Source organism: Microcoleus sp. S36a_B3 (assembly GCF_036700745.1).
Lineage (GTDB): Bacteria > Cyanobacteriota > Cyanobacteriia > Cyanobacteriales > Microcoleaceae > Microcoleus.
In genome coordinates this window covers 288357-403699 of sequence record NZ_JAUBPN010000003.1, presented here as the reverse complement: position 1 = coordinate 403699, position 115343 = coordinate 288357, and the positions used below count along the sequence as shown (strand labels likewise).

94 protein-coding genes and 2 tRNA genes (2 of these 96 cut by a window edge) are annotated in these 115343 nt (G+C 44.9%); 42 read left to right on the top strand and 54 right to left on the bottom strand.

Features of this window, described 5'->3' with window-relative positions; all coding sequences use genetic code 11:
• The 5 genes from infB to rimP all read right to left on the bottom strand — a co-directional run.
• Nucleotides 1-2947 carry the 5' portion of a translation initiation factor IF-2 gene (gene infB, locus QUA01_RS05670; protein WP_194068889.1) on the bottom strand. It extends 227 nt beyond the left edge of the window, so the window shows 2947 of its 3174 coding nt (coding positions 1-2947); the start codon lies at nucleotides 2945-2947; its stop codon lies off the left edge, out of view.
• Entirely contained in the window at nucleotides 2944-3183 is a 240-nt protein-coding gene (locus QUA01_RS05665; protein WP_194068891.1) for a hypothetical protein, read from the bottom strand. Before QUA01_RS05665 ends, infB begins: the two co-directional genes overlap by 4 nt.
• A 158-nt stretch (nucleotides 3184-3341) precedes the next feature.
• Entirely contained in the window at nucleotides 3342-3656 is a 315-nt protein-coding gene (locus QUA01_RS05660; RefSeq protein WP_194012660.1) for a YlxR family protein, read from the bottom strand.
• A 102-nt stretch (nucleotides 3657-3758) separates the two neighbouring features.
• The gene (gene nusA / locus QUA01_RS05655) at nucleotides 3759-5060 is read right to left on the bottom strand and encodes a transcription termination factor NusA (protein WP_333087378.1); all 1302 of its coding nucleotides are present in this window, start codon (nucleotides 5058-5060) and stop codon (nucleotides 3759-3761) included.
• Between the two features lie 304 nt (nucleotides 5061-5364).
• Nucleotides 5365-5832, bottom strand: coding sequence for a ribosome maturation factor RimP (rimP, locus tag QUA01_RS05650; RefSeq protein ID WP_194068894.1), 468 nt, complete (start codon nucleotides 5830-5832; stop codon nucleotides 5365-5367).
• A 445-nt stretch (nucleotides 5833-6277) separates the two neighbouring features.
• Here rimP and QUA01_RS05645 point away from each other — a divergent pair, with 445 nt between their 5' ends.
• Nucleotides 6278-7324 (top strand): WD40 repeat domain-containing protein, encoded by a 1047-nt coding sequence (locus QUA01_RS05645; protein WP_333087377.1) that lies wholly within the window; start codon nucleotides 6278-6280, stop codon nucleotides 7322-7324.
• 94 nt (nucleotides 7325-7418) lie between these two features.
• Here QUA01_RS05645 and QUA01_RS05640 read toward each other — a convergent pair whose 3' ends face one another.
• A complete protein-coding gene (locus QUA01_RS05640; protein ID WP_333087376.1) occupies nucleotides 7419-8870 on the bottom strand; it encodes a hypothetical protein in 1452 nt (483 codons plus the stop codon).
• Between the two features lie 632 nt (nucleotides 8871-9502).
• Between QUA01_RS05640 and QUA01_RS05635 the strand changes: the two genes are divergently transcribed.
• From QUA01_RS05635 to rph, 3 genes are all read left to right on the top strand, one after another.
• Nucleotides 9503-11002, top strand: a complete 1500-nt coding sequence (locus QUA01_RS05635) for a GUN4 domain-containing protein (protein WP_333087375.1) — start codon at nucleotides 9503-9505, stop codon at nucleotides 11000-11002.
• A 510-nt stretch (nucleotides 11003-11512) separates the two neighbouring features.
• Nucleotides 11513-12067 carry an adenylate kinase family protein gene (locus tag QUA01_RS05630; RefSeq protein WP_194068898.1) on the top strand — a complete coding sequence of 185 codons (555 nt, stop codon included), beginning with the start codon at nucleotides 11513-11515 and terminating at the stop codon, nucleotides 12065-12067.
• Nucleotides 12068-12223: 156 nt separating this feature from the next.
• Nucleotides 12224-12937 (top strand): ribonuclease PH, encoded by a 714-nt coding sequence (gene rph / locus QUA01_RS05625; protein WP_194068900.1) that lies wholly within the window; start codon nucleotides 12224-12226, stop codon nucleotides 12935-12937.
• Nucleotides 12938-12977: 40 nt separating this feature from the next.
• Here the strand turns inward: rph and QUA01_RS05620 are convergent, their stop codons facing one another.
• Together QUA01_RS05620 and QUA01_RS05615 are read right to left on the bottom strand one after the other, a co-directional pair.
• Complete coding sequence (locus tag QUA01_RS05620) at nucleotides 12978-13340, bottom strand: type II toxin-antitoxin system RelE/ParE family toxin (protein ID WP_333087374.1); 363 nt, start codon at nucleotides 13338-13340, stop codon at nucleotides 12978-12980.
• Nucleotides 13330-13584 carry a type II toxin-antitoxin system RelN family antitoxin gene (locus QUA01_RS05615; protein WP_333087373.1) on the bottom strand — a complete coding sequence of 85 codons (255 nt, stop codon included), beginning with the start codon at nucleotides 13582-13584 and terminating at the stop codon, nucleotides 13330-13332. The genes QUA01_RS05620 and QUA01_RS05615 overlap by 11 nt, the downstream gene beginning before the upstream one ends.
• A gap of 156 nt (nucleotides 13585-13740) precedes the next feature.
• Between QUA01_RS05615 and QUA01_RS05610 the strand changes: the two genes are divergently transcribed.
• Entirely contained in the window at nucleotides 13741-14304 is a 564-nt protein-coding gene (locus tag QUA01_RS05610; RefSeq protein ID WP_333087372.1) for a Uma2 family endonuclease, read from the top strand.
• A 72-nt stretch (nucleotides 14305-14376) separates the two neighbouring features.
• On the opposite strand, the gene QUA01_RS05605 is transcribed toward QUA01_RS05610, so the two are convergent.
• Nucleotides 14377-19890, bottom strand: a complete 5514-nt coding sequence (locus tag QUA01_RS05605; RefSeq protein ID WP_333087371.1) for a trifunctional serine/threonine-protein kinase/ATP-binding protein/sensor histidine kinase — start codon at nucleotides 19888-19890, stop codon at nucleotides 14377-14379.
• Between the two features lie 542 nt (nucleotides 19891-20432).
• Nucleotides 20433-20879, bottom strand: coding sequence for a KTSC domain-containing protein (locus tag QUA01_RS05600; RefSeq protein ID WP_333087370.1), 447 nt, complete (start codon nucleotides 20877-20879; stop codon nucleotides 20433-20435).
• Between the two features lie 433 nt (nucleotides 20880-21312).
• Between QUA01_RS05600 and bchB the strand changes: the two genes are divergently transcribed.
• The 3 genes from bchB to QUA01_RS05585 all read left to right on the top strand — a co-directional run bounded on the left by bchB (nucleotide 21313) and on the right by QUA01_RS05585 (nucleotide 23625).
• Nucleotides 21313-22839, top strand: a complete 1527-nt coding sequence (bchB, locus tag QUA01_RS05595) for a ferredoxin:protochlorophyllide reductase (ATP-dependent) subunit B (protein ID WP_333087369.1) — start codon at nucleotides 21313-21315, stop codon at nucleotides 22837-22839.
• Nucleotides 22840-22927: 88 nt separating this feature from the next.
• Entirely contained in the window at nucleotides 22928-23206 is a 279-nt protein-coding gene (locus QUA01_RS05590; RefSeq protein WP_333087368.1) for a type II toxin-antitoxin system RelE/ParE family toxin, read from the top strand.
• Nucleotides 23207-23298: 92 nt separating this feature from the next.
• On the top strand, nucleotides 23299-23625 hold the full coding sequence (locus tag QUA01_RS05585; RefSeq protein WP_333087367.1) for a helix-turn-helix domain-containing protein: 327 nt from the start codon (nucleotides 23299-23301) through the stop codon (nucleotides 23623-23625).
• A gap of 71 nt (nucleotides 23626-23696) precedes the next feature.
• On the opposite strand, the gene QUA01_RS05580 is transcribed toward QUA01_RS05585, so the two are convergent.
• A complete protein-coding gene (locus QUA01_RS05580) occupies nucleotides 23697-23999 on the bottom strand; it encodes a Uma2 family endonuclease (protein ID WP_333087366.1) in 303 nt (100 codons plus the stop codon).
• A gap of 108 nt (nucleotides 24000-24107) precedes the next feature.
• Between QUA01_RS05580 and QUA01_RS05575 the strand changes: the two genes are divergently transcribed.
• From QUA01_RS05575 to QUA01_RS05495, 17 genes are all read left to right on the top strand, one after another.
• Nucleotides 24108-25022, top strand: a complete 915-nt coding sequence (locus QUA01_RS05575) for a polyphosphate kinase 2 family protein (protein ID WP_333087364.1) — start codon at nucleotides 24108-24110, stop codon at nucleotides 25020-25022.
• A gap of 761 nt (nucleotides 25023-25783) precedes the next feature.
• Entirely contained in the window at nucleotides 25784-26284 is a 501-nt protein-coding gene (locus QUA01_RS05570) for a universal stress protein (RefSeq protein ID WP_333087363.1), read from the top strand.
• Between the two features lie 13 nt (nucleotides 26285-26297).
• Nucleotides 26298-26558, top strand: coding sequence for a hypothetical protein (locus QUA01_RS05565; protein WP_333087362.1), 261 nt, complete (start codon nucleotides 26298-26300; stop codon nucleotides 26556-26558).
• 2 nt (nucleotides 26559-26560) lie between these two features.
• Nucleotides 26561-26797 carry a hypothetical protein gene (locus QUA01_RS05560; RefSeq protein ID WP_333087360.1) on the top strand — a complete coding sequence of 79 codons (237 nt, stop codon included), beginning with the start codon at nucleotides 26561-26563 and terminating at the stop codon, nucleotides 26795-26797.
• 36 nt (nucleotides 26798-26833) lie between these two features.
• Complete coding sequence (locus QUA01_RS05555; protein WP_333087359.1) at nucleotides 26834-27184, top strand: HPF/RaiA family ribosome-associated protein; 351 nt, start codon at nucleotides 26834-26836, stop codon at nucleotides 27182-27184.
• A gap of 227 nt (nucleotides 27185-27411) precedes the next feature.
• Entirely contained in the window at nucleotides 27412-28383 is a 972-nt protein-coding gene (locus tag QUA01_RS05550; RefSeq protein ID WP_333087357.1) for a DnaJ C-terminal domain-containing protein, read from the top strand.
• Nucleotides 28380-28691 carry a chaperone modulator CbpM gene (locus QUA01_RS05545; RefSeq protein WP_333087356.1) on the top strand — a complete coding sequence of 104 codons (312 nt, stop codon included), beginning with the start codon at nucleotides 28380-28382 and terminating at the stop codon, nucleotides 28689-28691. The genes QUA01_RS05550 and QUA01_RS05545 overlap by 4 nt, the downstream gene beginning before the upstream one ends.
• 78 nt (nucleotides 28692-28769) lie before the next feature.
• Nucleotides 28770-29150: a hypothetical protein gene (locus QUA01_RS05540; RefSeq protein WP_333087355.1), complete on the top strand. Its 381-nt coding sequence runs from the start codon at nucleotides 28770-28772 to the stop codon at nucleotides 29148-29150.
• A 1260-nt stretch (nucleotides 29151-30410) separates the two neighbouring features.
• Complete coding sequence (locus QUA01_RS05535; RefSeq protein ID WP_333087354.1) at nucleotides 30411-30764, top strand: DUF5335 family protein; 354 nt, start codon at nucleotides 30411-30413, stop codon at nucleotides 30762-30764.
• Between the two features lie 80 nt (nucleotides 30765-30844).
• Complete coding sequence (locus QUA01_RS05530; RefSeq protein ID WP_333087353.1) at nucleotides 30845-31582, top strand: SDR family oxidoreductase; 738 nt, start codon at nucleotides 30845-30847, stop codon at nucleotides 31580-31582.
• 14 nt (nucleotides 31583-31596) lie between these two features.
• On the top strand, nucleotides 31597-32580 hold the full coding sequence (locus QUA01_RS05525; RefSeq protein WP_333087352.1) for an aldo/keto reductase: 984 nt from the start codon (nucleotides 31597-31599) through the stop codon (nucleotides 32578-32580).
• A 61-nt stretch (nucleotides 32581-32641) separates the two neighbouring features.
• The gene (locus QUA01_RS05520) at nucleotides 32642-33274 is read left to right on the top strand and encodes a glutathione S-transferase family protein (RefSeq protein WP_333087351.1); all 633 of its coding nucleotides are present in this window, start codon (nucleotides 32642-32644) and stop codon (nucleotides 33272-33274) included.
• A 148-nt stretch (nucleotides 33275-33422) separates the two neighbouring features.
• Nucleotides 33423-34526 (top strand): NADP-dependent oxidoreductase, encoded by a 1104-nt coding sequence (locus QUA01_RS05515; protein ID WP_333087350.1) that lies wholly within the window; start codon nucleotides 33423-33425, stop codon nucleotides 34524-34526.
• 304 nt (nucleotides 34527-34830) lie between these two features.
• Nucleotides 34831-35625, top strand: coding sequence for an SDR family NAD(P)-dependent oxidoreductase (locus QUA01_RS05510; RefSeq protein WP_333087349.1), 795 nt, complete (start codon nucleotides 34831-34833; stop codon nucleotides 35623-35625).
• A gap of 207 nt (nucleotides 35626-35832) precedes the next feature.
• A complete protein-coding gene (locus QUA01_RS05505; protein WP_333087347.1) occupies nucleotides 35833-38946 on the top strand; it encodes a type ISP restriction/modification enzyme in 3114 nt (1037 codons plus the stop codon).
• A gap of 527 nt (nucleotides 38947-39473) precedes the next feature.
• Nucleotides 39474-40544 carry an HAD-IC family P-type ATPase gene (locus tag QUA01_RS05500; protein ID WP_333087345.1) on the top strand — a complete coding sequence of 357 codons (1071 nt, stop codon included), beginning with the start codon at nucleotides 39474-39476 and terminating at the stop codon, nucleotides 40542-40544.
• A gap of 3 nt (nucleotides 40545-40547) precedes the next feature.
• The gene (locus QUA01_RS05495; protein WP_333087344.1) at nucleotides 40548-41054 is read left to right on the top strand and encodes a hypothetical protein; all 507 of its coding nucleotides are present in this window, start codon (nucleotides 40548-40550) and stop codon (nucleotides 41052-41054) included.
• A gap of 201 nt (nucleotides 41055-41255) precedes the next feature.
• Here QUA01_RS05495 and QUA01_RS05490 read toward each other — a convergent pair whose 3' ends face one another.
• Both QUA01_RS05490 and QUA01_RS05485 read right to left on the bottom strand, forming a co-directional pair.
• Nucleotides 41256-42566 carry an RNA-guided endonuclease InsQ/TnpB family protein gene (locus tag QUA01_RS05490; RefSeq protein WP_333087493.1) on the bottom strand — a complete coding sequence of 437 codons (1311 nt, stop codon included), beginning with the start codon at nucleotides 42564-42566 and terminating at the stop codon, nucleotides 41256-41258.
• 407 nt (nucleotides 42567-42973) lie between these two features.
• The gene (locus QUA01_RS05485) at nucleotides 42974-43351 is read right to left on the bottom strand and encodes a Mo-dependent nitrogenase C-terminal domain-containing protein (protein ID WP_333087342.1); all 378 of its coding nucleotides are present in this window, start codon (nucleotides 43349-43351) and stop codon (nucleotides 42974-42976) included.
• A 469-nt stretch (nucleotides 43352-43820) separates the two neighbouring features.
• Here QUA01_RS05485 and QUA01_RS05480 point away from each other — a divergent pair, with 469 nt between their 5' ends.
• Complete coding sequence (locus tag QUA01_RS05480) at nucleotides 43821-44411, top strand: rhomboid family intramembrane serine protease (RefSeq protein WP_333087341.1); 591 nt, start codon at nucleotides 43821-43823, stop codon at nucleotides 44409-44411.
• A 271-nt stretch (nucleotides 44412-44682) separates the two neighbouring features.
• Here QUA01_RS05480 and QUA01_RS05475 read toward each other — a convergent pair whose 3' ends face one another.
• Complete coding sequence (locus QUA01_RS05475) at nucleotides 44683-47571, bottom strand: PAS domain S-box protein (protein ID WP_333087340.1); 2889 nt, start codon at nucleotides 47569-47571, stop codon at nucleotides 44683-44685.
• Nucleotides 47572-47586: 15 nt separating this feature from the next.
• Nucleotides 47587-47778: a hypothetical protein gene (locus QUA01_RS05470; protein WP_333087339.1), complete on the bottom strand. Its 192-nt coding sequence runs from the start codon at nucleotides 47776-47778 to the stop codon at nucleotides 47587-47589.
• A 491-nt stretch (nucleotides 47779-48269) separates the two neighbouring features.
• Here QUA01_RS05470 and QUA01_RS05465 point away from each other — a divergent pair, with 491 nt between their 5' ends.
• Complete coding sequence (locus QUA01_RS05465) at nucleotides 48270-48653, top strand: hypothetical protein (protein ID WP_333087337.1); 384 nt, start codon at nucleotides 48270-48272, stop codon at nucleotides 48651-48653.
• Between the two features lie 231 nt (nucleotides 48654-48884).
• Entirely contained in the window at nucleotides 48885-49073 is a 189-nt protein-coding gene (locus tag QUA01_RS05460; protein WP_194011192.1) for a DUF2949 domain-containing protein, read from the top strand.
• 238 nt (nucleotides 49074-49311) lie between these two features.
• Here QUA01_RS05460 and QUA01_RS05455 read toward each other — a convergent pair.
• From QUA01_RS05455 to yqeK, 6 genes are all read right to left on the bottom strand, one after another.
• Nucleotides 49312-49388: transfer RNA gene (locus QUA01_RS05455), tRNA-Met, on the bottom strand.
• Nucleotides 49389-49459: 71 nt separating this feature from the next.
• A tRNA-Met gene (locus tag QUA01_RS05450) sits at nucleotides 49460-49536 on the bottom strand.
• Between the two features lie 192 nt (nucleotides 49537-49728).
• Nucleotides 49729-50682 (bottom strand): asparaginase, encoded by a 954-nt coding sequence (locus QUA01_RS05445; RefSeq protein WP_194009381.1) that lies wholly within the window; start codon nucleotides 50680-50682, stop codon nucleotides 49729-49731.
• A gap of 114 nt (nucleotides 50683-50796) precedes the next feature.
• Entirely contained in the window at nucleotides 50797-51297 is a 501-nt protein-coding gene (locus QUA01_RS05440; RefSeq protein WP_333087336.1) for a CGLD27 family protein, read from the bottom strand.
• A gap of 1 nt (nucleotide 51298) precedes the next feature.
• A complete protein-coding gene (gene rsfS / locus QUA01_RS05435; RefSeq protein WP_194009379.1) occupies nucleotides 51299-51724 on the bottom strand; it encodes a ribosome silencing factor in 426 nt (141 codons plus the stop codon).
• Between the two features lie 120 nt (nucleotides 51725-51844).
• A complete protein-coding gene (yqeK, locus tag QUA01_RS05430; protein WP_333087334.1) occupies nucleotides 51845-52480 on the bottom strand; it encodes a bis(5'-nucleosyl)-tetraphosphatase (symmetrical) YqeK in 636 nt (211 codons plus the stop codon).
• Between the two features lie 191 nt (nucleotides 52481-52671).
• On the opposite strand from yqeK, the gene QUA01_RS05425 reads away from it, so the two are divergent.
• From QUA01_RS05425 to QUA01_RS05410, 4 genes are read left to right on the top strand one after another with little or no spacing between them, the layout of a single operon-like run.
• Nucleotides 52672-52947, top strand: a complete 276-nt coding sequence (locus tag QUA01_RS05425; RefSeq protein ID WP_265239648.1) for a BrnT family toxin — start codon at nucleotides 52672-52674, stop codon at nucleotides 52945-52947.
• Between the two features lie 19 nt (nucleotides 52948-52966).
• Entirely contained in the window at nucleotides 52967-53185 is a 219-nt protein-coding gene (locus QUA01_RS05420; RefSeq protein WP_333087333.1) for a BrnA antitoxin family protein, read from the top strand.
• Nucleotides 53185-54513, top strand: coding sequence for a Na+/H+ antiporter NhaC family protein (locus QUA01_RS05415; RefSeq protein ID WP_333087331.1), 1329 nt, complete (start codon nucleotides 53185-53187; stop codon nucleotides 54511-54513). The genes QUA01_RS05420 and QUA01_RS05415 overlap by 1 nt, the downstream gene beginning before the upstream one ends.
• 3 nt (nucleotides 54514-54516) lie before the next feature.
• The gene (locus tag QUA01_RS05410) at nucleotides 54517-55440 is read left to right on the top strand and encodes a DMT family transporter (RefSeq protein ID WP_333087330.1); all 924 of its coding nucleotides are present in this window, start codon (nucleotides 54517-54519) and stop codon (nucleotides 55438-55440) included.
• Between the two features lie 138 nt (nucleotides 55441-55578).
• Here QUA01_RS05410 and QUA01_RS05405 read toward each other — a convergent pair whose 3' ends face one another.
• The 4 genes from QUA01_RS05405 to QUA01_RS05390 form a co-directional block, all read right to left on the bottom strand.
• A complete protein-coding gene (locus QUA01_RS05405; protein WP_333087329.1) occupies nucleotides 55579-56847 on the bottom strand; it encodes a WcaI family glycosyltransferase in 1269 nt (422 codons plus the stop codon).
• Between the two features lie 162 nt (nucleotides 56848-57009).
• Complete coding sequence (locus QUA01_RS05400; protein WP_194065949.1) at nucleotides 57010-57447, bottom strand: ATP-binding protein; 438 nt, start codon at nucleotides 57445-57447, stop codon at nucleotides 57010-57012.
• An 848-nt stretch (nucleotides 57448-58295) separates the two neighbouring features.
• Complete coding sequence (locus tag QUA01_RS05395; RefSeq protein WP_333087328.1) at nucleotides 58296-59297, bottom strand: anti-sigma factor antagonist; 1002 nt, start codon at nucleotides 59295-59297, stop codon at nucleotides 58296-58298.
• A gap of 518 nt (nucleotides 59298-59815) precedes the next feature.
• Nucleotides 59816-60484 (bottom strand): DUF3318 domain-containing protein, encoded by a 669-nt coding sequence (locus tag QUA01_RS05390; RefSeq protein WP_333087327.1) that lies wholly within the window; start codon nucleotides 60482-60484, stop codon nucleotides 59816-59818.
• A 968-nt stretch (nucleotides 60485-61452) separates the two neighbouring features.
• Here QUA01_RS05390 and QUA01_RS05385 point away from each other — a divergent pair.
• Nucleotides 61453-62379 (top strand): polysaccharide deacetylase family protein, encoded by a 927-nt coding sequence (locus tag QUA01_RS05385; protein ID WP_333087326.1) that lies wholly within the window; start codon nucleotides 61453-61455, stop codon nucleotides 62377-62379.
• Entirely contained in the window at nucleotides 62369-63901 is a 1533-nt protein-coding gene (locus QUA01_RS05380; RefSeq protein WP_333087325.1) for a DUF5009 domain-containing protein, read from the top strand. The genes QUA01_RS05385 and QUA01_RS05380 overlap by 11 nt, the downstream gene beginning before the upstream one ends.
• 134 nt (nucleotides 63902-64035) lie before the next feature.
• Here QUA01_RS05380 and QUA01_RS05375 read toward each other — a convergent pair whose 3' ends face one another.
• The 10 genes from QUA01_RS05375 to QUA01_RS05330 all read right to left on the bottom strand — a co-directional run bounded on the left by QUA01_RS05375 (nucleotide 64036) and on the right by QUA01_RS05330 (nucleotide 75333).
• The gene (locus tag QUA01_RS05375; RefSeq protein WP_333087324.1) at nucleotides 64036-64170 is read right to left on the bottom strand and encodes a hypothetical protein; all 135 of its coding nucleotides are present in this window, start codon (nucleotides 64168-64170) and stop codon (nucleotides 64036-64038) included.
• A gap of 57 nt (nucleotides 64171-64227) precedes the next feature.
• The gene (locus QUA01_RS05370; protein WP_333087323.1) at nucleotides 64228-65286 is read right to left on the bottom strand and encodes a hypothetical protein; all 1059 of its coding nucleotides are present in this window, start codon (nucleotides 65284-65286) and stop codon (nucleotides 64228-64230) included.
• 281 nt (nucleotides 65287-65567) lie between these two features.
• Entirely contained in the window at nucleotides 65568-65933 is a 366-nt protein-coding gene (locus tag QUA01_RS05365; protein WP_333087322.1) for a type II toxin-antitoxin system HicB family antitoxin, read from the bottom strand.
• A complete protein-coding gene (locus tag QUA01_RS05360) occupies nucleotides 65905-66108 on the bottom strand; it encodes a type II toxin-antitoxin system HicA family toxin (RefSeq protein WP_041623453.1) in 204 nt (67 codons plus the stop codon). Before QUA01_RS05360 ends, QUA01_RS05365 begins: the two co-directional genes overlap by 29 nt.
• A gap of 86 nt (nucleotides 66109-66194) precedes the next feature.
• Nucleotides 66195-67922: a DNA methyltransferase gene (locus QUA01_RS05355; protein WP_333087321.1), complete on the bottom strand. Its 1728-nt coding sequence runs from the start codon at nucleotides 67920-67922 to the stop codon at nucleotides 66195-66197.
• A gap of 73 nt (nucleotides 67923-67995) precedes the next feature.
• Nucleotides 67996-69405 carry a ferredoxin:protochlorophyllide reductase (ATP-dependent) subunit N gene (locus QUA01_RS05350; protein ID WP_333087320.1) on the bottom strand — a complete coding sequence of 470 codons (1410 nt, stop codon included), beginning with the start codon at nucleotides 69403-69405 and terminating at the stop codon, nucleotides 67996-67998.
• Nucleotides 69386-69724, bottom strand: coding sequence for a hypothetical protein (locus tag QUA01_RS05345; protein ID WP_333087319.1), 339 nt, complete (start codon nucleotides 69722-69724; stop codon nucleotides 69386-69388). The genes QUA01_RS05350 and QUA01_RS05345 overlap by 20 nt, the downstream gene beginning before the upstream one ends.
• A gap of 155 nt (nucleotides 69725-69879) precedes the next feature.
• Nucleotides 69880-71472, bottom strand: a complete 1593-nt coding sequence (locus tag QUA01_RS05340; protein WP_333133019.1) for a DUF5331 domain-containing protein — start codon at nucleotides 71470-71472, stop codon at nucleotides 69880-69882.
• A gap of 31 nt (nucleotides 71473-71503) precedes the next feature.
• Entirely contained in the window at nucleotides 71504-72370 is an 867-nt protein-coding gene (gene bchL, locus QUA01_RS05335; RefSeq protein WP_333087316.1) for a ferredoxin:protochlorophyllide reductase (ATP-dependent) iron-sulfur ATP-binding protein, read from the bottom strand.
• An 806-nt stretch (nucleotides 72371-73176) separates the two neighbouring features.
• Nucleotides 73177-75333: a CBS domain-containing protein gene (locus QUA01_RS05330; protein ID WP_333087315.1), complete on the bottom strand. Its 2157-nt coding sequence runs from the start codon at nucleotides 75331-75333 to the stop codon at nucleotides 73177-73179.
• 288 nt (nucleotides 75334-75621) lie between these two features.
• On the opposite strand from QUA01_RS05330, the gene QUA01_RS05325 reads away from it, so the two are divergent.
• On the top strand, nucleotides 75622-78204 hold the full coding sequence (locus tag QUA01_RS05325) for a PhoD-like phosphatase (protein WP_333133021.1): 2583 nt from the start codon (nucleotides 75622-75624) through the stop codon (nucleotides 78202-78204).
• Between the two features lie 492 nt (nucleotides 78205-78696).
• Here QUA01_RS05325 and purQ read toward each other — a convergent pair whose 3' ends face one another.
• Together purQ and purS are read right to left on the bottom strand one after the other, a co-directional pair.
• Nucleotides 78697-79398: a phosphoribosylformylglycinamidine synthase subunit PurQ gene (purQ, locus tag QUA01_RS05320; RefSeq protein WP_333087313.1), complete on the bottom strand. Its 702-nt coding sequence runs from the start codon at nucleotides 79396-79398 to the stop codon at nucleotides 78697-78699.
• A gap of 332 nt (nucleotides 79399-79730) precedes the next feature.
• Nucleotides 79731-80015, bottom strand: coding sequence for a phosphoribosylformylglycinamidine synthase subunit PurS (gene purS, locus QUA01_RS05315; RefSeq protein ID WP_333087492.1), 285 nt, complete (start codon nucleotides 80013-80015; stop codon nucleotides 79731-79733).
• 392 nt (nucleotides 80016-80407) lie between these two features.
• Here purS and QUA01_RS05310 point away from each other — a divergent pair, with 392 nt between their 5' ends.
• The gene (locus QUA01_RS05310) at nucleotides 80408-80800 is read left to right on the top strand and encodes a Fur family transcriptional regulator (RefSeq protein ID WP_194009360.1); all 393 of its coding nucleotides are present in this window, start codon (nucleotides 80408-80410) and stop codon (nucleotides 80798-80800) included.
• A gap of 290 nt (nucleotides 80801-81090) precedes the next feature.
• On the opposite strand, the gene QUA01_RS05305 is transcribed toward QUA01_RS05310, so the two are convergent.
• Entirely contained in the window at nucleotides 81091-82068 is a 978-nt protein-coding gene (locus QUA01_RS05305) for an SPFH domain-containing protein (protein WP_333087312.1), read from the bottom strand.
• Between the two features lie 189 nt (nucleotides 82069-82257).
• Nucleotides 82258-82689 carry an NfeD family protein gene (locus tag QUA01_RS05300; RefSeq protein ID WP_194065929.1) on the bottom strand — a complete coding sequence of 144 codons (432 nt, stop codon included), beginning with the start codon at nucleotides 82687-82689 and terminating at the stop codon, nucleotides 82258-82260.
• Between the two features lie 339 nt (nucleotides 82690-83028).
• Between QUA01_RS05300 and QUA01_RS05295 the strand changes: the two genes are divergently transcribed.
• Nucleotides 83029-85245, top strand: coding sequence for a protein phosphatase 2C domain-containing protein (locus QUA01_RS05295; protein WP_333087311.1), 2217 nt, complete (start codon nucleotides 83029-83031; stop codon nucleotides 85243-85245).
• A gap of 25 nt (nucleotides 85246-85270) precedes the next feature.
• On the opposite strand, the gene QUA01_RS05290 is transcribed toward QUA01_RS05295, so the two are convergent.
• From QUA01_RS05290 to QUA01_RS05265, 6 genes are all read right to left on the bottom strand, one after another.
• The gene (locus QUA01_RS05290) at nucleotides 85271-86359 is read right to left on the bottom strand and encodes an ABC transporter ATP-binding protein (RefSeq protein ID WP_333087310.1); all 1089 of its coding nucleotides are present in this window, start codon (nucleotides 86357-86359) and stop codon (nucleotides 85271-85273) included.
• Between the two features lie 289 nt (nucleotides 86360-86648).
• Nucleotides 86649-87710, bottom strand: a complete 1062-nt coding sequence (locus tag QUA01_RS05285) for an ABC transporter substrate-binding protein (RefSeq protein WP_194065926.1) — start codon at nucleotides 87708-87710, stop codon at nucleotides 86649-86651.
• A 50-nt stretch (nucleotides 87711-87760) separates the two neighbouring features.
• Nucleotides 87761-88618, bottom strand: a complete 858-nt coding sequence (locus QUA01_RS05280) for an ABC transporter permease (protein ID WP_194065925.1) — start codon at nucleotides 88616-88618, stop codon at nucleotides 87761-87763.
• Between the two features lie 498 nt (nucleotides 88619-89116).
• Complete coding sequence (locus QUA01_RS05275; protein WP_228049723.1) at nucleotides 89117-89989, bottom strand: ABC transporter permease; 873 nt, start codon at nucleotides 89987-89989, stop codon at nucleotides 89117-89119.
• A 155-nt stretch (nucleotides 89990-90144) separates the two neighbouring features.
• Nucleotides 90145-90888, bottom strand: a complete 744-nt coding sequence (locus QUA01_RS05270) for an OmpA family protein (RefSeq protein ID WP_333087308.1) — start codon at nucleotides 90886-90888, stop codon at nucleotides 90145-90147.
• A gap of 154 nt (nucleotides 90889-91042) precedes the next feature.
• The gene (locus QUA01_RS05265) at nucleotides 91043-93262 is read right to left on the bottom strand and encodes a hypothetical protein (protein WP_333087306.1); all 2220 of its coding nucleotides are present in this window, start codon (nucleotides 93260-93262) and stop codon (nucleotides 91043-91045) included.
• 183 nt (nucleotides 93263-93445) lie between these two features.
• Between QUA01_RS05265 and QUA01_RS05260 the strand changes: the two genes are divergently transcribed.
• Complete coding sequence (locus QUA01_RS05260; protein ID WP_333087305.1) at nucleotides 93446-94957, top strand: hydroxysqualene dehydroxylase; 1512 nt, start codon at nucleotides 93446-93448, stop codon at nucleotides 94955-94957.
• Nucleotides 94958-95231: 274 nt separating this feature from the next.
• On the opposite strand, the gene QUA01_RS05255 is transcribed toward QUA01_RS05260, so the two are convergent.
• Nucleotides 95232-95645 (bottom strand): peptide chain release factor 1, encoded by a 414-nt coding sequence (locus QUA01_RS05255; protein ID WP_333087303.1) that lies wholly within the window; start codon nucleotides 95643-95645, stop codon nucleotides 95232-95234.
• Between the two features lie 164 nt (nucleotides 95646-95809).
• Here QUA01_RS05255 and QUA01_RS05250 point away from each other — a divergent pair, with 164 nt between their 5' ends.
• Together QUA01_RS05250 and QUA01_RS05245 are read left to right on the top strand one after the other, a co-directional pair.
• Entirely contained in the window at nucleotides 95810-96016 is a 207-nt protein-coding gene (locus tag QUA01_RS05250) for a hypothetical protein (RefSeq protein WP_194009348.1), read from the top strand.
• A gap of 347 nt (nucleotides 96017-96363) precedes the next feature.
• The gene (locus tag QUA01_RS05245) at nucleotides 96364-96789 is read left to right on the top strand and encodes a DUF6335 family protein (protein WP_333087301.1); all 426 of its coding nucleotides are present in this window, start codon (nucleotides 96364-96366) and stop codon (nucleotides 96787-96789) included.
• Nucleotides 96790-96992: 203 nt separating this feature from the next.
• On the opposite strand, the gene QUA01_RS05240 is transcribed toward QUA01_RS05245, so the two are convergent.
• From QUA01_RS05240 to QUA01_RS05220, 5 genes are all read right to left on the bottom strand, one after another.
• A complete protein-coding gene (locus QUA01_RS05240; protein WP_333087300.1) occupies nucleotides 96993-98489 on the bottom strand; it encodes a hybrid sensor histidine kinase/response regulator in 1497 nt (498 codons plus the stop codon).
• 6 nt (nucleotides 98490-98495) lie between these two features.
• Nucleotides 98496-104594, bottom strand: coding sequence for a hybrid sensor histidine kinase/response regulator (locus QUA01_RS05235; protein ID WP_333087299.1), 6099 nt, complete (start codon nucleotides 104592-104594; stop codon nucleotides 98496-98498).
• Between the two features lie 399 nt (nucleotides 104595-104993).
• Entirely contained in the window at nucleotides 104994-105872 is an 879-nt protein-coding gene (locus tag QUA01_RS05230; protein ID WP_333087298.1) for a carbohydrate ABC transporter permease, read from the bottom strand.
• 183 nt (nucleotides 105873-106055) lie between these two features.
• Nucleotides 106056-107519, bottom strand: coding sequence for a CIA30 family protein (locus QUA01_RS05225; RefSeq protein WP_333087296.1), 1464 nt, complete (start codon nucleotides 107517-107519; stop codon nucleotides 106056-106058).
• A 96-nt stretch (nucleotides 107520-107615) separates the two neighbouring features.
• Complete coding sequence (locus QUA01_RS05220; RefSeq protein ID WP_333087295.1) at nucleotides 107616-110162, bottom strand: ATP-binding protein; 2547 nt, start codon at nucleotides 110160-110162, stop codon at nucleotides 107616-107618.
• A 582-nt stretch (nucleotides 110163-110744) separates the two neighbouring features.
• On the opposite strand from QUA01_RS05220, the gene QUA01_RS05215 reads away from it, so the two are divergent.
• Entirely contained in the window at nucleotides 110745-111134 is a 390-nt protein-coding gene (locus QUA01_RS05215; RefSeq protein WP_333087293.1) for a hypothetical protein, read from the top strand.
• Between the two features lie 216 nt (nucleotides 111135-111350).
• Here QUA01_RS05215 and QUA01_RS05210 read toward each other — a convergent pair whose 3' ends face one another.
• Nucleotides 111351-112205, bottom strand: coding sequence for an Hpt domain-containing protein (locus tag QUA01_RS05210; protein ID WP_333087292.1), 855 nt, complete (start codon nucleotides 112203-112205; stop codon nucleotides 111351-111353).
• A 546-nt stretch (nucleotides 112206-112751) separates the two neighbouring features.
• A complete protein-coding gene (locus QUA01_RS05205) occupies nucleotides 112752-113678 on the bottom strand; it encodes a DMT family transporter (protein WP_333087291.1) in 927 nt (308 codons plus the stop codon).
• Between the two features lie 541 nt (nucleotides 113679-114219).
• Between QUA01_RS05205 and QUA01_RS27320 the strand changes: the two genes are divergently transcribed.
• Complete coding sequence (locus QUA01_RS27320) at nucleotides 114220-114411, top strand: hypothetical protein (protein WP_442922019.1); 192 nt, start codon at nucleotides 114220-114222, stop codon at nucleotides 114409-114411.
• A gap of 862 nt (nucleotides 114412-115273) precedes the next feature.
• On the opposite strand, the gene mltA is transcribed toward QUA01_RS27320, so the two are convergent.
• Nucleotides 115274-115343: the 3' portion of a murein transglycosylase A gene (mltA, locus tag QUA01_RS05200; RefSeq protein ID WP_333087289.1), read on the bottom strand. 1133 nt of this gene lie beyond the right edge of the window; only the last 70 of its 1203 coding nucleotides appear in the window; its start codon lies beyond the right edge, outside the window; its stop codon occupies nucleotides 115274-115276.

The window sequence follows — 115343 nt, the reverse complement described above, 5'->3', positions numbered from 1 at the left end:
CGTAACAGCCAGCGACAGCCCCACGACCGATCGCAAAGACAGCGCGCACTTCCACCTTACCCAGAGGTTCTTCCACCAGTTCTGGTTCCAGCAGACCTTCCATCGCCCCTTGAATATCATCCAAGAGGTTATAGATGATGCTGTATTCCCGCACGTCTACGCCCGCTTGGTCGGCCGCTTGGCGAGCGCCGGTGGCGAGAGTAGTATTGAACCCGATAATTACAGCATTACTGGCTGCAGCGAGGTCAATATCTGTTTCTGTGATTTCGCCAGGAGCAGACAGCAGCAGTCGGAGTTGAACTTCTTTTTGAGGAAGTTCAGTCAGAGAGCCGACAATTGCTTCGAGGGAGCCTTGGACATCTGCCTTCAAGATCAAGTTGAGTTCCTTGAGAACGCCTTCCTTAGCTTGTTGAGAGAAGCCGCTGAGGCTGATCCGGCCACCTTGGAGCAGGCGAGAATCTCGTTGGAAGGTAGCTCTTCCGCTGGCGATCGCCGCTGCTTCTTTTTCGTTTCCGAACACATCAAACTCGTCTCCGGCGCGAGGTACATCCCGCAGCCCCAACACTTCCACCGCAAAGGATGGAGTTGCTTGGTCTACGCGATCGCCGCGATCGTCGATCATTGCCCGCACCTTACCCAGAGCCGAGCCTGCGACCACAATATCGCCCACTCGCAGAGTGCCGTTCTGCACCAGCAGGGTTGCCACAGGCCCCCTTGCCTTATCGAGGTGAGCTTCAATCACAGTACCCTTAGCAGCGCGGTTCGGGTTAGCGTTGAGGTCTTCCATTTCCGCGACTGTCAGAATCATTTCCAACAGCGTATCCAGGTTTTCCCCCTTAATCGCGCTGACCGGAACCATCGTAATATCGCCGCCCCAGTCATCTGCGACCAAGCCGTACTCAGTCAGCTCTTGCTTCACCCGTTCCGGCTGAGCGCCCTCCTTGTCTACTTTATTAATAGCCACGACAATTGGCACTTTCGCCGCTTTCGCGTGGCTGATCGCTTCAATTGTCTGGGGACGCACGCCATCGTCCGCCGCCACCACCAAGATAGCGATGTCCGTAACCCGCGTTCCCCGAGCCCGCATTGCTGTAAAGGCTTCGTGACCGGGCGTATCCAAAAACACCACCTGCTGGCTCTTGCCTTCGTGTACCACATCTACGTGATAAGCACCGATGTGCTGGGTAATACCCCCAGCTTCTCCTTGAGCCACCTTTGTTTTGCGGATCGAGTCGAGCAAGGTTGTTTTGCCGTGATCTACGTGACCCATAATCGTTACCACTGGCGGACGGCGCTCGAGGTATTCCAAATCTGCTTCATCGATCATCTCGATGACTTTGAGCGCTGGGGCTACTTTTTCGGGAGTTTCTACCTCTACACCCATTTCTTCGGCTACCGTTCTCACCGCTGAAATATCTAGGGTTTCGGTAATGTTGACCGCAATGCCTCTTGAGAACAACCGTTTAATAATTTCGGTTTCGGGAACAGCCAAAGTAACTGCTAGTTCTTGAACGGTCATCGGTCTGCTCAGCAGCAGCTTTTCTGGACGTTCTACCTTAGCTTCGGCTGTTTTGCCCCGGCTGCCGCGTCCCCCAGAAGAACCAGAAGAACTTTTATCGTGAGAAGGGCCCGGTCTTTTGTTTTTGCCGCTGCTTCCCGGTGCGCCCGGAGTTGGTGTTGACTTTGGTGCTGCTTGTCCCTTTGCTTTAGCTGGGCGGGCTAGGGACAGGCTGACGGTGACTGGCGCTGGCATATCCAAGCCATTTTCTAAGTCATCGTCATCCTCGTCTATGGGTTTGAGGCGAGAACGTGCCTGCTTGACCTTTTTGGCAGCTTTGGCAGCATCTGAGTTTTCGTCATCATCTTCTTCCCAAATGACCGATGTCTTTTTGGCTGGACGCGGAAGAGTCGGCTTGGGAAGGAGAAGAGTATCCAGCGGCGTATTATCTTCATCATTGTCATCAGTGTCATCCCCTGTGGCTCCGGTGTCACCACCTCGGCTACGCAGCCCTCCTGCTGACGTTACGGGCGCTAGGCTCCGGCGCGGGCCACCGGGCTGCGGTCGATCGGCAAGTGCAGTTCTGACAGGGCCGCCAGCGCTAGGGCGAGGTCTTTGGCCCTCACTACCTCCCGGTGCGGGTCTGCTGGGGCGGCTCGGTTTTGCCGGCGCTTCCAGATTTTCTGTTTGTTGTGATTGCTCTTGCTCGGTTCTGGCAAGTTTTAGTACCGGCTTGTTTCCCAGACTTTGTGGGGTGCGCGTTGCCGACTCCGCCGTCGCTCTGACTGGTGGCGACGTGAGTTTTGCCCCCGGTGCTGGTGGGGGGGTGGCTGGCTGGCGCGGGGTACGATCGGGTGCCTTGGACGACGGCGGTTGAGCTGTCGCAGGTGCCGCAGGTGCTTGATCCAGGGCGGTTGTTTCCGGGGCGATCGCACCTACTGTTTCCGAAGCTGTTTCTGAATCTGTTTCCGAAGTTGCTCCCGAGCCAGAGACATTTGGCTTCGACAGCACCGGTCGATTGATATTTGGTTTAGCGGGGGGCTGGAGTTGCCCGGCGGCAGGCGATTTGGGAGGAGTTGCCACGGTAGCACCAGGCTCGTTTTTTTGCTCCTCGTTGCCCGCCTGCTGGGAGGAATCACCAGCCGGCCTTACTTTTGGACTGCGTATTTCTAAAATTTGCTGCTTTTTTTGTTGGTCGTTAGGGTGAGGGCCAGACTCTTTTGATGGCGCTGCTGCTCTTTCGGTAGGAGCTGGCTTGCCGGGGGAAGAGTGGCTGCTGGCTACGTATTTTTCCGCCGTTTTGCGAATTCGTTCTGCTTCTGATTCTGTAATTGTGCTGCTGTGGCTCTTGACTGAAATATTGAGCCGCTCGCAAACTGCCAAGATGTCTTTATTATCCAAATTTAGTTCCCGTGATAATTCGTAAATTCTTACTTTGCCGTTGTTCATCCACTCTGCCCTCTTTTGTGCCAACCAGTTTTTACATTTTGATTCTTTGTTCTAATGACGACATCATTCGCTGTGATTGATTCAGTGTCAGGAATCGGGGTTTTGGTACTCAGCAAGGTAATTTTATCTAAAAGATGCACCTCGCTGAAGTCTGCCTTGAGATAATTTTCAAGTTTTTTTGGGAAAGTGGCAACTGTCGAAGTCTGATTTTTTTTTGGCAACTGCCACTTTTTCAAGCTTCTAAGTTAGCTTTTCCACCTTGAGGATACCTCTGCTAGTACCCTACCCTTATCTAATCTGACACAAATCTTTCCAGACTGGTGGGCCGATCGGATTGAGGTTGTAGAGCTGGCGCTACCAGTAATTACTGGCGCGTGCTGCCCGCGAGGGTTTATTATACAGTCGATACCGAACTCTTGTCGGTTTTTCGCCCGGTTGAACCCGAGTCAAATGTACAGTCAGATGTGTCTAAAAGCTGCCAAAGTGTTTGGTACAGTTCGTCAGACACAGGCGCTTTGAGCGATCGCCCAAGTCGATTTTTTTTCTGAGCTGCTTTCAGGCATTCGCTCGCCCGACAAAGGTAAGCGGAACGACCGAAGCCGCGATCTAATTGTACCTGATGAGAAGGATAGACCCTGACTACTCGCCAAAAAGCTTCCTTTGGAGCTATTTTTCGACAACTTGCACAACACCGGTAGTTCGGTTTCATCAAAGTGAGAAGGGGAGAGGGGGAGAAGAGGAGGATAGTGTCCGAGGGGGACAAGTTCTCCTTGTCTCCCGTGCGGAAAAATCTTGGTCAAGAGCGCAGTTTTTAGACTGGGGCTGCGGTTTCGTCTGTTGCTGCCTTTTCTGCTGCCAATTCTGCGGCTTCCGCCTCGCCGTCGAAGCCTGATGCTTCGTCTTCGTCTTCGTAGTAGTCTCCTGCTACTTCTTCTTCTTCTTCCAGCCTGGTAGCTTCTGCTTCCAATTTGATGTCTTCGGCCTCGCGATCGTACTTAGCAATATCTTTGATATCGATTTTCCAACCTGTCAGGCGGGCTGCGAGGCGGACGTTCTGACCTTCTTTGCCTATGGCAAGACTCAGTTGGTCTTCAGCGACCAAAATATGAGCTCGCCTGCCTTCTGGGGCAACCAAACGCACTTCATCTACTCTAGCAGGACTAAGAGCGTTAGCGATATAGGTGGCCGGATCTGGAGACCAGCGGATCACGTCTATTTTTTCGCCGCGCAATTCGTTGACTACTACCTGAATCCGCGATCCCCGCGCTCCGATGCAGGCTCCTACCGGGTCTACATCGCGATCGAGCGTATCAACTGCTATTTTAGTCCGAGGGCCGACGTGCCGGGATGGCGGATTTGCCTCCCTGGCTACGGCGACAATCCTCACCACCCCGTCTTCTATTTCTGGTACTTCGTTAGCAAACAGGTAAACCACCAAACCTGCATCTGCTCTAGAAACAAGTAACTGCGGCCCTCTCGTGGAGCCTTCGCCTACCTTTTTGAGATAAACCTTGAAAGTAGCGTTGGCCCGGTAATTGTCGTTGGGCAACTGTTCGCGCTTGGGGAGTTCGGCATCTACTTCCGGCTGACCGAAACTGCTGGTGACTGCTAAAATTACCGACTGCCTCTCAAACCTGATCACTCTTGCTTGAAGAACAGTTTCTTCTAAATCTTTAAACTCTTCTTGAATCATTTTGCGCTGTTGGTCGCGCAGTTTTTGAGCTAGAACTTGTTTGGTCTGAATGGCTGCCATGCGACCAAATTCTTTTTGATTTGGTGTGACGTCTACGAGTACGATGCTCCCCGGCTGAGCTTCTGTGGCTACTTCTTGCACTTCCAAAAGTGATATTTCGTGATCGGGATTTTCGACTTCTTCTACAATAGTTTTGTTTGCCAAAACGCGGAAACCTTCTTGTTCTGCGTCCAGTTCTACATCAAAATTATCGAAGTATTCTTCGCTGAAGTGGTCTAGTTTTTGGGTGCGGCGGTAGCGTTCGTATCCTTTGAGCAGGGCTTCTCGCAAGGCTGCTTGGACGGCGTGTTTGGGTAAATTTCGCTCTTTGCTAATACCTTCGACCATTTCTTTAAGTCCGGGCAGGGGAACCATTGACATATAAAACACTCCTTTTTTTACTGTGACAATACGTAACTGGTAATCGCGAAAAGATAATTGGTGAGTTTTGATAGAAATTGATGGGTGATGATTTATGAGTTACCAAAATAGGGTTAGGTAAATTCGGTGTTGTCACAATTTATTTGTTGTGCCAACTCAACCCGAGGCTCTCGATTTGATTCTTAAAAATTAACTCGCAGCAAAGCATTTTCAGCTTACTGCGAGGCAATCTAAAATCTCAAATCTGGCGGACACTCACAGGCACCGCCCCGAGAACCCAAAACTCAAAACTCAAAATTTACCTTTACTCCTCCTTTCCTTCGTCTAGTTCAACTCGCGCAATTTGAAGGCGGGGAACTTTAACCTGTCGCCCTTTTAGATTGAGATAAACCGCTGTTTCATCCCGGCCTACCAGTAGTCCTTTCCACTCTTTGATTCGCGAGTCTGGTTCGGTGGCTTTGACTGTCACTGGGAAGCCTTTAAAGGTAATGAATTCTCGATCGCTGCTGAGCAATCGGGATATTCCGGGACTGGAAATCTCTAGCACGTAGGCTTCGGGGATGATGTCGGTTGCGTCTAACTCGGCTTCGAGGGCTGTGCTCATCCGCTGGCAGTCGGCTAAACCGGTGTCTTGCTGCAGGTTGCGGATGTCTACCCGCAAGACGGGAGGATTTTGGTTGGTGTGAAACACTGCTCCCACTACTTCCAATCCCAGTGTTTCCGCAACGGGGGTAGCTAAGTCAATGATTTGTGGGATTAGGGGATGAGTCATATCGAATACTTAAGTTAAAACTCCTGAACTCGAACACGGGCTTGGATAAGTCCTAAACTTGCAAATCTGATGCCCAGAACTCTTTTCCTGCGACTAATGCAACAAAAAAAGTGGGCTTGACCCACTCCTAGGTAAAACAATTTTTTCCAAGAAGTTTGAGAATTTCCTCCGATATCACATTTTGCACTATTGTCAAAAAGTTTTTCAGGGGCGGGATCTCGGGCCCACCCCACAAGAAGATTCACTTTTTGACAGAACAGGCCGGACAGCCTGTTCATTACAGAGGTGCAAGCTTTGAGTTCGATCGTAGTTTATCTCAATTCCCAGTTTAGCTCGATCGCCCGCCTGGTGACAAACCGCCTTCGGATCTCGGCGATTCTTGGAGAGAAAGGGAGTAAATTTAAATTAAAGCCGTCCTTGCAGGACGGGGTTTCTACCCAATTTTATGATGAAAATTTTAAAGTCCGGGAACTGGAAACGCAAAGCCTTATGGATTCCGGTAGCCATCGCTGTAATTCTTCTGGGAAATGATCCTTGGGAGGTTTTCCCTTTTGTTCAATACAGACGGATGTACTGTTCCCATGATGCAGTCAAGTCTTCCTATTGCAATTTTTCACTTTTTCGCACCCTAGAGGGGCATCCTACAGTTTCTGCCATTGCGATCGGTGCGGACGGTCAAACTTTGGTCAGTGGTGGTCAAGATAGAACAATTAAGGTCTGGGAACTGCAAACAGGAAAGTTGAAAAAAACACTACGGAGTGATTCAGGTGCAATTAATGATCTGGCGATCGCTCCTGATGGCAAAACTGTTGTCAGTGGTAGTGGCGATCGCCTAGTTCGCATCTGGGATATTACCTCCGATCGACCTCCTCAGATCCTAAAAGGTCACTCTGGCAGTGTTCTTCATCTTCGTATAGCCTCTGATGGAAAGACTGTTATTAGTGTCGCTGACGGTATAGATCGTGAAATCAAAGTCTGGGATATCGCAACGGGTAAGCAAAAAGCAATATTGCCCTATACCCATTTCGATGACATTAGTCCAGATGGCAAAACGGTACTTTTTACTTTACCGAGTAGTAAACTTGTAGCGTGGGATGTAACAACAAACCAGCAACAAGTCCTCCAAAAATTTTTTAGCCCTTCTTCGGACTCAGCACGCATCAGTTTAGATGGACAGACACTGGTTAGTATCAAACAAACAGGAAAAAGATCTTTCGATGTGGAAGTATCAGATTTAAGAACAGGAAAAATTAATGCAAAAAAAGGCTTTTCCCGTGAGATATTTAGAATATTTAATAAGACCCTCAGCAGTAATTTTCTAATTGGTATTACCCCGAAGGGACTGACAGTATGGAATCTGCAAACAGCCGAACTAGAAGCAGTTCTGGATGGACAGCCAGAACAAATGAGTCATTTGGTTGTCAGTCCTGATGGCAAACTATTAGCCGGAATTACAAGGGATTCGAGAATTAAAGTGTTACAGCGTCCGTAAAATTGAAATTTCCATCGAGGAATATCCGCTGGTGCAATACCAATTATTCAAAGTTAAGCAATTGTTTCTGAGTGAACTGAGGTTACTTCACCATCTAACGCGGGGCTATGCGTTGCAATTCCTTAGCTTGTTCTAAAATTTTCTCGAAGTCTTCTTCGCTCAACCGCTGGATGTAGTTGATTTTGAACTCTTCTAGGAAGTCGGACAGCAGCAGTTGTATTTCTTGCCAGGTTTGCTGCTGTTGGAGTTCGGCTCCTAAAGCTTGCCCGAAATGTTGGACTAGCTGGCTTGAGAGTTTGGTGCCTACGGGGTCTTCGCTGGCGCTTTTAAAGGCTTCGTAGGCATCTTGGGGGCCGAGGGTGACTAATTTGGATAGTTCTGCAACTAATTGCTCTGCTAGCTGTGCGGGGAGGTTTCCCAATCCGGGCACTTGCTTCCATCCTTGATAGAGGGGGGATTGTTTGAGAAATAATTCTATATTGTAGCGGAGGAGGGCTTCTAGGTCTGGCTGGAGTTGGGGCAGGACTTTGTAGACGGTGATTTGGACTAGATGGGTGGCGATCGCTTCTATTTCGTTGATATTGTTGATGTCTAAATATTGCTGTTTTGGGGATTGAAATAGTTGACGAGCTAGTTCGCCTGTGGTAATAGATTGTTGCATCTGGTTGATGAGCTGAATTACTACTACTTCGGTCAATTCTTGGGCGAAGTTGGCGACGAAACCTCGGCTGATTTGGGTGCGTATGGGGTGCAGATCGGGCATTTTGGCTTGGTGGATGCGAATTGTGACGGGCAATATTCGCAACAGGCGCCAGAACGGGAGGAACAGGAAGATGTCGTACCACCGCCAAAGCATGGCCGATCGCCAAGTGACGCTGCGGTGTCGGCGGCTGATGAAGTAGGTGCGGGCTAGAAATTCGATCGCGAATAAAGCCATAAATGGCAGGTCGATGTGCCAGAAGTTGTCAGTAAATTCGCCGTTTTCTCCCATCGTCCGGTAATAGTTGGTGGCGATTAACGGCTTAATTTTGGCATCAAACCAAGTGATTTCTTGTTGCCAGCCTTTTTTGTTTAAATAGTTTTGACTCCAGAATGTTGTGAATGATTGTTTGGCGGAGTCTTGCGGATTCGGGGCGCGATCGCGCATCCGGTCTTTGATTTTTTCTAGGGCACCGCTTTTTGATGCTACTCGAAAGGGATCTTCGTCGATCATTTTTGCGGTCAGATTGTTGATTTCCTGCAATTTGGCTGCTACTTGGGTAGATTCCAAGCCTGTTTGCACTACTAGAATTTTTAATTCTTCTAAAGTTTCTAGATATTTATTGGTGTCTCGGTGCGGTTTAATTCCTTTAAATGGGTCGTATATTTTGGTAATAACTGGTAGTTGCCGGAAGTAAAAATCACGCCACGGTATGTAAGTTATGTCAAATAATACAAGACTGAAATTTCCGATGGCGACGAGTGCCATGAACCGCTCGAACCAGGGAATTTTTGCTAATTTTTTGCTGTTGGCGGGAGTTTTAGATGGCGGTAGTTTGGGTGTCACTGTCAGTTCCTAATTAAGTAGACCGAACGCAATAAATTTAGGTGGTAATAGCTGAAAAAAAACAGCAGCTTAAACTGGCTAATTGTCGTTCGCGCAATCCGAGTGCGATCGAGCCAGCTAATATTTATTTTAACGTAGGGAGAGTTAGGGAGTTTGGGATAGTTGATTTGGCAGGGTTTTGGTAAAATTTTATACGTGATAAAGGTTGAGGTCGATCCTCTTCGAGGGCTTCGCTAACGAACTTGAGGACAGCGACACCTCCGGTTAGTCTGCTTCTCTCTGGCAATAAAATTATATCTCAGGCAGAATCCTAAGTTTTGTTTTCGGCCTTGCAAAACTAACTGGCTGGGTAATAAATTACTATTTTTGTTAAATCTGCTGGCTATTTGACCGCTAAATCAAATGTATTGAGCCGATCGAAGTTTAGGATTAGATTTGGACTTCGAGTTTGAGGTCAAACCATCAAGAGAGTTATACTTGCTTAGGGGCAGTCTGGCGAGAGCGATCCCGAGCGCGACGGTGGCTGCAGCTATGCTAAGGTACCGAGTCTCGCCTCCACAAACACCAACTCGCGATCGGAATCTTGAATAAAATGACACCCCGAGTATAATTTTTCGCATTTTTTTTAATATATGACATACTGCCTTAATCTCGATTGCCCAAGAGACAAGCGTCAGAACCCACCAGGCACAAAGTATTGTCTTAATTGTGGTTCAAAGCTGCTGCTAAAAGACCTTTATGCAGCTACTGAGCCGCTACGCGATGGGGGATTTGGTAGAACTTTTAGAGCGGTTAATCATGGAAAATTTGAGGAATTATGCGTTATAAAACAGTTGTCGCCCCCTCTAGAGTTTCAGCGAAAACCTGCTCATTTTAAAAAGTATGTCCGACTGTTTGAACAAGAAGCAAGGCGGCTTTACGAACTGAAACACCCACAAATTCCTCAGTTAATTTCTTATTTTGAGGAAGATGGGCGCTTGTATTTGGTGCAAGAGTTTATTGATGGCAATAATTTAAAGGATGAGTTAGAAAAATATGGTGCTTATAGCGAAACTAAGACAAGGGAACTGCTGTTAGATTTGTTACCTGTGCTGAATTTTGTTCACGAGCGTAATGTCATTCACCGGGATATTAAGCCTGAGAACGTGATCCGGCGAAATCGCGATCGCAAATTCGTGCTGATAGATTTTGGGGTTTCCAAACAGGTAGTAGCTGAGGCTCCTACCAAGGCAGGAACCAAGTTAGGAACTCCAGGTTACGCGGCTCTAGAACAGCGTCACGGTAGGGCTGTTCCTGCTAGTGATCTTTACAGTTTAGGAGTGACTTGCATTCGTTTGCTGACTTCTGTTATGCCTTATTTGGATATCTACGGCGACATTCACGATGACCTTTACGATCCGCTCGAAGGTCGCTGGCTTTGGAGGGAGGCTTTGCCGAAAGGAACAAAAATTAGCCAGGATTTAAGTCAGATTTTGGATAAGTTGATTCAGGAATATGTCAAAGACCGCTATAAGTCTGCTACGGAAGTTTTGGAAGTTATCAAACCTCCTATTGTTGTGGTGCCAGGACTGGTAAATTTGCAGCAAGCAACAGTTCTCAGTCCTTCATTACCGACTCAGCCCGTGACTGGTACTTCGCCAGTTGCTGTGAATTTAGAGTCAGAAAAAGGTATTGATTATTCTCACTTGGAAAGGCTGCTTGCTGCTAAAAATTGGCGGGGTGCTGATGAAGAAACTTCTGTGAAAATGCTAGAGGCGATGGAGCAAGTTTCTACTGGTTATTTAAGCGAGGAAGATATTAGGAAGTTTCCTGTTAAGGATTTAGAGACGATTGACCAGCTTTGGGTTAGGTACAGTCACCGCAGGTTCGGCTTTTCTGTGCAAAAAAATTTGTGGGTAAAGTTGGGGGGAAAGCCTGGTGTTTATGATGCTACTGTTTGGGAGAAATTTGGCGATCGGGTGGGGTGGCGGGTTAACGGTGAGTGGGTATATTATACTGAATTGAATTTTACTTCTAAGGCAATGCCTGGACATTTGCCGGGAGGGACTGTTTTTGGGTGGGAAGGTGGGGTTTTGTGCGGTGTTTTGGGTTTGGGCGGGATCTGGTTTCTGCTGTCGCGCCGAGATTTGTAGGAAGAAGGAATAAGAAAGTCGGAAGCAGGGGCTAAAGGCAGCAATTAAGAAATAATATACCTCTTGTACTCATTCACAAATTATCTGAAATTATCTGCGTATATCTGTGTTGTATCTGCCTAACATCTGCGGTTTATGTATTAATGGAGGACTTATGCAATATTGTTTAATAGTAACTAAGTTTTGACGGCGGCTCCGATCTTGGGTTCGATCGAGCCTGTTGAACAATATATAGTTTACTTGGCCGATCGCACATCAGATAGAACGCTAGATGTACAATTAGTCAAAAGCTAGTCGCAGTCGCAGTCACAGTCGTTTGGTTTTTTTTGAACTAGACGAGCGCGGCGGCGCAGAAACCGGGTTTTTTACCCAAATATGGCGGGGATCGCCAAAAATAGACAGTTACAGGATGAATGAGCAAGGCAAGAGGAATCTTGGGAAGTCGGGGATTGTCAAGAAAAGGTAAACATCGCGTAGAATTTTAATGTCGCGGCACGAGGAGCAAGCAGTGTGAGATTGGTAATTCTGGGAGGGCCAGGAGCGGGAAAGGGAACTCAGGCTGAACTACTGTGCAGCAATTTGAGCATCCCTTTGCTGGCATTAGGGGACATTCTGCGGGCCGAAATCGCAGGTAAAACAAACTTGGGCAAGTTGGCGGTGCCTTATGTAGAATCGGGCGATTTAGTGCCCGATGAAATTTTGATTAAGTTTATCGGCCGCCGGCTTTTGCTGTGGGATGTCTTTAATGGCTGGCTGTTGGAGGGATATCCGCGAACGGCTTTTCAAGCTGAGGAATTGGATTTTTTATTAGAGGGTTTGGCGCAGGAGCTAGATTGGGCAATTTGGCTGAAGGTTCCCAATGAAGTTTTGTTGAGCCGATCGATCGAACGCGATCGATCGGACGACGAGCCAGAAATTTTACACCGCCGGCTAGATTTGTTCGAGGAACGCACTATTCCTATCTTAGAGTATTACGAGTATCGCCACAAACTGTTAACTATCAACGGCGACCAATCCCCCGAACAAGTGCAGCAAGATATTCTCAAAATGGTCAGTAGTCAGTAGTCAGTTGGCAGTTGGTAGTTGGTAGTTGGCAGTAGTCAGTAGTCAGTAGTCAGTTGGCAGTTGGTAGTTGGCAGTAGCTGTTATTTGTTGATTATTACCAATAACAAGTAACGAGTAACAAACAACAAACAACAAACAACAAATAACAAATAACTTATGTCAATAAAACGTGCAGATGGCAGACAGCCAAATCAACTTCGTCCGATTAGTTTCGATCGCGAATTTACGAAATTTGCCAGCGCCTCGGTGCTCGCAAAAAGCGGCGATACTCAGGTACTGTGCAGCGTTACAATCAAGCCGGGAGTGCCTAGGTTTCTGGAGAATACCGGAAAAGGCTGGCTGACGGCGGAGTACCGGATGTTGCCCGGTTCTACGCCGCAGCGGCAAGAACGGGAATTTATGAAGTTATCGGGACGCACTCAAGAGATTCAGCGGTTGATTGGCCGGAGTTTGCGATCGTGCTTGGATATGGAGCTTTTGGGCGAACGCACGATACTTGTGGATGCGGATGTTTTGCAAGCTGATGCGGGGACTCGCACGACTTCAATTAATGGCGGGTTTGTGGCTGTGGCTGATGCTTTGAATAAGTTGGTGCAAAAAGGTGATTTGGTGCGATCGCCCTTAATTCGCCAAGTGGCGGCCGTGTCTGTGGGACTTTTGGAAAATGAGCTATTTTTAGATTTGAATTATCTTGAAGACGTGGCGGCAGAAATTGATTGTAATGTAGTGATGAATGGGGATTTGAACATCATCGAAATTCAGGGAACTGCGGAAGAGGGAAGTTTCAGCCGCAGTCAGTTAAATCAAATTTTGGATTTGGCAGAAACTGGGATTCAGGAATTGTTGGAGGCTCAGCGGCAAGCTTTTTAACTTGGTTAATTTTAACCTCGTGATTACCGACATTAATCATTCATTCATCCCGGTCTAACTCAGCTAAGATGTTACGAATCTCATTAGGACTAATATCTTCTCGATCTGATTTATCATAAATGGTTAATAGCAGTACGCTAGTCGGTGATTCAACTTGATAGATCAGTCGATAACCAGCGCTTTTTCCTTTTTGAATATTGCTATTTCTGACTCTTACCTTCAAGATGACATAATTTTCACCCATTCCGGGGATGCGATCGCCAATAAAATTCCCCTCTTGGAATTGTTCAATAATTGGCTGAGTATGTAACCTGACATTGCGATATTTTTTTGAGAATTCACGCAAATTCCGTTTATACTCAGGCGTTAAATCAATCTGTACGATAGGCGTTTCATTCGACATCTATTCCCTCCCACATTTCCGAAAGGGGGATGCGTTGTCCGGCTTTTGCTTCCTGTAATGCTCTCCTGAGACTTGCTTTCACTTCGGCAATGGGAGTATCATCAGGATCGATTTCGGTTTCCTCTGTTACTTCGGCAAAAAGTACGATCACTCGCACGCGGCTGGGGGGGAAGTCTTCGATCGCGCGATCGAGCAATAATTGACCTTTTTCATCTATAGTTCCCAATACTTCAACAGCTTTCATCTGTTTCTCCTGAAGGTCTTTTTAATCAATTTTATCATATTTTATGAGAGTGAAACAAGCTTGATATTGGAGAGCGATCGCCCTTCATCAATCCTCGCGCAGGGAAGCCAATCTTCCTGTTATCCTAGAAACAGACTTCATTACCCGATCGCACTTATGGTTGCTTTACCCGATCGCCCATTGATGAGCGCAGAAGAATACCTGGCTTGGGAACCCACCCAAGAAGAACGCTACGAGTATTGGGATGGCGAAGTAGTCGCCATGACCGGCGGCACCCGCGATCACAATCGGATTTCAGGAAATTTCTTCAGGATACTAGATGATGCCCTTGTCGATCGCCCTTGCGAACCTTACATCGCCGATGTCAAAGTCCAAGTGGAACCAGGGCGAAAGTATTTTTATCCTGATGTTGTCGTAACTTGCGACGATCGCGATAACGATCCGCAATTGGTGCAATTTCCTTCCTTAATTATCGAAGTTTTATCACCTTCAACTGAAGCCCTAGATCGCGGCGCAAAATTTGCTAAATACCGACAATTTTTAACCCTGCAAGAGTATGTTTTAGTGCAAGTTCAACAGCCCGGAGTAGAACTATTTCGACGCAATCAACAGAGTCAGTGGGTGCTGTCAGAATATAGTTTGGGTGATTCTTTGCTACTTGAATCGGTGGGTGTGGAAATTGCGATCGCCGATTTATACCGCCAAGTGCAGTTTTCTTAGTCCGCAGAGGCGGACATTGTTTGTGTAGACGCGGTTTCAACCGCCGGATATTCGCCCAATATTTGCTATTTCTTACAAAACTTGCCGCGGGGCGATCGGAATCTCAATCACAAACTCCGTACCCTCTCCCGGTGCAGAAACGCAAGTCAAATTGCCCCCGTGCGAACTAACAACAATCGAGTGAGAAATCGACAACCCCAAACCAGTCCCAGAACCCACCGGTTTAGTTGTAAAAAACGGATCGAATATCTTGTGTAGCACCTCAGCACTCATCCCCGGCCCGCTATCAGCAATTCTAATTATCGCCGAATTCCTGTCTGTCAGCTCCGTAGAAATTGTAATAGCCGGCTGTTTTTGAGAGCTTTCCGGGCAATCTCTTGCCAAAAGCAGCGCATCAATCGCATTGGTCAAAATATTCATAAATACCTGATTCAACTGCGACGCATAACAAGTAATTAACGGCAGTTTGCTATAATTTTTAATCACCTCAATTCCCAAGCGCCCGCCCTCTTTCCTCAAGCGCGGTTGCAGCAGCATCACCGTACTGTCAATACCTTCGTGGATATCAACCGACTTCATTTGCGCTTCGTCGAGGCGCGAAAAATTCCGCAAGCTCAGCACAATATCTCGGATTCTTTCCGCTCCAACTTTCATCGAATCCAGCAGTTTTTGCAAATCTTCGCTCAAAAATTCCAGTTCAATTGTTTCTATTTCCTCTAAAATTTCATCAACAGGTTCGGGATAGTTTTGCTGATAAAGCTCGATCAATTTCAGCAAATCTTTTACATATTCGCTAGCCGGATTGAGATTGCCGTAAATGAAACTTACAGGATTATTAATTTCGTGGGCAACACCAGCTACCATTTGCCCCAAACTAGACATCTTTTCAGTTTGGATTAATTGAGCTTGAGTGAGTTTTAGCTCGCGCAAAGTTTGTTCTAAACGCTCGTTTTTTTCATTTAACTCCTGCGTCCTTTCTTGCACTTTCTGCTCGACCGAATTGTAAAGCAGAGCATTGTCTAAAGAAATTGCAACTTGGGAAGAAAGCAGCCTTAAAACTTCTAATCTGTGGGCATTAAATGCTCCGATTGTTAAATTATTTTCTAAATAAAGAATGCCGATTAATTTGCGTTGATTGACTATCGGCGTACACAAAAGAGATTTGAGCTGGTGTTTTACCACATAAGGATCTGCCGTAAATCGCCCCTCAGCCGTCGCATTGCTCAACACTACGTCCGAGCGAGTTCTTTCCACAAAATTAATCACCGTCACAGGTAAATCCTGACATTCTTCAACAGGCGTAAATTGCAGCACCGCTACATCTTCAGCAATTACTGACGCTTGAGCTGAAATTAACAATTTTTCATCTCTCACCAAAATCAAGGAACCAGATTGGGCACCCGCATTTTCCAGCGATATTCTCATCAAAGAAGCCAGCAATTTGTCTAAAACAATTTCGCTGGAAATCGCCAGAGATGCTTTCATCACACTTGCTAAATCTAGCACTCTCGCATCGCTGCCAGTAGAAGTATGAATAGTTGTTGTAGTTGGATTGTTGTTAAAACTTCCGTGCAGCGGAGTCATTTCTCGCAACTGCGGATACTTTAGTTCTAAATCTTCAACTTTGCGGACAGCGCCCCAGCGCAAGTAGCACGAGTGAGCTTCGCGCAAGTGGATTTTGGCATATTGATATTTACCTTTACTCAACCAAAATTTGGCGGCTAGTTCGTTAGCGAGGGCTTCATTTTGGATAAATTCGTTGTCTTGAGCTAAATTTATCGCGAAATCGTAAAGCTCTACAGCTTCTGAGTCTTTTTTGGTAATTCTAGCTATTTCTGCTTGTACTAAAAGGTATTTGTGCAGAAAGTTTTCGCGACAGTTGTCCGCCCAAATCTTCATCTCTTTTTGATTGGCTTCTAACTTTTTCAGGTATTGTTTTTGCTTGTCTTTTGAAACAGTGGGAAAAACTGCAGCTAAAACTAGAGAAAAGAAAAAGTTCCATTCGGTAGCGGGTATTGCTGCGGTAATAAAAGATAGCTGCTTTTCTACTTCCAAAGCTAGTTGCAGCGCTTCGTTGTAGTTGCCATACCAGTACATTACCTGGCATTTGCGAATCTGATAAAGGCACAGCGAGTACAAATTTTGATGAGCTAGACAGTTTTGTACGTATTCAGCTTCGCTGATATCTTCGCTCTCAAATACAAACTTGTCAGAAGTGAGTTGGCTCAAGTTGCGGAGAATTAACTCTGCTCCTAATAATATATCGGTAACAAGTTGATTTTTGGTTTTTTGGCTAAATAGCAAATATCTACTGGTGTCTGCCAGCATGAGGGATATTTCTTTGCCTTGAAAAAAGTAGTTGGCTATGCGGTTGGAGAGAATATAACCCGCGTATTCTAAATCTCCTGATTCTAAGGCAGCTTGATATCCTTCATTGCTGATGGCGTGGCAATCTTTGATATGGTTGAACCAGTAATAAAAAATACTGACTAAGGAGGAACAAGCTCTGCATTTCAAGCCGATATTCCCAGATTTTTCGCTCAAATTTAGGGACAACATGGCAAATTGATAAGCTGCTTTGTAATCTCCATAAACAGCGTTTAAGAACATACCGTAGCCCGCGTAGCAGAGAGATGCTTCGGGAACTAAACCGTAGGTGAGAGAGAGATTGACTCCTTTTAAGACGCTGACTTTCCACAAGTCGGGATTTTTTAGGTAAGCTGATGTTAATAAGTTTGTGATTAATTTGACGGCAACTTTTTTGTCTGGTACCGTCATTTCTGGTGCGTCAATTAAGGAAGAGATGTCTTTACCTGCTAAAAGTTTTTTGGCTGTTGCTGATTCTTCGGAGATGACTTTTTGCAGCCCGTCTAGCGGTAAGTCAATTCCCAGCAAGTTCAAAGCTTGGATTCCGGCTTTAACGGCTTCTTCGTACTTGGCGCGGAGGGTGTACTGCACGATCAGCAGGTTGTAAATTTCTACTTTTTCTAAGGGCGATCGCGCTTTTTGCAAAGTTATGTTAATAAATTCTTCGGAATGCTCGAAATAGCCGTTTAGATACTCAACATTTGCCCGCTCCATGTGCAGAGCAAAGGCTAAGTCGTAGTAAAAATCCCAAATATCGGCCGTCAAACCGTCCATACCAGCAGTCAAATACTCCAAAGCTGCAACATAAGCCGTGGCATCTTTAGCTCGGCGGGCGGCGTCTAAATTCAGGGTTGCTAGTTCAATTAATTCTCGCTCGTCTCTAATTAGCGATCGAGCTACATTCAAGTGATCGACTAATTCAAAAATTCTGTCAGCGCGATACTCAGCCGGAGTGTTTTCGAGGATTTGCCTGCCTATTTTCAGGTGAACTGCCTTTTTTTCCGAGTCGTCGATCAGAGCGTAAGCTGCTTGTTGTACGCGATCGTGCAAAAACTTATAATTCAGAATCAACAGCGGAAACATCACATAATCTAAGGACTTGCTTTCCAATTCCGAAGTTGGCAAAATCAGTCCCGACTTAATCGCCGGCAGTAAGTGCGAAAAAGTTTCCGACGCTTCTTTTTCATTAATTAAAGAAAGAGTATTCAAATCAAATTCGTTGCCCAAACAAGCCACTAAACGCAAAACTTGCTGCGTTTGCAACGGCAGTTTTCTCAACTTCTGCACCATCAAATCTACAACATTGTCAGTGATAGCGCACTGCTCAATTTGAGTCATATTCCAATGCCAGCCGCCCTTGCTCCCCGACTGAGGCGGATGAAAAACTAGCAGGTTTTCTTGATACAATGTTTGCAGAAATTGATTAACAAAAAAAGGATTACCGTCTGTTTTGTTGACAACCAGTTCAGCTAAAGGTTTGACAGATTCGCGATCGCTGTGCAAAGTTTCGGCAATCAAATCGGTGATATTTTCGACCCCCAGCGGCGACAAAGCAATCTCATTAATGATGGCTTCCTGATTTCGCAGCGTCTCCACAGTCATCATTAAAGGATGAGTGGGACTGACTTCATTATCCCGATAAGCGCCGATTAAAAACAGATATTGTGTAGCTTCATCTGTCATCATTAATTCGATCAGCTTGAGAGTCGCAGAATCTGCCCACTGCAAATCGTCGAGAAAAATCACCAGCGGATGTTCGGGCTGACAAAATACGCGAATGAAATTTTGAAATACTAAATTAAAGCGGTTAAGAGATTCTGTAGACCCCAATTCAGCGACAGGAGATTGAGCTCCGACAATTAGTTCAATTTCGGGAAGTATATCAATAATAATTTGCCCGTTTTGACCGAAAGAAGTGCGGAGTTTTTCGCGCCAAACTGCCAATTGAGCTTCGCTTTCAGTTAATAGTTGCCGCACTAACTCCGAAAAAGCGCTGACAACTGCAGAGTAAGGAATAGTCCGTTTGTACTGGTCAAATTTTCCCCAAATAAAATAACCGCGCCTGTGGGTAATGGATTTGTCTAAAATCTTCACCATTGCAGATTTGCCAATGCCGGAATAACCAGCAATCAGCATCATCTCGCTGCGGGATTTATGCTGTCCTCTCGCCAGCACTGACAGGGCGCTTTCTTTTTTCGATTTGAGTTCTTTCTTGATGAGAGAAATTTGTGATTGTTCGAGGCGGTAGGCTCGATTATTTGTGGCGGCTACCCGTTCAAATGCTGCTAAAAGAGTTTCAACTTCTCGCTGTCTACCGTAAAGTTTTTGAGGAATTTTAAATTTGTCTGAAATATCTTGGTGTCCGAGAGCAAACTCGGTAATAATTCCAGATGTTTGCAACTGAAACAAACAAGCTTCCAAATCTGCTTTGAGTCCCCAAGCACTTTGATATCGATCCTCAGCGGTTTTCGCTAACAATTTCATGAGAATATCTGAAATAGCTTTAGGAATTTCTAGTGCAATTTCAGCGATGGGTACTGGCTGTTTGGCGATGTGACAGTGAACTAACTCCATCGGATCGGTTGTGGGAAAAGGGAGCTGTCCTGATAGGATTTCATAGAAGGTAACGCCTAGGGAATAAAAGTCTGTACGGTAATCAATTACCCGGTTCATTCTGCCAGTTTGTTCCGGCGACATATAAGCTAAAGTGCCTTCTAAAAAATTAGGATCTTTATTGGGAAAGTCTTCTAGATCGGATGCAGTTGAGATACTAAAATCTATGAGTTTAACTTGTCCGGTAGCTGGATTAAAAACTATATTAGAGGGGTTAATATCTTTATGAATTACATTGCGAGCGTGAATTTCTCCCAAGGTTTCAGCAACTTTGATGGCTGCAGTCAAAAATCCTAAGATTGTAAATTTTTGGGAAGCCATGAAAATCCTCAAAGATTCGCCGCCAAAATCTTCTAAAATCATTGCCAGACTATTTCTAACCTGCTGCAATTTGTATACTTTAACAACTCCTTCTAGGAGGTTTAAATTGGCGGTAATCTCATATTCGCGCTTGTATCTATTGAGTTCTTCAGGAGTCGGATAGTCTTCTTTGATCAGTTTGATAATAACGGGTTGGTTGTCTTGCTCGTTGCGGCCGCGGTAAACCAGGGAAGTGCTGCTTTCATAAATGAGAGCGAGAACTGCAACGCCGGGAATTGCCATCATAGTTGGGTTCTCTCAAATTAGGTGTGCTTGGTCAATATTACAGGACTTACGCGCGGCGGGCTAGAAACCCGATTGTTTCGTTGCTAGTCGTTGACAAACCCCAGATTTTTTCCTATAAACCAGGGTTTTTTCGTAAATCCTATGTTATTCTTCATTATCGCTTAAGAGCTATCTTTTGGGGTGTGTGGGAAGATCCGCCTTGACAGGAAAGAGCTGCTGCTTTCTAAAGCGCCCTGGGGCTTTCGTCACCTCAGCAGTTAGGTAAACAAAAGCACAAATAGAGAATTTGTGCAAGGATTTGGTGTCAGGATCGATCGCACGGCTGACAAAAAAACAATCTCACCTTTGCTTTTATAGTGCGATCGCTTGTGAGACTCGCGATATCTGAAGCTCGCACTGCAAAAAAACGCTTTTTGCCAAAAGGAGACGATCCTAAAAAAACAATCTCAGCTTTTAGGAGATTGCTTGAATTTAGCTTGTTTGTAGTGAAAATAGGCAAGTTATTACACCTCGCTCAAACCGCTTTTAGGTACAACTTCTAACTACGCTGGTTCATCTACGCGCTGGCTCGAATAATAACCTTTAATCTCGGAGTTAAAAAATCTGCCTGTAGAATCGGCATCTTGCAGAGATTCCCAAATTTCCGGTTCTACGTCGCTGTATTGATAGACTGAGCCGCTGCTAAATTCTATTTGTAAAACTTGCTCTTCTTCGTTGTATCCGATCGCTCTCGCCATTTGGGAATCTACGGACATCATAGCAATTGGTTCGCCGCAGGGAGCAATTTCTGGTAATTCAATAGCGCCATTGAGTTCCGTGGAATCTGTATTGGCGATGAAATCAACCATTTGCAGGCCGTGCTTTGCAGCTTCGGGTGCGGCAATTTCGATAAATTCGATTTCTGCGCCGCGATCGATCAACAGTCCTAACTGGCCGTTAGAGTGACCGACAGCTAAGACGCTGCTCAAGTCAATTTTGGATAGTTTCATGGGATTTGTCAAGAATTTGTTTTAGGTCAATATTTCCCCTAATTAAGCAAGTTTCGCGACAGAGGAAATAGTGGATTAATTAATAGTGTATTTGATGTTGCCTAAAAAGTCAATAGCACAGTTGGGCGAAAATTATTTTATCAATTTAGGGGTCAGGTGCGGCTGGGGTATCCTAGGTTAATAAGATGTGTCCGGTTCTTAACGAAACTTGACAATACATTAAGAATTATTGCCATAAAACCAAGGTAAAATTGTGGGAAGGGCGAGTGAAAACTTAGCCAGCAAAAGCGTGTGAGGATTTTTCTCATCTGTAAATCTTCAGAAAGTTATTATTTCTAAAGGATTCATCCGGTGAGAAAATCGGAAACAACCTTAAAATTTAGCAGTAATCGCCCGATCGGGCAAATCTCAACCAACATCAGGAAAAATACCTATGAAATTGGCTTATTGGATGTACGCAGGCCCAGCCCACATCGGCACTTTGCGCGTGGCCACTTCCTTCAAAAATGTCCACGCCATCATGCACGCACCGATTGGAGACGACTATTTTAACGTCATGCGTTCCATGCTGGAGAGGGAACGGGATTTCACCCCGGTAACTACTAGCGTGGTTGACAGACACGTACTGGCGCGGGGTTCGCAGGAACGCGTGGTGGACAACATCACCCGCAAAGACAGAGAAGAACACCCAGATTTAATCGTGTTGACTCCGACTTGCACCTCCAGCATTCTGCAAGAAGATTTGGAAAACTTCGTGGAGCGAGCTCAATTGGATGCCAAAGGCGATGTATTGCTGGCGGATGTCAACCATTACCGCGTCAACGAACTGCAAGCTGCCGATCGCACGTTAGATCAAATCGTCCAATTTTACATCAACAAAGCCCGCAAAAAAGGCGATTTAGTAGAAGCCAAAAGCGAAAAACCATCTGTCAACATCATCGGGATGTCTACGCTGGGTTTCCACAACCAGCACGACTGCACCGAGTTGAAGCGTTTGATGGCAGATTTGGGAATAGAAGTCAACGAAGTTATTCCCGAAGGTGCTTCGGTTCACAACTTAAAAAGACTGCCGCGCGCTTGGTTTAACTTGGTTCCTTATCGGGAATTGGGGATGATGAGTGGGGAGTATTTGCAAAAAGAATTCGGTACGCCGATGGTGGATATTACGCCGATGGGTGTGGTAGAAACTGCGCGCTGTATCCGCAAGATTCAGCAAGTTTTGAATGCTCAAGGTGCGGATGTTGATTACGAAAACTTTATTGACCAACAAACTCGATTTGTGTCGCAGGCTGCTTGGTTTTCGCGATCGATCGACTGCCAAAACTTAACCGGCAAAAAAGCCGTCGTATTTGGCGATAATACGCACGCTGCGGCGATGACGAAGATTTTGGCTCGCGAGATGGGAATCCACGTTGTCTGGGCTGGAACGTACTGCAAACACGATGCTGACTGGTTCCGCGAACAGGTTAGCGAGTATTGTGATGAAGTGCTGGTGACGGACGATCACGGGCAAATTGGAGATGCGATCGCCAAAGCGGAACCTTCGGCAATTTTCGGCACGCAAATGGAACGCCACGTCGGTAAGCGGTTGGATATTCCGTGCGGTGTAATTGCTGCACCGATTCACGTCCAAAATTTCCCGATCGGCTACAAGCCATTTTTGGGTTATGAAGGTACAAATCAATGCGTAGATTTGGTCTACAATTCCTTCACTTTGGGAATGGAAGACCACTTGCTGGAAATCTTCGGCGGCCACGATACCAAGGAAGTGATTACCAAGGGTATTTCGGCAGATTCTGATATGAATTGGACGAAGGATGGACAGGCAGAATTGAATAAAATCCCTGGCTTTGTGCGGGGTAAGGTGAAGCGGAATACTGAGAAGTTTGCGCGCGAACGAGGGATTGAGAAGATCAATGCTGAGGTGTTGTACGCGGCCAAGGAAGCTGTCGGCGCGTAGTTAGTTGGGTAAGGGCATCTACAAAAGATGCCCTTGCTTATTTATCAAATTATTGTCTGACTTGTTTTTAGAGAAATTTCCATATAAAATGAGTGATAGTGAGGACATTATAGAGATTGCTTTACGACCTCTTGTTTGGATGGGAGACTCTCGCAGAAATATCCGCGAGTTTCCTCAAGAGGTACAAAAAGCAGTAGGTTATGCGCTGCAACTGGTGCAAGCAGGGGAAACACCTTTACAAGCCAAGCCTTTTAAAGTGGTGGGTAGCGGTGTATATGAAATCGTAAAACGCTACGATAATGATACTTACAGGGCAGTTTACGCTGTAAAGATTGGGGAAAAAGTCTATGTCCTGCACGCTTTTTAGAAAAAATCAAAGCAGGGGATTAAAACCCCACAAGCTGATGTTGACCTGATTAAACAACGCTATAAGGATGCAGTGGCAAGGGAAGAACAAAAATGACCCAAGAACCCTTTTTTGAAGAAAGCAGCGGCAATGTATTTTCTGACCTCGGACTGGAGGATGCAGATGAACTTTTTACGCGGGGCAAAATAGGAATTCAAGTAATCCGTCTCCTGAAACAACGCAACTTAAAACAGCACGAAATTAGTCAAATTCTTGGCATTCCACAGCCAGAAGTATCTAATTTAATGAACGGAGAGTTTCAACGGTTCAGTGAGGGTAAACTACTGATTTTTCTCAAGCGACTCGATAGGGAAATTACTTTGCATCTTCGCCCTCTTCATTCAGGCGATCGATCTGCTGAAACTGCGATCGTGCTATAGCTGTTAAGGCTTCATTATGCAAGTTTCATCGCCTATTGCGATCGCCTTTTTCCAACAAAGTGCGATCGCCCTCACTCCTCATTTTGACTATCTTCTTGCTCAACTTGCTCAAAATTCACTTGTTCGTAAACATCAGATAGAGGAATTTCTAGCTCGAAGGAATTAAACACTAAAGCCGTATCTTCCTCGTCATACTCGCTATACAACCATTTTTTATTCTCGGTTTTAGAATACTGCTCAACATTAATTTGTGTTTGGTCAATCAGAATATATTCTCTCAAACTAGGAATAGTTTTGTACAATTTAAACTTATCACCTCTATCGTAAGTTTTTGTAGACTTTGATAAAACTTCAATAATCACTTGCGAATTCATTTTATCTCAATATCTAAGATCCCCAATGGGTTCTATACAAAGCCTTCATGACAAGCTGACGTGATAACTTATCTCAAGACATTACCTTAATAGGGTAGAATTAAAAGTATGACAGATTCATCCTTAAACCTATTTCCCATCGAAAATCTTGACGATTTGATTCGTCCTTTTATTGTTCCACCAGAACGAAAAATTTCTCTTGCCAAAGACTATGACCCAGCCTACAAAGCCGATAACCTCAAGAAGTCGAAAGCTAAAGGTCAATTAAAGCAAGGTATTGAGGCATTAGCAGAATATCAGGATGTTCTCTATGCCCAAAATACCCATGCTGTGCTCATCATCTTTCAGGCTATGGATGCGGCTGGTAAAGATAGTACCATCAAGCACGTTATGTCTGGGATTAATCCTCAAGGATGTCAAGTGCATAGCTTTAAAGCTCCATCTACGGAAGAGTTAAATCATGACTATTTGTGGCGATGTTCTAAGGCTTTACCCGAAAGAGGGCGAATTGGGATTTTTAATCGCTCTTATTACGAAGAAATTTTAGTAACAAGAGTGCATCCAGAAATCCTAGAGCAGCGACCGCTCCCTGTTAGCATAATTGATAATGATATTTGGAAGCGCCGCTTTGAGGAAATCAACAACTTTGAGAAGCATCTGGTCAATAACGGAACGATTATCCTCAAGTTTTTCCTCAATGTATCTAAAGAGGAGCAGAAAGAACGTTTTCTAGAAAGGATTAATCGCCCTGAAAAGAATTGGAAATTTTCTGTGAATGATGCGAAAGAGCGTAGCTTTTGGGATGACTATATGGCTGTCTATGAGGATATGTTCAATCACACGAGTACAAAATATGCTCCTTGGTACATTATCCCGGCCGATCGCAAATGGTTTACTCGTCTAGTTGTGGCTGGCATCATTTACACGCAGTTAAAGGAACTGAATCTCCAATATCCTACGCTCAGTAAAGAGCAACATCAAGAACTTTTAACTGCGAAGAAAATTCTGGAAAGCCAGAAATAAGGATGCAAATTGGTTGATATTAGCGATCGCCATTCCTGTGAGCCGTGATTTTTTGGCGATCGCTCAAACCCAGTAAATTATCCCAGTTTGGTTATTGATCACCATTCTAATCACTATCTTGCTCTATTCATGTATATCATACCACAGCAAGGTTTTAATGTCAAAGATGCGAGGGTATTCTTTAACTCCAATGGCGATCGCATCTATTGAACAGCTAGCAGCGATCGCGGCACGAATATTACTGCCACGGGTGTGTCCTCACCGAGAGGAATGATGGGTAATGGAGGGATGATGCTACTAATATTACTGCTTGCCTCGCACGGCTATCTTTAATGGACACCGTTTGAGACACCTGCTATTTTTCAAAGCAAAGATTTAGAAAGCAATGCCTTATGTCTAGCTACCTACAATCAAAATATCATCCTTTAGAGAGACACAAAACTGCTAGTTTACTGCCAACATTGGGCTAGAGTGAATTTTAGATACAGTTTACTTTAACCATTATTTCTGCACTGATTTTAGGACTCGCGATTCTTTAACAAAATCTCAACCTCAATCTCAAGTCAGGGATAGATTTACTATCCGTGATTGAGGGAATTGCGGATTTAGGCTTAAGCATTTACTGGCTCTTGCGCTACGTTCATCTGGGGGAAAAATTTCACCCCCGGAACTAGCTTTACATCCTAGCCGCAAGGAAATAATTCAACTTTTACAAATAGCAGATTTAGTCAACACTGAAATTAACCTGAAGGCTCAAAATAATGAACTTCAAACGCATTCTAGTTGCCATTAATCATTCTCCTTTAACATCCATCGTGTTCGATCGCGCACTCAATTTAGCGCAGCAAGAGCAAGCTAAATTGATGATCCTTCATTGCCTCGCAGACTTGACTGCGATCGATCCAGGATTACAGTCAGGTGGGACATTTGGAATCTATCCAATCAACACTGGGTTTTCTCAATTACTCCAGGACGAAACGCTTCAGCTACAGATTGAGCAGGCAAAAACTTGGTTGCAAGAATACTGCGATCGCGCAACTGCCCGAAATATTCCTGCTGAATACCAACACAATTTTGGTGAGCCAGGGGCAACGATTTCTAGTGTTGCTCAAGAGTGGAATGCCGATCTGATCGTACTGGGTCGGCATGACCACTCTGCGATCGCAGAATTTTTCGTAGGTAGTGTCAGCAATCATGTGGTCGATCGCGCGAATTGTTCTGTTTTAGTCATAAAAGATACAAATCCCGATCGAGATAAATAAAAAGAGAAAAACCGTGAACACAATTGATCGGACTGGTTTATCGGGCTTAGAAATTGGGCAATCAACCATAAAAACAAACACTCTTTCCCCAGAACTACTCCACAAAATAGATGCCTACTGGCGTGCCGCCAACTATCTGTCAGTTGGGCAAATTTATCTCTACGACAATCCATTGCTGAAGGAGCCTCTGCAACTCTCCCACGTCAAACCATTAGTGGTTGGAAATTGGGGTACAACACCGGGACAGAACTTCATCTATGTACACTTGACATGAGGGTGCAAAATGACCTGGATCGCTTTCATCTGGTGCAAGATGTAGTCGATCGTCTGCTGCATTTGGGTAGTAAGGGAGACTATCTCAAGCAGATGATGCAGGACAAGTTGATCGAGCATAAGCATTACATCGACAAGCAGGGCGAAGACTTGCCGGAAATCCGCAATTGGAAGTGGGGCGCAGCACGGAATGTCAAGGGTTGGAAAGATAGACAGCCAGATCCTAGTCATTCCATCTAAATATTAAGCCAATCACAATTACCACAGGAGAACATCGTGCAAATCCAAATTCATACCGGACATAACATCGAAGGTGACAAAGCACTAGCCACTCAGGTTAGTGGTGTAGTTGCAGAGAGTCTAAGCCGATTGGGCGATCGCATCACTCACGTTGATGTTCACCTGAGCGATGAGAACAGCGACAAGAAGGGCGGCGATGACGATATGCGCTGCACGATCGAAGCCCGCCTCAAAGGACACCAACCCCTCGCGGCAACACATCAGGCAGCGACCTTAGACCAAGCTGTGGACGGGGCTGCCGATAAATTGACCAGATCGATCGATAGCACTCTCGGACGGCTGCACGACCAAGAAAATCAGAGAACTGACCCGCCTCTGTCTAGCTAACAGTCAATAAATTTTCCCAGGAGTCAGAGATGAAAACAAGTAAGGGACTATGGAAAAACTAGGATAAAATAATCAACACTTCACACTCCAGAAATTCTGGAGCAGTGACAACTCCCACCTAGTTTATCAGTCATATTTTTGAATTCAAATTAAGTTTAGATGAATCATCATTTTTAGCATTTTAGATAGTATTTCAGATAACAGCATTACATATTGAGAGGTCAGTGATGCCAACGGCAACGGATTTTAAAGACTATTACACCATCCTGGGAGTGAGCAAAACTGCAACTCCTGAAGAAATCAAACGGGCTTACCGCAAACTGGCCCGCAAGTACCATCCTGACCTCAATCCTGGGGATAAAGATGCAGAGGCAAAGTTCAAAGACTTGAACGAAGCAAATGAGGTACTTTCCGATCCAGAGAACCGGCAAAAGTACGATCGCTTTGGTCAACATTGGAATCAGCCGGGATACACTGAAGCGCCAACTCCTAGAGGAACTAATGTTTCGGCGGAAGACTTCGATCGCTACGAGGACTTTGATTCATTTATCAACGATTTGCTGGGGGGAATGAAAGGTGGATCGAAACGTAGAACCCAGAACTATCAAACTGCAACCAATGGCTTTAATGATTTTGGTGACGGATTTCGTTCTCAAGCGCCCGCGCCGGATACCGAAGCTGCGATCGCGCTCACATTTTCCGAAGCATTTCACGGTGTCCAGAAACGGCTACAACTCGACGATGAAACAATCAACGTCCGCATTCCCGCAGGCGCAAAACCCGGTAGTCGAATTCGACTCAAAGGTAAAGGTCGTCCTAGTCCATTCTCTCAACAGCGCGGCGATTTGTATTTAACGATCGAGATTTTGCCCCATTCCTTCTTTCGATTCGAGGGTGATGACCTCGTTTGTGACCTTCCAATTCGCCCCGATGAAGCCGTTTTAGGGGCAGAAATCAGTGTTCCAACTCCCGATGGTAGCGTTACAATGAAAGTGCCTAAAGGAGTGCGATCGGGACAATCGTTAAGACTGCGCGGTAAAGGTTGGACATTGCAAAAAGGAGGACGAAGTGACTTATTAGCTAAACTTCAAATTGTCACGCCGAAAGACTTAAGTGCGATCGAGCAAGAATGCTACGAAAAAATCCAAGCAAATACGAGTTTTAACCCGCGTACTCAGTTAGAGGAAATTAAGTTATGAGCTTTAGCCTTTCAAAAATTGTGGTTTCACCCGAAGGTGAACAACTCTACACCTTTGAATATGCTGCATTAGTAACTGAAACTTCAATTACGCTTGTGAAAATTTATGTTGAATTAGGTGTAATCGAACCAATTGGCGACCTGCTGCATTCCCGCGAGATTGCTAGAATTGCTCAGATTCAGCGGTTGCGTCAAGACTTGGGACTGAACTTAGTCGGAGCCGCAATGGTGTTAGATATGGCGACTGAAATTGCCCAATTACGAGCACAACTTAGGGGGTATCAATCTCATCCATCAAGTACCTTGTGAGGTGTTTGTCGCGCTAATGAATGCTCAAAGTCAAGATGAGGGTAGAAAACCAAACAATCAAAACTACAACAGCAAACTATGAAAACACTACTGAAGCGATTTGCATTACTGCTTGGTTTGATTACTGGTGTTTCAACTTATCTCGTCTTACCAGCTTCGGCGGACTCTACTGCTGACTTGGTACTCAGTTTGAAGTGCCAAGGTGGATACAATGTTAATGTTTGGAAAAGGTATGATTCGGGCGAACTTCTCTACCGTTCTACAAGTCCTCAAGGTAATTTGAGTTTGGGTAAGGGAACTAGAGAAGATACAGGATCGGCTCAAGTTTATAAGTTTAAGAATGGCAACTATAAATATCAAGTGCTTGGTGGTAAAGCAGATCATCAAGGGAAGGGGACTTTAGAGGTGTTCAAGAACGATCGCTCCATTATGAGTCAAACTTGTACACCAAATGGATGAAAAGCGTTGATGCAAAAGCGATCGGGTCCGAATCTTCGCAAGCTATTGACTCAATCGGAGCAATCTCATGACACAATCTCTCTGGTTGTTTGAAAATCGCTTCAACATCATTGGCGATCGCACCACGATCGGCGGTTAGTACGATCTGCTCGAAAGTTACTTTTAAATAGTTGATGCTTTACACAAGCATCAAATGCGTTATGAGGTATAGCGAACCTATCATATCGTTTCCGGTTGCATCGGAATGATTTAACCGGCGCTAGAACACAGAGGACACAGAGAGAGAGAATAGAGATATGAATAATTCCGATGCTACCGGATTTGATATCAAGCTCTACAAGCAGAAATGTACGCACTGCGAACAGAGGTTCAAACATTAGCACGAAGAGGTTTAAACTAATAACTTGCTAAGAATCACAAATTAAATATAACTCTGCTTTTATAAAAACTATTCCTGAAGAACGATACCCTCGCCAATCATAAAAAATAGCCTGATAATAAACTACATTGCAGTGGCAGAACGATCGCCAAATGAGTCACTTCAAATTGTTTTTTTTTAACAAGCTTCGCCTAATAATAATTGAAGTTAAAGGGTGAAGTGTATTTACTTAAACCAATTAGCGCAAGCAAAAATATTGTCACAGCTCATTTGCTTCTGTGCCAAATTAAATCAAAGATACAGAATTTAAAAATGCGAAATTAATTTGGCATAGTATAGCGGTTCTCACAAAAGTGAGATATGCCCTATGCCCTATTCCCTATGCCCTATGCCCAATCCCTCCGCTTCGCGCTCGCCCAATGCCCTGCGCGGGCCAATCCCGGATAGTACCTCATACCAGAGCACAGAAAGGCTATACCTTATTTTGGTTGAGTCTAACTTTTCGTTAAAACATTCAAATGTTAGAGATTAGATGGGGCAAATTGTGCAAACATTCAATCGAAAGGTAGAGATTAGATGGGGCAAATTGTGCAAACATTCAATCGAAAGGTAGAGATCAGATGGGGCAAATTGTGCAAACATTCAATTGACTGCAAAAAAAACAATGGGAGCATCCCAATTTGGTGACAAGCGTTTTTTAGGAGTGCGACCGAGACGCTCGCACGCTATGCCGCGACCGAGACGCTCGCACGCTATATCATCCAAATATATGATTCTGATGCAACCGTCCACGATCTGAAAGCAAAAATGGGATGATCCCAACCCAATTTGTTTTTACTACTTTTTTCTCACAAACAATCCTCATGGTGAATAAAATGGAAATGACAAATAAAATTGACATCAACAAATCTGTGCCGATCGAGCGCTGGGGTGAATTTTTCGATCAGTTTACTGATGGCAATCGCGGACGGCATATTTCGATCGAAATCATCGGTTCAGAACTCGGTGATGCAGAACTGATTAAGAATGCACCTCTTCATGCGATGGTTTACGATCGCCCTGGCAAAGGAGATGATTTGGTAATTGAAGTGGGTAAAGATGAGGTGACTTATGCTCACACGATCGATTCACCAACAGAAGTTTTAACGGGACAGAACTCAAACGGTGTGATTGTGGCGGTTCGGATTAGTGACGCTGCTGGGACACAAACATTGATTCAGCTACAAGCTAGTTGAGCTGGTAGAATAATCCTGAGTTCAACTTAAACAGCACCCAATGTTTCACGCTCCATACTCAATAACCGGCAGGATTCAAGATGTCTGAGATTCAAAACAAAGTGGTAATCATCACCGGAGCCAGCAGTGGATTAGGTGAGGCGGCAGCGAAGCGACTTGCTGCTAGTGGAGCCAAACTAATGTTAGCTGCCCGCCGCGAAGATCGGCTCAAAGAACTGGTTGACACGATCGCCCGATCGGGAGGAACTGCAACCTACTTAGTAACGGATGTCACCGATCGCGCACAGGTGGAAACCTTAGCCAAGGAAACTTTGAGTACCTACGGCCGAATCGACGTGCTAATCAATAATGCGGGGTTGATGCCGCTCTCTCCCCTCGACCAAATCAAGGTGGAAGAGTGGGATCAAATGATTGATGTCAACATCAAGGGCGTTCTCTATGGGATTGCGGCCGTGTTGCCAACTATGCGCCAGCAAAAGTCCGGTCACATCATTAACCTATCATCTGTCGCCGGACATAAAGTGTTTCCCGGATCGGCGGTTTATTGTGCTACTAAGTTCGCAGTGCGAGCGATCTCGGAAGGGCTGCGATTAGAGTCAAACGGTGAAATTCGATCGACTAATATCTCACCAGGAGCCATTACGACTGAGTTGCTCACAACTATTAGCGATAAAGATACAGCAGCTAACATGAATGGACTTTATGAAATAGCTATTGATGCAGATGCTATTGCTAGGGCGATCGCCTATGCGATCGAGCAGCCCGCTGATGTTGATGTGAATGAAATGATTATCCGTCCGACAAAGCAAGAACTTTAGAGTCACAGAACATCATGAAAGAGCGAAAACTGGGGAATCAAGGATTAGTGGTTTCGGAACTAGGACTCGGCTGCATGGGGATGTCCGAATTCTACGGGACAACTGATGAGTCAGAATCGATCGCCACTATTCATCGCGCCTTAGAGTTAGGCGTGACTTTGCTGGATACGGCTGATATGTATGGTGTCGGTAACAATGAGGAGTTAGTCGGCAAAGCGATTAAAGGGCATCGCGATCGAGTCATCATCGCCACGAAATTTGGCAATGTGCGCGGTAGCGACGGCAGCTTTAAGGGTGTCAACGGCAAACCCGAATATGTCCGCTCAGCCTGTGATGCCAGTCTCAAGCGTCTGGGCGTAGATGCGATCGATCTTTACTACCAGCACCGAGTCGATCCCAACACTGCGATCGAAGAAACCGTAGGTGCAATGGCAGAGTTAGTTCAAGCCGGAAAAGTCCGCTACCTCGGCCTTTCCGAAGCCGCCAGCGCCACGATCCGCCGCGCCCAAGCAGTGCATCCTATTTCCGCACTTCAGACAGAATATTCGCTGTGGAGCCGGGAGCCAGAAACCGAGATTTTGCCCACCTGTCGAGAGCTAGGGATTGGATTTGTGCCTTATAGCCCTCTGGGGCGCGGGTTTCTCACAGGCAAAATCAAGAGCCTCGACACATTATCTGAAGGAGACTATCGGGCTGAACGATATCCTCGCTTTCAAGCCGAGAATCTCCAGCAAAATCTGGAACTCGTCGAGCAAATCGAGCAGATGGCCGCCGCTAAGGGCATCAAAGCCGGACAGTTGGCGCTGGCGTGGGTTTTGGCGCAGGGCGAAGACATCGTGCCAATTCCAGGCACTAAACGCCGCACCTATTTAGAAGAAAACATTGCAGCAGCCGATGTGACGCTGACTCCAGCAGAACTAGAGCAAATCGCCAAAGTGCTGCCATTAGGAATTGCGGTGGGCGATCGCTACCCCGATATGAGTACGGTTAATCGTTAGGATTTGGCGCGAGACAGTATTTTTAACTACGGCTAAATTTTTGATTCAGGAGCGATAAATCATGTCAAAACTTATTGTTTGGGGAACACCCATCAGTACCTATGTCCGTACAGTCCGGCTGCTACTTGAGGAAATAGGCGCAGACTATACCCTCCAAAGCGTTGATATTTTCAATGGTGAAAGCCAGTCCGCAGAGTACCGGGCTAAGAATCCTTTTGGTAAAGTCCCCACCTTGGAAATAAATGGGGAACTGCTCTATGAAACGGCTGCTATTACTGAATACCTTGATGCTACTTTAGGCGATCGCAAGTTTAGCTTTTCCGATCCCATGCTTCAAGCTCGGATGCGTCAAATCATGGCAATTATTGATAGCTATTTCTATGCCCCTGCCATTGGCACCATTGTGCTTCAGCAATTGATTGTGCCTAGCCAGGGTGGTAAGGCAGATGAGGCTAAAGTCAAAAATGCGATCGCGCCTGCAAAAACTGCTCTAGAGGCGATCGAGTCGCTAGCTGCGGGTAGCCCCTATCTGCTCGGCAGCCAAGCGAGCATTGCGGATTTCTATCTGATTCCGATCTTTGTCTACTTGTCGCAAACTCCAGAGTTTGAGGTGATTGCCGCTCAAACGCCGAAACTACGGACGTGGTGGGATAAGGTTAGCCAGTTGCCCAGCGTCAAAAAAGTGTGTGCTTAATAGCAGTCAAATTGGGGGAACTTTAAATGCTCTTCCCCCTGTTTTAAGCTATATCTCCGGGTAGATAAAACACGTCCTACCCGCAGTAATCTCAATCTTTTTCGTTTTCTTTTTTATTAAGAAAACCAGATAAAGTTAAATCAAATAAATGCAATTTTGGGCATCAAAGCCTTTAGCAAATATTAAAAACAACCGCTCAAACTTAAGTCGATCGAGTTCGGAAAATCTACCCAACAAAGAGAAAATTATGACAGATATCGTGAGCCGCGAGATTCGGCTAGTCTCTCGCCCCAAGGGGATTCCTACCGCAGATAACTTTGCGATCGCGCAAACAGAACTAAAGCCACTTCAAGATGGGCAAGTCCTCGTTCGCAATCTCTATATGTCAGTCGATCCATATATGCGCGGTCGCATGAACGAGGGGAAATCCTATGTTCCATCCTTCGCGTTAGGAAAAGCACTCGAAGGCGGCGCAGTCGGCGAGGTAATCGAGTCTCGTGCCCAGGAATTCAAGCCGGGTGATGTTGTGACTTCCAACTATGGCTGGCGGGAATACTTCATCGCTGCACCAAAAGATTTGCATCAGGTTAGCCGCGACATTCAACCGCTCTCAGTTTACCTCGGTGCCCTCGGCATGACAGGTATGACTGCTTGGGTTGGGTTGAATTTGGTAGAAGTCAAAGCCGGCGATGTTATTTTTATTTCGGGAGCCGCAGGCGCGGTGGGAAATGTCGCCGGACAACTAGCGAAATTGCGCGGATGCCATGTCATCGGCTCAGCCGGTTCAATGGAAAAAATCAAGTTTCTGCAGGAAGAATGCGGATTTGATAGCGCCTTCGATTACAAGGCCGGCCCTATTCTCGAACAACTGAATCAGGCAGCACCGGACGGAATTGATGTCTATTTCGATAATGTAGGAGGCGAAACGCTGCAAGCGGCGCTCTCGGCATTACGGGTACACGGCCGGATTATCGCTTGTGGCAGCATCTCCGGTTATAACGATGAAAAGCCCCAGCCTGGCCCTTCCAATCTATTTAATATGATTGGCAAACGCTTGACCATGAAAGGGCTAATTGTTCGCGATTGGCTCGATCGCCAGAGTGAATTTGAACAAGAAGTGGGCGGCTATTTTCAAGCTGGAAAATTGAAGAATAAGGAAACCGAGGTGGCAGGAATCGATCGGTCGGTGGATGCGTTTATCGGTCTTTTTGAAGGCAAAAATGTGGGTAAAATGGTGGTGAAACTGGACTAGGTAGCCGCCATTAGTGTCAACTTAACGTCAAACCCAGTCAAAGACTGTTGTTTGACTATTAAATCTAGATCCCCCCTAGCCCCCATTAGGTCGGGGGGGATAGGAGTCTTTTCAAAGTCAACCCCTACTCCCCTTCTTAAGGGGGATTTAGGGGGATCTAGACTTAGGTAAAAGCGAGAAATACCAAAGCTTTCAGGCTTAAGTTGACACTAATGGGTAGCCACTAATTGAGTGGGTACTTGCTTCATTAATTGTAGCAAGTTGAAACCCTAGATCGCTTATACATTATTTGGTTTAAGAAAGTATGGATCTCCAACTATCAGATCGGATTGCATTGGTCAGCGGTTCAACCGCCGGCATTGGATTAGCGATCGCCACGACACTTGCCCAGGAAGGAGCAACTGTCATTATCAATGGCAGAACGGAAGAGCGGGTAAACCATGCCCTCAAAAGCATTCAGCAAAGCGTCCCCAATGCCAAACTTCAGGGAATTACTGCCGATTTGGCAACAACCGCAGGAGCTGAATTGTTGTTTCAACAAGTGCCAGAAGTCAACATTTTGGTCAACAACTTGGGAATTTATGGCGCTAAAGCATTTGAAGATATTTCCGATGAAGAGTGGATGAACTTTATGGAAGTAAACGTGATGAGCGGTGTCAGGCTCTCGCGTCATTACTTACCTTTGATGCTAAAAAAAGATTGGGGACGCATTATTTTCATCTCTAGTGAATCTGGCTTGAATATTCCCGCTGAAATGATTCACTATGGCGTTACCAAGACTGCACAAATAGCCTTGGCTCGTGGTTTAGCTGAAACAACCGCAGGCAGTCGTGTCACCGTGAATACAGTATTGCCAGGGCCAACTCGTTCCGAAGGAGTGGAAACTTTTATCGAGGGACTTGCCAAAGAGCAAAATATTTCAGCCGAACAAGTTGAGAAAGAATTTTTCACCAAAACTCGTCCATCTTCCCTGATTCAGCGATTTGCTTCAACGTCTGAAGTTGCTGCATTAGTTGCATTTGTTGCTAGTCCTTTAGCCTCTGCAATTAATGGTGCTGCCTTGCGAGTCGAGGGTGGATTGGTGCGATCGATTGTTTAATGAATTCGCCTATTAGACATCTCCAAAAATGAATTTCAAGCCCTGGCTATGCTTGAGTCGATCTCTGATTTCTGGAGATGTCTATTCAACCCAGGAATAAAATGATTACTCATCCATCTTAAGTTAAACAAAATCAAAAATCGGCGATCGCCAGATTTTCGCAGTTAGTTTATAGTAGTCTTATCCCCTATCTCATACAGACTGAATATGCCTAGTCTTAGCCTCAAGCCATCGCACAAGCCAATCAAAAATTACTATGAAGCGTTGGATCGCTACGCCAAGTTAGGTATAGTCCATGAAGGGGCGGTGTTATCGGCTTTTCAGCAATTGCTGGAGTCCTGTGGGCGACAGTTTGAATGGACTTTGGAACAGCAATTTGCAATTAAGCGATCGAACAAGCAGCCAATTCGCATCGATGGGGCGTTGGTAGATATTTATCATTTACCGCGTGCTTACTGGGAAGCGAAGGATAGTAAGGATGATCTGAAGAAGGAAGTTCAGAAAAAATTTGCGGTGGGCTATCCCAAAGACAATATTATTTTTCAGCAGCCCGATCGCGCCATTCTTTATCAAGATGGCAAGTTGGTGATGGATGTAGACATTACCAAGGATCAGGAATTGGTGGATGTGGTGCGCCAGTTTTTTGAATATCGTGCGCCTGCGATCGCGCAATGGGAAAAAGCTGCTGAGGAATTTGGCGATCGCGTAAAGGATCATGCAACGGCGCTACTTGAGTTAATCCGTACACAGGAGAAGACTAACAAAAAATTCATCGATGCGTTTGCGACATTTATGCAGCTTTGCCGTCAGTCGATTAATCCGAATCTATCGGAGTCTGCGGTTGAGGAGATGTTGATTCAACATTTATTGACGGAACGGATTTTTCGGAGTGTGTTCAATAATCCAGATTTTGCTCAACGGAATATTATTGCGGTTGAGATTGAGAAAGTGATCAATGCCTTGACTTCTAAGCATTTCAGCCGCGCTCATTTTTTGAGTAGTTTGGATCGGTTTTATGGGGCGATCGAGGAGACGGCGGCAACGATTGATGATTTTTCGCAAAAGCAAGATTTTTTGAATACAGTCTATGAGAAATTCTTTCAGGGCTTTTCGACGAAGGTGGCGGATACGCATGGGATTGTGTATACACCACAGCCGATTGTGAATTTTATGGTGAAGAGTGTGGAGGAGATTTTGCAACGGGAGTTTGGCAAGTCTCTGGTGGATAAGGGTGTGCATATTCTCGATCCGTTTGTCGGGACGGGAAATTTTATTATGCGGGTGATGCGCGAGATTGCGGATATCCAGAAGTCGGCTTTGCCTGATAAGTATGAGCATGAGTTGCATTGTAATGAGGTGATGTTGTTGCCCTATTACATTGCTTCGATGAATATTGAGCATGAGTATTTTGAGCAGACTGGGAAGTATGAGGCGTTTGAGGGGATTTGTTTGGTTGATACTTTTGAACTTGCTGAAGCAAAACAGTTAAGCTTGGCGCTTTTTTCTACGGAAAATACGAAGCGTGTTGAGAGACAAAAGGAATCACCGATTTTCGTAATTATTGGCAATCCTCCTTACAATGCCTATCAATCAAAAGATTTGAATAATCGCAATCGCAAATATCTAACAATGGATCAGCGTGTAAGTGAGACTTACAGTAAGGATTCTAAGGCGACCAATAAAAATGCTCTTTCCGATCCTTATGTTAAGGCAATACGTTGGGCTTCAGATCGTCTTAGGGATGAGGGGATAGTTGCTTTTGTAACGAATAGTAGCTTTTTAGACAAATTAGCTTTTGATGGAATGCGGAGGCATTTGCAAGATGATTTTACTCATGTTTATGTGTTTAATTTGCAGGGAGATATCCGCAAAGATTCCATGCGTGATGGTATTCCTTTGGGTGAGCAACATACAATCTTTGGATTAGGTGCAATGGTTGGAGTAGCAATAACTTTTCTGGTTAGAAAGAAAGATTCCACTGAGCATAAAATTTTCTATAAAGAAGTTGACTTTAGAGCTACAAGGAAAGAAAAATTTGAAATCATTGAAAGGCTCCATAAGCTAAATAAAGACGATTGGACGGAGCTACAACCAGATAATAAAAACAATTGGCTAACGGACGATTTACACGATGAATATCAGGATTTTTTACCACTTGGCACACAAGAAGCAAGATCGACTGATGGAATAGCAGCCTACGCAATGTTTAAGCTCTATAGTAATGGAGTGAAGACTGGTCGTGATAGTTGGGCATATAACTTTAATCAAGAAGATCTAGATAAAAATATCAGAAAAACAGTCGATTTTTATAATGATCATGTTTTCCGGTGGAAAAATCTTAAAGATGGGGAAAAAGCTAAATATAAAGAAATTAGCAACTTTACTGTTTTAGATGATTCAAAAATAAGCTGGAGTAGAGATTTAAGGCAAGATTTAGAACGTGAAAGATATTTGGAGTTCTCGGAGGATAAAATCCGAGAATCTTTATATCGCCCATTCACAAAATCAAAATTTTTCTTTGACAGAATTTTAAATGAAGAAGTTTACGGATTTGAGAGGTTATTTCCAACTATTGCAACTGAGAATGAGAATCAAGTTATTTGTGTCGTAAATGAAGCTCAAATACCTTTTTCTGCACAAATTGCAGCTTGTATTCCTTGCTTACATTATGGTGGCAGACAAACGCAATGTTTCCCATTTTATGCCTACGATAAAGAAGGAAATAATCGCCAAGAGAACATTACTGATTGGGCATTAGAGCAATTCAAAACTCATTATCAAGATCCCAAAATTACCAAATGGGACATTTTCCATTACACCTACGCCGTACTCCATCATCCCCACTATCGCCAACGTTACGCCGCTAACCTCAAACGCGAACTACCGCGCATCCCCTTCGCGCCAGAATTTAATCCTTTTGCCACAGCAGGAAAACGCCTCACCGAAATCCATATCAACTACGAACAACAACCCGAATATCGCCTCAAACATATCGAAAACAAAGACCTCCCGATAGATTGGCGAGTCGAAAAAATGCGCCTCAGCAAAGACAAAACCCAAATCAAATATAACGACTTCCTGACGCTGACAGGCATTCCCCCAGAAGTATTAGAATATCGCCTCGGCAACCGTTCCGCCCTAGATTGGATCGTCGATCAATACCAAATCAGCACCGATAAACGAAGCGGTATCACCAACGATCCCAACCGACTCGATGATGAAGAATACATCGTGCGCTTAATCAAACAAGTAATCACCGTCAGCTTAGAAACCGTTATAATTGTAAAAAGCTTGCCAGATTTAGGACTACCAAAGGATTAGAAGTATTGAACTAGAGGATCGGTAAGGTGAATTCCATTTGATTAACTTATTCTTCTTCTCCTCCACAAGCGATCGCATCTACCGAGCTAATACCAAAAGTTGTTATCGCTAAACCTGTTTAGGCAACAGTTCTAGCATTGTTTTTAGGTGGAGCTTTTTTTGTATGGGTTAATCAACTTCTCAACTTAAGCAAAAAAGGATTTGTCACTAATGCAGCGTTTAAGAGTCAAAATATGCCGCGAACATTGCGATTTTTGTTACTTGCGGCATTTATTATTCCTGTTTGGCTGGGCGCGACGCTGGTCTATTGAGGATTGGGCGGACAAGCCGAGCTTCCCAAGCTAATTGTGCTTGCATTTACAACAGGCACTTTGATGGTGGCGATTGCTGAATAAATTATTCCTGAAGCGCATCAAACTCAAGATACAAATTGGTCTATGTTGACAATTATCGGGAGTTTTGCGCTTGCAATATTGTTCTCATCTTATCTTGAATAGCTTGTAATTTACAAGTAGAGGAGCCAGATCATGACTGCACCTACCGATCGAGAAACGCTTTCGCATCTATCCTTAGAAGACCTACAAAAGCAACCGACTACTTCCAATGAGGGATTGAGCAAAAAAGAGGCACTGCAACGACAATCAAAAGGTGGCTATAACGAGTTACCCGAAACAACCGTCAGCCCAATAATGCAATTCCTATCGCACTTTTGGGGGCCGATCGCCTGGATGATTGAGGCGGCGGTGATTCTTTCGGCAATAGTTGGAGACTGGGTAAATTTTGGGATCATTTTGGTACTCCTAATCGGCAACGGAGTAGTGGGTTTTTGGGAAGAATTTCAAGCAGGGAATGCGATCGCAGGTTTTGCCAAACGCGGGTTTAGATCCCTGGGGGTTGCCCGGACTGAAGATGGTGATAACTGGCAATTTTTGGGCGTAATACCGCTATTCGATCCACCCCGCAGCGACTCCCAACTGATGATTCAGGCTGTGAAAAAGCTGGGAATTGACTTGAAAATGTTAACGGGAGATCAACAGGCGATCGCCCGTGAAACTGCTCATCAACTAGGATTAAAGGGAGATATCCTCGATGCCAGTTTGCTAGAAGCAGCCGCACCTCACGAAACTGGACAAGTTAGCGATGCGATCGAAGCCGCCGCCGGATTTGCTCAAGTCTTCCCGGAACCCAAATACCATATCGTCGATGTCTTGCAGCAACGCGGGCATCTCGTGGGCATGGCTGGCGAGGGCGTTAATGATGCCCCCGCCCTCAAAAAAGCTGATGCCGGAATTGCGGTTTCTGGAGCCACCGATGCTGCCCGTGCGGCTGCCGATATTGTTTTGCTTACACCTGGACTTTCTGTAATCGTAGAGGCGATTCAAGAAAGCCGCCGCATCTTTCAGCGGATGAACAACTACGCGATTTACCGGATTACTGAAACCATCCGGGTTTTGTTGTTTATGACCCTTTCTATTCTGGTTTACAACTTCTATCCCGTCACTGCCATGATGATTGTGCTGCTGGCATTGTTGAATGATGGTGCGATTATTTCCATTGCCTACGATAACACCCGTCCCGCCAATCGCCCCGAAACCTAGAATATGCCGATCGTCTTGGGACTGGCAACTGTTTTAGGGGTAACTGGATTAGTTAGTTCTTTTGGGATGTTGTATTTGGGAGAACGGTATTTTCACCTCGATCGGGATATTCTGCAAACGCTAATTTACCTGAAGCTGTCCATTGCTGGACATCTCACCATCTTCGTCACCCGCACTAAGGGGCCCTTTTGGTCGATCAAACCAGCGAAAATTTTGTTAGCAGCCGTCTTGGGAACTCAAATAATCGCCACCCTAATTGCTGTGTATGGCATCTTTATGACTCCTCTCGGATGGGGTTTGGCTGGCTTTGTCTGGATTTATGCGTTGATCTGGTTTTTGATTGCAGACTGGGTAAAACAACGTGCCTATGGCGTGTTTAATCACGATCGACCTGTCTATGTAACACGGGGTTTAAGACGGTTGAATCAATGGTTTTCTCATAAGCCTTTTTCCCACGCAACCCCGGATGACATCTCTAAACGATCGCCATCAAAGAAGAACAAACCATGAAACTGAAGAGGGGACTGGTTATGTGGCCAAAAAAGACACCTAGGATTACATTGTTACAGGAGCCAGCCTCAGTGTTTTTGACACTCCATCGGCCTGAAGGCACGAGGATTCTTGAAGAATTTCTACTTCAATTCCCCTGTTTCCAGGGTTCCCAGACTCCTCACGATTGCTCAATCGAGCGTGAGGATATATTCTGAGCGTTTAGGCGCGAACGCCCGGTTTCGCGGAGTCCCCGCGTACCAAATTCAAAGCCCGAAAGCGAATAGTTTTTGCAGCACCAATATCAGCGTGTTCGTGGTGTCCGCATTCCGTACAAATGAACTTTTCGCCATCTCGATTAGACTTGTCCGTGTTACCGCAATTCCGGCATTCTTGGCTGGAGTATTTGGGATTAACTTTAATTACGACCTTTCCTTGCTTTGCAGCGAGATACTCGATCTTTAAAATTAATTCACCCCAGCTTGCATCGGAAATAGAGCGGTTCAAGCCCTTCTTTCTTGACTGCCCATTTTTGAGAAATCTACCTGTTTTCTCGTCGGTTTTTACTCGACATCGGCGCATCATGCCGGAGATATTTAGATTCTCTAGAGCAATCGCGTCAACCCTACGGGAAACTATTATATTGGCAATTTTCCATTGGTAAGCTTGGCGCTTATTGCTAATCTTTTGGTGAAAAAGCCCTAGCTTTTTAGCGGCTTTTTTGCGGTTCTTACTGCCTTTCGCTTTTCGACTAACTCGTCTCTGCCTGATTTTCAGAGTGCGCTTAGCTTTTTTAGTAGTCGAAAACTTGGGGTTTTCAATTTGAGTTCCATCGGATAGATGAATTAATTTTGTAATCCCCATATCGCAGCCAATTACCTTGACGACATCTTTGAGAGGTTTTGTCGTATAGCTAGGGACAGACTTGTCCTGAATACGGATCGATACATACCAACCATTCTGTCGCTTTCTTACCGCACAAGCTTTAATCGTAAAGCCATCGGGGATTGGGCGCGAGTTGTAAAAACGCATCCAACCTAACTTCGGCAAGTATATTTTACTACATTGTGTTTTTACTCCCATCACAAAAGTAAAGGAAGTGAAGTTGCTGCGGTTCTTGAATTTAGGAAAGCCACGCCCGTCAAAAAAATTCTTATAGGCCGTATCTAGCCGTTTGACGTTCTGTTGTAAAACAGTTGAGTCTACCCCACTGAACCAGGGTCTGGCCGCCTTCAATTCCGGCAGCGCGGTGATTTGAATGTCACCTGGATTGCGTCGAGGGTTTTTGGATTTTCCATCTTTATCTACTTTGCCTGTTTTCCAAGGTTCGCCAGTTGCACCATTTTTGCTAACACAGGTGGTCAACGGACAAGCTTCACCCTGCGTTCTGATATCGCAATAGTTGCCTTGAACAAATTGCTGGCTGTATTGAGTAATTCTGTCGTTAAGACACCAATTGTAATGGCTTCGCAACATATCTACCCAATTAGACATTTTTGATTCTTGCGTTTGATTCGGACGCAACTTGTACACATAGTTTGCCAGCAAGTCTAACTCCTTTTTTTTGAGTTGCTATTAGTATATAGCAAAATATTTGCGTGTTTTTTCTTTTTATATTTCTTAAAAAAGATGGGTCAAGCTTTATACTTCCGTTTGCAAATTCGTCCTGTAAGGACGGGGTTTTAGACCCATTCTTTCTGATAAAAACGGCCAACTCTTTCTCCAACAACGAGTAATTCGCTCTCTCTAGTCTTTAAATGCGATCGCGCTCTCTTAGTCTGCGAAGGCAGACTTTGTTTATTTAGTAGCTGTTTCAACCGCCGAACTTGTGCTTGTGCAGTAGCGGTTTCAACCGCCGAATAATCTGAAAATAAAAAACCCTCCCCAACAAAGAGAAGGGAGGGCAAAAAAAAGAGTTAGAAATTAAAGTTTTTGGAAAATTAACAATAAGGAGTTACATCCACGCCGCACTCGTCAGCCAAATAACACAAAGCCCGAAAGCGAATCCCAACAACTTGCTCGTAAAGTGGATTTAACTTACACATTGGGGGAATGGAAAATAAAGTGCGATCGCCAAACTTGACTTCCCGCTCAAACGGACACTGCGACGGAATATATTTACACAAAAATCGAGCAAATTTTTGACTCTTAATTTCCGTGTTCTCGATCCACTCTTTCAGCGGATGTAACAAATCAAAGCGCGGCTTTTTACTATAAGGCTGAGAAATTGTAGCGAAAGTAACAGTAATTTCTTCTTTGCGATGCCATACCCAAATTGGCAGAATTCTCTGGGGTAATTTTTGCTCAAATACGTTCATATTGCTCTTCTCCTCTTTTAGAACGAGGTGCCAAGAACTCTTTGTAGAGCTTGTACTGGATTTTGTCTACAATAAGTACCTACAGCAGCTCGTTTTGCTTTACCGGATGAAAGTTCTTGAATTAATGACTAGAACCGAGACAAGTAGTTCCTGAGTTTTTAGAGACAGTGTGCGATCGCCAAAATGTCCTCACTGCCAGCTCAAGCATTTACCTATGGGGTAAAAACTCTGCCTGATACGTTCTAACTTCAACCTTTGGTTAACTCTCCTAGTGCAGTTCTTCGATCATTGTGACGCATTAAGGTGAATTATTCTATAGGTGAAAATGCGGAATTTCAAATCAAAGTTATAATAGTTTCAAATAAGCTCGACTGCAAAAAACCTGAAAGCTAGTGCCAAGTGTCGCTTCGCGCGATCGGCAAAAAACTCCTACAATTATAAATAATCGGTTTCACCGCCCTCACAACCCATGAGCAACCCAGAAAGCAAAAGCATCACCCGCGAATTGCAAAGCCACGCCGCCATTCTCGGCGGCTTCGTCTCCCTCCTCTGGATTATCGAAATTGTCGATGTATTCCTATTCCGAGGCGCGCTGAATGCCTACGGAGTCCGCCCCCGCAGCATCCAAGGACTTGAAGGCATCATATTCATGCCTTTTTTGCACGGCAGTTTTGCTCACTTAGCAGCTAATACCCTCCCGTTTGTGACATTTGGTTGGTTAATCATGCTGCGAGAAACTAGGGACTTTTTCATCGTGAGTGCCATCACTATCCTAGTCAGCGGATTCGGCGTTTGGCTGACAGGCGCGCCCAATTCCGTCCACATTGGTGCCAGCGGATTAATCTTTGGTTACTTCGGCTTTCTGCTGCTGCGGGGCTATTTTGAACGCAGCTTTACCTCTATTTTGGTATCTTTAATTGTAGGTTTCTTCTACGGCAGTTTAATTTGGGGAGTTTTGCCTTCGCAGCCGGGAGTTTCCTGGCAAGCACATTTCTTTGGCTTTGTCGGCGGGATATTAGCCGCTCAACTTTTGGGGCGGCAGAAACGGCAAATTAACTAGAATAAGACTGAGGGTGCATCGTATCATCACCTTGGTTTCTTGCTCATAAATTATCGGAAAGCGCAGGTTTTTTGGCAAGAAACCCGATTTATTTGGTAATACAACTTATGAAAAATAGGGCTAAATATAGATTGTACGTGAGCATCTGTAGAGACACGCCATTGCAGTCTCGGGCTCCAAGAGCAGCGACTTTTAATAATTGGTATACTATTTGATAATTGTAGCCAAACTTTTTTTAATTGGTATAACAAGTGCGTCCCGGATAGCAAGACTAACTGCTGACCAATAATTCAACTTTGGCCGGCAAGCATACGGTGAAAATAGATCCGCAATTTAACTGGCTTTGAACTTGCATATCGCCGCCCATCATCAAGCAAAAATGACGGCTAATAGTCAATCCCAAACCTGTGCCGCCGTACTTGCGCGTAGTTGAAGCGTCGCCCTGCATAAAAGCTTGAAATAAATGCTGCATTTGTTCGGCCGGAATCCCAATGCCGGTATCAGCAACGCGAAAAATTATTAAGTCGGAAGGTTCTGCTATTTCTTGAGTTGTTAAGCTGTCATGTTTAACTCTTTCAACGGATAGGGTAATAGTGCCACCTTCCGTAAATTTGGCTGCATTGCTCAGCAGGTTGAGCAATATTTGACGAGTTTTGGTAAGGTCAGCATACATCATTCCCAACTCGCTAGCACAATTAACTTTAAACTGATTATTATTTTTATCTACCAATGGTTCGACTGTAGAAACTACCTCCTCAATTAAAGTAACTGGGTTGAAAGTTTCTAGGTAAAGTTCCATGCGCCCTGCTTCAATCTTAGAAATATCTAAAATATCGCTAATTAAAGACAGCAAGTGTTTGCCGGCAGTTTGAATTTTTTGCAAGTCTGGGATAATATCTTCGTGGCCTAAATCTTCAGCATCTTCTTTGAGCATATCGCTGTAACCGATAATTGCGTTGAGGGGAGTACGCAATTCGTGGCTCATATTGGCTAAAAAAGCGCTTTTGGCTTGGCTTGCAGCTTGAGCGGTTTGAGCGACTTTTTGGAATTCTTCTGCTAATTTGCGCTGGGTAATGTCTTCTGCAATGCCGACGATGCGGTAAATTTCTCCGGTTTCGTTGCGGACTGGAAAAGCCCGATCGCGCACCCAGCAAACTGAACCGTCAGATCGCACTACCCGATACTCCTCATCATAATCGCCCCGCAGGTGTTTCTCAAAAGCAGCCTTGACGCGATCGCGATCCTCCGGGTGAATAGCATTCAAAAAAGCCTCCGGTTCTGACAGCAAACTCTGATAGCTCAAATGCCATATTTTCTGGCAAGCTGGACTCACATAAATTATTTGCTGTTGAATTGGTTCTCTAATCCAAAATACCTCATGAATATTTTCTGCCAACTGGCGAAACCGCTCCTCACTAGCCCGCAACTGCTCCATCGCAGTGTGAAACTCCGTAACATCTTGAACTAGCGATGCCACTCCGATGATACAGCCGTCAGCATCAACCAAAGTAGTATTGTACCATTCACAAAGAATAATTTGGCCGTCCTTTCTAATATTCTGGTTAATGCTACTAACTCCTCCTTGATTAGTGAGCAAAGTAATAGATAGTTGCCTGACATACTCCTTAGCATTTTCAGGAACTATGAGATCGACTCCGTGGCGTCCCATTGCTTCCAAGCGATTGTATCCAAAAATTCTTTCCGCTGACAGATTCCAGTCGGCTACTTCAAAATTGAGATTCCATTCGATCGCCCCCAAAGGAGTTTGATAAAGATGGAGAGCGAGTTTTTGCTGAGATTGTTTCAGAGAGCCAATTAATTTAATTTTATCTGCGATCGCAGCTTCCACCCGTTCTTCGAGAGTAGCAAACGACTCTTCCAATTGACCGGCCATCGTATTAAAAGAGCGAGCCAGGACACCCACCTCATCCTCCCGCTCTACAGACACCATCAAGCGGGGATCTACCGCCATCGAGTCCCATTCTCCTCGCGACAGAGCCTCCGCAGCCTTGCTCAGACGCTGAATCGGGATCACAATCCACCTCGAAGTCAGAAACCCTAGAACCGTCGCCACCACCAAAGCACCGAAACACAGCCACACTGTGTAGCGAGTGTTGGCGTTAATTTCTTCCATAAAATCGGCTTCGGGAACCGCCAGCACAATCAACCAGTCGAGGCCCCTGCTGTCTGAGAAGGGTGTCACCTGTAGAAAGTGGCGTTTTCCGCCGATCGCAAAATCTAGCTGGTAAGTGCCGTCAATCTTGCTCAAATCCCCGAAGCGCTGTGTCAAATAGCGGGCTGTCGATCGAATTAGAACATTTTGGCTGCTCGTTGCAGCAATCCGTTTCGCAACGCCATTGCTCACAATAAATGGCGGTTCTGGAGTAGAATTTGCCACCAATTGTCCAGACCTTTCTATAATAAAAGTTTTGCCAGACTTACCAATTTTTAGAGTTTCCAAGAATTGATTGATTTGGGAAAGTAGCAAATCCGCACCCACAACTCCAATCAATTCTCCTCGGTTGCCGTAAACTGGTTGTGCAGCCGTAATCGCCAGTTTTGGAGTATCAAAATAACTATAAATTTTACTCCAGGTTGGTTGACCAGTCCGCACCGGAGCCGTGTACCAAGGTCGGAGGCGGGGGTCGTAGTTAGGAATAGTCTTTAATACCTCGGTTGCTTCCCCGAACTCCGACGGCGCGTAGCTGTAAAAGTTATAGCCAGTAGATTGATTAGAAATCCGAACTTGCAACTTGCCGTTGTCGAGGCGTTCAACTCCCGTAAAAGTTTTTTGTTCGGAGCCGAATTGAATGTAGCTAATTTTATCAAAGATTTTGATTTGCTTGGAGAAGTAATTGCGTAAACTAGCGGAATCCTGCACGTTCAAAATGCCTAGACTGATGGCATTGAGATTGAGTTGATTGATTTGGTGCGGCGTTTCGATATAACTATGAATGTGTTGCTCGATGCGCGATGTGACTTCCGCCCGCAGTTGGGCGGCAACATCGTTGACGGCCCTGCGCCCGTTGCGTAACGACAGCCACCCCGTCAGCCCTACCGCAGCGAAAGTCTGGAGGGCAAAAGGCACGACAAGGACGATGCGAATTGGCACTTTACCCGACATTTTGAAAATCCGGTCTGTCAGAGATCTGATTGGCATGATCGAGCAGAAATATTATGAATCCACAACATTTAAGTAAGGTACAACCTGATGAGCGCAGATTTTGAACGTTGAGATTGTTTGAGCAGGCAAAGTGCTGTTAAGAACTCGGAATCTGCCGCTGGTTATTGAATTTTTAACGGCTGCCACCGCCATCTTAACGCGATCGCGAGCTTTGGGAGGGCGATCGAGATGAGTCTTCGACACATTCTGGGACGATCGTACTCTGGGAGATTTGAGATTTGAGACATCGGCGCACGATCGCCCTGACGATTTAAGATTGAGACAGACTTTTGTTAGCTCCTTGGCGAAAAACCGGGTTTGACCATCGACTATACTCCATCTAGACCTTTAATCCCCATCGAAACCAGATTTCTGCACTATTAATACGTCCAGCACCGAAGCGTGTTTCTTGTTTAGTCCTCCGTGCGTAAGTCCTAAGTGTTTGAGCGTTGCTGCAACCAAGTATGTTCGTAAACGTGGTTTCATGGAACGGTTTCTGTATATTTCTCGATTTGTATTCCTCCAACAGTAAAATCCTCTCCTCCTGATCTTCTTCTCTCCCTCTCTCCGTCAAAAATCACAGACAATTCCAGATGGCGGCAGCTTATTTTCACAACCAGCTACTTTTGATAGAGCGCAACTAAACTCCGGTTGGGTACAATTAGGATAGTAGGATGCAGCTAGCGGAGGCATGGATGATGAACGCAGTTATGGCTAATTTTGGTACTGTTCTCGGACTGAGTTCAATTTTGATCGGTTTCACCCCGGCGGTTTTCGCCCAACAAAGAATGCAATCAGAGTCCCAAAATTCGGAAACGACTTTATCGGGGGATTCTCTGAGGACTGTGGAGGACAGAACAGTGGACTCGGACTACCAAAACTTGATTGGTGAATCACAAACGGGGGCTAATTCTGCTAGGAGGGAGCGCAGCTTGGCTGATACATTTCGCCTCAAAGTTGGCCCGGAATTGGAATTTATTACTACTCCTTCCGACGCCCGACGCCAAGGAAATCCCTTACCTATTAAACCGAGCGACAGCGGCACAGAAGCGGGAGTTCAGCTTCAGCTAGGACTGTAGCCATTTTAAGTGAATTGATGTCAAGCGATCGATCGCCCGATCCTATTTTTTTAGGCTGGGATATCTTGTGACTGCGATCGCCTTTTTTTATGAGTTTTATCACAAGTTCCGTGCGCTTTCCATCACACCACATCACCCCTTATCAACAGAAAATTAGGACTATTAAACTTCAAATTCAGTCAAATCGGATACATATCTTTACAAAATCGCATAAAACAGGCGGTGAAGGTGATGGGAAAGGCTCAACTAATCGATTATTTGCGGGGAGAATTGGCGCTATCGAATTCTGCGATCGCCGTTGCTCTCAGACACGGCGAAGAAGATGCCAGCCAACTGCCGATGGTTTTGTGGCAGTACGGGTTAGTGACGCTGAAACAGTTAGATTTGATCTTTGATTGGCTGCAAGCTCAATCGGCTTAGCAATTTAAAATGCAAAGTTTAAAAACAGGGATATTGAATTGCTGATTTTTGAGAAATAAAGCTTGCACAAACGGGCGTAGAAAAGTATGGGGTTAAGTGTTGAGGGTCTAGTTGATTTTTTCCTTTGGAACACAAATATGCGGTAGGGACACAGCAATGCTGCGTCCCTATTTTCTGAATTTTCCGATAAAACAAACCCCAGCAACTTTTTGGTTGCCGGGGCTTATCTGATTAAATTTGGTGGCGGGAAGTGGATTTGAACCACTGACCTTCGGGTTATGAGCCCGACGAGCTACCAGACTGCTCTATCCCGCGTCGCTTTGTCTACTCTCTATTCTCAAAAATCAAACCCTGAAACTTCAACAATTACAGGGTTTGTTTCAAGTTGGTGGCGGGAAGTGGATTTGAACCACTGACCTTCGGGTTATGAGCCCGACGAGCTACCAGGCTGCTCTATCCCGCGTCGCTTTGTCTACTCTCTAATATAAACATACCTTCCGAAAAATTGCAACCCCTAAATCAAAAAAAAAATTGAGATTGTGGGAGGGGTTGCTGAAATCGGCTCAGAGTATCGAAGAGGGAGAGGGGGAGAGGGGGAGAGAGGGGGAGGATTTTTGGTCGGTTATTTAGATCTACAATTTGAATGCAGAACAACTTAGAGCATCGAAACTTCCCCGACTACCTCCAAGCGCTTAAAATCGCTGAGAGTCAGGTAAGTGTCCGAAAGAGTTTCGGCTTGAGTCGGAGTAATCCACCCCAACTGCTTGAGCAAGTGAATTGCCACAGCAAATTTAGCGCGCTTGCCACCATCGGCGATTTTAATGGCCAAGCCCATACCTTCACCAACGCGGCCAATGCACTGCACCCCTTCTGCGCCGGACTTGCTGACCAATTCTCCTTGAGTCAAGCGCATCAGTTCCGTGTCAAATCTTCCCTCACCGGCAACCATCATCGGGTGGTGAGTCATAGCGCGGACAATCCGCTCCATGTCCACATTGTCGCCGGAGGCTAACTTAGCGTACAAAGATGCCATTTGTCCCAACTGCAACAAATAGGTAGGAGCGCCGCAGTCGTCGCGAGCGCTGATAAACTCTTCGGCAGGCATGGCCAGCAAGTCAGCCACCTTGCCCAAAATAAGTTGCTGGACGGGATGTTTGCGGCTCAAGTAAGTATTCAGCGGCCAGTGCATTTGCTGACAGACAGCCAGCATTCCGGCGTGTTTACCGGAACAGTTGTATTGGAGGGGGCTTTTTTTGCCTTCAGGAATGGGGCATTGAAGTTTAGATGGGTCTATGTCGCAGCGCCACAGGACGTTAAACACCTGTCGCGATTGCTCGATCGTACCTTGATGAGAACTGCAAATAATCGCTAAATCTCGATCGGTCAATTCGTAGCGTTCCAAAGTCCCGCTCGCCGTCACAGCCAAAGCTTGAAACGGTTTGAGAGAAGAACGGACAAATGTCGCCGTTTCCGAGTTACCCGCAACGGACAGAACGCGCCCGCGTTTGTCACAGACAGCGGCTTGGGCGCGATGCCTAGATTCCACAATACCTTCGCGCAGCAGTGTGACTTCCAGTTCGGGAGCTTGGGTTCGTTTTCCCCTTGTCATATCAATTTTAGATTTTAGATTTTAGATTTTAGATTTGGTGGAGGAAGTTGTAAGCGGGCGGCGACAAAAGCACACCGCCCGGACAACTCAAAACTTCCCTGTCACGATTCCCGATTACAAACAATTCCAAATTATTCCCCCGGCAACCAGCAATACAGTCAAACCATAAAATGTCTGCCGCAAACGCCTGAGAATTGGTTCTAGTTCGTAGTTGACTATCAACTGGTCTTGAGCTAAAATCTCCGGTGTTTTAGGCCAAGATTGACAATCGTACCAGCCTGACTCTTCGTAGACGACGGTGGGATTTACAAGGCGCGATCGCACGTAGAACCAACCCAAGTAAAGTCGCAGCAAAGCCAATCCTAGAATAAAACTGGCACCGGCTGCCGCGCACAGGGCAAACTGAACTGGATACTTGAAGGGAGCAAAGCTAGAAGCAGCTATCGGCCCGGATACCAAGCAACTCCAACCCCAAACCCAAGCTAGTTTTGCCAAATACTCAGGCCAATCGAGAGTTACCCAGCTAAAAAAACCAGATTCTGTAAGTTCTTGGTATTCATTAACCGGGCGCTGTTCTTGCGGAACAGGACAAATAGAAACAGAAGCGTTTTTCACATTAGCATTCCTCTGCGGTGGAAAAATCAATCCGTTCGGCGTGTCCCCAAAACGCTTCTAAATTGTAAAACTCGCGCTCTTGGGGTTTCAAGATGTGGATAATCGCGTCGCCGTAGTCCATGACTACCCAACTTGCGTCTGATAGCCCTTGTGTACGTAGTGGCAACCGTCCCCATTCTTCTTCTACTTGGTCGGCGATGGCTTGGGAGATGGCTCGTACTTGGACGTTGGAAAATCCGGTGACGATCGCAAAGTAGTCTGCCAGATAGCATACTTCTGACACTTTGAGCAATACAATATCAACGGCTTTGCGGTCATCGGCAGCTTGGGCAGCGGTCACGATCAGGCCGCGCGTTTCGTCTGAGGTGGCGCTGTCTGTTTCTGTAGACTGAGTTCTGGAATATTCGAGTTGGGTTAGATCTGACATTAAGTGTTTAAGTTCCTAATTGAGACAGTAAAGGAAAATCGGTTGTTGGCGGTTTGAGATTGGAAATAGGAGTTAGGTGGAAGTCAGAAGTAAGTAAAGGATTGTTGGTAAATTTTACTTTTAACTGGTGATTTGTTCGATCGACTTCCCTGTGGAATTTCCTGTTTCCGGCGATTGGCGAGCCATTTGCAGCGCCCAATTGCGCGTAAGTACGGTGCGCGGGTGAATGTAGCAGCGAGTTTCTAGCAAATATTTCAGAGAATAATCGCTAGTTTGCCACACGCCTGCATAAAGATTTTGCCAGCTTGCCTCGCGCAGTGCTGCTAGTTGGGGGGTGTTGCCGCGGCTAGGCTCTATAGAGTCTGCTACAAATACGGCACAACTGAGCTGGCTCATGCTTGGTCTGCCGAGGGTGTGATTGGCAATTGCGTCCAAAATTTCTCGATCGACCACTCCGAATTCGTCTCTAGCGACGATCGCGCTGGCGTCTGCGTGCAGCAAATGCGGGTGTGCTTCCAACACTGAGTCTAACTCTAAACCTTCCTTCTGAGCCATTTGCAGCAGCAGTTGGGGTTTGAAGTATTTTGCTGCGTCGTGCAACAAACCGGCCGATCGAGCTTTTGCTTCGTCGAGGCCGTAATGTCTGGCCAAGTCACCTGCTGTCTGTTCGACTCCGAGGATGTGTGTGATGCGGGCAGCAGGAACGCGCTGTGAGAGCCAAGCTAGGACGTTTTCGCGCGTAGGTGCAAGTGTCAAATATTAACTCCCAAATTGTAGGATCTACTATTTTAGCGTTTTGTTTTAATGGACTGCGGCGTCGGGTAGCAGCGGTGTTGGGATATTTGGGGTGATTGGGCGAAGGGGGCGAAGTGGGCGATCCAAAGATGTGTTAAAGTAAGTGGCTGTAACGACAAATTGTAGTTACAATATCTAGTGACAATCAAGGTATGGAATTTGAGTGGGATGAGACTAAACGTCTTACCAACCTTAGCAAACATGGAATTGACTTTATCGACGTTCCATTAGTTTTTGATGGAGAAATCGTAACAGTTGAGGATGAACGATTCAGTTATGGAGAGCAAAGGTTTGTGACTTTTGGTTTGTTGCAAGGGCGAGTAGTCGCTATCGTCCATACAGAACGAGAGGAATGTACCCGCATTATTTCTGCTAGAAAAGCAACTAAATATGAACAACGAATTTACTTCGAGCAAATCTCAAACTGACTGGCAACGCCTAGATGCCATGACTGATGAAGATATTGATTTCTCTGATTGCCCTGAAATTACGCCTGAAATGTTTGCTAAAGCCATAGTTCAGCGAGGCTTGCCCAACCCTAAGACTAAAGCTCAAGTTACCTTACGCATTGACAGTGATGTTTTGGAGTGGTTTAAATCTCAAGGTCGTGGTTATCAAACCCAGATCAACAGCTTACTGAGAGAATACATGAAAGCCCATCAATAATGGACTTGATATTATTTCTAATTATTTCATTTGTTTTACTTTTAGTTAGTGCCATCAAAGGTTATTTTGTACTTTATCCGTTGCTAGCTTCTATGGCAATTTTTATTGCCATTTTGTTGAGAAGGGGATTTCAGATAAACAGCTTAATCAAAATGGCTGTGGCTGGCAGTCAAAAGTCTTTTTCAGTAATCGGTATTTTACTGTTAATCGGGGCAGTCATGGCCGTATGGATGGCTGCGGGGACGGTTCCGGTTCTCGTATATTGGGGAATTAAATTAATTAGCCCTCAATATTTTATTTTTTGGGCGTTTATCTTAACTAGCACGGTTTCTGTGCTGCTGGGGACTTCCTTTGGTACTGCGAGCACGATCGGCATTGCTTTAACGATCGCAGCCAAGGGCAGCGGTGTAAATCCCAATACGATCGCGGGGGCAATAATTGCCGGAGCTTATTTTGGCGATCGGTGTTCTCCCATGTCTTCTAGCGCTAATTTGATTGCCGCCATTACCCGCACAGACATTTATAAGAACCTCAAAAATATGGCGGTAACAGCTTTTTATCCGCTGATAGTTTCCAGCATCTTGTATTTAATCTTATCCTTAGCAAATCCCGTAGAAGTTGCTGGCAATAACCTGGCTTTTGAACTTGGCAAAGCCTTCAATCTCAACTGGATAACTTGGTTGCCAGCCTTGACAATTTTAATTCTTTGTGTTTTGCGAGTTGAGGTCAAAATTGCCATGACTGTTAGTCTAATTGCCGGAAGTGCGATCGCCATTTTCGTGCAAGATTATTCGCCGCTGGACATTCTGCAATTCGCGATCGCCGGATTCAAGTTAGAATCAACTTCAAGTTTAAAAGATATTGTGGCGGGAGGAGGGATTTTGTCGATGCTCAAAGTTTCAATAATTGTAATTGTATCGACAGCATTTGCCGGTCTTTTTGCAGGAACAAAAACGCTAGAATTTATTGAATTGTATCTAAACAAAGCTCGAACGAGAGGCGATTTATTTTGTGGAACGACAATCATAGGAATTTTATCGGCTGCATTTGGCTGCACCCAAACAATCGCCATCCTTCTGACTCATCAGTTAGTTGAGGAAAAATACCGAAAAGAAGGATTAGATAATTATCAACTTGCTGTAGACTTAGAAAACACCGCTGTTGTGATTTCTCCCTTAATTCCTTGGAATATTGCCGGATTAGTGCCTGCAACTATCTTGAGCGTCAATGCAGATTTTATCCCTTATGCCTTTTATTTGTATCTCATTCCGTTGTTTAACTTAATTCAAATTAAATTGGCTAAACCTCATAAAAATTCGCCCTACTAATAAATGAATAATAGAGTATCAATCGGTTATGTTTTGGCAGTAGGAGCAACTGCTATTTGGGCCGGTAACTTTATCGTTGCTAGAGCTTTGAATCAGGATGTTTTGCCGATTGGTCTAGCTTTCTGGCGATGGACTATTGCTGTGGCTACATTAGCACCATTCACCGTGCGGGCAGCAGTTGCAGATTGGAAATTGATTCAAAAATCTCTCCCTTACTTGACTGTATCGGCCCTGTTAGGCGTGACTACTTTTAACACTTTGATCTATGTGGCCGGTCACACAACCCTGGCGGTGAATATGGCGTTAATTGCCAGTTGTTCCCCGGTTTTTATTGTACTTATGTCTCGTCTTTTTTATGGAGAAACTATCTCGTTAACGCGCGCTGCCGGCATTGCGATCGCCGTCAGCGGTGTTGTATTGTTAATCGCGGGAGGCTCGTTAGAGAGGCTGCTGAGTATTTCCTTTGGGATCGGCGATTTGTATATGCTATTGGCATCTATCATCTTTGCTGGCTACACTATGCTGGTGAAGCGCAAGCCACCAAACCTGCGGATGACAACTTTCACTTTATGCACTTTTAGCTTGGGGCTGTTGTTTTTATCGCCCTTCTATGCACTGGAATGTTGGATTTATCACCCTGTGGCGTTCAATCCTTCGATCGCCCTGGCGTTACTTTATGTGGGGGTTCTGTCGTCCGTGGTGGCGTTTCTGGCGTGGAATCAGGCGATCGCCCTGATTGGCCCGAACCGCACAGCCTTAATCTATTACCTGATTCCAGTGTTTAGCGGTATTGCTGCGTGGCTGTTTCTCGGTGAAGCGATTTCGTTGGTGCATATTTTTAGTGCATTGGCGATCGTCTGTGGCATTATTATTACTAATCGCACTAAATCAAGCCTTGTCGGAATCAGGAACATACCGAAAAATTGAATTATATTATATCAGATAACATGACTATCATCAACTTCGTAGTGAGGACTTCTGTTTTTTCCTCAGCCTTTTAGTCGATCGCGACTAAAGTCGTTACTACAAAAGAGCGCTACCTATTGCACTAATCCAATTATCTGATTACTTTGGCAGCGGTGCCAAGACTTTCTCAGCATGACTCGCCGCCACCGCCGCAAATAAAGCCTCATAATGATTCAAAGCTTCCTCAAATCCGTAATTCTCAACAGCATAATTTCTACCTTGTTCCCCCAACGCATTCACCCGATCGGGATTTAAGAACAAATCCTCCACAGCATCAGCCAAAGCCTCCGCATCTTCCGGCGCTATTACAACCCCGCCACCGCTTTGCTGGACTGCTTTGTGCGCCGTACCAGTTTCGGGAACCGACGCCAAAATTGCCCTACCGCTAGCGAGAATTACTTGAATTTTTGAAGGCATATTAAAGTTAGTAACGCGCAGCTTTTGTACGACTAAACTCACATCAGCAGCAGCTAACAGTTCCGGCAATTTTTCTCGCGGTTCAAAGGGTAGCAACATTACATTCGTAGCTTTATAAGTTTCGCAATCTTTTTGCAAGCGCGCTAGTGCTGTTGATTCTCCGACAATTACAAAAGCAATTTCAACTATGTGTTTCAAACGGGCTGCTGCTTTGACCACTGTTTGCAATCCCTGAGTCAGGGCAATATTTCCAGCATACAGAACGACAAATTTGCCCTTGAGTTTGTGGGTTTCTCGAAAGGGGTTATTTTCTTTGGGTAAGGGGCGAATGAAATTGACATCAACCCAATTGGGAAGGCAAACTATTTTTTCTGGGGGTACTCCCTGAGAGTGCAATTTTTTGATAAAACCGCTGTCGATGACGCTGACTTGGCTGGCTGTGCTGTAGGCAAATTTTTCTAAGGCGTCAGCAATCTTAATTAGCAGTCCGTTTTTTTTCACCAAGCCGACGCGCACGGCTGCTTCTGAGACTATATCCTGTACGTTGAGGACGATCGGGCAAGCGCGACTCCAGCCGTAGAGGGCAACAGGGACGCAAATCGGTAAAGGGGGCATTGTCGAGAAAATTACGTCGGGACGCCAGCCGCTGAAGGCTTGGACGGCGCTGGAGAGGACAAAACTGCCGTCTAGTAAAAGTCTGTCTAGGAGGCTGGGATGGGGGCCGTTGACGCGCAGGTAGCTGCGCTGAATTGTGACGCCTTTGTGTTCTTCGGTGAGGTAAAATTTGCCCTGATATTGCGGATAAATCCGGCGCTGGGGATAGTTGGGCATTCCCGTGATGACTCGCACTTGGTGGCCGCGCTTGACTAAGCCTTGCGCTAGTTCTGTCATCAGGGGGGCAATGCCGATCGGCTCTGGATAGTAGTTATAGGAATAAATTAGAATACGCATAATATTTATTTGGCAGCAAATTGTCCTGCCGCGACGCGAGTCTACACCCGGTGAGTTGCAGAGGATGTGGTTGGGTTCCGGGTAGCACAACAGGGGGCGGTGCTGGAACCTTCCACTTTTTGCAAAAGAAGCCGCTCTGGATCGGGCGGGCCGCAAGCGCTTTCAGGTAAGGTTTTTTCGCATTACCAAGCAGTTGCGGCGATCGTCGGTACGGATATACCGAAGATCGTCTGTGAGCTTGTACATGAACACAAGTCCCCTTTCTCCTTCTCTGTCTAAGGGATCGCGCTGCTCTTGCATGATCGAGTGCAGCTTTGCTTCCAGGTTGAATGGTTGACCCCTGTCCCAAATCCTAATTTCTAAGTAATCGGCAAACACTTTTACCTCAATGTCGATCGGCGTCGCGGAGGGCAAGTTCTGGTGAGCGTGGCGGACAGCATTTGTAAAGCCTTCGTTGACGATCAGCCTGCACTGCCACCAGAAATCCGCCGGCAGCAGCGGCAAAACTATATTCTCCAACCATTCCAAAATGGATGTTAAAGCCTCCAAGTCTGTTTCAACTTGAAGGTGCGACTCGGCCTTTGGTTGCTCGTTTTTCATTTTTTTTCCCCTTTGTCGGTCCCCACCAGCACTATACTCAGCACCGGAAAGAGAGGAAAATGAGGGCTCTGTCTTGGCAACATATTAGTTAAGTCAAGCTTGAGTTGAAGAAGCTCGTTTTGCCTCAAGGTGAGCATTCCTTTCGCACCATTTACTCGCACAGAAAATGAGAGACTTCCGATACTGTAACCCGCCTCAATAGGGCGTTTAAATTAGGAAAATTCCCGATTCAGCTTGCGACGAGTGGTTTGAGTTTCCACCGTGTTAGCAGTCGGTACTTTTGTGACGATCCTACTCTGAATCAAAGATTACAGTGTAGGCATCTGAGTCCTGTTAAGGATATCGAGATCTTCCTTCGAGATACTCCAAAATGTTTCTCTCGCTCGGCGTTTTATAGTGAGGAACACGTCGGGCCCCACTGTTTTTGCAGTATATCAAAGATTGTTTGTTCAGGCTGTGAAGGTTTTCCCGTCCTACGGCTTCGGCGGGCTGCGCCAACGGCATCGGTCAACCTTCCATCCCACACATAAACCGGGCTTTCATCCCACCCACCTATCAAAGATTAGGTCGTGGGGATTCCCGCGCCCGCTAGCTAAACATAGGTTAGTTTTTGTCGTCATTGAAAACCCTGGTGGCGTAATTCGAGCCTGACCAGAACTGCCAAATTGCTAATTCGTAGTTCGATCGCCTATTTAGCAACTAGCTGCCCATTTTTTCGGTGTGAATTTTAACACTTAATAGTAACTTAGCGATCGCTACCGAGTCTGCTTAACTAAATATCGAGTTCTAGTTCCAGCAGCCCCTCGGCAACAGCACCCGAGAGTTCAGCAATGAGTTGTTGAGGACTCCTACACAGCACCGCTATTTTTGTTAAACAGGACTGTTATAGTTTTAACAATTAGTTTCAAGTCATAGATCAGGCTCCAGTTTTCTTGATATTTTAAATCTAAACGGATGACATCTTCAAAATCGCGGACTTGAGAGCGACCGTTGACTTGCCATTCGCCAGTCATCCCGGGCTTGACATCCAAACGCTGCCACTGAGGGACTTCGTAGCGATCTACTTCGTCTGGAGTAGGCGGTCTGGTGCCGACTAGACTCATTTCGCCTTTGAGCACGTTCCAAAACTGCGGCAGTTCGTCGAGACTGGTTTTGCGTAAGATTCGCCCGACTTTGGTAATCCGGGGGTCGTTGTCATTTTTGAAAAATGCGCCAGAAGCTTGGTTTGTAATTTGGTCTTTCATAGCTTCGGCGTTGGTACACATCGATCGAAATTTCCAAATCTGAAATTTTCTCCCCATCCAGCCGCAGCGGGTTTGTGCAAAAAATATCGGGCCTGGATCGTTGATGGTGATGGCTGCGGCTATGGGTACGAACAAAATTGCTGTAATCACCAAGCCGACTATGGCCCCAAGAATGTCTATCAGCCGTTTCACCAACGATTGCACTGAGGGGTGCGTCATCGGTAGGTGGTTGTCCGGGGAGTTGGTTTCTGCCGGAGTTGAGGTGGCAGGGGTCTGCTCGATCGTGAGCACTTGATCTAAACTGGTGAGAGCGAATACTGCCATCACCTGCGGCTTCAGGCTGCGAAGCACCAAGTCGCTGCCGCGCTGTTTGGCAAATTTGAGATTGCTGACTAAAGCACCAATTCCGCTACTGTCAATAAACGTCGTGTGAGTGAAGTCTAGGACAATTTTGCTGGGAGCGGTGCTTTCAGAGAAAAGTTCCTGGCAGGTTTTTTTGAAGTTTACGGCTTCAAGTACGCTCAAGCGCACGGGTATGTGAACCGAGGGAATCTCGTCGAAGTACGTAACCCGAAAATCTTCTGCCTCTGGGGTTGTGCTGACCATGAAGTCCTAGTTTCAAATTTCAAACTGATATCTTTAACCTATTCTGTCTTACCCGCTCCACCTTTACCAAATATTGTTTTTACCGGGCTAGCTTTATCGCAACTTTACAAAAATGCCAGAAAAGCTTGTTGCCGATCGTCCCGATATCGAAGGCCGAGGTAAACTCTAGTCTACCAGTCCCTGTTTGGGCGGAAAAATAATTTTGAACGCAGCCGCCGCCCAACTTTCACCTTTGATATCAGATACGTTCCATTGACCGCAATATGTAGTGCGGACGACCGTCCGCCCTCAGCCGGAGGACTTGCATTGGACACGGGCGATCCGTTTTTGTTCTACTAATCCACCGGACATGATATGAATCAAGATTTTTATCACTTCTGGCAGATTAATTTTGTCTTTAAAAATTCCGATGTGTGTCTTGTAGCGGGATAGCAAGCGCAGTTAACGCTTAACAGTTAACTGGAAAGTCAAGAGTTAATCGTTAACTAAAAAATCCCTGCAAACGTCGGGAAATGAGGTTAAGAATTGTAGACGTTTTCTGACTGGGAGGTTTCGCGGGTGATGGGTTTGACTTTGGCTTTGGCTTTGGCTGCGTTGCGTTTGAGGGCCTGGAGACGAGCTTCGTATTTAGCCCGCTGCTGTTTTTTGGAGGTTTGCTCAATTAAGGTTTTTAAGGCGCTACCGAGGCTTTTGTAGGCGTTTGGGAGAGTGTAACCGAAGCGGGTGGCGAGGGCGAGGGCTTTTTCGTCTGCATCTACTGCTTCTTTTAGACTTTTCTCTCCGTTGTTTTTTTGGTAAAGCCTCCAGCCGGAGACGCCGCACAAAGATATGGCCAACAGCAGTAACAAGCCGTCTTGTACCCAAAGTTCGCCGACTGCGCCGCCTAAACCAATGGCGAGGGCTGCCATTTCCCAACCGTCTCTGGGGATGGTGTCGTTTTGGATTCTGGCGACTTCGTGCCAAAATAAAAGATTGCGCTGATCCATTGCTAGCTGTTCCCAGCGGATCAGGTCTATTTGAATTTCTACCTGGTCTTTGCCTATTTCTTCGCTGCGGATCAGGGTTGGATTAACTTCTATTGTTTTTTCTACTGTTACCCAACTTTGGAGTTCTGGGGGCAGTATATTTTTCAAGCGCCGGATCTCACTCATCTCGGCTCTTGCTGTAGAGGTTGCATAGGATGTCATAGCTCCGGCCTATTGATTTTCCAAAGGTTAATATGTGTCTATTTCTGTGAGTATAGCAAACCTTGAATCAAAATTTTGTCGGGCAGCGGGGGTGATTCACGCTCGGGATAGCTACGCTTAACGACCTTTTGGCAATTTTACTAGATTTTACTCTGCTTGGCGGGGCGATCGCAACTGCCTGCTACATCCTTAACTTTCGACTACTCGATCAAAGGTTGAATTTCTTGTCGCAATTTCGACCAAGCCGCCAAAATATCAGGCTGAGAAGTTATCCTTTTTTTTGCTAAAAATAGCACTTTTGCATCGAAGGAGAATCCTTTCAACTGTTGATAGTTGACAAGATCAAATTTTTCTAATTTTTATACTCAGGGTTCGAGGTGTTCGAGGGAGTATGCTAAGTCGCCATTCATGAAAAAATGCAGTCTGTGTCTAAATATTTACATCATTTTTTCAACGCATATTCTTTGCCTTGACGCTGCCTGTAAGAAATTAGTTGAATGTGATGTGTGGGGAAAGCTTTCAGTTTATTTTAGATGATTTTTAGGGTATTGCCGGTCGAGCCGTCGTTAACAATGATAAAATTCTAACCGTGATTTTTTTGAGAAATTTCTAAAATTTTGTCACAGGTTTGCTCTATGCAGTTTGCTTTGTTGTAAACAGGCTTAATTACTGCGATTTTCGTGATTGTTGTTCTATCGGGCGATCGCTCAAAGATACTACCACCTAGGGGGGGAAATCACAAGCCAAAAATTACAGGTAAAACTTCGGGTAAGAAATAAGCACGGTCAACTTTGGGCGCTAGTTGCATCAAAAGTGCGATCGGTATAAATTGTATCATGCTAGACTTGCCTTAGCCGATATTTAAGGACGACACGGGCGATCGACAATCTCAATGCTCCCAGCACCAGGCCCCGAAAAACCCTCATACTGCCGCCATAACCCTTTACCTCAAAAGCTTGTAATTGTCAATGGTAAATTATTTAATTAACAAATGGCCCGAGTATTTTCAGCCTGGTATTACGCCCAAAAAAAAACGAATTATTAGCTTTTTACTAGCCTTTCTCCTAACTTTCATCACATATCAAACTATCTTAGAAATCGTCACAGTAGAAATTCCGATTTTTGGCTTTCACGATATTGTAAACCTTCAGAATCCCCAGGAAATACCGCCGCAGCGGCGAGATTCTCCCGGCGACTACAGCCAGCAAAACTTAGAACCTTTTTTAGAAAATTTAGTCATTCATAACTATTGGTTTTTGTCAACCCAAGAACTTTACGAATATTTCATCGCCAATCCCAAAAAGCCGATACCGAGTGAATATCGCGGACGCAAAAAAGTTATGATTAGTTTTGACGATGGAAACGAAAGCATTTATACCCACGTACTGCCGATTTTAGAAAGACTCGAAAATAAATACGGCAAAAAAACTAAAGTAGTTGTATTTATCAACTCCGGCTTCTTGGGCCGTCAAAACTCACTCATAAAAAAAGTAACTTGTCAAGACTTGAGACACGGAATGCAGCAAGGTTATTATGATATTCAATCCCACGGGCTGAATCACGAAAAACTCACAAAAATTTCTCTAAAAGCATTAGACAGAGAATTATCTCAAGACCAAATTAGACTGAGGAAATGCACCCAAGATTTAGACCAAAATCGCACAGTCGCCTCGCACATAGCCTACCCGTTTGGCGCTGTCAACAAACAAGTTGAAAAATACGTTGCCCAATATTTTTCATCAGGATACTTGTACGACAGTTCAAAATTAAAACTGCGCTTTTTTCCACCCAATAAATACCGAATATCGAGATTAACAGTGAATAAAAAACATTCGACAAAAAGACTCAGCAGCTTAGCTTCAGGAAGCTGGCTGCACCAATTAATTGGCAAGTAAAATTTGGCAACTATACAGCATTCAAAACAAATCGGTAAGTGCATTGGAATACACAACATCAGATTCACAACACACGGTAAAAAACGAAAAGCTTTTTGCAGTTGCTGCGGTTTCCCAACGCGCCGACGCGCTGGATGCGCTGCGGGGAATAGCAGTTTTAGCAATGGTTTTATCAGGTACCATAGCCCGCAAAACATTGCCGGCGTGGATGTATCACGCCCAACTCCCTCCACCAGACCACGTTTTTAATAACAAACTAGCAGGATTAACCTGGGTTGATTTAGTTTTCCCCTTCTTTCTGTTTGCAATGGGTGCCGCAATACCCCTAGCTTTGTCCCGCCGCATCGCCAAGGGATGGGATACAAAAAAAGTAGTTTTATTTATTTTGCAAAGAGGCTGTTTATTGGCATTTTTTGCAATATTTCTCCAGCACATTCGCCCGACTGTAATTAGCCCGGAGGAAGCAAGCAGACTAAAGTGGTGGCTGGGATTGTGCGGATTTTTCCTATTATTTTTTATGTACGTTCGCTGGCCTCAAAATTGGTCTGAATGGCTGCGTAGGGGGTTAACTCTGGCTGCTTGGAGTGCGGGAATAGTCTTCGTATCTCACATCAAATATCCCAGCGGTGTAGGATTTTCAGTTGACCGCAGCGACATCATCTTGATGGTACTTGCAAATATGGCCGTTTTCGGGTCGCTAATTTGGCTGTTTACTCGTTCAAATGTGTGGCTGCGAGTAGGAATTTTGGGCTTGTTGTTAGCGGCGCGACTGTCTTCTCCTGCTGACGGTTGGGTCAAGTTAGTTTGGTCGTCATCTCCTGCAACTTGGCTGTTTCAATTTGATTATTTGAAGTATTTGTTTGTGGTGATTCCGGGTACTGTTGTCGGGGATTTACTGAATCGGTGGATAGAGTATTATTCGCCGGCAGAGTCGAGTTATGCGAAGTGGAAGAATTGGCGTTATTTTAGCATTCTGGTTTTGATGTTGGCGATTGATTTAACCTTGTTAATTGGACTGCAAGCTAGATGGGTGTGGCAGACTTCGTTAGTGACGCTGATGCTGTGTTTGTGCGGTTGGGTTTTGTTGAAAAAACCTGGAAATGTCACGGAAAATTTATTGAATCACCTTTACAAATGGGGTTTTTATTGGCTGGCTTTGGGTTTGCTGTTTGAGCCTTATCAAGGGGGAATCAAGAAAGATTCGGCGACGATGAGTTACTTTTTTGTAACGGCGGGAATGGCGATTTTTCTGTTAATTGGGTTGACGGTAATTATCGACGTGTTTCAGAAAAGATGGTTTTTGCAGTTGTTTATTGATAACGGGTTAAACCCGATGATTGGCTACGCAGGATTTGCTAACATTATCTGGCCGATTCTGGTTTTAACTAAATGGGAACCGGTGATTGTTGAGATGACTTCAAGCAATCCGTTTATGGGGTTTTTGAGGGGTTTTGGATATACGGCGATTTTGGCGTTAATTGTGATGGGGTTTACCAGGTTTAAACTATTTTTGAGAACGTGAGATAATTAAAAGGCGAGAACATCTTCACGTTTGGTAATTATAATTTCCTCATTGGCTTGCCTAAATTCAATATTAAACTTATCAAGCACAACTTCTCGCCCTAAAAGCATGATATCATTTCCGGTTTGCGATCGTCACAAAAAAGGTTCGTAGTACGGACTTGCATAGGCTTTCATTTTGCGGACTTCAGTCCGCACTACGAACGAATCTGATTGCGGTAAATCGAACGGAAATAATATGATATCTGCTTTTGCAGGGGTTTTGTTCATAGATGATGCTGTGATTGGCTAGAGAGATTTGCTTGGAAAATCCTAGGGAGTTACAGTCTATGAAACTGACTTTAAAATGCCGCTTTCCAACTGATAAATTGCTGCCATAATTCCAGTTTCAGGATTTGTGAGCAGGGATTTTTTGACATCTTTCAAGTATTCTACAATGTGTTCCCGCAAAATCGGTCTTTCTACTGTGACTGTGTGATTGTAATCCCACAAATCCCAGATGATAATGCCGATGCCGACAATCGGGTCGATTAAACCTACTCCCAACTGACTTGCAACTGTACCGCCTGTTTTTGTAGCTACTTTGGCTGCGGCTTTGCTGGCAACTTTTGCGGTAACTTTGCTGCCAATTTTTGCAGCCATTCCTAATATTAAGGGTTTGGCAATTAAGTAGCCGCTGCCGCCAACTAATACTTTTAATGATAAATTAGAAATGTTTCCTTGGTCATTAATTGTGGTGGCAATATCGTTAAGATATTTGTCCCAATGTACCTGCGGTATGTTATAGTTGTTTTGAACTACTTTGACATTTTTGCTAACTTCGGCTATGTACAAGTTAGCAGTATCTTGAGTGATTAATTGAAATCGCATTTGAGCATTTTTGGGAACCAGCACGCGGTTAGCAAATTCTCTTTGGAAGTCTTCGGTTAATTTTTCAGCAACAGATTGAGATGCTGCTGTCATGTCAAATTTGTTGAATACGGCGGATTTGACGAAAGTGAAAGGGACTGTAAACTCCATCTTTTTTTGATTGAAGTAATCGAAGTACCAATCGAGGAAACTGTTGTCTACTCGTGCAATTACTTCGCTTTCCCATTTGTCCAACTCTTTTGAGGCAAAAGTTTCTGCTGTTATATGGGATTTTTGGATGGCGTTTTTAATGTCTTGGTTGACTTTGCTAAAATCGTGTGGCGGCGAGACTACAACTGCTGTGGTTCCGGTATTTGTTAGTGACTGGGAAATTAGAAAGTTACCTAATAGGGGAATGATGACTACTAGAATGACAACTGTCCAAATCATCGGTGTCACGGTTTTGATAAACTGAGCGAGCACCTTGAGGCGTTCTGTTTTTTCGGAATAGCTGATTTTTTCGTTTTCTCGACTCATGGCGGTTCTACAAGTGATGAGAATGGGGGCTAGTTTTGATTATAGGCGGCGTTTCCTGAATTGTGTTGCGGGGGAGTAGCCTGGGATTCTGGAAGGGTTGGGAAAATAAGTAGGTGGAGCGAAATTAAAACTGCGATCGCACTCTTCATCCGTGTTAATCTGTGTTAATCCGCCAGCATCAGCGGTACATAAAAAAATTAAAGAGCGTGAAACGAAGCTATCCCGAAGGGAATCGCCCTTTAACAGTTCCTCAAAGTCAATCGTCCTTATCTGATGATCTTTTAGCCTGCTTTACTTAACACAAGCAGAATGTAGTGGTCAAGACTCACTCCTTCCCTTTCCGCTTTTTCTGCTAAACTTAAATGTAGAGATTTAGGAATTTGCAACGATAAATTTCCGCTATACTCAACTTCCGTTGTAGGTAAAGGAATCTCATCTTCACACTCATAAGCTGTTTCTATCCATAATTCCCTAGCTTCCTGAATATTCTCCATCGCTTCCGATAAAGTTTCACCCTGAGACATACAGCCAGGAAGGTCTTTGATTATAGCTGTATAACCTTCGGATTCTGGATAAAAACTGATAGGATATTTAAGACTCAAGTAATAGTCTAGAGATTTAAGCTTGACTTTCATCTTCTGATTCATCACTCCATTCCTCCAGTTTTAATAGCACAACAATTTGCTTGACGTATACTCCTTTTACCTTTTTACCACCTTTTTTAGAAACTGTAATTTTTAATCCATCAGCATTTCGGAAAGTATGGTGACTTCCTTTCGATCGCTTTTCTTCAAAGCCAAAAGCTGTTAGAATATAGCACACGATGAACTATTAGTTAATGAGGCGATTGACTTCCTAGAGCAAGTTGTTGAGAGCATACACAAGATTTTGTAACATAGGTTGCTCTCCTAAAATAACTCACCCTGTACTCCCATATCCTGATTTTCCCTTTGCGTCTTCTTAAATGTCAATTCTCCCTGTTTCATATCGAAAAATTCTGGTCTTTTCTGTTTAGTTAATAATTCTTCAATAGTTAAAATTTGAATTTTCGCGTAATCCCTACCATTTCCAGCTTTATAAAATCCTGATGATGCTGCTTCCTTAATCATGGGTTTAGTGGGAGTAGTGAGAGTAACAAATAATCCAATATCAGCCTTATTTGTCTCCATTGTTCCTCGCAAATCTCTAATCATAGATGCGTTAATATTTTTACCTCCTTTGACGCTAACAATAATTTTCTTGACGGCTGTTTTATTCGATTTTTTGATATCAACTACATCTTCAAAAAAGATTAATCCATCTATACCACCATCAGCACCTTTCTTTTTATCTTTGTATGGCTGTGCATTAACGAGAGAACAAGCCCACCATTGAAATTGATAGGGGTCACGTTCAAATAAATCTAATGCTGCATCTAAATCTTTTGGTGTACCTTCTACCTCAAATTCAATCCCAGGAACTAACTTTTGATTTTTATTTTCATCTTGAATAAATTTATCAGGGAAAGCATCTTTTAAGCGTTTTTCTATCAGGGCAATTGCTAAATGAGTAATATCTATTCCAATCCAATTTCTGCCTAAATTTTCGGCGGCGTGTATTGCAGTACCACATCCACAAAAGGGATCAAGTATAATATCACCTTTATTACTACTAGCTTGGATAATTCTTTCTAATAAAGCTAAAGGTTTTTGGGTAGGATAGCCGAGACGTTCTCTAGCTTGTGAAGAGACAGGCTTAATATCACTAATTATGTCTTGTATCTGTGTGCCTGGAGCTTCATCTAAATATCTCTTGCATTGTGGTACTCGCCCTTTAACTGGCCAATAAATTAGATTATTAGCATCGAGAATATCTAGTTTTTCTTGTGTTGATAATGACTTATAAATGCTATTAGTTAAGCTTTCAATTGCCTTTACAGGTAATGCCCAGTGACGACCAACATCCGTAGGGTTAACACCCCGCCAAGGCTTACCAGAATCACCTTTTCTGACACCTGCTGCTGTTAGTGTTACCAGTCGATAACACCCTTTATCATCTTCAAATTTATAGAAGCCTTTAACATAATCTTCATCATAATCTTGATAAACTTGATTCCATGTATAAATTTTGGATTTTGTATATAACAATATAATATCGTGAACTGGCCCCCATCTTTTAGCTCCGCCGTGAGAGCCAGTACGTTTCCAGATAATTTCATTTCTAAATTTATCTGCTCCAAAAACTAAGTCTAAAATCATCTTTAAATAATGACTAGCCGTAGGATCGCAATGTAAATATAAACTACCTGTAGATTTCAAAACCCGATGCAATTCTAATAAGCGAATTGCCATCATTACTAGATAAGCAGAAAGAGAGTTTTTCCCTAACGTCCTCACCAATAAATCTAATAATTCATATAATTCACCTTTCTTATCCCTTAATTGATCCAAAAAATGCTCAGATTCGATACCCCATGTCCAAGTATCTTCAAAAGCAGTTATCTGAGCTTCTGAACGTTCACCAGTAGCATTTTTAAATAGCACATTATAATCAGCCTTAGAATTAAAAGGCGGATCGAGATAGATTAAATCAATAAACTCATCAGATATGTGTTCTCTTAAAACTTGTAAATTGTCACCATAGTAGAGACGTTTCATAATTCACTTAGACTTAATTAATTTTAACAAGAAAAAGGAATGGGGTTATTCTTACTAACCCCATTCTTTTTTACTAAACCTTCGCCTCATTCTTCACCAAATTACCCCAACCCAAATCCTTCAGCGAATTATTCCGGCGCAGCGGGCGAGTCACCAACTCCAAAATATCCCGCGCATTACCAAAGCCGTGAATCTGAGCAAAAGTAAACTCAACTGACCACTTAGTATTAATTCCCCGCGCTTCCAAAGGATTAGCGTGAGCCATACCAGTAATCACCAAGTCGATGTTTTGCTCGTAAATCCGTTGTAGCTGATTGTAATTGTCTGGTTTCTCGACAATCCGAGGAGTAGGAACTCCCATCTCGTGACAAGTCTTTTCTAACAAAGCCAATTCAGCAGCTTGATAGCGTTTGTCCATGTAGGGAATGCCGATTTCGGGACAAGTCATGCCGCAGCGAATCAAGAAACGCGCTAAAGAAATCTCTAGCAAATTGTCGCCCATGAAGAAGACAGATTTGCCGCGAATTATTTGCAGGTAATCTTCTAAGCCGGCCCAGATTTGCGCTTCCCGTTCGTCTAAACCTTTGGGTTCAATTCCCAACACTGAGCAAATCTTTTCAATCCACGCGCGAGTGCCGTCTGGCCCGATGGGGAATGGCGCACCAATTAGCTTACACTTACGACGGCGCATCAAGGTAGAAGCGGTACGGGACAAGAACGGATTCATGCCCGATACATAATAGCCTTCTTCCAAAACTGGCAATTCAGTGTAGCGCTTGGAAGGAAGCCAACCGGAAACTTTGATTCCTTGCTTCTTCAATTCTAAGGTTAGCTGAGTGACAACTGGGTCGGGCAAAGAACCGAAAAGTACCAGCGGTGTGTGCTTGACATATTCGGATTCATCTGCTGCAACTTCCTCTTTTTTCTTGCCGAAATTCAGCAGTTGAGAGATGGCATTGCGTTCTACTTTTTGAGATTCCATCACTGGCGCTTTCTCAGGGCATTTAGCAGCCATCGCCGCTAAAACGGTATCTTCCCCTTGGGTGAAAGCGTAATCTAGGCCGTTAGCGCGGGCTGTGACGATGGGAATGCCGATTTCTGCTTCCAGTCTGGGTGCTAGCCCTTCCAAGTCCATTTTGATGATTTCGGTGGTGCAGGTGCCGATCCAGACAATGACGCTGGGGTTACGATCGCGCTTAATTTGCAAGCACAGCCGCTTCAACTCATCAAAATCGTTTAACTGAGCGGAAATATCGCCTTCTTCCAACTCAGCCATCGCGTAGCGGGGCTCGGCAAAAATCATTACGCCCATTGCGTTTTGCAAGAAATAGCCGCAAGTCTTGGTACCGATGACTAGGAAAAAGCTGTCTTCAATTTTTTGGTAAAGCCAAGCTACGCAGCTAATGGGACAAAATGTGTGATAATTGCCGGTTTCGCATTCAAAGTTTAAAGCTTCGGGTTCGTTAGTAGTAATAGCAGTCATATTTCAAGTGTTCTCCCTTTAAATTGTTTTTAGTCTCGAACTGGACAGGCGCGTGATCGAGTAAATACTTGTTTTGGGCGATCGCATCTCTTGCTGCGGAAAAGCATAGGTTTTTTTCATCTCTAAGGATAAAAGGTGCAGCGGCGAGAAAATAGCTGTTTTGTGCGATCGCGCTCGAATTGCAGCGAACAATAATAGAAATACCTGGTTTTGGCGCAAGTCCTCTGACAATATAGATGCAGCAAACTGAATATTTATGCAGCCGCAGCATCCCAAATTGAACTTCAAAAATTCGGTACGAGGGTCTACAATCTCTCACTGCGGGGAGAGCCTTGTTTTTCAACTCGCTAAGCTAAAAACCCTTTTGATAGTTGTGAGTTTGAGTTAATTAAAAATTAACAACTCGCAACTCACAACTCACAAATAGAGCGGACAAATTTCAGACTAAGATAGCCTTGGGCGATCGCAACAACCTCATTTAAAATCAGACAAAAAACCCGAAATTTCTTCATCTTCATCATCGACATCCAAATCGCCGAGACCTAGAGCATCTAAGTCATCTTCATCAGGATCTCCGGTAGTTGCTTCTCCCAGATCGTCCAGTCCGAGATCGTCGAGGTCATCATCATCATCAGACAGAGAGAAATCGTCCATACCGTCATCGTCCAAGTCGCCCAGATCCAGGTCTAGGTCTAGGTCATCTGAAGTCGATGCCCCAAACGGATCGGGTATTTCTTCGGCGACAAAATTTGGCTCTTCTTCCCCAAACGGATCGGATATCGCCGCTTCGAGGTCTCCAGAGGTCAAAGTCCCAAATTGTGATGAGGCTTCTTCCTCATCGTCATCGCCGAGGTCGAAACCGTCCAAAGCCGAGGCTTCTTCCTCATCGTCATCGCCGAGGTCGAAACCGCCCAAAGCCGAGGATTCTTCCTCATCGTCATCACCGAGGTCGAGACCGCCCAAAGCCAAGGCTTCTTCTTCCTCGTCATCGCCGAGGTCGAGTTCGTCATCGCCGAGGTCGAGACCGCCCAAAGCCAAGGCTTCTTCTTCTTCCTCGTCATCGCCGAGGTCGAAACCGCCCAAAGCCAAGACTTCTTCTTCTTCTTCCTCGTCATCGCCGAGGTCGAGACCGCCCAAAGCCGAGGCTTCTTCTTCCTCGTCATCGCCCATATCGAAGCCAGATACGGCATCTTCCTCGTCATCGCCCATATCGAAGTCAGATAAGGCGTCTTCCTCATCGTCGCCGAGGTCGAGACCGTCCAAAGCCGAGGCTTCTTCTTCCTCGTCATCGCCCAAGTCGAAGTCAGAGACAGCTTCTTCCTCGTCATCGCCCAAGTCGAAGTCAGAGACAGCTTCTTCCTCGTCATCGCCCAGGTCGAAGTCAGAGACAGCTTCTTCCTCAAACTCATCGAAGGATTCATCCTCGGAACTGAGTGCATTAGCAGCCACCAGACCGGCGACTCCGGCTACTCCCGCGACTACTCCGGCTGCTAATACCGCACCGCCCAATTGATTCGATTTCGCATCAGTGGGTGCAGCAGTTGCTGTTGGAGTTGCTGTTGGTGCAGCAGTTGCTGTTGGAGTTGCTGCGGGTGCAGCAGTTGCTGTTGGAGTTGCTGTTGGTGCAGCAGTTGCTGTTGGAGTTGCTGCGGGTGCAGCAGTTACTGTTGGAGTTGCTGTGGGTGCAGCAGTTACTGTTGGAGTTGCTGTGGGTGCAGCAGTTACTGTTGGAGTTGCTGTGGGTGCGGGAGATTCGCCTGCAGTCTGCAGTCCGGTAATTGAGGGCATACCCAGCGCTATGTCTGGGTCAAAATTTAGCCCCAACACTTCTATCAGACTGTCTGCATCCGGCTTTAGTTTTGAGAAGGGCAGCATTAGTTGCTGGAGTTCCGGCTCCAGGGCAGCCGCAATTCCCAGGATGAGGTAAGAAACAGGCCTTTTCCCGCCGTCGGGTGTAGCGACCGTGTTGTCAGCCGTCATGTGCAGGAGCAGCCAAGCGCGATTCGTCTGGTAGTAGTCCAACCACTTCTGTTTGAGAGCAACTGAAAAAGTATCAAAAAAAGCCATAACCTCATCCTCATCCTGATCGCTAGACGTATTAAACCATCATCAGGTCTAGCTCATCTTCCTCCTTCTTGACCACTGGTTGTACAGGATTTAGATAAAAATCTGACAGCAAGGAGAATAATTCGCGATCGGGCGTGTCGTTGGGCACTACTCCTTCAGGCATTGCCAAAATCTGGTCGGCGATGTTGAGGTAGTAATCGCAGACGTAGTTTAGGGATGGATCGCTTTCGGCCATCTCAAACAATGTTTTACCTTTGACGCGAGAAACGCGGATGTCTTCAATCAGGGGCAGCACTTCTAGCACCGGCATGGGTACGGTGTCTATGTACTTGTCAATCAAGTCGCGCTTGGATGTGCGGTTGCCAATTAAACCGGCGAGTCGCAACGGGTGAGTGCGGGCTTTTTCGCGGACTGAGGCGGCGATGCGGTTGGCTGCGAATAATGCGTCGAACCCGTTGTCGGTGACGATCATGCAGTAGTCGGCGTAGTTCAACGGGGCGGCAAAACCGCCGCACACTACGTCGCCGAGCACGTCAAACAGGATGATGTCGTATTCGTCGAAGGCATTGAGTTCTTTGAGCAGTTTAACGGTCTCTCCGACTACGTAGCCGCCGCAACCAGCTCCTGCCGGGGGGCCGCCTGCTTCTACGCAGTCAACGCCGCCGTAGCCTTTGTAGATGACATCTTCAGGCCAAACGTCTTCGTAGTGATAGTCCTTTTCCTGAAGGGTGTCGATAATTGTGGGTATTAAAAAGCCTGTGAGGGTAAATGTGCTGTCGTGTTTTGGATCGCAACCGATTTGCAAAACTTTCTTGCCGCGCTTGGCTAGGGCAACGGAGATGTTGCAGCTTGTTGTCGATTTGCCAATTCCACCTTTTCCGTAAACTGCGAGTTTCACTCTTTGTTCTCCTATAGGTTTCTATCAAAACGATCGGGGCTGGGGTTTCGCACTTTGATGTTGCGATCGCCCAAATGAAATAGCCTTTCCTCCAATGCCCCTACTGCTATGCCATTTTTGTCTATTTGGGGGTCGGCCGTGTCTTAGCTCGTTGAAAGCATTATTAGCTAACTTGCGAGGAAAAGAAAGGGGGCTGACAAATGAAAATGCTAGTAATTTGATTTATTTTGCATCTTCAGGAATCTTAGCTGCTTTTTTGATTTACAAATCAATTTTTAGCTTTTTTTTAGATTCTAAGTTAATTTTATAATACTTTTTTTGGTTAAAGAGGAACAAAAATAAAACAAAAATTAACTTCTCCAACAATCTGGGCTTTTGGCTTCGGGGCTCTGATGCGGGCAGTTGATGACTTGTACGGCGCGAGGGGAACGCGCACAAAGGCGCTGGTAGATGAGCCAAAGGGGAGAGTGAGTTCGATTAATTGGGTATGGGGATGCCAAAGTTAGACGATTTGAGATTTTGCATTTTTCGATTTGAGATTGGGAAAGATTGATTTTGCTAGGGTTTCTGGTGTTATGTAAAAAATTGTGAATTTTTAGGATTTAGCACGACGGGCTGGGGGACTGGGAGATTTGGGCGAGATTGGGAGATTTGGCAGATTTGGGAGATTTGGCAGATTGCTGGAGAGTGGGAGATGAGGAAAATCTTCCTTCTTCCTCCAAAATCAGACTAATGACTGATGACTAATGACTAACAACTGCCAACAAACAACTGCCAACAAACAACTGCCAACAAACAACTAACAACTAATGAGTGCTGGCGATCGGAATTTCGATCGCAAATTCAGTACCGAGTCCGGCTTCGGAAACGCATTCAAGCCGCCCTCGGTGCTTTTCTACAACTAAGTGGTAAGAAATAGACAGCCCCAAACCCGTACCCTTACCGACTGGTTTGGTAGTAAAAAATGGGTCAAATAATTGGCTGCGAATGTCATCCGGTATGCCCCGCCCGTTGTCAGAAATCCGGATCGTTACAGAATCGCCAACAACTTCAGTGCGAATGGTAATAGCGGGAATAGTCAATGGAGAACTAGGAATTGACGGTGGTGGATTTTCCCCGTTTCTCTTCGCCCACTCCCCGTTATAGATTTCTTCATCTAAGGCATCAATCGCATTACCGAGAATATTCATAAAGACTTGATTTATTTGACTGCCACAGCACTCGACGCGGGGCAAATCGCCGTATTCCTTAATAATGTGAATTCCTGGATGTCTGCCTTGAGCTTTGAGTCGGTGCTGCAAAATCAACAAAGTGCTGTCGAGTCCTTCGTGAATGTCAACGGGTTTGACGTTAGATTGATCCGATCGCGAAAAATTACGCATGGACAAAACTATTTGGCGGATGCGTTCGGTTCCTACTTGCATTGAAGACAGCATCTTAGCTAAGTCTTCCACCAAAAAATCGATTTCCATCTCTGCTGCTGCTTCCCGAATTTCCGAGGCTGGTTCGGGATAGTGCTGCTGGTAAAGATCCAAGAGTTTGATCAATTCTTTGATGTAATGATTGGTGTGGGAAAGATTGCCGTAGATAAAATTCACGGGATTGTTAATTTCGTGGGCGATACCGGCAATCATTTGTCCCAAAGAAGACATTTTTTCGGTTTGGACTAATTGACTTTGAGTTTGCTGCAATTTCCGCACTGTTTCTTCTAATTGCTGTGCTTGATTTTTCAAGCAAGTTTGCTTTGTCCGCAGCACTTCTTCGACTCGCTGGCGCTTAATAATATCTCGTCTCAATAATTCGTTTGATTCTAAAAGTTGGGCCGTGCGTTCTTCAACTTGTTTTTTTAAGTCGTCGTGGGCTTGGCGCAGGGCTTCTTGGGCGCGCTGCTTCTCTAAAATTTCTTGCTGCAAAAGTTGGTTTGTTTTCTGCAATTGGGCGGCTCGATCGTCTACTGCTTGCTGCAAAAGCTCGATCGTCCCGTACATTTCAGATTGGTTAAAAACTTGCGGCAAACTTGTGAGAGAGATGACACCCAAAAGTTCTCTCTGACTGCCAACTACTACCAAACGGCGGACTCCGTGTCGCTGCATTTCTTGGTGGGCCCGGAAGAGGGAATCGACAGGAGATATACAAAATAAAGGTGCACTCATCACCTCAGCGGCGGAAATTTGGGAGAGGTTTAATTCGAGGGCGTGAAACTGCACGATGTCGCGTTCGGTGACAATGCCGACGGGAATAAGGTAATTTTCTATTGGTACGATCGCCCGCTGTGGATGCTGAATTGGTTTTTCGACAATGACGATACAACTAACTCGATGTTTGACCATTAGCAGGGCTAAATCGAGGGCTGAGGCAGTTTCTGGGGCACAAATGACTTCCTTAGTCATTACATCTTCTGCACTGCGTAAATTCGTGAGTAAGTTGACCGGTTGCAGGGCTTCGTGAATGGCTTCGCGGGTGATGATGCCCACGAGTCGATCGCCGTCATCCACTACGGGTAAGTGCCGGATTTGGTACTGGCGCAAGGTGAACATAGCTGTGAAGATGTCTTGAGACTCGGATTGTTTGAGGGTAATTGGCGATCGAGTCATGACATCAGCAATTGTCAGTTTGATGGCGCAAGCTTCGACGGTTGTTAGCTTGACGATATCCCTTTCTGTAAAAATGCCGATCGGGCGATCGTCCTCCACAACTATGACGCAACTGCGCTTTGCCGGGCCCGGAAGAGCTTTTTGTTTTTCGCTACAAAGCTGACACGAGACGCGCATCGGGTTCATGAGAGCTAACACTTGGGCGATCGGGGTTTCTGGAGCCACTGTGAGGGGGTGGCGGTCGATCGCCCGATCTAAAGGTGAGAAGTAGAGCGGTGGGCTGTTGCGCTCTACAGGGGATTCTGATGGTTTAATTACTTGTTGCGGGACTGAATCTAGGAAATGCTGTAAATGTTCTTCTTGTAGCATGGTGATTATTAATTTTTCTTAATGACTTGTTACAATTTTGCGCGCGCGGGTTGCCAGAATTAGCATTAATTAAGCGGTTTACCCGACCGATAAACAGATACAACCCTCCCCCTGGCTGTGGTGGAAAGCCCCCAATTTTCGACTGATGTTCGGACTCTGGCGATCGATCTGTGAAGTAAATGGAGTGAATAAAAAATAGAAAATGGAAAATTGACTTGCGGTCGATCGATCGCCTCACATCTGAATTGCTAGAAAACCCCTAATTTTATTTTATTTTTTTTTAATCCTATGTCGTGGACACCATTAAATCATCGAATTCATCACTTGCCGCTCATCCTGGCCGGCCCGATTTTGCGCCGGACTGAAACAGGGGCGGTGACAGTTTGGCTGGCTCTGAAAGCACCCCGCGAAGTAGAACTCAAGGTTTATGCGACTGAGGGCGGCACCGGCGAAATTCTCGGTGCACCGCTACTCCAAGGTACGAACACTACCGTGGCGATCGGGAAATACCTGCACGTAGTGGCCGTGACGGCTCAACTGATCGACAGCAAAGTCTTGACATACGGAAAAATTTATGCTTATGACATAGAGTTTGCTGCAAGTCCTGATTCGCCCTCGGAGGTTGCACTTCCAGACAAAGAGAAAGAAAATCTCCTTTCTTGCTTGTGGCCTGCATCCCCTAATTTGTCAGTTTCCTCGCCGGAGACGATCGGTTATTTCCCTCACGGGTTGCCGACTTTTGCCCTGCCACCGCAAGATTTAAACTATTTGCGTATTGTTCACGGTTCTTGTCGCAAGCCCCAGGGAGACGGCAGAGATGCGCTGCCAATCTTGGATAATTCGATCGCACAGTTTGCAGGAATGGCAAATTTCCGTCCCCACCAACTGTTTTTAACAGGCGACCAAATTTACGGGGATGACGTTGCAGATCCCCTGCTGTGGGCTTTGACGGATGCTGGCGATACACTTTTGGGCTGGGAAGAAAATATGCCCCTGATGAATGATGCCCAAATAAAAAAGAATTTGAATTTGTGTATCAGTATACCTAAAAATTCAGAAAACGAAAATGTAGTTGGCCAAAAAAGGGAAATTTTTAGAGAGTCGCCTATTGGGAAACAGTCTAAGGCTGAGTCTGACTACAAAAAGCCAATTGAGTTAAAGCCGGGGACTCGCAGCGATATTGCCAGAGATTTTGGCGGCTTTACGGCCATGTTGGTGAATAAACCGGACAAGGCGAAAAGTCATTTGTTCGGTTTGGGCGAATATTGCGCGATGTATTTGTTAGTTTGGTCGCCTGTACTTTGGTGCGATAATTTTCCGAAGGGTAAGGATATTTGTCTAGATTCTAAGCTGGCAAAAGTCTGGGATAGAGAAGTTGTTGAACTTGGCGGTTTTGCTGGCAATTTGTGGAGGGTGAGGCGGGCGCTGGCTAATATTCCGACTTATATGATTTGTGACGATCATGATGTTAGTGATGATTGGTATTTGAATCGGGAGTGGTGTTACCGGGTGCTGGGTAAGCCGCTTGGCCGCCGGGTGGTGCAGAATGCTTTGCTGGCTTATGCTGTGTTTCAGGCTTGGGGAAATACGCCCGCACAGTTCGATCGCGAAAATGTCGGAGATAAGTTATTAAAGGCTGCCCAAAAGTGGTCGAATTCGGCGGGGACTGATGTTGCTGTTTGGGAAGAGGCGGCTTCGTATTTGGGGATTCCGGCGGTTGATATTGAGACTGGTTTGCCGAAGTTAAAGTTAGATGATGATGTTTTGATTTTGGATCGCGATTGTGACGGCGTAAGTGAGGTTTTGAGTTGGCATTTTACAGTGAGAAGTTTTAAGCATGAGGTGATTGTGCTGGATACGCGGACTTGGCGGGGATATCCGGTGAAAAGTGCGATCGATCCACCGATGCTTTTGACTCACAAGGGTTTTGAAGAGCAAATTCAGCAGCCTTTGCGGGAGACTGATTTGTTGAATAAAACTGGGGAGTTTAAGATTGAGGCGACGCTGGTAGTTTTGCCGACTAATTTGGTGGGTTTGTGGATTATTGATGCGGTGCAAAAGTTAGATTTGAAACAGGGAAAGGTTTTTAATAGTGATGCGGGGGATGCTTGGAATTTTCATGAATTGGCTTTTATGAAGCTGTTGTCGGAGTTTTTTAAGCAGCGCGATCGGGTGGTTGTTTTGACGGGGGATATTCACTATGCTGCTGCTGTGCGGCTGAGTTATTGGTCTGACAAGCATTTTGGCATTTGTCGCCCGGATGTTGAGTGTTTGTCTCCTGCATCTGAGTTCGATGTAAAATCTCAAAGCGCAGGTAGAAAATATTCTGTGTTGGCGCAGTTAACGGCTAGTGCTTTGATTAATGAAGAGTGGAAAACTCATGTGATTCATACTAAGGTTAAGTCGGTGTTTCCAGAGCGATCGCACGAATGTTTGGGATGGAACGAGCCGCTGGAGTTGGTGAAAATTTCGAGAGGTAGCAGAAAGAAGGCTGTGGCTGCTGCTGTGAGGAATAGGCAATCTTTTCCTGATTGGGGCTATCGAATTGACTGGATGAAACGACAAAAAGCTAGGGTATTTTTGCCTCATGAAAATGGTGAGATGTCAACTAGAACTCACAAAAATAAACAATTGTCGTGGCTGCATAGGTGGTGGAATTTTATAGCGCTGTTGTGGCGGAATCGCTGGCTACAAGAGGGTGATGAGATTGTGGGATACAGTAATATTGCGATCGTCAGTTTTCAGTGGCCGGCTGAGGGTGATGGGGAGAAGGCCGTGATCCAGAATGTCTATTGGCGGCCTCTTTGGGAGCCTGATAGTGTGGTTTACAGCCAGTATTTTGTGCCGTTAGGATTGGATCAAAATGATTAGATTCCCGGCGGTGAGAAACCCGATCGCCCCTCAACCATTTCTTTGCTAGGTGGCGCGGCGCCAGAAACCGGGTTTTTTACGACAATATCTCGTTAAAATCCAAAAATTAGGTAAGAACCCGGTTTCTTTGCTAGGTGGCGCGGCGCCAGAAACCGGGTTTTTTACGACAATATCTCATTAAAATCCAAAAATTAGGTAAAAACCCGGTTTCTTTGCTAGGTGGCGCGGCGCCAGAAACCGGGTTTTTTACGACAATACTTGATTCTCGTCCAAAAATTAGGTAAAAACCCGGTTTCTTTGTCGGAGTGGGTAACTACTGACACGCCTTTATCCCAACAACTCCAGAAACCGCACATCACCCCGAATCCCATCAAAATCTGTATTAGTTTTTGCTGAGTTTCGATGTGTTTTCCGTACTCCTTGCTTTCTTAACATATCGAGAAGGACTAAAGTCCTTACTACAAACAGTTTTTTTTTATAGGCAAAGATGGACTACAAAACAGCCGCCACAGTTGCCATCAGCAACCCTTGAAACAATTTGATTCCATCAGTTTCGCCCAACATCGGATCGGAAGCCCTCTCAGGATGCGGCATCATTCCTAACACATTGCCAGCCCGATTGCAAATGCCCGCAATATTATTTAACGAACCGTTGGGATTGCCAGCATCGTTAATTTTTCCCGCCTCTGTGCAGTAGCGAAATAGCACTTGATTGTGCTCTTCTAACTCTGCTAATGTATGCGGATCAGCATAATAATTTCCTTCGCCGTGGGCGATCGGCAAATCGATGATTTCACCGGAAGTATAAGCCGCAGTCCAACGAGTATTACCGCGTTCGACTTTCAAAGAAGCCCGATCGCAAATAAAATTCAATCCCGCATTCCGCACCAGAGCACCGGGCAATAAACCAGCTTCAGTCAACACCTGAAAACCGTTGCAAATGCCCAATACAAGCTTTCCTTGTTTCGCGTGTTCCGCAGTAGCCCGCATCGCCGGAGAAAAACGGGCGATCGCGCCGCACCGCAAATAATCTCCGTAACTGAAACCGCCGGGAATTACAATGATGTCAATATCCGAAATATCGGTATCTTCGTGCCAAATCATCCGCGTCGGTTGGTGCAGCAACCCTTGAGTTACCCACACCACATCGCGATCACAATTTGAACCGGGAAAAACAATAACTCCAAATTTCATAAGCAGATGTTGAAGGAAGAAGTCAGTAGTCAGTAGTCAGTAGTCAGTAGTCAGTAGTCATTAGTCCAACGTCATGTTTTGCTGTCCCGCCCGAGTTTTCCGTCCAACGTCATCAGTCCGAGGGAAGAGGTGTTAACTTAAGACTGAAATCTTAGGTTTCTCTCGCTTGTATCAAAGTCTAGATCCCTCTAAATCCCTTAAGAAGGGGGAGTTTGAGTGCTCGTAGTTTTCGTGTTTTTAACAAAGAATTTGAGAACCCTCTTATCCCCCCCTTACTAAGGGGGGTTAGGGGGGGGTCTCCGGGTTTAAAAACACGCTAGGGACGATCGCATTTATGCCGCCACTGTCTCCACAGCAACAGGAATTGCAGTCAAATCAAAGCGATAATTCTCAATAACTGGATTTGCCAAAAGTTGGTCGCAAACGCGATCGAGTTGTTCGTGGGCCTCCGATTCGCCCGCAGCAGTCAGCGTCAATTCAACGTACTTTCCGATGCGGACGCCCTCAACATTGTCGTATCCCATGTGTTGCAAACCGGACTGTACGGCAGTGCCGGCCGGGTCTAAAACCGAAGGGCGGAGGGTAACATAGATTTGGGCAAGATATTTCTGAGTCACGGGAATGTTGCGGTGGGTGATGTGCAAGTTAGCGCCCTTGTATTCTACAACCAGGTTGCGCGCGATCGACCTTGGAACTCCAATAAACTGCTACCATCCCCGGAAAATAGGGAGCATCTCAGTTTGCCAAAAAGCATTTTTTTATTGAGCGTGCGAGCCTTCCCGCTCCCGTATTGTACTCGCTCTTCGGGGACGATCGCACTATCAACGCCACCAGATGCTCCCCGAAAATCGTCGTGGAGTACCCAAAATTTTAGACTGCTGTTGGTGTTCCCAGATTAATCTGCAGCAAGTAAATCTAAAATCTAAAATCTAAAACCAACTGACTCTCCCGAGTAAGATAGCCTAGAAGCAGGGACAAATGTGATTCCAGCAGATTACACAAAAAAATTATGAGAACCAACCGCACCCGCAGTCAGGAGCGTATTTTAAACTTGCTCAAAGTCATGAATCGATCGCTCTCAGCGCAAGATATCTACTTAGAACTGCGTAACAGCGACCAAAGCATGGGCTTAGCAACCGTTTACCGCTCCCTCGACGGTTTAAAGCGAGAGGGGTTCGTTCACGTCAGAACCCTTGCTAGCGGCGAATCTCTCTACGGTGCCGCCCATCAAGACCAACATCACCTCACTTGTCTCGAATGCGGCGCATCCATCACGATCGATGAGTGCCCGGTTCATCACTTAGAAAGCCAATTACAACAATCTCATTCTTTCAAAATTTATTATCACACATTGGAATTTTTCGGATTGTGCGATCGGTGTACTTTGGCTCAAGAATCTTAAATAAGTCATTAGTCATTAGTCATTAGTCATTAGTCATTAGTCATTAGTTATTAGTAATTGGTTGTTAGTTATACCAAATCCGGGTTTGGGATACCCTTTATGAACCAGTCGGGGCCGGCGGACTTTGTTTGACTTTCTGGCGATTTCAACCGCCGAATCATCTTATTGGTTGCTCGGCGATTGAAATCGCTTCTTGTCAGACAATACCACTCCAAGCGAGTTGAATTAACTCTTAGCCTGCGGCGGACTTTATTTAAAAAAAAGCAATTTTAATCGCCTATTTTAACCCACTAAGACAAATTCTTCAACTCATTGTTAGTAACAGGATCGCTCACAATCGATCGCAATCCTTCCATCGTAGCGGGGATGCTGCGCGGATCCATAAACATCACCTTGCTGCTGTCGCTGCTGCCAATTTTTAAGCCCATATCCAGATAGTTTTGAGCTAACAAAAACTGTAAAGCTTCCCGCGCATTGGGGTCGTTTTGCAGGGTTTTGCCGATAATTTGCAAGGCCTCAGAAGTAGCTTGTGCTTTCAAAACCTGACTTTGGCGTTCTGCTTGGGCTTTCAGGACGATCGCCTTTTGTTGAGCTTCCGCCTCCAAAATAGTAGCTTTTTGGCGCGCTTCTGCATCCAAAACCTGCGCTTCCGCCTTACCTTTGGCGCTGTTAACTGCTGACTCGCGTTCGCCCTCGGATGTCAAAATCGACGCCCGCTTCCGGCGATCGGCTGCCATCTGCAATTCCATCGATTCCTGTACAGTTTTAGAAGGGATAATATCGCGCAATTCTACCCGCGTTACTTTCACTCCCCAAGGATCGGTAACAATATCTAAATCTTTGAGCAAGATTTCATTAATTTGAGAACGAGCCGTAAAAGTTTGTTCGAGATCCAGTTGACCCATTTCCGCGCGAATTTGAGTCAGCACCATATTTACCATTGCTGACTGAAGATTCTCAACTTTGTAACAGGCTTTGTCCAAGTCTACAATTCGCCAGTAAACCACAGCATCAACCGTGATCGAAACGTTGTCGCGGGTAATACAAGCTTGCGGGGGAACATCTAAGACTTTTTCCCGAATAGTTTGCTCGTAAACTACGCGATCGAAAAACGGTGTCACAAAATTCAAACCAGGTTCGAGTTTCTTGCCATTATATTTACCTAAAGTCTCTACTAATGCTTGATTTCCCTGATTGATAATCTTGACGGAACCTGCGAGGGCTGAACCGCCTAATGCTAAAAACACGAGTAAAAATAATTGTTCCACAGTTGCCTCCTATCAATTTTGAATGTTGAATGTTAACTGTTGACTGTTGACTGTTGACTGTTAACTGTTGACTGTTGTTCACTAATGACTACTGACTAATGACTACTGACTAATGACTACTGACTACTGACTACTGACTACTGACTACTGACTACTGACTACTGACTACTGACTAATTACGCATTTGGTTTAAGAATGCAATAAGTTTTCTGGTAAAACTATCAAAGTAGTGCCTTTTCGTCCCACGACAATGACGTTTTGGTTGGGAGGGATGGTGGCCTTGGTGTCTTCGCAACGAGCTTGCCAAGAATTCCCCTCATAAATCACCCGTCCAGCTTCGCCGGGGGGAATTTCTGTTAAAGTTTTAGCTTCGTGAGAATCTGCGATCGCCCTTACCTTGCCTTTTGGTATCAAGCGCCGGGACACCAGCACAAAAACTGTCGAAAATACCATCCACAGGAATATCTGTAAATTAACATAAGGTAAAACTAGAGAGCATCCAGCTACAGCGAAGGCGCTCAGCCCCATCATAAAAGCCACAAAAGCAGTCGGGAGAAATAACTCTGCCAAACAGAGCAAAGTCCCAGCTAGCAGCCAAAGAAGCGTGGGAGTCAAGATCATAAAAGAATTGGTGATACTATGAAATATCTTAGATTGGAAAATTGAGATTTTAAAAGTGCCAACAACAGACTCTGCAAGGGTTTGCGAATTGCTGGCCCGATCGCGGTATCGGGTTGAGGCTGCTCCGGCCCCAGTCAGGGTTCGATCGTACTCAAAGTTAAAGTTTTAGTAACTTAGATTACAATTCTAGCCGATCTCCATTGGCAGCAACTACAATTTCTAGCGCCCCAAAGGCAGTTAAAAAATTGATAGGGGCTAAAATCAGTTTATTCTCAAGCTCGTGAATTGGAGCTGGAGAATCAAATATCTTCAGAATGTTTTTACACAAACTCTTTCGATATGATTAGTAGTTTCTCAGAACCCATTTATTGCCCGAATCTGAGCTGTCCCGAACCCCGCAATACCTTTGGCCGCCAGCACTGTGCAGCTTGCGAAACCAATTTAATTTATCGGTATTTGTGGGCTGTGGGCCCAGCAGCCGAGGAAGTGCCGGCGGGTAAGGTAATAGCCGATCGATATTTTGTCATTGCACCCCAACTCTGGCTAGAAAGCCGTCCATCTATTCCTCCTAGCGTCCCCGAACAACTGCCCGATAGCATCGCGCCATACCTGCATTTGTATCCCCAACGGCTGCATACGCCGGAAGTATACGGTTTTTGTTCCGTGGGGGAAGAACCCGAAGCCACTGAGGTGCTGTTGCTGGAAAATGTGCCAGTTAATAATTTTGGTAGCCTGCATCCTTCTATTTTAGAAGCTTGGGCTCACACCGGTGCGGCGCGCCAAGTTTACTGGCTGTGGCAAATGCTTCAACTGTGGACACCGCTTTCGGAACAAGGAGTCGCTGCGAGTTTGCTGGTACCGGAAAATTTGCGGGTGGAAGGTTGGCGGGTACGCCTGCTGCAACTGCACCCTGGAAATTTTGTACCGACGGTTAAGGATTTGGGAGATGTTTGGTCTGGTTTGGTGGAATCTGCCGCGCCAGAGGTGCAGTCGAGACTCGGAGAGATTTGTCTGTTTATGCGCCGCAGCAGCATGAATTTAGAGGCGATCGCCCTAGAACTCAACGATTTATTATTAGAACAAGCGGCTTTATTGCCCCTGCACTTAGAAGTAGTAGGCATGACTGATACCGGGCCGCAGCGCGCCAAAAATGAAGACAGTTGCTATCCCGTTGCTGCGGATTTACAATTTAGCAAAACTTCAGATGGCGACAAACTAATTCCTTACTTAACAATGGTTTGCGATGGGGTTGGAGGCCACGAAGGAGGAGAAGTTGCCAGTCAATTAGCGGTGCAGTCCCTGAAAGCTTTAGTTCAAAATTTGCTCGCAGAAATCGCTGAACAAGAAGAGTTGATGACGCCAGAAATGGTAATTAAACAACTCGAAGAAATAGTCAGAGTTGTGAACAATGTTATTTCCAATCAAAATAACGAGCAGGGAAAAGAGTTGCGGCAGCGGATGGGCACGACTTTGGTGATGGCCCTCCAGTTGCCTCAAAAAATTAAAGTTTCCGATGATTTACCGTCGAATAACAGTCACGAACTTTATTTGATCAATGTTGGAGACAGCCGCGCTTATTGGATTGGCAAAAATTACTGTCAGCGGCTGACTGTGGACGATGACGTAGCGTCAAGGGAGGTCAAGCTAGGACACAGTTTATACTGGGAGACTCAATTGCGATCGGATGCAGGAGCCCTGACTCAAGCTTTGGGTACGCGAGACGGCGATTTCCTGCGCCCGACGATTCAGCGATTTATTCTCGAAGAGGAAGGCTTACTGCTGCTGTGTTCCGACGGTTTGGCCGACAACGACTGGGTAGAGCAATCTTGGGAGAATTACGGCCCTCCGGTGCTAGAGGGCCAAATGTCTTTGGAAACTGCTGTTCAGTCTTGGATTAGCCTCGCCAACGAGAAAAACGGTTACGATAACACCTCTGTCGTGGCGACTTACTGTCGGACGTCGCCGGAGAAATTGGTACTGTTTCCTCCCGCCTCAGCGCCAACCTCAGCAGCAGTGTCAGCGCCAGTGTCTCTCCAGTCGGTGTCCCTGCCAATGTCAGGGTCAGCATCTCTCCAGAAGACCGGGAAGATCCCAGAATCTCAGCTTTCAGAATCGTCCAAACAGTTGCTGTATCCCGAAACAGTCCCCGCCCCGGAACCAGTTCAAAAACAGCAGTCCAAACGTTGGTTGCCGCTGCTGGGGCTGTTGGGGCTGATGTTAGCCTTTGCAGGTTTAGGTTTGTGGGTACGCAGCCTCCAAAGCCCTCAGCCAGAGCCCGAACAACTTCCGCCACCGCCGGAAACTTCCGTCCCAAGCCCTGCAGAAAGTCCCTCGCCCGGTTCACAGAGTCCCTCGCCCGGTGCTGAAAGTTCCTCGCCGTCGCCAGAATCAACTCCTGCCGAAATTCCCGCGCCGGCGCCCGAATCAACTTCTGGCGAAAGTCCCGCGCCGGCGCCCGAATCAACTTCTGGCGAAAGTCCCTCGCCGTCGCCCGAATCAACTCCTGCCGAAATTCCCGCGCCGGAAGCGGAAACTCCTTCGCCTTCACCGCAATAAAGGAGATTTCAATCAGCGGGACGTTTTAAAGAATGCAGATACTTTCCGGCGGCACGGTAACTCGAACTCGATCGCCAATTTGGTGCCGCTGTAAGTCATCTCGGTGCAAGTTTTGTCGGCGAAGGGCGATCGAGCTTTTAGCAGTCAAGCGCACCCTATAGCGCGTATCAGTGCCAATATAAATCGCCTCTTCTACTGTTCCCGGCCAGCTATTTTCAGCATCATAATTAGCCGGATAAATAGCAGCTTTTTCCGGCCGCAACACCAAGGTAACAGTTTTCCCGACCGGCAAATCTTCTGCAGCCGCAACTAACACGGGCAACTCTTGGTCAACCAACACGACTACTTGACCCTGTTGCCTTTCTACTACTCGCCCGGTCAAAAAATTGCTGTCGCCAATAAAATCAGCAACAAACCGCGTTTTCGGATATTCATAAATATCAACAGGTGTCCCGACTTGTTGCAGTTTTCCTCCTTCCATCACTGCAATTCTATCCGACATTGTGAGCGCTTCTTCTTGGTCGTGAGTTACATAAATAAATGTAATTCCCAATTTTCGCTGCATTTTTTTTAATTCTAATTGCATCTCTTTACGCAATTTTAAATCCAGCGCTCCCAGGGGTTCATCTAACAGCAAAACAGAAGGCTCTTTGACCAACGCCCTCGCCAGCGCTACTCGCTGCTGCTGTCCCCCTGACAGTTGGCGGGGATAGCGTTTTTCTACATCTGTCAACTGTACTAATGCTAAGGCTGCCGCCACGCGATCGCGAATTTTTGGCTGAGGCAAATTCTCCATTTCCAACCCAAATGCAGCATTTTGTGCTACTGTCATGTGCGGAAATAAAGCATAATTTTGAAATACCGTATTCACTGGGCGGTGAAATGGCGGGCGATTTTGCATCGGTTGGCCGTGAATGTAAATTTCGCCTGCTGTGGGAGTTTCAAAACCTGCGATCGTTCGCAAAGTTGTAGTTTTGCCACAGCCGGAAGGGCCGAGCAAAGAAAAAAATTCGCGATCGAAAATTTGCAGGTTGATGTTATCTACAGCTAAGAAATCTTGACTGCGGACACTTTTAAATATTTTGGAAATGTTGACAAGTTCGACTGCGTGCATTGTGTTAGTATCTATGAGTTATAGCATTTCGAGCGAAAGATGAGGTGCCGCTGGGCATTACCTCACAACGCGATCGAACTGCTATATGAGCAATAAAAAATATGAGTTATAGTCCGGTTAAACTGATATATTTTACTATTCTTAATTACTTGTTTAGGAACGGGCAAGATGCTTGTTCCACAAAACTTAATTTTATTGTGGAACGGGCCGGAGAGCCCGTTCTTAACGATGGCGCAACTCCAATACAAACTAAAAATTTAAGCAAACCAGCCCGCCACCTGTTTGATATCTACTTTCCAGATCCTGCTTTAACTTCCGTCCAAGCTCGATCGTACAATGCAGTTGTTTTCCCGACATCCTGCAAAAACTTCATTTTAGCAAGCACCTCAGCCGGCGGATAAATTTGAGGATTTTTCAAATCTTTAGGATCGATTAAACCTCGATCGAGGGCTGCTTTATTCGGCGAGCCAAAGTGGGTAAAATTAGAAATTTTTGCTCCTATCTCTGGTTCCAAAGTGAAGTTGATAAATTTCTCGGCTAACTCTTTGTTGGCTGCACCTTTGGGAATTGCCATATTGTCAGAAAACACAATGGTTCCTTCTTTGGGAATAGCGTAACGGAGATTTGGGCTCTCTTTCATCACCTGAAAAATATCGCCGCTCCATTCCATTGTCAAATTTACTTCTCCTTGCTCCAGCAGAGTTTGACCAGTGTCTGGGACAAAAGCGGCAATGATATTTTTATTTTTAATCAGCAAATCGCGGGCTTTGTTAATTTCTTCGGGATTTGTGGTATTTGGATCAAATCCTAAATACATTAAAACTCCTGCAAAAGTGTATCTGGCATCATCTTGCCATGCGACTTTTCCGTTATATTTGGGGTCGAACATCGCCGCCCAACTGTTGATATCGCCCTTGGTGGCTTTCAAGTTGTAGCCAATTCCCATTGTTCCCCACTGGTAGGGTAGAGAATACTTATTTTGGGGATCGAAAGATTGATTAATAAACTTAGCATCAAGGTGGATATTGTTGGGGATGTTCTGCAAATTTAGCGGCTCAATCATATTCTCCGCTGCCATGACTTTTACCATGTAATCGGCGGGAAATATTAAGTCGTAACCGGGGTTTCCCTGTTTGAGTTTGGCGTAGAGTGCGTCGCTGTTCTCGAAAGTGTCGTATTGAATTTTAACATTGTTCTCTTTCTCGAATTGGGCGATCGCTTCTGGGGCGATATAACTTGCATAATTGTAAATGTTGAGGACTTGCTGTTGGTTGCCACCTGTGGGGCTGCAGCCGAAAGCTACCGTTGCACTCATCACAAACAAAAGTAAAAATTTCAGCAGGCGTTTCATAGGTTTGGTGAGTTATATCGAACAATAATTATGACACAAAAAACATTTATTTAACTTTTTTGAACTTTTAGCGACGATACAACCAGCAACAAGGAAGCCAGCAACATCAAAGTTGAAATAGCATTAATCGCTGGCGTTACTGAAAATTTTATCATGCCGTAAACAAATAGTGGCAGAGTCATGGAACCGATGCCAGTGGTGAAGAATGTCACGACAAAATCATCTAGGGACAAAGTAAAAGCTAGCAATGCTGCGCTAAAAATAGCGGGCCAAATCAGCGGAAAAGTGATGCGCCAAAAAGTCCGCCATTCGTTAGCGCCCAAGTCAAAAGCTGCTTGTTCTAATTGAGGATCGAGTTCCGCCAAACGCGCCCTGACAGTAATCGTCACAAATGAAATATTAAAGACAACGTGACCGATAATTACTGTAGGTAAGCCGAGATTGAGGCGAATTCCGGTGAGATTTTCTACGATCCGAAATGCGAGAGTAAAGAAAACTAGCAGCGAAATGCCGATCGTAATTTCGGGCATAATAATCGGCAAAAACAGTAAAACTTCTACGGCTTTCCGTCCCGGAAAATGAAAGCGTTCCAACGCTAGCGCCAGCATTGTACCGAAAATTGTCGCTACCACAGTGGAAATAGCTGCAATCAGCAAGCTGTTGTTGAGTGCGGGCAAAATTCCGCTGCTGCTGCTGCTAGCAATCGTCGCACCTGTATTGCTAAATAAGCTGCGATACCAATCGAGGGTAAAACCGCGCCAAACGGCATTGAATCTGGAGGTGTTGAAGGAGTAAATAATTAAGATGAGAATTGGCAAGTAAAGAAAGGCAAATGCTAGTATAGCTTGTACCCATAGCCACTTTTTCCCCGTCGCCCGCACGAGCAAATCTAGTTTTGTTTTAGTCATTAGTTAGTGGTTAGTAGTTAGTGGTTATTAGTTAGTGGTTAGTAGTTAGTTGGTAGGGGCGGTGGTTATTTGTTAGTTGGTAGGGGCGGTGGATGGTGCGTGCCCACCCTCTTAGTTGTCAACAGTCAACAGTCAACAATCAACAGTCATTGGTAATTCGGAATTAGAATCAACAAATAACAAATAATACCAAATCCGGGTTTGGGTTCCCCTTTATGAACCAGTGGCCTCCGGCCGACATCGTTTGTGTAGACGCGGTTTCAACCGCCGGATCGTAAAGGGGGTATGTTACTCGGATTTGGTATAACAACTGCCACCAACAACCAATTACCAAAAACCATCGCCTCAAATAAATAATCTCATAAACCCGCCCTCACCTAACTGTAAATCTCAATTTATAGCGGTTCTCAAGCTTAGTGAGGTATGCCCAATGCCCTATATCCTATGCCCTATGCCCACTCCTAGCACCTCATGTTAGGCTCGAAAGGCTATACCTCTTTAAGTTTCATCAGAGACGTGGAAGTAAACCAAAACAGGAATCAATATGATTACTGTTAATAACATAGAAAGGGCGGAACCAAAGGGCCAATCGCGGGCTTTCATAAACTGATTTTGAATCAAGTTTCCCACCATTACTGTTTTAGATCCGCCCAATATATCGGGAGTAATAAAAGCGCCAACTGAGGGGACAAACACTAAGATTGAACCTGCAACTATTCCGCGAGTTGTCAATGGGAAAAATACGCGCCAGAATGTTCTAATATCATTTGCTCCTAAATCTTGAGCTGCTTCTACTAATGAAAAATTGAAGCGTTCTATGCTAGAATATAAAGGTAGAACCATGAAAGGTAAATAGCCGTAAATCAGACCGATCGCCACAGCGAAAGGTGTAAAAAGCAAGTTTAACGGTTCGCTAATAATTTGCAGGCTTTGCAGGGCTGTGTTAACTACTCCTTCGCTACGCAGCAAAATTATCCAGGCGTAGGTTCTTACCAAAAAGTTAGTCCAAAATGGAATAATTACTAGCAAAAGCAAGGCATTTCGCCAGCGGGGAGGACGGGTGGCGATGAAAAATGCTAGGGGATAGCCAACTAAAAGGCAAGCTGCGGTTGTTAAAAAAGCTAAAAAGAGCGATCGGCCAATTACTCCTAAAAAAAGTCCGCTGAACAAACGCTGGTAATTGTTGAGAGTAAATATCGCAGTAACGCCGCCATAAGTACCGCGTTCTAAGAAACTGTACAAAAGTACAATTAGCACTGGCAAAATGAAGAAAACAATCAGCCATGCAGTGGCGGGGAATAATAGCAGTAACAGGCTATACAATTTTCGATTTTCGATTTTCGATTTTCGATTGGGAAGGATCGATTTCATAAGGGTTTGTGGCTACCCGCGCGTGTTCTGGCTAATAATGATGCAACACATTTTATATCAAATCAGGCTTAAATACTTTCTTGATTTCTCAGTCTGCGGAGGCAAACGAGAGTTGTGCGGTAGCGGTTTCAGCGGTAAATTGCGATCGGGAATTTTCATTTTTTACCTTCGGAGGATGGTAATTGGCGGTTTAAGTCAACATTCAAGTTTTCGCGGCGGAATTGGAAGCGGAAGACTACTTTGCGATCGCCCGCTGCATTTTGATTCGGATTCGCATCTAATTCTCCCCGCCCAGAAACTAATACTTTCTGTTGCAATTGGGCTTTTTTAGGAAAATTTACCTCCTCGGAAAACATATAATTAGAAACAGCTAAAGCCCTTCGCAAACTCAGTTCCAGATTTTTTGGTTCTGCACCGGCAGAACTGGTATGTCCTTCAATGACAACACGAGAAATTTGTTTTTCAAACTGTTGGTTAGCAAAAAGCACTTGGCTGTAAATGGGAATGAAGGCTTGCAAAAACTTTTTCCCTTCTGGTTTAAGCACAGAACTGTTATTATCAAACAAAATGCGATCGCGAATACTGACATCTCCGGTTCCGGGGTCAACTGTAAAAATATCTTTGTTTCCAACTTTCCCTTCTAAAGCATTGACAATAATCTGCGGCAGTCCTTTAAATGCGTTTTGATATTGCTGCAATTCCTGTCGCAGTTTTTCCACCTGAAGGATTTTTTCATCGAGCATTTTCACCTTTTCGCTGAGTTGAATTTGCACAGTGATGAACAGGAGGGCGAACAACATCAGCAAGCCGGACATTAAATCGCCGATGGACAGCAGGACGCTGGAATCTTCCTCTTCTTCTATTTCCGGTGAATTGTCTAAATCTGATAAATCTTTCATTTTTGCACTGTTAATTAGTTTGTCGTGAGGACTTCAGCCCTCAACCTATTTCTAAATATCATCCCAAACGCGACCATATTCTCTAACTGGATGAGGACTGAAGTCCTTCTTTATCAGTAGTAAAGTCCTAAATACAAACCTCACTGTTGATAGCTTATTTCTTCGTTCCCAAATTATCAGCAGCAGCCACCAAATAATGAGCAACCTGCATTAAACCGTCAGAACTTTCTTGCAATCCGCTGCACACTTTCGCCATCGAAGAATCTGCTTGTTCAAAAAACTTGTGCTGGGATGACGTAGTTTTTTCCAAATAGCCAATTAATTGATTGTTACCAGACTGCAGCGCGCGATCGAACTGATCGCTCATATTTTGATACGCACTCTCAACCCGCCGCACTTGTTCTTGTTCCGCTTGCAAAGCTGCATTTAATTGATTCACCAAACTTGTATAGGTAGTTTGCAACCTTTCCCCTTCGACATTGAACTGATTTGCCATTTTTTCATACACGCTTTCTACCCGCAACACTTCTTGTCCGGTTATCTTGGCTAGTTCCTGCAACTGTGCCAATCGCTGGCTGGAATTCAACCCCACAGAATTAGCAAACTGGCTCACTTCTGCAGCTGTTGTCAAAATTTTGTCCATACTTTCGTCAACTTGCTGCGACATCAATTTGCGCTTCTGCGATTCTTCTTGAAAAACTTTTTGCAAGCCCAGTACAACCTGCGCTAAACCTTTTTGCTGTTTACCTAAAGTACCTTCTAATAAGTTGTTTTGTGCGGTAAAGAATTGCTGGAGAGAGGATTGATATGTAACCCGGAAGTTGTCTAATTCTTCCTGGACTGTAACGCGGGTATTTTGCAGCATAGTGTCAACATTTTGCAAACTACCAACCAGATTTTCTCGCGCTTTGTCCATCAGTCCGGAAGCTTCATCGCCAACTGCTTTAATGGTATCTGACTGAGTTTGAAAAGCTGCGTGGGTGGCATTTAAAATATTGGTCATTCTGGCTTCAACTCCTTCTAGCATTTCCTTTTCTTGTGCTGCTTGAGTGTGGAGAGATGCTTGCAAGTTATCTTGGATTCCTCTAAAGGTGTTGGCGGCTTCTTGGGCGCTTTCTTGGAATGCTGTTCTTTGGGCTTTCATGCCTTCAATACTTTCTCCAACTCCCGATCGCATTTCGGTAGCCATTTCTTGCAAAACGCCGTGGGTGTCTGTCTGAAACTGTCCTAAAATCTGCTGCAAGTTGGTGGCAAATTCCTGCAACTGCACTAATGTATCTTGCTGGAAAGTTTGAATTGTCAGGATAGATTGTGCTAAACTAGAAGATATTCCGCCCAATTCGTTCTTGAGTTCTCTGACAGCTTCGGATGCTGATTGAGTTAACTGGGCGCTTTGATCTAACCGCCCTACTACTGGTTCGATTACTTCGGTGCGGAGTCCTGAAAGTAGGTTGTTTAATATCTCTTCGCCTTGGTCGGCTTTAATTTGTTTGAGTAAGGATAACTCTTGGCGAATATCTTGAAAAACTGGGGCCATTGCTAAACCGATTTGCTGTCCGAGTTCCTGGGAGTTGACATTGCTTTGGGCTTCAACAATTTGAGCAAATCCGGTTCTCATTGTTTCGGTTGCAAGGGCGATCGCACTTTCAACATCGCCGCTAGAATTGGCGCGGGAAAATATTTGTTCTGGGGTTTGTAATTTGGCGATTTTATCTAATTTATTGCGTAAATTATCGCGATTAGCAATGCGCGCGCGATCGCCCCAAGCCAAGACAAGCGTAAATATGCTAGAAGAGCCCAAACCCATCAAAGAAGTCGAAAACGCTGTTTTCATTCCCTCCAGCAACGTGCCGATCGATGGTAGCAATTCTTTGGTATCTTGCAAAGAACCCAAATTAACATCTTGCAAGCCGGTTTGAATGCCGTAAAATGTACCTAAAACCCCCAGCGCGACTAAGGTGCTCGGTACAAACCGCCACTGACTCCGGGGTGCCGATCGCCCTAAAATTGCGGGATACTGAAACAACACAAACCGCCCGGATTTTACCTGCGCCCTGTAAGCATCGCCGCCTGCGGTAATTTCGCCCGCCAAGTGTTCGCTAAACCAGTCTAGCAGCAGTTTCCAGGTATCTGCAGGTGTTTCCCGCTGCTGCAGTGCGATCGCCCCTGATGTACCGCTGTCTGACTTCGAGCTCAAATAGTCGATCGCATCAGAAGTCGATCGGCTTTTCGCCCCCAGATACCGCTGATATTGCTTCACAGAAGTATACTCGCCCCAAACAGCCACGCCCAGCAAAATTAGCGCCGCCCAGTGAAAAATGCTGTTCTGCCAAATTACCCCAAAAATAGCAGTCAAATAATTAATTAATTGCATATTGACAACCCGTTTAATTTGTGTATTTTACTCGAATCTCAATTATCAAAAAAACCAACATTAACGTTTTAATATAACATTTCCCACCGTCAAAAAAACACTATAACTTTCAGCTAATCGAGCGCATATTTCACTTTTATTCATAAATTATGTCATCATAAATCAAAAATGAAGAGGTACAAAATGTCAGCAGAATCGCCAGCCCCAAAAATAGTCGTCGTCGGCGCAGGATGGGCCGGTTTAGGAGCCACCTATCACCTGGCCCAGCAAGGCTACGACGTAACTTTGTTAGAAGCAGGCCCTCAGCCGGGAGGCTTAGTTGCGGGGTGGAAAACCGCCGGTGGGCGTTCCGTAGAAGCAGGCATTCACGGCTTCTGGTATCCCTACAAAAATATCTTTTCATTAGTCAAGGAATTAGGACTCGATCCGTTTACGCCTTGGACTCGTTCCTGTCAGTATTCCCCCGCCGGCTTGGAAGTAGAATCGCCAATATTTCAGGACGAGCCGCGACTTCCCACACCGTTAGGAACCTTTCTCTACACCAAATTTAAAAGACTGCCATTAGTCGATCGACTTTCAGCCTTACCTTTACTCTACGCCGTCCTAGATTTCGACAACTCCGACGCAGCTTGGCGCAGGTACGATCGCGTTACAGCCCGCGAATTGTTCAAACAATTTGGCGTATCTGCGAGGCTGTACCGCGATGCTTTTGAGCCGATGTTATTAGTAGGTTTATTTGCACCAGGAGAACAATGTTCTGCCGCCGCAGCTTTGGGAATGCTTTATTATTTCATCTTAGCACACCAACCAGATTTTGATGTCGTTTGGTGTCGGGGCACTGTCGGAGAAAAAATCTTTCGCCCCTGGGTCGATCGCCTGGAAAAAATTGGCGCTAAAGTCTTGACAAATCAACGAGTTACTGATTTAATTTTGGACAGCAACAACCGAGCTACTGGCGTGGTTTGTGGCCATAAAACCTTCGAGGCAGATGCAGTTATTTTTGCAGTTGGCGTTACTGGAATGCAAAAAATTATTAGCAGCAGCCCCGCTTTGCAAAGCCGCCAAGAATTTAGGGACGTAATGAATTTGGGTGCTGTTGACGTGTTAGCTGTTCGTCTCTGGTTTGACAGAAAAGTTAACATTCCGCTGCCTTCAAATGCCTGTTTTGGATTTAGTTCGACTACGGGTTGGACATTTTTTGATTTGAATGCTTTGCACGACGAATTCCGAGCGGAACCGGGAACAGTTGTCGAAGCTGACTTTTATCACGCCAATCAATTGATTCCCTTGAAAGATGAGGAAATTGTTGCTTTAGTGCAGCGAGATTTAGCGACTTGTATTCCCGCTTTTCGGGATGCTCAAGTAATTGACAGCAGCGCGATTCGCTTGTCGCGGGCGGTGACGCATTTTGCACCGGGAAGTTATCAGTATTTGTTGCCTGCGGTAACAAGTTATGATAATGTATTGATGAGCGGCGATTGGGTTGTTACCCGTCACGGTTCTTGGTCGCAAGAAAAGGCTTATGTTACTGGTTTGGAGGCGGCAAATTTGGTAATTTCGCGTTTCGGAATTGGCAGCAGAGCGGCAGTTATTCCTGTAGAGGCTGATGAACCGCACATTCAAATCGGGAGACAGATTAATCAGTTTGCTCGCAGTTTGACTAATACTTTTATTCCCGATTTTTGGCTGCCGTAATGAGAAGGAAGAAGTCCGTTGTCAGTTGTCATTGTAGGGTGCGTATTTTTTAGATTTAGTACAAAAAGCTATAGTTTTCTCTGATGACGCACCCTATTAATGATATCAAAAAAACCGGGGTTATTACCGATATTGACAGTTATTGTAGGGTGCTAAATGCACACTTTACAATAACTGCTTAAAGCAATAAAGTCCCTCTTCCTGATGACTATTGACTACTGACTAATGACTACTAACAACTAACAACTGCCAACTGACAACTGACAACTGACAACTATCGCCAATAAGGCCTGCCTTTCCAAAAAACTCCTACCGTAATTCCGATTAGTGCGGCTTCCGATAAACTTGCTAACAAAGGAGGTATGGGCAGAAATGACTTTAACACCAAACCCAATAGCACGCACAAAACTAAAACCCACAAATTAATTTTATTGAGCAAATATTGCTGATGCCAATGCTCTAAAAAGTACACTGCTAAAGCTCCCATTCCCACTGCGGCAACGAAAGGTATCAATATCCCTAGGGAGGAGCCGTAGAGAAGCGTCACGACGTTGCGGATTGCGCGCGATTGCGTGAAACCCCAGGCTAAAAATAGCTCAACTCCAATCACGATTGAGTTGACGAGGGCGGCAATTTGCAGCATTTCTCGCCAAGGTAAAAGTTTTAAGCGGCGCAGAGAATTACTCACGATCGGCAGATTCGGTAGGTTGCTTTGATTTTATAACAGTTTTGTCCGGGCGATCGACATTAACGACTATTTGTAAAGTAAAATGAAGACAAAGGGCAGTCTCTTGACAAATTCACCAAGAGCATCTGCCTGCTTGTTGTTGGAACTGTGAAAGGAAAAAAGTTATGGTGGAGAACACTGTCGATTGTGCTGTAGCTTGCGTCAATGGCTGCGTTTTGGGCGACAAATGCCCGAAGCGAGAATACGCGGCGGCAACGTCAAACTTTATTGAAAATACCTCTCTCGACAAAATGCTGGAAATGGCAGAGGAAGCGATCAGAAGGAAACGGACGGAACCTCCCAAATGGGTAATTCCTGATTTTCCCGAATAGAGTTAGCGCTACTTAGAAAAAGCATCGCCCTTTCAAATGGGCGATGTTTTTTGTATTCCCAATGAAATATAACATTTCTCAGAAAGATAAGGTGCCATCGGGCCTGGGGCGGAGCGAAGTGGAGGGATGGGGCATAGGGCATGGGGCATAAGGCATATCTCACAACGCGATCGAACCGCTGTAGCAGATCCAAATCAAGATATTTCTTGGGATAGAAGCTAAAAAAAATAAAAGCAGTTATACTGACAATTAATTAAAGCATTTGGCAATTAATGAATATTTAGATAAAGCCAATAGCTAAATTACGAACTATTGAATAAAATCAAAAGAAATTAGGAGAAAATATCGTGGTACAGCCAAAGAAACGAGCTGAAAAAATAACAGAAGAGCGCGAGAATTCCAGCGATTTGCCTCAAGAAATTACCGAATCTTACGGCACCGGCGTTATCGTTGAACCGGGATTGAACCAATATGAAATCACAACCTTGAACGACAGCGGTTCGGAATACGGTTCGAGCAGTTCCCAACTCAGCGGCGACGATGGCGAGGTTGCTGCGGCGGAACAAGAACGTGCTACTGGCGAGGAATTGGTGGGGGGAAGCGCTCCAACTCCCGACCAAGATATGGTTGACGAACTCGGAGCTGCGGCGGGCATTGAAATGGCCGACGGAGCTATTTTGCACACAACAGATATGCTGGAACATCGAGATGAAAGTCGGTGGGAATTAGACCCAAGTTCTGCGGAAGATTATCAGGATAGGCCGGATTTATAGGTTTATTTGTTGTTACTTTAGGGGAGCAATTGCCTAAATATTTGATTACTACGTAAAACGCAGATTGAAGGCCGACGCAATGCTCTTTTAATGCCGATCTTGTCAAGGTTCGTAATGTGGATGACTGTCCGCACTACGAACGGCTTTTGTTATGGTAATTGACCGGATATGGTATGAATGCAAGATGTCTAATCTGCGATTGGTTAACGGCCTCCAATTTGGACACCGGAGGCCACCATTTGTCGCGCTTTTTGTCGGATTGGAAGTTCGATCGCAAATTCGGTTTCTTGGCCTGGTATCGAACAACACTGCAAACTGCCGCCGTGCTTTTCTGTGACAATGTGCCAGCTAATTGACAAGCCGATTCCGGTACCTTTGCCGATCGGCTTTGTGGTAAAAAATGGGTCAAAAATACGATCGCACAACTCCTTGGTCATTCCCGGCCCGCTGTCATAAATTTTAATAATTGCTGTGTTGGAGTTGCTGACTTTCGTACAAATCCGAATCACGTAGGGATTTGCTTTAATTTCCTCGAATTTTTTTTCACTGCAGGATTCTTCTATCGCATCGATCGCATTAGCTAAAATATTCATAAATACCTGATTGATTTCCCCGCCGCAGCACTCTACATTTTTTAAATTGGGGTCATACTCTTTAATAACTTCAATCGCGGGACGGTTCGCCTTAAATTTTAGCCGATTGTGCAAAATCATCAGCGTGCTGTCGATACCTTCATGAATATCAATCAACTCCATTTCTCGCCCTTCTTGCCGCGAAAAATACCGCAGAGACAGAATTATCTCGCGAATGCGATCGCCGCCTATCTGCATCGAGCTTAGTATTTTCATCAAATCTTGCTGAATGAATTCTAGCTCCACGGCTTCTGCTGTTGATGTTATTTCCGGTACCGGATCGGGATAGTGCTGTTGGTAAAGTTCGAGAACCTTGAGAAGATCTTCAGCATAATCGCGAACGTAATTGAGATTGCCGCAGATAAAATTCACCGGATTGTTAATTTCGTGAGCAATTCCTGCTACCATTTGCCCCAAAGCCGACATTTTTTCGCTTTGAATTAGTAGCGATTGAGCGTGCTTGAGATCGTGCAGGGACTTCTGCAAATTTTCCTGTATTTGTTGCCTGTGGTTAACCTCTGCTTGTAGCTGCAGGTTGGCTTGAGAAAGTTGCACAGTGCGATCGTCCACCCGTTGTTCCAACTCAGCAGCCAGTTGTTCCAAGTTAATTTGAGCTTGTTTGCGATCGACAATTTCCTGCTCCATCTGCACATTTTGCTGCTGAAATTTTTGAGTCAGCTTGCATACGCTCAAATGCGCTTTAGCGCGAGCTAAAACTTCTTCATTTTGAATCGGCTTGGTAACGTAATCAACGGCCCCTAAACTAAATCCTTTTACCTTATCTTCCGTCTCATTCAGCGCGGTCATAAAAATCACCGGAATCTCTTTTGTCAAATCGCTAGCCTTCAAACGCCGGCAAGTTTCAAAACCGTCAATTCCCGGCATTAGCACGTCCAACAAAATCAAATCCGGCAGCGAGTATTCAGCTTTTTTGATAGCGCTCTCTCCCGTCCGCGCCACCAATACTTTAAACCCCGATTCCGTCAAAAAATCAAACAGCACTGCCAAATTATTCGGGTTATCATCAACGATCAAAATTGCGCTTTCTTCCCAAGATAAAATACTCATATTTCACTAATTCCTGTATTTTTCTACAAATTCTAAAATTTTTTCTTCTTCAAAACTTTTAGCTAATTGATTGAGATGGTTGGCGAAAGAGACATATTTAATATCAAGTTTTGCCAATTTTTCTGCTTGTTTTTGAATACCTCCTAAGTCACCCATCATGGCTAATTCAAAGAGTAAATCCATTTGCTCTGCCGGAGGAGCAATGATTTCTTCACGCTGAATTTGAGATTGGTTGTGAAAAACTTCAGATTCTGCGTTCGGGTATTGCAGCTCCTCACAAATCCATTCTAAGCCCAAATGAACTTGCAAGCAATTTAAAAGTTCCTCAGCCCGGATAGGCTTGGGAATAAAAGCATTGCATCCTGCTGCTAGACTTTCCTGCTTTTCCGCTTCCATAATACTAGCAGAAGTGCCGATTGCTACCACATTTTGTAGTTGGGGAAACTTGCGAATTTGGCGCATCGCTTCAAATCCGTCCATCACCGGCATCACCAAATCAATCAAAATACAATCCGGTTGAAATTCTAGAGCTTTATTCACACAATCTTGACCGTTGGTCGCCTCAATTATTTCAAAACCCAACGGTGCCAGCAGATGAATTAAAACCGAGCGATTTTCCCACCTATCGTCCGCTACTAAAATTTTCTTATGAGCACCCTTGAAACCCTTAATATTTTTGGGAGAATACTTATTATTTTTAGCTGGGTTTTCAACTGCCAGCAACTCCAATTCAAAGGAGAAAATGCTACCTCTGCCTAAAGTGCTTTCTACTTTCAATTCACCGCTCATAATCTCCACTAATTGGCTGCTAATCGCCAATCCTAAGCCTGTCCCCTCAGTATGGCGCGGACTATTACCTACCTGTTCAAAAGGTGCAAATATCTTTAGCAATTCATCGGCAGCGATGCCAATTCCCGTGTCTTCTACTTGAAACCGAATCTTCACGTTCGCAGTAAGGACTTCAGTCTGAGTTCCATCCTTTACACAATCGACTGCGGAGACCTTAAAAGTAACTCCACCCCTTTCAGTAAATTTAACTGCATTGCCAATTAAATTAATTAAAATTTGCCGTAACTTCTTTTCATCAGCCAAGATTATAGCGGGAAGAGATGAAAGATATTCGCAATTAAAAGCTATATTTTTTTGACCGGCTCGGATGCTAAAAATGGCAGTTATGCTTTGAATAAAATCGGGAAAATTAAATTCTGTTGGCACGAGTTCCATTCTTCTAGCTTCGATTTTAGAAAGGTCTAAAATATCCTCTATCAAAGCGAGCAAGTGTTCGCCACAGCGGTGAATAACGCCAATTCCCTCCTGTTGTTGGGCTGAGAAATGTTTGTCGCGCTTAAAGATTTGAGCGTAACCTAAAATGCCGTTGAGGGGCGTTCGCAATTCGTGGCTCATGTTAGCTAAAAATTCGCTTTTGGCGCGGCTGGCATCTCGCGCGTTGGCTTCTGCTTTTTGGCGTTCTTGAATTTCTTCGGAAAGCAGGGCATTTTTTTCGTTTAATTCTTGGGTGCGTTCTTTGACTTTTGCTTCTAGGGTAAGGTTGTATTCTGCTAGTTGTTGGTTCGCCGTTGCTAAGTTTGTGTAAAGGCGGGCATTTTCCAGGGCGATCGCAGCTTGGGAAGAAAGCAGTTTTAATACTTCCAAGCGATCGGGAGTAAAAGCGCCGGCGATTAAATTATTTTCTAAATAAAGGATGGCTGTTAATTTGCCTTGATAGACGATCGCCACGCATAACACCGATTTCGGCTGGTGTTCGATAATGTAGGGGTCGTTGTTGAAAATTGCTTCGCTGCTGGCATCGTGGAGGACAATATCTTCGAGAGTGCGATCGACAAAATTGATTACCGATCGCGGATACGCACAATCCAAGCCCGCGCTTGAGAGCACCCGCACATCTGCGCCCGCTTCTCCCGCAGCCTCAATCACAAAATCACCGTTTTTCGGCGCGATCAGACACCCCGTTTGCGCCCCAGCATTTTCCAGCAAAATCCGCATCAATTTTGCCAGCAAAGCATCAAGAACAATTTCACCGGAGATGGCAAGAGATGCTTTCATAACTGTCGCGAAATCTAAAGCTTTGTGACTGCCAATAACGGTTGCCAAAGTTGCATTCACAGTCTGGTTACTCATTGTTAAACTTTCACTTTCCGGCATCCGTACAATTAACTGCGGATATCGTTCCTCCAAATCAGCAACCTTAGCATTCGCACCCCAGCGGATATAACCGTAGTAAGCGTCAGTCATGTAAACCTTAGCAACTTTCTCCCTACCGAGAGAGAGATAAAACTCGGCGGCTAATTCATTCGCTAAAGCTTCTTCCTGAATGTATCCCTGTTCGCCGGAATGTTGAATTGCGCGATCGTAATAATCCATCGCCCGGTCTTTTTCTCCCAACACCCGCGCCTTTTCTGCCTCAACTAATTCGTATTTATGCTGGTAATTCATGGGTGCGTGGTGCGCCCATTTCTGCATTTTTTCCTGATTCGCTGCTACCTGCATCAAGTGTTTTTCTTGTTCTGCACTGTCAGCCGTTGGATACACAGCGAGGAGTGCTAGCGAATAATAAAAATTGTGCGTACCGATCATCATGAAGCCAATTACTGCTGGTGCATATTCTGCCGCCAAAGATGCGTCAGCAACGGCTTCTTCTGGATTTTTAAATAAGTAATTAAGCAGCAGTTTAGCCAAATAAAACTTAAAAAGTGCCATTTTGTTATTAGTTCTTTGCAGCCTAGGCAACATTTCTGTTCTACTGAAATTTTCACCTATCAAGCGACAACTATTTTCTGGTTTGTTTCGCAAATTTAAAATTAGTTGACCCGAAATCTCCAGAAACTCTTTTGCAACTTCTTGTTTTAAATTTTGGACTAAATTAAAGTTATTTGCTTGTTTTTCTGCTACATTGTCTAATGGTTCTCCAATTAAAAATAAACACCAAAAAATGCTGTTCGTACAATAAGAAGTATATTCTAAATCTCCTGTTGCTAGACCGCTTTGTACCGCCTCGATCAAAGGTGCGATTGTCTCCCTGGCGTGGTCTTTCCAGTGCCGCACAAAAGTGTTAAACATATTATAAACTTTGCATTTCAGTTCTTTAGCATTGAATTGCTCTAATAACTTCAAACCTAGTTGTCCAGAATGATATCCACTGTCTATCTCTCCCAATGCGCCAGCCAGCAACAAGCCATACCAACTATATGCGATCGCCCCAAGTGCTGAATGACCCCGTTTAATCGAAAAATCCACCATTGTGAAGATTATCTGTGACAAGAGTTCTGGTTTGGCGACAAAAACAGGAGAAATAACAGCCGAAAGTATCCGCATTGCGGCCAACTGATAGCTATCAGTCATTATCGGAACATTTTCTAGTTCCTCAAGCTGAGGTAATTTAATCCCAGTCAGACCTTTGGGGGGGATTTCTGACAGGAAAAACCCCAATATTTTCAAAGCTTTTAAACCAGTATCAATGGCTTCAATCATCTGGTTTTGAGACATATAAGACTGGATTTGGAGTTCGTAAACCTTAACTTGGTCGAGCCGGTTTGTCGCGTGTTGCAACACGATATCTGCTAATTCTTGCGATCGCCCAAAATTAGTATTGAGATATTCAGCCTCCGCTGCTTCTACGTACAGGTTCAGCGTCAAGTCATAATCCGTCTGCCAACTTGACCCTATACTTACGGCGGACTGAGGGGAATTAATCAGTTCCAAACCGACATTCAAATATCTGACAGTAGCTTCATAAGCATTGGATGCTTTAGCTTTTTTACCAGCAATCAGATTCAGTTTTGCCAGTTCATTTTGTTCGGCTTTTTCTTTGAGTAATTCAACACCTAAATTGAGTTGATTTACAATATCAAAGACATTTTCATCAATCTCGGAGATGGGAGTATTTTCCAGCAGCAGTTGACCGATTTTGAGGTGCATTGCTTGCTTTTTATCATCGGGAATCAAAGAATAAGCTGCTTGCTGCACTCTGTCGTGCAAAAACTTGTAGCCAACCTTAACATCTTGCAGCCCGGAAAGCCCCGTTTCCGAACCTTCAAAAACCAACGGAATTTTGTAATCGTTGCTCAGCGGCAAAATTAGCCCTGCCTGAAGAGCATCCCAGAGACTTAATGCTGTTTCTTTTTGAGATTTTTGGCTGACAATTGCCAGGACTTCTAAATTAAACCGGTTGCCAATACAAGCTGCTAATTTTAAGGCTGACTGCGCTGCCGCCGACAACTTCCGAATATTTCGAGCGATTAACTCTACGACATTGCAGTCAGTAATCCCGATTGCTTGGATGTGCCCGATATCCCACTGCCACCTACTCGATGGAAAATCGTAAACTAACAGTGTTTCTTGATAAAGAGTTCTGATTAACTGAGTCAGAAAGAAGGGATTTCCTTGAGTTTTGTTAAAAAGTAGCTCTGCTAAAACTTTGATGTTTGGGGAAATTTGGCTTTCTAAAGTTTCGGAAATTAATTGCTCTACATGACTCAAATCTAAGGAATTCAAAACAATATTGCTGACTTTTTCTGGAAGTCCTGCCTCAGTTTTTTGGATGTTTTCGATGGTTTGAGTCAGCGGATGGGTGGCGCTGACTTCGTTATCTCGATAGGCTCCAATTAGCAGCAAATATTTGCTTTCTGAATCGGTCACTAGCAGTTCAATGAATTTCAGCGATGCGGAATCTGCCCACTGCAAATCGTCGAGAAAAACAACTAGCGGGTGTTGTTTGGCAGTAAAAACGCTAATGAATTGTTTAAACACCAGATTAAATCGGTTTTGCGATTCTGTCGGCCCCAATTGCGGGACTTCCGGCTGTTTCCCGATAATTAGTTCGACTTCGGGAATCACGTCTATGACAACTTTGCCGTTAGTTCCCAAAGCGGCTAGCAATTTTTGTTTCCAAGCTTGGATAGATGCTGCACTTTCTGTTAGCAATTGCCGAATCAATGACTGGAATGCTTGAATCAGAGAAGCGTAGGGAATGTTGCGCTTGAATTGGTCAAATTTACCAGAAATGAAATAGCCTCGCTGCCGAACAATGGGTTTTTGAACTTCATTTACTAAGCAAGATTTGCCGATACCGGAATAACCGGAAACGAGGATTATTTCTACGCCAGCATGGGAATTTGTATTGTTTTCTACACCGCTAACTCGGTTAAAGGCGGCTAGTAAAGCGGCGACTTCAGCTTCTCTACCGTAGAGTTTTTGGGGGATGAGGAGTTGACCGGCGCGATCGGCATTTCCGGCAGTAAAATCAGATATATTGCCAGTAGCTTGTAGTTGCACCAGACAAGTTTCGAGGTCAAATCTCAGCCCGTCAGCGCTTTGATACCTATCTTCCGCCATCTTCGCCAACAGCTTCATCACGATGGCAGAGATTGCTTCGGGGATTTCCGGCTTCAAACTGCGGGGAGTGGGGGGGATTTTAGCGATGTGACAGTGAACTAATTCTAAAGGGTCGATCGCCCTAAACGGCAATTCACCAGTCAGCATCTCGTAAAAAGTAACACCCAAGGAATAGAAATCGCTGCGGTAATCAATAGCGCGATTCATTCTGCCAGTTTGTTCCGGCGAAATATAAGCTAACGTACCTTCGAGCAAATTGGGATAGCTAGCCGTTGCGTTTTCTCGAACCAAGCCCGATGAGATGCTGAAGTCAGTAATTTTGACCTGATAGGTTTCGGGATGGATAATAATATTGTGCGGTTTAATATCTTTGTGAATTATTTGGTTTTGATGAATTTTACCTAAACTTTTGGCTAGTCCAACGGCAATTTCCAGAAATTGTTTTAAGTCAAGTTTGGTCGTCATTAAAAAATTAGATAAAGCCAAGCCTCCAAAATCTTCTAAGGTCAGCGCTACACCATTCTGATTAGTTTCTAGACGGTAGCAATTGACAATTTCTTCGATATTTTTCAGATGAGTTCGGATTTTATATTCATGTCTCAAGCGAGTAATTTCTTCCAGAGTCGGATATTCGGTGTTCAAGGTTTTAACGATGACTGGCAAATCCTGTTCTTGCCAGATTCCCCGATAAATCACAGTATTGACACCAGAGTAAATCTTTTCGGTGATTTTATAGCCTGTGAGTAAAATCATAGTTTAATAAATTTTAAGTTAAAGGGTTTGCAGCCAATTTGCACGAGTTGTACTATTGACGAAAGTTAATTAGTTGTGTGAGAGGGGTGGTCGGCGCGGTCGATCGCAAAACTTCCGAGATATACTCAAGCTTAGTCTAAGTCTTACAGCTTTGTCATTGGCTATTTAACTTAATCTTTAAACAGGCTTGGGACTGGCGTATAATTGGGAACAAGTAATGTGCTAAATTTTACTTAAATGAGATTCGGCGGTTTCAACCGCCGTCTTATCTTCTTCCTAATGACTAATGACCAATGACCAATGACCAATGACCAATGACCAATGACCAATGACTAATGACTCATGACCAATGACTAATGACTAATGACTAATGACTAATGACTAATGACTAATGACTCCTCAATCATTGCGAGTCAAACCCTGAAGGCTAACTTGCAAAACCGACAAACCTAAAATCAGCAAAAATAACACTAGGGCGATGGTACAAGCATAACCAATTTCCAAATCCTTAAAAGCCCGTTCGTAAAGATAATAAACAACAGTCTTAGAACTATTGCGAGGGCCGCCCTGAGTCATAATATAAACTTCTTCAAAAACCTTAGTAGCAGAAATCGCCGAAATCACCGCCACCAAAACTAAATAAGGCTTCATCAGCGGCACAGTAATATCCCAGTGTTTCCGCAAACCTTCCGAACCATCAATCGCAGCAGCTTCGTAAAGTTCTGCCGGAATAGATTGCAGCCCCGCCAAATAAATCACCATGTAATAACCCAACCCTTTCCAGATAGTAACTGCCATCACGCTAAAGAGTACCACCTTGGGGTTTGCCAGCCAAGAAACCGGAGGCAAACCCAACATTTCCCCGAACTGATTCAGCAATCCAGTTTCAGCAAACAGCCACTTCCAAGCAATCCCGGCGACAACCATCGAAATCACCGCAGGCGTGTAGTATGCTGCGCGGAACCAGTTCATCCCCCGCAGCTTTTGATTGCACAAAATGGCCATTCCCAGCGGTAGAACAACCAATACAGGCACTACACAGATCAGATACAGCAGCGTATTGGTCAAAGTTTGCCAAAAAGTGCGATCGCGCCACAACCGATCGAAATTCTTCAAACCCACCCACTGAGGCATTTGAGTTAAATCGTATTCGTAATTAGTAAAACTCAAATAAAAAGCTTGCACCGCCGGCCACAAAACCGTTAAAGTCAAAATAAATAAAGCCGGAAACAAAAACAAATAAGGCGTCAGATTTCGTCGGAAAAAATTCAAATGCATAAATTAGTTGTTATTGGTTATTAGTTATTAGTTATTATTTTACTCATCATACCAAATCTAGTTTCATCGGAATGATTAAACCGCGAAGACGCGAAAAGCGCGAAGGAAGAACTGCATCTTCTTCTTCCTCTTCCTTCGTGTTCTTTGCGTCTTCGCGGTTCGTTTAATCTTATTCCATGATTGTTATTTAACCCCAGAAAACAAAGCCTCCCAATCTCCCGGAGAACGAGAATTTTCCCCCTCTTTCACCTCAAAACTAACCTTATAAGCCTGCGGTTCTGACAAAGCTTGCACGCACAATTCTGCAATATCTTCCCGACTAACTTTACCTCGAATATTGTCTCCTTGCTCGAATATCAAAGCTTTGCCGCCCGCTTCTTCAGTCAAAGCGCAAGGTCTGACAACAGTATAAGGTATGCCGCTCGATCGCACGCAATCCTCCCCTTTCAACTTCCAAGTCAAAATTCCCCCCAACATATCATTCATCCTGACAGCCGGCGGTTCCTCTTCCAAATTAAGTCCAGGGCGGCCCGGGCGAGTCACTCCAGCCGAACTCACCATCACAAATCGCGGCAACGTCTGCCCGCCATCAGCTTTAATAGATTCTAATTCCAGTTGAAAAACGCCCGGTGTAAATTTGGGATTCAGCCCGCCGTCGTATTCAAACTTGCTCAGCATTAACTGAAAAGAATAAATACTACTAGCATCTAATTTCGAGCCATCTTTCACAGTTTTCGCGCGGAATACTGGAATTAACTTATCGAAGGGAACGGTGACAGTAATCCAAGTATTGTAAACAGTATCAAACGAATAGCTATAGCCAATGCCATCCCATTTAGCCTCGCTGCGGACAATCAACTTGTAGCGCTTACCATCCCCTTTTACCCGCAGTTGGAGGCCGCTAAATCCTGCGAGATTGAGGGGAGAATCGAAGTTTCGGGTGCGGACGGAAGCAAAGCCGCCGGAGTTTGCCGTGGAAACATTACCCGTGAATATAGCTGTAGTGTCTGTAAGGACGATCGAACTTTCGCTAGTGCCGCCCATCACAACATCGTCGAGAGCGCCCCAAGTTTCTTTTAAATCTTGGGTAGGTTTTGTGAAGTCAAAAATTATTTTTTCACCTGCTTTAACGAGCTGGCTGCGAACAGCTTGCACTAAATTATTGATGCCTTTGTATTCAACTAGTTCGGGAACATCCACAACTTCCGGCATATAAAACTTGATGCCTTGATAGTATTTTTCCCTGGTTGGGGTGTCTCCTTCTACCGGTTGAACTTTGGTTCCGGTGCAGCAGATAACTGCATCTACGCCCTCGGTTACTAAGGGCGTTAGCGTCTCGGCGAGAGTGATATCTGCTTCGACTAATTCGACATTTTTGCCGAGAATTTCTGTTGCTCTTTTAGTATCTCTGACGAGACAGCGGACTTTATATCCCCGCTGTTGCAGCCGCTTGACAACTCGCTTTCCCACCCCGCCAGTCGCACCGGCTACGAGTACGAGTTTGGGTTCGTCTTTTTTCTGGTTGCTGCTGCTTCCGAACAGTTGTTGCAGCCAGCTAATGCTGCCAATGAAGGGAATAACGCCGAAATAAGCCAAGGTTTTGACAAATCTGCCGGCATCCCATTGGGCGGTATTTTTTTCTGTCACAGTCGCTTCCTCAAATTTGGCTCAAATCTACTTAGCTGCTTTTGTATTTTAGTCGAATTTTCGATTTGTGGATTTGGGAGGCGATCGCACTTTTTTTCATTTGACAATCGGTTTCGGATAAATTTGTCTCAGCGGAATCTCAATAATCAACTCGGTTCCCTCTCCGGGGGCAGAAATGCAGCTCAATTTGCCGCCGTGTTGTTTCACCACAATTTCCCAGGAAATTGCCAAACCTATTCCTGCACCTTTACCCACCGGTTTCGTGGAAAAAAACGGCTCAAATATTTTATGGCGGACTGTTTCTTCCATACCCCAACCGTTGTCCTCGATCCGAACTTTTACGGCTTTTTCTTCCATACAAACTTCTGTCACGATCCGAATTTGTCCGCTCTTGGCTGGCTCTTCTTTGCCGCTGCGCTGCGACGATAAGTGCTTGTTGACAAAGGCATCTTCTAGGGCATCAATTGCATTTGTCAGCACATTCATAAACACTTGGTTAATCTCAACTGCGTAACACTCAACCAAAGGCAGAGAGCCATATTCTTTGATGAGATGAATTGCAGGGCGATTCCCTACGGGATAGCTTTGCTTCACGGGCTTCGGCTTAAGTCGGTTGCTCAAAATCAACAAAGCGCTGTCCAATCCATCGTGAATGTCAACTGGTTTAATTTCTGCTTCGTCAATTCTAGAGAAATTTCGCAGCGACTGAACTATCTCGCGGATGCGGTTAGCTCCTACTTTCATTGAACCCAGCAACTTCGGTAAGTCTTCAACTATAAACTCTACTTCTGCTGCTTCTATTTCTACTTTGATTTCTGGCGAAGGTGAGGGATAGTGCTGTTCGTAAAGTTGCAATAAATTGATGAGTTTTTCGCTGTATTCGTTGGCATAGGTAAGATTTCCGTAAATGAAATTAATCGGGTTAGTGACTTCATAGGCTACCGCCGCCACCAACTGTCCCAAACTCGACATTCTTTCGCTTTGCACCAATTGAGTTTGAGCGCGCTTAAGCTCAGACATCGCTATTTTTAAATGAGCGGTTTTTTCGCGTTCTCTGGCGACTGATGCTTCTAATGCTGTATTTAATTTGTTGAGTTTTTCGGCTTGGCGCAGCACTATATTAATCATTGCTTTTTTTAATTCCAATGCTGCCTCTATTTCGCATTGTTTCCAAGGCAATGATTGGCAACTAACATTTTCTTTCCACAGCTCGAAGGATTTGCGAGGAGACAGTCTGGGGCTGCCATCTTCATCTATTTCAAGTTTTTTGTTGGGGTTTCCCGCCCAATTGACTGTCTGAATTACTTCTGGGCGAAACCACAAAACGTATATTTTTTGAATGGGCGATATTGCTACGGCTAAACACCCGCTGACTGTATCTTTAAAAGCCTCAGCTTCTGGATATAATTTAGTCAACGAGTCTGTATAAAATATTTCTTTTTTGAGGTTTTTTTGCACCCACTTAGTTAAGTATTTAAGAGATTCTCCTTGAGGTGTTTGTCCGATTCGATAGCAATTGTCTCCAAACATTATTGCTGCTCCCTGGGCGTTGACTGCTTCCAGCAAATTGTGCTGGCATTTACCGAACACTTCTGACAAGTTTTCGGCGGTTGATATGTCTTCAAAAATCTTGCTTTGAATGGATCTTAAATAAAGTTTGTAGTCATAGTCTTCGTTTCCTTCTTTTGATTGCAGTTCTAAGGACATTACTTGTCCGATAAATTCGCAGGCTGCGCGCACTTCATAGTTGAGATATTTTGGTGTATAGTTGTGGCAAGCAATCAATCCCCACAGTTTTTGATCTTTGATTAATGAAATTGACATCGAAGCTGTCACACCCATATTTTGCAGGTATTCTATGTGAATGGGAGAAACGCTTCTCAATACGCAAAAACTGAGGTCTGCAGGTTCGTTGGGAATAGAATTGTTGCCGGAGATGAGGGGAACTGGTTGATAATTAATATCGGGAATCAACCTCAACCAATTTAACGAATACAGTTTTCGGGCTTGTTTGGGAATATCTGTATTGGGGTAGTTTAATCCTAAGAAAGGAGTCAGATTTTCTGCTTTGTCTTCGGCGATGACAGCGCCGTTCCCGTCGGGGTCAAATTGATAGACCATTACTCTATCAAATTTGGAAATTTTTCTGATTTCTTTTACAGTTTGCTGACATAAATTTTGGAGATTTGTGGCGTTTTGAATTTGGCTGATAGTGGATCTCACTGAATGATAAAAGCTAAAGACCGAAAGACTTTCTGTGGTAGTGGCTAATTCTAATTCGACCATCAAAACTCCTTCTATTCGGTGGAGTATGCAGTCAAAATCTAATGATTTTCCTGCTTTTTCGACGGAAACTTTAATGGGATTGACAGTTTTTAAGTTTTCCTTTTCCAAACAGGCGTTGAATTTTTCTAGCTGAGCGCGATCGAATAATAAGCTCAAATTTTGACCGATCGCACTTTTGGCATCAAATCCCAACAACTCTTGTGCATTTTCGCTAACTTGCAGTATTTCTAGTTCAGGTTCTCGCACAACAATTAGCACGCCGTGTGGCTGAATGTGTCCCGATAGGTGAATGGGCTCTTTGTCGCAGTTTGTCAAGTCAACTTCTTCGAGTGCTGGGATTGTGATTTGTCGATTCATTTTCTCTATTTGGTTCTGTAAAATTTTGAGAGGGTTCTATAGATTTGAGATTTGAGTCGTGGGGGCGGGTTGATATCTCTAAACTGGTAGATTGATTTGTTGGTGAGGGGAGCCCCTACTACAATTTGTCCGGCGTTACCTTGGTAGTTGCTATCAAATAGGTTTTGCAATCATCTCCAGAAGTGTTCGATCGCGTAAGGGCTCGATTCCTTGACTGACACTGACAATGAATCATCCGATCGTCCGCTAGTCGAAAACGATCTCGTCAAAAATCAGCCAGCAGTTGTGTTGCTGCTCTACCGGCCCCGGCATTCTAGATATTTTTGCAGACTTGGCTCTTCAGTTGCGATCGATCCCCCCTGTTAATTATGCCAGCACTTCTTGCTATTCTTCAAGAACTTTTAATAATTTTCCACAAAGTTAATTTTGTGGTAAAATATGGCGCGCTGGAAGGGGGAGAGAGATGTGTCTTCCGACCGGCCCGGGGAGGAAAATATTAAGTTAAGCTAATGATGACAGGATCTGAAAGTCAAGTTACGTTAAGCTCTCTAAGTATACCCAACAGGCCCGACAATTAGACTAATGCTCGACTTCAATACAGTTACTGAGTTTTCCCATACCTACTGCATAGGTATCTGTGCTTTTTTAGTTCCGGCAAACTTGCTGACTACTTTGCAAACAGGGATTTTGATCGGACTAAACCGACCTCGAATGCAGGTTTTGGCGTCTGCAGTTGTGGCCGGAGTTTGGGCTGCAGCAATGTTATTTCACGTTTTTACCTGGTTCGCGATCGGGGTTGTAATGCCTCCGACATACATCTTGCTAGCTATGGCGATCGCTTGTCTGACTATCAATATCTGGGCAGTGGCGCATCCTTCCAGCATGATGCAATTAATTAAATTTGCGATATCAGCTTTTAGGGGGATTTTAGAAGAAGGTAGAAGGAATAAGGAAGAAGGAATAAGTCATTAGTCATTAGTCCTCAGTGCTGTCGCATCCGAGCGAACCTACAACGTCATTAAGAAGAAGGAATAAGGAAGAAGAAAGAACTTGGCATTGGATAGTATTAACAAGGAAGAAAGAAGAATTTGATAGCGAGCTATGTCAAAAGTTTGATGGAGAATATTGATTTTTTCTAAAATATTCCTTGGTGGCTAATCCTGGTTCGCAATCTGATGTTTATAACCCTTATTCTGGTTCGCGATCGCGACAATCTTCATCTTCCGGGCCGCGGGGATGGATCGTGCAGTTGAGCACATGGCCGCCGTCGCTTCTGCCGTAATAGTAGCGACATCCGTTGCAAATTGCGGGAGGCTCGATCGCACTTTGGTAAAGCGGATAATCCGTCACCAGTAACGAAAAGTCTCGCTGAGTCTGAAAAGTCCCGATAATAGCGCCCGAGAGTTCCACAGCTTGGCGGATGTTTTCGATCCTGGTGTAAGGAGGCAGGTAAATGTCAATATAAAGGCGAATGCCATCGCCTTCTTGCTCGTGGCGAGTAATAGTACCTCGGAGCAAACCGACGCGCGACGCAATGGCGGAGGAAAATTCATCCAATGACGTGCAGTAACCGGAGAAAATGTGAATGTGTTCGTCGGTAGTAACTCTCACAGTCAGGCGAGTGGGAATCAGCACTCTCAAATAAACGTCGAGTTCGTCAAAAACCGGTTCAGCGAGGGAGAGCATTTGGTTTGCATCTTCGTGGTTGAGACCAAAAACTTTAGAAACCTTGTGCACGAGGGCTGCTAAAATATCAGATACTTCAGTTAACAGCGATTGCAGCCTGTTATCAACGGCGATCGGACATTCTCTAAGCACTTTTAAATAATCTTCCAAGCGATGGGAAATTCGCTGAATGCTGCTAAATCCGAGCATAGCAGCTCCCCCTTTGAGCGAGTGCGAGGCTCGGATAAGCTGGTGTATTCTTTGGGGAGCTTGCACAGTGTTTTGCAGGCCAAGCAAGCCTTGTTCGATAATTTGGATGTGTTCTGTGGCTTCTTCGAGAAAGTAGCCGATGACGCGCTGTAATTGTTCTGGCAGCATAATTTTATTCTCCGAATTGCACCGAAATATTATTAGTCATTAATTATTAGTCATTAGTCATTAGTCATTAGTCATTTTAGCTGCTCGCGAAGTCGAAGGCTAGTCATTCGTCATTGGTCATATCATGTTCGGTCTACGATCGTAACAAAAAAGGTTCCTAGTGCGGACTAAATTCCGCTCCCGGATTGCGGATTTTAGTCCACACTACCAACCAATTCTGCCAGGGAATTTATTCCCTGAGAGCAGGCGTATAAGTCGGTTAAAACCAACCCATTTTCTGGGTTTTTTAGTTTTTTTTTACCCAATGCGAGCTAGTCGGTAAACGAAAAATCCAAAATGTGATTAATCACAAGCCCTTGTAGGAGGGAAAGGAAAAATTAATTGCCCTCGCTGGCAATCTCCTGGCGCGTAAGTCCGAGGTAACTATCAACCTGTATGCTGTAAACTGTGGAAACTCATTGATGTGCTCCCCACTTATTTGTATTTTGTAGCTCTAATCTTTTTTATTCTGACTCGCGCCAACTGTAGTGGCAAGGCTGAGAATTCTTAACTGTTGACTGTGCTTTTTTTTGCTCCGACTGTAGCGGTTGCTACGCCAAATAGCAGTATCGCAGCACCTGCGAGTACCGCCGGCGCGGGCACTTCCCGAAACACCAAATAACCCAAAAAACTCGCCGCCACCGGTTCAAACAATACGGCAAGAGTTACTATAGTTGGGGAAATTTGCACTACGGCCCAGTTTAAAATGGTGTGACCGATTAATTGAGGCAAGACAGCCGTCAACAAAATATAAAAATATACAATGTGCGAATAATCGGTATAACGGGTGCCCAAGGCGAGGGGGAGAGGCAGCAGGACGATCGCAGCAACAGTATAGGCGATCGCAATATAACCGCCAATTCCCAGTCCCCGCCGCTGAGCTTCCCGCCCCAACAGCAGGTACAAGCTGACAACCCAGGAACCAGCCAGAGCCAGGAAATCGCCTAGGAGTTTGCTGCTACCGGCACTTTCTGCGCCCGCACTCCCCAGAGCGATCGCCATTCCCCCTGCAAGGGCTATAGTAATGCCAGCGATCGACATTTTGGTGAGTTTTTCGCCAAACCAGAAGCGCGACAACAGCGCTATCCAAACCGGAGTTGTGGTGACGAGGGCTGTCGAAGCCGCAATCGAAGTATAAGAAAGTGAGGTAATCCAGAGAGCAAAGTGCAGGGCGAGACACAAACCAGCCGCCGCAGCATAGCGCCGAGCTCCCGGTTGCAAAGAGTTCCACTGAATTTTCTGCCAAGCCGGAAGCAGAATTAAGGAAGACAAACTCAAGCGAGAAGCGGCGAGTATGAGACTGAAACCGAGGCCGCCCGCGCCTGCTTCCATGTTCGCCAGCCGAATTAAAATCGAAGAAGTTGAGACTGCCAAAACGCCGATAATTAACAATAGGGCGATCGACCAATTCTGCGGTTGTTTCGGAAAATTCATTTTTTTTAGATTAGTTATTAGTTATTAGTTACAGCACTTTGCTTGACGATTAGGTACAATGGTAGAGGTGGTAAAAAAGAAAAAAATCAAACCCTACTTCCTGGATATGCGTCAAAAGATCGTTGACACAAGGAGAAGCAGGTAACACCTCTATTGGGAAAGTAGCAGAAAGATTTCAAGTCAGCAAAAGTACCGTACAAGCAATACTAAAGCGAAAAAAAGAGACAGGAAAATTACTCCCTAGTCAGGCAAAGGGTGGTAAACCGAGCCTACTGTTTGGTCACGAACAACAGATTGAAGAGATGGTAGCTCAGTATTCAGATTACACACGCTTCAGAATACTGTGAGTATTGCCACGAAAAAACAGGAGTATGGTTGAGCGAGAGTGCCATGTGCCGACTCCTCAAAAAGCAGGAACTCACTTTGAAAAAAAACACTACGGAGCAGTCAAGCCCATAAAGAAATTAATCAAAAGAAGCGCATAGAATATTGGAAAAAAATCCGAGATGTCGAACCATAAAATCTGATATTTTTGGACAAAATGGGCGTATTGCTTGGGATAATGAGGCCCAGAGATAGAAGTAAAAAGGGAGAAAGAAGCTATGATATTAAGCCATTTTATAGAGAAAGTAGGGTGACAGTAGTTGGTGCAATAAGCAATAAGAAGGTAATCGCCCTGAAGACAATGGAAAAATCTCTGAATGGAGAGAAGTTCAAGAAATTTGTGCAATAACAACTTCCAAATTATGGAAAGGAGCGGTATTAGTCATGGATAATTTGAAGGTACATAAGGTAGAGGGGGTAGAAGAAATGATCGAAGCAGTAGGAGCAAGTGTGGTGTATTTATCACGCCAACTCACCGGAATTTAACCCAATCGAACATTTATGGTGGGAATTAAAGGCATGGCTCAGGAGATTTGTACCTCGAAGTGTACAGATTGTGGAAAAACTCTTGGAATTGGGAGCGAAATTATGTTCCCGTCGAGCAAATCGAAAATTATTTTGCTCACTGCTGTTACTGTACCTCTTAGTCACGCAAAGTGCTGTATCAAGTTAAAGCCAACCAGAAGAAGTACCCTTCAGAATGCGATCGATGCTATGTTTCAGTTTCAAGGTGGTATTTCTGAGGTTGAACAAGAAAGAATTATCGTGGAACTTCAACGGTTACAATACATACGCATTGATGAAAATAATAAAGTGACGTATTTACAGAAAAGTCCGTGACTGTTTGAGGATCTAAAACTTAATAACTTAACCACTTCCTACACTCCTCTCTCGTGTAAGTGGCGAGATAGAAGGAGGTAAAGCCTATGGCTCTGCATTACCAGGCAGAGTCTGGTAATATAAATTCCGGTTGCACTCCTCATGATGTTAACTGTTAACAGTCAACAGTCAACCGTCAACCGTCAACAGTGAATTTACTATTCCAATGCTGACGGATTTGATATAACGAGCAATCAAGATTCGTGACAGCCAGAAAAACTCGTGAAAAACCCGGTTTCTTGGGTTTTTGCCTCGCGCGGCGCAGTCAGAAACCGGGTTTTTTGTTAGCATCGGGAGGAACGATCGCCCCGACACAGCAAAACACTATCAATCTACTTTAAAAGCGGATAGTACAGTTCTCCTGTTGAGTTGATATAACCCGCGCGATCGCCCGCCAAATTT

Coding starts and splice junctions, on each gene's coding strand:
- QUA01_RS05460 (WP_194011192.1), top strand. CDS start 48,885: ATGGGAAAGGCTCAACTAATCGATTATTTGCGGGGAGAATTGGCGCTA.
- QUA01_RS05600 (WP_333087370.1), bottom strand. CDS start 20,879: ATGAAACTATCCAAAATTGACTTGAGCAGCGTCTTAGCTGTCGGTCAC.
- QUA01_RS05510 (WP_333087349.1), top strand. CDS start 34,831: ATGGATCTCCAACTATCAGATCGGATTGCATTGGTCAGCGGTTCAACC.
- QUA01_RS05660 (WP_194012660.1), bottom strand. CDS start 3,656: ATGAAACCGAACTACCGGTGTTGTGCAAGTTGTCGAAAAATAGCTCCA.
- rph (WP_194068900.1), top strand. CDS start 12,224: ATGTCAATAAAACGTGCAGATGGCAGACAGCCAAATCAACTTCGTCCG.
- QUA01_RS05210 (WP_333087292.1), bottom strand. CDS start 112,205: ATGCTGCCAGAACAATTACAGCGCGTCATCGGCTACTTTCTCGAAGAA.
- QUA01_RS05340 (WP_333133019.1), bottom strand. CDS start 71,472: ATGGCTTTTTTTGATACTTTTTCAGTTGCTCTCAAACAGAAGTGGTTG.
- QUA01_RS05580 (WP_333087366.1), bottom strand. CDS start 23,999: ATGAATTCGCAAGTGATTATTGAAGTTTTATCAAAGTCTACAAAAACT.
- QUA01_RS05350 (WP_333087320.1), bottom strand. CDS start 69,405: ATGACTGCTATTACTACTAACGAACCCGAAGCTTTAAACTTTGAATGC.
- QUA01_RS05535 (WP_333087354.1), top strand. CDS start 30,411: ATGACAAATAAAATTGACATCAACAAATCTGTGCCGATCGAGCGCTGG.
- QUA01_RS05500 (WP_333087345.1), top strand. CDS start 39,474: ATGACTGCACCTACCGATCGAGAAACGCTTTCGCATCTATCCTTAGAA.
- QUA01_RS05265 (WP_333087306.1), bottom strand. CDS start 93,262: ATGCAATTAATTAATTATTTGACTGCTATTTTTGGGGTAATTTGGCAG.
- rimP (WP_194068894.1), bottom strand. CDS start 5,832: ATGACTCATCCCCTAATCCCACAAATCATTGACTTAGCTACCCCCGTT.
- QUA01_RS05515 (WP_333087350.1), top strand. CDS start 33,423: ATGCAATTTTGGGCATCAAAGCCTTTAGCAAATATTAAAAACAACCGC.
- QUA01_RS05390 (WP_333087327.1), bottom strand. CDS start 60,484: ATGACATCCTATGCAACCTCTACAGCAAGAGCCGAGATGAGTGAGATC.
- QUA01_RS05325 (WP_333133021.1), top strand. CDS start 75,622: ATGTCGTGGACACCATTAAATCATCGAATTCATCACTTGCCGCTCATC.
- QUA01_RS05570 (WP_333087363.1), top strand. CDS start 25,784: ATGAACTTCAAACGCATTCTAGTTGCCATTAATCATTCTCCTTTAACA.
- QUA01_RS05550 (WP_333087357.1), top strand. CDS start 27,412: ATGCCAACGGCAACGGATTTTAAAGACTATTACACCATCCTGGGAGTG.
- QUA01_RS05250 (WP_194009348.1), top strand. CDS start 95,810: ATGGTGGAGAACACTGTCGATTGTGCTGTAGCTTGCGTCAATGGCTGC.
- QUA01_RS05425 (WP_265239648.1), top strand. CDS start 52,672: ATGGAATTTGAGTGGGATGAGACTAAACGTCTTACCAACCTTAGCAAA.
- QUA01_RS05635 (WP_333087375.1), top strand. CDS start 9,503: ATGACATACTGCCTTAATCTCGATTGCCCAAGAGACAAGCGTCAGAAC.
- QUA01_RS05310 (WP_194009360.1), top strand. CDS start 80,408: ATGAGAACCAACCGCACCCGCAGTCAGGAGCGTATTTTAAACTTGCTC.
- QUA01_RS05610 (WP_333087372.1), top strand. CDS start 13,741: ATGGTTGCTTTACCCGATCGCCCATTGATGAGCGCAGAAGAATACCTG.
- QUA01_RS05230 (WP_333087298.1), bottom strand. CDS start 105,872: ATGCATTTGAATTTTTTCCGACGAAATCTGACGCCTTATTTGTTTTTG.
- QUA01_RS05545 (WP_333087356.1), top strand. CDS start 28,380: ATGAGCTTTAGCCTTTCAAAAATTGTGGTTTCACCCGAAGGTGAACAA.
- QUA01_RS05300 (WP_194065929.1), bottom strand. CDS start 82,689: ATGATCTTGACTCCCACGCTTCTTTGGCTGCTAGCTGGGACTTTGCTC.
- rsfS (WP_194009379.1), bottom strand. CDS start 51,724: ATGTCAGATCTAACCCAACTCGAATATTCCAGAACTCAGTCTACAGAA.
- nusA (WP_333087378.1), bottom strand. CDS start 5,060: ATGTCAATGGTTCCCCTGCCCGGACTTAAAGAAATGGTCGAAGGTATT.
- QUA01_RS05270 (WP_333087308.1), bottom strand. CDS start 90,888: ATGAAAGATTTATCAGATTTAGACAATTCACCGGAAATAGAAGAAGAG.
- QUA01_RS05355 (WP_333087321.1), bottom strand. CDS start 67,922: ATGAAACGTCTCTACTATGGTGACAATTTACAAGTTTTAAGAGAACAC.
- QUA01_RS05495 (WP_333087344.1), top strand. CDS start 40,548: ATGCCGATCGTCTTGGGACTGGCAACTGTTTTAGGGGTAACTGGATTA.
- purQ (WP_333087313.1), bottom strand. CDS start 79,398: ATGAAATTTGGAGTTATTGTTTTTCCCGGTTCAAATTGTGATCGCGAT.
- QUA01_RS05290 (WP_333087310.1), bottom strand. CDS start 86,359: ATGCACGCAGTCGAACTTGTCAACATTTCCAAAATATTTAAAAGTGTC.
- QUA01_RS27320 (WP_442922019.1), top strand. CDS start 114,220: ATGGGCGTATTGCTTGGGATAATGAGGCCCAGAGATAGAAGTAAAAAG.
- QUA01_RS05385 (WP_333087326.1), top strand. CDS start 61,453: ATGGTAAATTATTTAATTAACAAATGGCCCGAGTATTTTCAGCCTGGT.
- QUA01_RS05235 (WP_333087299.1), bottom strand. CDS start 104,594: ATGATTTTACTCACAGGCTATAAAATCACCGAAAAGATTTACTCTGGT.
- QUA01_RS05505 (WP_333087347.1), top strand. CDS start 35,833: ATGCCTAGTCTTAGCCTCAAGCCATCGCACAAGCCAATCAAAAATTAC.
- QUA01_RS05330 (WP_333087315.1), bottom strand. CDS start 75,333: ATGCTACAAGAAGAACATTTACAGCATTTCCTAGATTCAGTCCCGCAA.
- QUA01_RS05240 (WP_333087300.1), bottom strand. CDS start 98,489: ATGAGTATTTTATCTTGGGAAGAAAGCGCAATTTTGATCGTTGATGAT.
- QUA01_RS05410 (WP_333087330.1), top strand. CDS start 54,517: ATGAATAATAGAGTATCAATCGGTTATGTTTTGGCAGTAGGAGCAACT.
- QUA01_RS05405 (WP_333087329.1), bottom strand. CDS start 56,847: ATGCGTATTCTAATTTATTCCTATAACTACTATCCAGAGCCGATCGGC.
- QUA01_RS05205 (WP_333087291.1), bottom strand. CDS start 113,678: ATGAATTTTCCGAAACAACCGCAGAATTGGTCGATCGCCCTATTGTTA.
- QUA01_RS05400 (WP_194065949.1), bottom strand. CDS start 57,447: ATGAAAAACGAGCAACCAAAGGCCGAGTCGCACCTTCAAGTTGAAACA.
- QUA01_RS05475 (WP_333087340.1), bottom strand. CDS start 47,571: ATGCCAATCAGATCTCTGACAGACCGGATTTTCAAAATGTCGGGTAAA.
- QUA01_RS05645 (WP_333087377.1), top strand. CDS start 6,278: ATGATGAAAATTTTAAAGTCCGGGAACTGGAAACGCAAAGCCTTATGG.
- QUA01_RS05585 (WP_333087367.1), top strand. CDS start 23,299: ATGACCCAAGAACCCTTTTTTGAAGAAAGCAGCGGCAATGTATTTTCT.
- QUA01_RS05530 (WP_333087353.1), top strand. CDS start 30,845: ATGTCTGAGATTCAAAACAAAGTGGTAATCATCACCGGAGCCAGCAGT.
- QUA01_RS05215 (WP_333087293.1), top strand. CDS start 110,745: ATGCTCGACTTCAATACAGTTACTGAGTTTTCCCATACCTACTGCATA.
- QUA01_RS05420 (WP_333087333.1), top strand. CDS start 52,967: ATGACTGATGAAGATATTGATTTCTCTGATTGCCCTGAAATTACGCCT.
- QUA01_RS05375 (WP_333087324.1), bottom strand. CDS start 64,170: ATGAACAAAACCCCTGCAAAAGCAGATATCATATTATTTCCGTTCGAT.
- bchB (WP_333087369.1), top strand. CDS start 21,313: ATGAAATTGGCTTATTGGATGTACGCAGGCCCAGCCCACATCGGCACT.
- QUA01_RS05260 (WP_333087305.1), top strand. CDS start 93,446: ATGTCAGCAGAATCGCCAGCCCCAAAAATAGTCGTCGTCGGCGCAGGA.
- QUA01_RS05590 (WP_333087368.1), top strand. CDS start 22,928: ATGAGTGATAGTGAGGACATTATAGAGATTGCTTTACGACCTCTTGTT.
- QUA01_RS05605 (WP_333087371.1), bottom strand. CDS start 19,890: ATGATGGCAATTCCCGGCGTTGCAGTTCTCGCTCTCATTTATGAAAGC.
- QUA01_RS05445 (WP_194009381.1), bottom strand. CDS start 50,682: ATGACAAGGGGAAAACGAACCCAAGCTCCCGAACTGGAAGTCACACTG.
- QUA01_RS05620 (WP_333087374.1), bottom strand. CDS start 13,340: ATGTCGAATGAAACGCCTATCGTACAGATTGATTTAACGCCTGAGTAT.
- QUA01_RS05295 (WP_333087311.1), top strand. CDS start 83,029: ATGATTAGTAGTTTCTCAGAACCCATTTATTGCCCGAATCTGAGCTGT.
- QUA01_RS05285 (WP_194065926.1), bottom strand. CDS start 87,710: ATGAAACGCCTGCTGAAATTTTTACTTTTGTTTGTGATGAGTGCAACG.
- QUA01_RS05220 (WP_333087295.1), bottom strand. CDS start 110,162: ATGAATCGACAAATCACAATCCCAGCACTCGAAGAAGTTGACTTGACA.
- QUA01_RS05370 (WP_333087323.1), bottom strand. CDS start 65,286: ATGAGTCGAGAAAACGAAAAAATCAGCTATTCCGAAAAAACAGAACGC.
- QUA01_RS05615 (WP_333087373.1), bottom strand. CDS start 13,584: ATGAAAGCTGTTGAAGTATTGGGAACTATAGATGAAAAAGGTCAATTA.
- QUA01_RS05465 (WP_333087337.1), top strand. CDS start 48,270: ATGATGAACGCAGTTATGGCTAATTTTGGTACTGTTCTCGGACTGAGT.
- QUA01_RS05395 (WP_333087328.1), bottom strand. CDS start 59,297: ATGGTCAGCACAACCCCAGAGGCAGAAGATTTTCGGGTTACGTACTTC.
- QUA01_RS05280 (WP_194065925.1), bottom strand. CDS start 88,618: ATGACTAAAACAAAACTAGATTTGCTCGTGCGGGCGACGGGGAAAAAG.
- QUA01_RS05540 (WP_333087355.1), top strand. CDS start 28,770: ATGAAAACACTACTGAAGCGATTTGCATTACTGCTTGGTTTGATTACT.
- QUA01_RS05520 (WP_333087351.1), top strand. CDS start 32,642: ATGTCAAAACTTATTGTTTGGGGAACACCCATCAGTACCTATGTCCGT.
- QUA01_RS05575 (WP_333087364.1), top strand. CDS start 24,108: ATGACAGATTCATCCTTAAACCTATTTCCCATCGAAAATCTTGACGAT.
- QUA01_RS05525 (WP_333087352.1), top strand. CDS start 31,597: ATGAAAGAGCGAAAACTGGGGAATCAAGGATTAGTGGTTTCGGAACTA.
- QUA01_RS05365 (WP_333087322.1), bottom strand. CDS start 65,933: ATGAATCAGAAGATGAAAGTCAAGCTTAAATCTCTAGACTATTACTTG.
- QUA01_RS05275 (WP_228049723.1), bottom strand. CDS start 89,989: ATGAAATCGATCCTTCCCAATCGAAAATCGAAAATCGAAAATCGAAAA.
- QUA01_RS05485 (WP_333087342.1), bottom strand. CDS start 43,351: ATGAACGTATTTGAGCAAAAATTACCCCAGAGAATTCTGCCAATTTGG.
- QUA01_RS05480 (WP_333087341.1), top strand. CDS start 43,821: ATGAGCAACCCAGAAAGCAAAAGCATCACCCGCGAATTGCAAAGCCAC.
- QUA01_RS05415 (WP_333087331.1), top strand. CDS start 53,185: ATGGACTTGATATTATTTCTAATTATTTCATTTGTTTTACTTTTAGTT.